Here is a 101,984-nt window from a genome sequence, read left to right as displayed (position 1 = left end):
GGACGGTCAGTTCGGTGACCTGTTCGGCCAGGGCGACGGCGGCGCGTTCCTGGGGGGTGAAGCATTGCGACTCCCACCAAGCGGCCAGGACGGCGAGGCGGTCAGTGCTCTCGCCCTTGGCGAGGGCGTCGCGGGTGTGCATGCGCAGGCAGAAGGCGCAGCCGTTGAGCTGCGAAACACGGATTTTCACCAGCTCGGCCAGCAGCGGGTCGAGCCCCGCCTCCTGCACGGCGGTGTCGGCCTGCGCGCCGAGCGCCCCCAGGTTCTTGTAGGTGGCAGGGTGCTGCTTGCCGAGATTCACGCTGGTCATGGTCTTCCTTTACGAAGGCGGTGTGCGTTCGAGCGGTAGCTGGCCTGGCCGTCACCTCGGGGCGAGGGTCCGGGTGCCGCTGGAGTGCGTCACGTAGTCCTATGCCCGGAAGGCGTGCCTTGACAGCGAAGGGGTGGGGAGACACGATGAAAACTATGGAAACTAAATCAGTTTCTCTAGTTTCCGAGGGTGGCGGGCAGCGTGCTGACCTGATCGTGGAGGCGGCCGGCCGTCTGTTCTTCGCGCCGGGTCTCGCACGGGTGAGCATGGACGATCTCGCTCGTGAGCTCGGGATGAGCAAGAAGACGATCTACCGCCATTTCCCGGACAAGCGCAGCCTGCTGTCCGCGGTGCTGGATCGGCAGTTCGCGGCGGTGGAGCGCACGCTGCTGGCGGCGGCCGAGGACACGGAAGGACAGCCGTTCGGTGTGCGGGTACAGCGGTTCCTGATCGCGGCAGGCAGTGAACTCGGCAGGATCGGCGCGGCTCAGCTCGCGGCGGGCCGGGGCGACGCGATGCTGCGCCAGCACGTGGAGCAGCGTGTGGACGCGGTGGTCTACCGGCGGCTCGACGAGCTGTTCCGGGACGGGCACCGGCGGGGACTGCTGCCGGCGCCGCCTGAGCTGCTGAGTGAGATCACGCGCGGTGCGTTGGAGCGGCTGCTCAACTCGCGGTTGCCGCGCGAACTCGACTGGACAGCGGCCGATCTGCTGCGGGCGACCGTCGACACCGTGCTCTACGGGGCGATCCGCTCAGCACATTCCGGCATCGACGATGAGCAACGCCGGGTGGTCATTCCGACGGCCCGCGATGATGAGCGGGAGGTGGACCTGTGACAGGGGCAACCGGCAGGGTGGCATTGGTGACAGGGGCCAGCAGCGGAATCGGTGCGGCCACCGCGCGCCTTCTGGCAGCGCGAGGGATGCGCGTGGTGGTCAACTATCTGCGCAGCAGCAAGGCGGCCGAGGAGGTCGTGGCCGGCATCGAGGCCGCAGGCGGCCAGGCCATGGCCGTGCAGGCCGACGTGCGCGAGGCAGCGGCGATCGAGAGCATGGTCGAGCAGGTCCGGGCGGCATGGGGCGGCATCGACGTGCTCGTGCACAACGCGCTCATCCCGTATGCGGTCAAGTCGTTCCAGGACATGACGTGGGAAGAGCTGGGCGGAAAGATCGACGCCGAGATGCATGCGGCGTTCGCGGTCACCAAGGCCGTCCTGCCCGCCATGAGCGAACAGGGCTGGGGACGCATCATCTACATCAGCACCGGACTCAGCCGCCGTCCCCGGGCGGGCATGATCGCACTGGGCGCAGCCAAGGCCGCCCTGGAGCAGTTCGCCCGCTACCTCGCCCAGGAACTGGGCCCGCAGGGCATCACGGTCAACATCGTCGTAGCCGGCCCGGTGGAGGACACCCGCATGGGGTCCGCACTCGACGAGGAGATCAAGAAGCGGCAGGTGGCCCTCACCCCTGTGGGCCGCCTGGCACGCCCGGCCGACGTCGCCCAAGCGGTCGCCTTCTACACCAGCGAGGACAACGCCTTCATGACCGGCACCACGGCCGCGGTCAACGGCGGCATGTCCATGGATTGACCCCCTGTCCCCCGCACACGAGGCCATACCGTCCCGGTCCGGCCGACGGCCGGATCTCATCCGACACACCGTCACCTCAGCACCATGGGCCGCAGTTCCCGCGGCGCGTGCGGACGCATGGCGGTGACACGATCAAGGAAAAACGTTCATGCACACGATCGATCTTGCCTATGTCGGGCGCGGACTGCACGAGGAACTGGTCGCCTACATCGCCGACCAGGAGGGCTACTACGCCGACGAGGGCGTCCACGTCGCGCTGCGCGACGGCTGCGCCTGGGACGGGGAGCGGCTACGCCACTGCGCCACCATCGGGCTCGGCCGGGCACTGCTGACCCGGCTGACCCATGGCACCCCCTGGGTCGCACTCCAAGTCAACACCGTGCGCCCGCTGTTCTGGTTCCTCGCCCGCCCCGGCCTGACCTCCCTGGCCGACCTGGCCGGCAAACGGCTGGCGGTGCACGCCCCCCACACTGCACCGGGGTGCTTCGCCCGGATCGTGCTGCGCCAGGCCGGCCTCGACCCGGACCGCGACGTCCACACCGTCGTCCGCTCGCCCGGCGACTACGGCCTGGACCTGCGCGGGCTGCACGACGGCAGCATTGACGCCGCCTACGTCGGCAGCACCATGGCACCGGAGGCGGTGGCCGCCGAGCACGGCTGGCAGGTGCTGGCCTGGGTCGGCGACTATTTCCGGATCCCCACCGTAGGTGTGGCCGTCGACCCCACCCACATCCACCCGGACGACCCCGCGGTCCAGGCCGTCGTACGAGCCCACCGGCGCGCCCTGCAGGTGGTCCACAAGGAACCTGACACCACGGTGCGGCACATGCAGACATTCCTCGGCCGGCACACCGCAGACGAAGCCCGAGCCCACTACGAGACGTTCATCGCACCGTATTTCACCACCGACGGCCAAGCCGACCTCACCGTCGGCGCCACCGCGATCACCGCGGTCGCCGCCGAACTCGGCGTCCCCGCCACCGTCACCGCAGCCGACTTCTACCGCACCGCAACCACCACAGCCCAGGAGCCCGGCGACGCCGGCGTCACCGTTATCTAGGCAATCAGAGCCTCATGACGCGTATATGGGGCGTGAATCATCGAAAGAAGGAGCATGCCATGAAGTTCGCAGTCATCGGCGGAACCGGGCTGATCGGGTCACGGGTCGTGGAGAACCTGAACGCGGCCGGGCACCAAGCCGTACCGCACTCCCTGTCCACAGGCGTGGACATCATTACTGGCCAGGGGCTGGGCGCGGCCGTGGCGGGCGCCGATGTCGTCATCAACCTGACGAACTCCCCGACCTTCGACGACGCCTCGCTCGCCTTCTTCCAGACCTCGATGGACAACCTTCTTGCCGCGAGCGAGAAGGCCAGGGTCGGGCACTTCGTCATCCTCTCGATCGTCGGCGCGGACCAAGTGCCCGAGCTGGACTACTACCGGGCGAAGGTGCTCCAGGAAGACATCCTCAAGGCCGGGCCGATCCCATATTCCATCGTCCGCGCCACGCAGTTCATGGAGTTCATGGACGCGACCCTGGATATGACCACCGAGGGCGACACCGTCCGCCTGCCACGCACGCCGATCCAGCCGATCGCCGCCGCGGATGTCGCCCGCAGTGTCGCCGAAGTCGCCGCAGGCAGCCCGCTGAACGGCGTCGTCAACATCGCAGGCCCCGACGTCTACCCCCTCGACGAACTCGGCCGGCTCACCCTGACCACCAAGGGCGACGGGCGTTCCGTCGTCACCGATGACACCGCCGGCCTGTTCGCCGCCGCCCACGGCGACGTCCTCACCGCTCGAAAGGATGCCCGCATTGGCTCCACGCACTACACCGACTGGCTCTCCTGAAGAGGCGGGGCGGGAGGACCTCGACCGCCTGTTGTACGACGCTCTACAGGAGGCGATGAAGGCGTCATCCGCGGTCGCCGGGATCATCTACCGCGTGAGCGAGGACGGCGACTACCTGGATGCCGCGCTGGTCTGCGGCTCCCCACCGGAAACGTTCCTCATGCCGGACCGTCTGGAGATGAGCCGCGGGTATGCCTCCAGCACGGCCTTGCGCTCGCTGCACGTTGCGCTGATCAACGAGCCGGTCGTGGTCCCTCCGGCCGGCTCGGTGATCGGCACCACCCGTATCCTGCCCAAGCCTTATTCGGTCGCCTCTGCGCCGCTGACCCACGCCCGCGACTGGTACGGCGCGCTGACCGTGGTGAGGATCCCGGCGCGTGTCGGACCCGTCGAGCAGGAGCAGTGCGCTCGGATGAGGGAGATCGGCGATCGACTCAGCGCCGATCTGGCGCGGCTGGCGGAAAAGGGCATTGCGGTGCGCTCGGGCAGGCGGGTGCCGGTGTTCCCGGTTCTCGGACCGCCGCAGCCGGGCAGCGGCTGGGGCCTGGGCGGCGTGATCGGGTCCGACCGCGTCAGCATGTTGTGGCACATTCACAAGCTCTACCCCCGCCTGCTGCGCGCCTTGAGCAGCGCGGAGGTGGCGTCCGTGGCCCGGCTGCGGATCATGGACCCGCTGGGGGCCGGCGCCGTGGCCCTTCTGGCGGTGGGCGACGGTCGGCTGTGGGTGGTCGGCCACAACGGCCTGCAGCCCGGCGCGGCCGGACGCCTTCACGGCGCATCCGCCGAGGGCGGCACGCCGGTCGCCGACGCCCTCACCACCGGTCCGGCGTTCCTCACCCGGAGCCAGCTGCACGGGCGCTGGAGGCCGCCGACACCCTTGGACGCCATGCCGGCCTGGGCCATCCTGCCGCTACGCGCCGGCGGCCGTCCCGTCGGCGTCCTCCTGCTCGGCTTCGCCGCCGAGGGTGTCGAACCGGAAACGTTCGAGCCGGAGCCGGAGGAGCAGGCACTGCTGACGATGGCGGGCGACATCCTTGGCTCAGCCCTGGAACGCGTCGGGCTGTCGGAGGCGGAGCACCGTCTGGCGCAGGGCCTGCAGCGGCGGATGCTGCCGCTCCTGCCGGACGTGCCGGACCTGGCCACCACCGCCCGATACTCCCCCGCTCAGGACGGTGCCGGCACAGGCGGCGACTGGTACGACGTGATCCCGCTGCCGGACGGCCGGGTGGCACTGGTGGTCGGGGACGTGGAGGGCCACGCCTGGGAGGCGGCCGGCGTCATGGGCCAGCTACGCAGCGCGGTGCACGCCTACGTGACCGAGGGGCACCATCCCGCTGCAGTCCTCGATCGGGCGGGCGCAAATCTGGCCGCGCAGACCTCTCTGCTGGCCACGTGCTGCGTGATCAGGCTCGATACTGCCGATGGCAGCGCGGAGGTCGCGCTGGCCGGCCACCCGGCCCCGCTGGTCCGCTGGCCGGACGGGAGGGTGGAGGCGCTGCAGGCCGACTCAGGTGTGCCCCTGGGCGCCGGCGGGATCTCCTGTGAGCCCTACCGCGTATCCGACCTCCTCCTCGAACCCGGGTGCATCCTGATGTGCCGCACCAACGGGGTCTGCCCTCCCGGCATTCCGGATGCAGACGCCCACGCCCGCCAGCTGCTCACCGACTGCGCCGCCGCGAGCGACTGCGGTTGCGACCTGGAGGGGCTGGCGGACCGCATCCTCGACCGGGTGCCCAGCCCGCCGGTCCGCCGCGACGACGCGGTGCTGCTACTGGCCGAGTTCGAGGGGTTCCGGGGCGATCCGCAGCGCGGGGTACGGCAGATGGGGATAGAACGGCATGACCTGCACGGGCCAGAGACTGCACGGAGATTCATCCGGCAGGCCCTGGAACAGTGGGACATGCACGATGTGGCGGAGGATGTCGAGCTGCTGGGGACGGAGATCGTCACCAACGCGCTGATCCACGCGGACACCACCGTGACCTTGCGGCTGCGGCGCTACCCGGACCGGATCCGCGTCGAGGTGCGCGACGCGGACGCCACGCCGCCCATACCGTGCGGGATCCTGGGCGAGGAGGACACTCCCAACGACGGCGAGCACGGGCGTGGGCTGATCATCGTCGACGCCCTCGCATCCTCGTGGGGCAGCTCGCCCAGCGGCCGAGGGAAAATCACCTGGGCGGACATACCCCTCCCTTCGCCCGCCGCCGGCCCGGTGCGCCGGACCGAGTTGGACTCGCTGCTGGAGCGCGCCGTGCGCGACACAGGCGTGCATGCGGGAGCAGTCTTCCTGCCGGCCTCCGACGGGCAGGCGCTGTTGCTGGAGGCGACCGTAGGACTGCCGGCGGAGTATCTCGCGCCCTGGTTCGGGGTGGCGCTGTCGAGTCCCGTTCCGGTGGCCGAGGCGGTGCGCGAGCAGCGGGCGGTCTGGCTCGGCGACTCCCAGGAGTTCGCGCGTCGCTACCCGCGCACGGCCATCGCCCTGCCTTATCCCCATGCGGTGGCCGCGGCGCCGATCCTGACCGGCACGACGGTCTGGGGTGCCCTGCTGCTGTTCTGGCCCGGCTCCGACACCGCCGGGTCCGCCAGTCCGAGCCCGGAGCGGGTCGGAGCCGCCTGTCGGCGCCTGGGGCGATTCTTGCGCGACGCCGCCGACGCCGGCCACGCCGTCGGTCCCGGACCGCTCCCACGCACTCTGCCGCAGCCGCCCGCCAGGAGGCGGGAGCCGGCCGAGGCGTTGGCCGCGGCGGACTTCGCCGAACGGCTGCCAGAGGGCAGCTGCTCCCTCGACTTGGAGGGCAGGTTCACCTACGTCAGCGCCACCGCCGCCGCCCTGCTCGGCATCAGCGTCCCCGATCTGATCGGCACGCGGCCCTGGCAGTCCTTGCCCTGGTCCACCGATGTGGCCTTCGAGGACCGCTTCCGCGCCGCAGTGGTCAGTCGGCAGCCCGGCTACTTCGGCGCCATGCTCCCGCCGGACCGGTGGCTCGCGTTCGAGCTCTACCCCGACGGATCCGGGGTGAGCATCCGCATCTCGCCGACCGGTCCGGGCGGAGCCTCGCCGGCAGCGCCCGCCAGGACGGAGACGTTCCAGCGCGAGCCGATCCCCCTGGGCGAGGTCTACCAGGTGCTGTACCTCTCTGCCGCCCTCTCTGAAGCCGTGGGCGTAGGCGACGTGGTCGATCTGGTCACCGAAGAGATGCTGTCGGCCTTCGGGGCCCGGACCGTGGCCCTGCTCGCCGCCGAGGGCGGCAGAATGCGTGTCATCGGCCGTCGCGGATACAGCCCTTGGCTCCTGGAGCAATTCGACGGAGCGCCGTTGACCTGCTCGGCGCCCGCCGTCCGGGTCCTCGCAACCGGCGTGCCGAGCTTCTTCGCCACCTTCGAGGAGCTGTCCCGGGCCTACCCGCCCGCCCCCCACCAGGACGGTCTGCACGCCTGGGCCTTTCTGCCGCTGATCGCCTCCGGACGCCCGGTGGGCTCGTGCGTGTTCGCCTTCGACCGTCCCCACCCCTTCTCCGACAATGAGCGGGTCGTCTTCACCGCGCTCGCGGGACTGATCGCGCAGGCGCTGGAACGGGCCCACCTGTACGACACCAGCAAGGAGCTCGCGCAGTCCCTGCAGGCGGCTCTGCTCCCCGACTCGCTGCCCGACCTCCCCGGACTGGATGTGGCCGCCCGTTATCTGCCCAGCGTCCGCGGCATGGACATCGGCGGCGACTTCTACGACCTGGTCCGGGTGGACGACACCACCGCGGTCGCAGTCATCGGCGACGTCCAGGGCCACAACGTCAACGCCGCCGCGCTCATGGCCCGGGTCCGCCCCGCCATCCGCTCCCAGGCCATCACAGGGGCCACGCCGGCGCTCGCCCTCGCGCACGCCAACCGCCAGCTGGTCGAGATGGACCCGGGTCGCTTCGCCAGCTGCCTGTACGCCCATCTCGACCTCGCACGCCGCCGGGCCGTCCTGGCCACTGCCGGGCACCCCCCACCGGTTCTGCGCCACCCGGACGGGCACACCGAATTGCTTCCCCTGCCGCCCGGGCTGCTGCTCGGCATCGACCCCGACGCGGACTATCCCTCCACCGAGATCCCGCTGACGCCCGGCACCGTCCTCGCTCTGTACACCGACGGACTCGTCGAGACTCCGGGGGTCGACATGGACGACGCCATGGCCGGGCTCGCCGCGCAGCTCAGCCAGGCCTCGCCCCAGCCCATGGACAGGCTCGCCACAACCCTGATCGACCACGCACGGAGAACCGCCCCCCGCACGGACGACATCGCCTTGCTGCTCATCAGGCTCGCTACTGCCGCGTAGACACTCGCGGGTCCGGCGGCTGACGGGTCACCGTGCGTGCGCGCCTGGCCCGTGTGCCCGTCACGTGCCCGAAGGAGCGGGCAGCCACGGGGAAATCGCACGGCTGGTGAGGGGCCGTCACTGGGACGCGGTGATCGATACCTGCGGGCTCCACCCGCGTACGGTCGGCGCATCCGCGCGGATGCTCACCGGGCACGCCGATACCTAGCGGGTCGCCCGGGGCGGACGCGTGCTCGCGCCCGGGGATCCGAACCGGCTCATGCAACTGATCGATGCCCGTGACATCGCCTCCTTCGGGCTCGACGGGCTGGAAACGCGCACCCACCGGCCGCGCCGCACGCCCGCAAGGTAGGCGTGGGTTGCCGCAGCGTCTGCTGCTGCCCGCAGCTGTTCGTTGACCCGGCGGCGTCCAGTGACCGGCGCATAGTGATCACCGATGACTTCGGGCAGCGCGTGCAGATGAGTGCCGACCAGTTCGCCTCGCTGGTGGAGGAGGCCAAGGCGGGGCGGCTGGACCAGCTCGCTGCCGTGTGAGCCCGGCAGGCGGTGGCTGTCATGCGCGGCACGGGCGCGTCACGTCGGGGCGTCGATGGCGGCGGCCGGAATCCGGCGTGAGGGGAGCCCGCCTTCAGGGTCTCGTGGCCCCTGCCCCGCCGCCGGGGGTGGGGAGGTGGGGTGGGATGATGGCCGGCGTTATGGCGGTACCCGTGCGCGCTGGCGCGGATCTGAGGCTGCTGAGAGTTGCGGTGTTCTCGGCAGTCTGCGTGACGCTGTCCGCGATCGGGCACGTGATGGCCTCCGGGGCCGGAATACCGCTGTGGACCTTGGCGGCGGGCTGGGCCGGGGTGCTGTGCGCGGTCGCGCCGCTGGCCGGGCGCGAGCGGTCGCTGCCCGGCATCGCGGCCACCTTGCTCGCGGGTGAGCTCGGACTGCACTTGCTGTTCTGCCTCGGACAGAGCCGCTCGATGATGACCGCCTCGGCCAAGGGCTCCAGCTCAGTCGTGGCGCTTGCTGAGCGGCTGTTGTGCAACGGGCAATTGGCGCATCTGACCCCGCAGCGCGCGGCGCAGATCGTGCGGCAGTCGGGCATCGGTCCGGCGAAAGCCGTGACCGACATGCCGGGCATGGCTGGGATGTCGAACATGCCCGGGATGGCGGATCACGGCGCGCACGCGATGGGCGCGATGTCGCTGAGTTCGATGTTCACGCCGTCCATGGTCGGCGCGCATGCGACGGCCGCCCTGATCGTGGGCTGGATGCTGCGTCGCGGCGAGGCCGCTGTGTGGAGGCTCGTCCGCCTGTATGCGGCGATCACGCAACACCTTGCTGTCCTGATGCCGTTGAGGGGCTTGCTCGCGGCCGTGCGGGTGCTGGCGCTGGTGGCCGGCCTGCTGAGGCAGCGCTTGTCCGTGACGCGCCTGCGGCGAACGACCTCCCGGGTCGGGGTGCTTCGGCCCGTCGTACTGCAGCACTGCGTCATCCGGCGGGGTCCGCCCGCCGTGGCTCTGGCGGCCTGAGACTTCCTGCGCGCTGATCACGGCGGGGACGGGTTCGGGGCTGCCGTCGTGCCATTCGGCGAGATCGTCACCCACCGGTGATGTCGCCGCGACACCCCCGTCACGCTGCAGTTGAACCTGCAGCGATCCACGCTGCGAGTCGATGATCCTCACACGCGTGCGGCCGATCGGCCTGCCCTGCAGGCCATGCGGTCTGGTCTGTGTGCGCTGACGGTGATCGCGCATCAGCGGATTATTGCGCGGTTCGTTGCGGGTGCCTGGTCTCGCCTTCCAGTCCTGCATGCAGCCGCCACGTTCCCCATCGGGGCGAGGGCTGTGTGCCGTACCCACCTTGCAGGAGAGTTCCCTGATGCGTACCCTCGCGTCGTCCGCGCACCGCCGTCTTGCGATGGCCGCGACCTTTGCCGCGGCGGCCACCGTTGCCCTGTCCGCGTGCGGCGGCTCTTCCACGCGCCGCGCATCCTGCAGAAGCAGGCGGCCGGGGCGGCGACGCCCCGTTGGCAGATGAACGGGTTCAACCGCACCCCCGGTGCCACCGCCCGCCCGATGACGGTCCGCAACCTGATGGGCGAGATCGACGGCACAAACAACCCCAAACCGACTGATAAGGACTTCAACGCCAAGATCTTCGTGCCCGACAAGAACGGGCCGCAGGCATGGATGAACGGCGGCTCCTACGCCGTCGTACGCCGCATCCGCATGCTGCTCGACCCCTGGGACGATCTGACCACCACCGAGCAGGAGCAGGTCATCGGGCGGCGCAAGTCCAACGGCTCCCCGCTGTCGGCCCCGGCCTCGACGGGCACCGAGACCACGCCGGTGGATTTGGAGAAGTTCACCCCGGACGGGTCGCTGGCCATCCCGGCGGACGCCCACATCCGGGTCGCCGCCGCGCAGTCCAACGCGGGGGCCACGATCCTGCGGCGCACGTTCTCCTACCACGATGGTTACCTGCCGGACGGCAGCCCTGATGCGGGGCTGCTGTTCGTCTGCTGGCGGGCGGACCCGACCACCGGCTTCATCCAGATCCAGCTCAAGCTCGACGGCAGCGACCACCTCACGAGGTTCATCCGCCACGAGTCCAGCGCGATCTTCGCCGTGCCCGGCGGGGCCCAGCCCGGCGAGTACGTCGGCCAACGCCTGTTGGAGGCGTGAGGCGATGACCGCGTTCAATGCAACGCTGAGCTGGTTGGCGGCTCCGGGGATGGCACCTACGTCCGGCATGGGGTCGATGCCGTGCATGCCGTCGATGCCGATGCTGGGCTGCCCACAGGCGCCGGGCTCCGGCTCGATGCACACGCACGGGTCCACCATGGGCGGGCCGATGTGGATGCCCATGGACCCGCCGACTCTTGACCGGCTGCTGGCCTGGCATCCCCAGCCGATCCCGATCGAGCCTTTCGCCTGCCTGCTGGCCCTGGTGATCTACGCCCTGGCGGTGGGGCGGTTGCGACGCCGCGGCGACACCTGGCCGCTGCACCGCACGCTCGGCTGGACGCTCGGGGTGCTCAGCATCGCCGCGGTCACCTGCACCGGGGTGGGCGGGTACGGGATGGAGCTGTTCAGCGTCCACATGGTCCAGCACATGGTGCTGTCCATGCTCTCCCCGACCTGCTGCTGCTCGGCGCACCGGTCACTCTGGCGCTGCGGGCCCTGCCTGCGGCACCTCGTGGCCGTACCGGGCCGCGGGAGGTGCTGATCCGGCTGCTGCACAGCCGCCTGGCCCGGATCGTCTCCTCGCCGCTGTTCACGCTGCCGTTGTTCATCGCCAGCCTCTACGGCCTGTACTTCACCCCGCTGTTCGACTTCACGATGGGCAGCTGGCTCGGACACGAGTGGATGCTGGCGCACTTCCTCGCCACCGGGCTGCTGTTCTTCTGGCCGATCATGGGCATCGACCCGGCGCCGCGCCGCCCCTCCCATGTGATGCGGATGCTGGAGCTGTTCATCGGCATGCCCTTCCACGCCTTCTTCGGCATCGCCGTGATGATGTCCAGCAGCCTCATCGTGGGCTTCTTCGCCCACCCCCCGGCCGCCTGGCACCTCAGCCCGCTCGCCGACCAGAACACCGGCGGCGGCATCGCCTGGGCCTTCAGCGAGGTCCCCACCATCCTCGTACTGCTGGCCCTGCTGGCCCTGCTGGCCTCCTGGGCCGCCTCAGAGCGCCGCGCGGCGGCCCGTGCCGACCGGCAGGCCGACCGCGACCACGATGCCCAACTCGCCGCGTACAACGCGTACCTGACCCGCCTCGCCGCGCGAGACCAGCGCGGCTGAACCCTGGCGGAAGCCTCTCGACCGCGAACCCGCCCCACGTTCCCGCCAAATCCCTTGATTTCTCTGACCGTTCAGAAGCCGCACCTCCGTTCGGTGGTGTCGGCCACCCCATCCCCCGGGAAGGAATGACCCCATGAGCGACGACACCGCAGTCGGCAGGATGCGTTGGACCAGTCGTCCAACAGCAGCGACAGCGGAGTGGCAGATGCGCGATGCCCGTCGGTGGCTGCAGCTCGCCCTGGCAGCCGTCTGGCTGCTGGACGGAGTCCTGCAGTTCCAGCCCCGGTTTCGGTGAGATCGGGAGGGGTGGATCGGTGCGCGTCGGGCTGCACACGGTGGTCACGGGTCGGGGCGGTTTCGCTGGCCGGACGGGTTGTGTTGCGTGATGCCGGTGGGTGTGTGGTCGGTCCTGTTCGTGGTGGGGGTGGCGGTCAGCCTGGCCGCGAGCTGGTTGCTGGTGGCGCGGCTGGAGCGGTTGGGTGAGCGTTTCGGGTTGTCGGAGGCGCTGCTGGGGGTGGTGGCGGCGCTGGCCGCGGACGCCCCCGAGATCACTTCCGCGGTCACAGCGTTGATCCATGGGCAGTCCAGCGTCGGGGCGGGGGTGGTGATCGGCTCGAACGTGTTCAACCTGGCCGCGCTGCTGGGGGTGGCGGCGTTGGTGGCCGGGCGGATCGCGCTGCACCGCAGGGTGGTCCTGCTCGGCGGTGCGGTCGGGATGTGGGTTGCCGCCGGGTGCCTGGCGACCGTATTGGGTTGGCTGTCGCCCTTGTTTGGGCTGCTGCTGGTGATGGCGGTGCTGGTCCCGTATCTGGTGGTGCTGGGGTTGCGGCGCGCGCAGCTGGAGCGCGCGTGGTTGCCGCAGGGGTGGCGGCGGTGGCTGGCCGAGGCGATCCATGAGGAGGAGCTGGAGCTGTCCGAGGCGATCCGCCCACACCCAGGTACCTGGCGCGACGGGCTGGTCGCGGTATCGGCGCTGGTGTGTGTGGTCGGGGCGAGCAGCATGGTGGAGCGCGCCGCCAGCGCCGTCGGCGGGCACTTCGCGGTGGCGGACATGGTGACCGGGGGGCTGGTGCTGGCGGTGGTGACGAGTCTGCCGAATGCGGTGGCTGCGGTGTATCTGGCGGCGCGTGGCCGGGGTGCTGCGGTGTTGAGCACGGCGCTGAACAGCAACGCGCTCAACGTCGCCGCCGGGCTGCTGCTGCCCGGAGCGGTGCTAGGGCTAGGTCCCCGCTCGGGGCAGGCCACGCTGGTGGCCGCCTGGTATGCCGGGCTCACCCTGGCCTGCTTGGTCCTGGCCTACCGTGACCACGGCGTATACCGGGCCTCCGGCCTGGTGGTGATCGCGGGATATCTGGCCTTTGTCGCCGCGCTGCTGGTCAGTATGGCCAACGGGTCGGTTTCCGTGGTCACCGCGGTGGTGCCGGCCGGGATCATCGCCGCCGGGTGTGCGGTGCTGCTGGCCCGCCCTCCCGTGCACCCGGTACGGCCGAAGGATCTCCGGCAGACCACACCGCCGCACGTGGGCGGGGAGCGGGCCAGACAGGGGCTGCTGACGGGCTGGAGCGCCACGCGACTGTGGCTGCTCAGCTTCTCGCTGTGCTTCGCGGTCGCAATCTGCGACGCCGCCACCGGACGGCACCTGATCTTGATCGGCGTGCTGATCGTCGGGCCGTGTTGCGCGTTGTTGACCGGCCGCTGGCGGCGGACAGCTGCGACAGGGGTATGCGCTCTGGTCCTGGGTGTTGTGCTGGGGATGCCGGATGGCGTCTTCGCAACGACGCTGCAGTACAACCTGCTTGCGATGATCGCTGCGACCACCGCGACAGCCTCGCTCGGCGCGGCCGTCCTGCAGCGCCGCCAGGTGTTGTGATAGCCGCCCTGCGCGATGTCGAGACGTCAGGGCCCTGCATGGGACGTGGTGTCGCGGTCTACGGCGCAGGCGGCGAGGTCGGCTAGGGCGACGGCGACCTGGCGGGCCGCCACCGACGGGGCGATGGGCGCGGTGGGGGTGAGGATGAACCGGCCGTAGAGCCGACCGCCGTAGTAGGCAGGGACGGTCAGTGGTTCGATCGGAAGGCCGTGTTCGGCGACGTCCCAGCGTGCACCTCCCCACAGCACGTTCCCGTCCTCATCCAGCCGCGGACCGCGCAGCGCCGCCGTTGTGCCGCCGGGGGTGAAGGTGCAGCCGGGGATCCCCAACAGGGACGACAACTGGATCTTGACCTGGCCGACGACCGTCTGCGCATCACCGCCCGCCGCTACGAGCCGGGCGGTGGATTGCACGGCTGCCAGTAGTGCTTCGTCGGTGGCAGCGGCGCGGCTGCGGCGGCGGGCAAGTGCCGCCAGCTCGGTGACAGCCGCTCCGACCAGAACGAGGAGCACGGTGGTCTCGATATCCGGGGTGCGGGTGATGGTGAAGCGCTCGTAGGGGCGGGTCAGGAAGAAGTCGAACCAGGCGGCGGCCGAGACGGCAGCCAGCAGTCCAGCCGTCCGTCTGCCGCTTGCGGCTACCGCGACTACGACCGCCACCAGCACCAGTGCCGCATCCGAGTTGAGGAAATGCGTCCGGAACGGCACGAGCACGGCGCAGGCGACCAACGGCGCGATCAGCCCGGCCAGCGCAAGGAGCCGGCCGCGGTGCAGCTTCAGGAAGGTCATCATGTCTCCGCACTACCAGGTCGGGCACGGCGCCGTCCACACCACAACCGGTAGAGAACGGGTGCGGGGCGGACGGCAGGCTGGACCTAGGCTCGTTCGTGCCATAGCTTGACGACAGCCCCGCCCATCGCCACCAGGGCAGGAACGAAGAACGAGCCGGTGTGCACGATCGCTCCTGCGACGCCCACCACGAGCACGACAACCGCGGCGACCGCACATCCTCGGGCAACTGGAAGCCCGCACGGCTGGGAAGACTGCTGGTGGATGCATGCTCTGGGCTCATCGTCCACTCCTGATAGCCGACTTCGACCACGACGGATCTCGCGCCGATCAGACTTCCCGGCCACCTGACGTCCGAGCGCAGGCCGACCAGGCAAGACCGCCAAGAGATCTGACCGTGCTGCCAGGCTCTCCGATCGCCCCAGTTCAATGGCCTGGTGCTACCCGTGCCGGGAATGGGCGCAGCGCATGCGGTTTGTCATATACTGACGAAACATGAAATACATGATTTTCTAATCATCCTGCGCCGAGTCGAGGGTACGTCCTGGTGGCGTCCGGCGAGGGCAGGACCGCCCGATGACGGAATCGGATGACCGGCACGGCCGCTCGTCATCCAACGGTTGGGGCGGGGCGTGGGAGGCCGCGCGGACGGTTGCCAGCCACGGCAAGACCAAGAAGGTCTGGGTCAAGCCCCACACGGTCTGCACCAGGAAATAGCCGCCATGGGACCCCGGGCGCCAGGCCGTTGAACCGCCCGGCGCCCGTGACTGGCCGTCGCTGCTTACGTACTACGTACGTCGCGTCGGGCCGTGCTGACCGGTCACCACAGCAGTAACTATGGGCCCGCCACCGGTGGCAGGGGGGCGGTGACGGCCACGGGTGCCACGAGCCCATAGCGGCTGAGGAATACGCGATTCCCGATTATCGCGATCGCCCGTTTTGGCTCCCTTGTGGAGCGTCGACGGGGGCCGGGCTGCAAATTGCTAGGGCCGATGCCATAGCTGGGCGCTTGGCTGGAGGTCCCCGGGGCTACGACGCCTGGCTTGGGTCAGTGATTGGCGGGGGCAGCTTGTTTGGCCAGTTGGTCCGTGACGCGTTGCAGATCATCCAGGAACAGCTGGGCGAGTTCGCCGCTGAATCCGTGGCGAACCACGACGCGCAGGACTGCCAGGTCCTCGCGGTTCTTGGGAAGGGTGTATGCGGGAACCTGCCAGCCCCGCTCTCGCAGAGTGCGGGAGACGTCAAACACGGTGAAGTTGTCGGTGTCCGGCGCCAGGCAGAAGGCGATGACTGGTAGTTGGGATCCGTCGCTGAGTAGCCGGAAGGGCCCGATGGTGGCGATCTCGGCCGCCAGTGCTTGTGCGATGGCGCGGCAGCGTCCTTGGGCTCGGCGGAGTCCGGCGCGGCCGTAGCGCAGGAAACTGTAGTACTGAGCCGCCACCTGGGATGCCGGGCGAGAGAAGCTCAACCCGAGGGTCGGCATATGGCCGCCGAGGTAGTTGACCTGGAAGATCAGATCCTCGGGTACGGTCTCGGTGTCGCGCCAGATCGCCCAGCCGATGCTGGGATAGACCAGGCCGTACTTGTGGCCGGATGCGTTGATGGACACAACGCGGTCCAACCGGAAGTCCCAGGCGAGGTCCGGGTCCAGGAAGGGGGCGACCATGGCCCCCGAGGCGCCGTCCACATGGACGGGAATGTCCATGCCGGTACGCCCCTCCAGGGCGTCCAGCGCGGCGCAGATCCGGTCCACCGGTTCGTAGGAGCCGTCGAGGGTGGAACCGAGGACGGAGACGACACCGATGGTGTTCTGGTCGCAGTATCGGGCCAGACGTTCCTGGGTCAGGTGATACTGGCCAGTCTCCAGCGGTACGAGCCGCGGCTCTACGTCGAAGTACCGGGCGAACTTCTTCCAGCACACCTGGACGTTGGCGCCCATCACGAGATTCGGTCGGCCGCATGCCGATCCTGATGCCCGACGACGTTGTTGCCAGCGGCGTTTGAGCACCAGTCCGGCGAGCATCGCCGCCTCACTGGAGCCGGTGGTGGAGCAGCCGACGCAGGTATCCGGCGTTGGGGCATGCCACAATCGCGCCAGCATGCGCACGCACCGCTCCTCCATCGCGGCGGTTTGCGGGTACTCCTCCCTGTCCACGGCGTTCTTCGCCAGCGACTCGTTCATCAGTGCTCGGGCCTGTGGCTCCATCCAACTTGTGGCGAAGGTAGCCAGGTTGAGCCGTGCGTTGCCGTCCAGCATCAGTTCGTCGTGAATCAGCCGGTAGGCAGCCTCCGGTTCCATCTCCTCCTCAGGCAGCTCTGTGCGGGCGGGACGCAATACGTCGCGTCCCGGTGTGAATTGCGTGGCGGACAGGTGATCATCACAGGTGCACCTCGGGGGACAGGCGGCATGCTGCAATGCCACAGCGGGCTCCTTCCAGGACGTCGGAGGACCTCCCTCCGCAGTCCAGACAGGGACGCTACGCCGTTGATCACAGTGTTTCTTGCCAGTTCTGTCCAGCTTTGCTAGTGAATTGCCGAGATGAGAGTGCGACTTTCCACGGCATGCGATAATCTGTACGAATATCGTAAGTGTTTGCTGATTCCGATCACCCGCCCGCATGCCGGGCGGATCACGAGGGCCGGCCCTCGGCCAGGGGGTGGCCTGCTTGGTCGAGTGGTGCGGTGATCAAGGTGCTGACGGTCCACAGGTCGCGGGCCCGTTCGAGGTCAGCGCAGGTGATGCGGTGGGTGCTTCAGGGTCCGTTTGGGGATGAGCGGCCGACCGTCCGCCAGTTCCTCGCGACGTCGTTGACGAATCCGAGCCGCTGGCTGCCGTCGATGCAGGTATGGCACGTGGCGCGGGAGTCGGTCTCGTCGCCATTGGGGCGGAGGAGGGAGGCCGCCGCCATGGCCCGGGTGGCGAGTAGTCGTCGACCGTCGGTTGTCGGGCGTGGTGGCGAACCCGGCGATGCCGCGGCCGGCGTCGGCCGACGCGAGCTAGTCCCGCGTGAGGTCGCGTGCGAGCGGGTGTGCGGCCCACGGCGCCCAGCCGCGGGTACTCTGGCTGGCGCAGCGGCCGTTGGTTGCTGGAGCTCTCGGTGGTAGGGATCACACAGTGTCACAAGGAGTCGATTCCCTTCTCTGAACGTCCAGGAGGTCTGCGTATGGCCGTGGGCTTTGGTGTTCGGCTTCTGCCGCGACTGTGTGCGGCGCTGTTGTGCCTTACGGTTGCGTGGATCCATGTTCAAGACCAGGGCGGCTTCCCCGGTAACAGGACACCGCGTTACGTAGGTGTTGGCTACTACCTGCTGGAGGCCGCCGGCCTCCTCGGCGCTGTGTTGCTGATTGCAGCCAGGCCGGGACGGGTCCTAAGTGAGGGTTGGCTGCTCGCCGCGGGCGTGGGGATCTGCCCCCTTGTCGGGTATCTGCTCTCCCGTGGTCCTGGCCTGCCGGACTACAGCGAAGACCGGGGAAACTGGCTGGAGCCACTCGGTCTGGCCAGCCTCGCCGTGGAAGGGGCACTGGTGATTCTGGCCTTGACAGTGGTGGTGAAGAGCAGCCGCTCACTGCTGCGCTTTCACCGCGGTTAGATCCATCGTGAGCCGATGATCGATCCTCGTCGTGATGCACTTTTCCCGGCCGGTGGGGACCGTACCGCATGCTCCTTCAGGTAGTGGGGATCCGGCGCCGTGCCCGTGCCCCTCCGGCGAGCCGCCCATCATCCGCAGCCCGTAGTACTTCCGGTAGATGCTCAGGATCGGGACGATCAGCAGGGCAGACGAACGAGGTGTCGTGGCCACCAACGGGGCGATCAGCGGCCCCCACGGCTTGGCGGCGAGGGGGTGCCTGCTGAAGACGAAGGCGCGCCAGAAGGAGTCAGGGATCCAGGCGGCGACTGCCCCGGCGCTCAGCAGCCTGCCGGCTCCGGTCAGCGGTAGTTGCCGGTGTGGCCGACGCTGTAGCGGCCGGGCTGGGGGAAGTAGGTCAGGCCGTGCGGGTTGGCGCCGACGCGGATGCGGGCGAGCAGATGGCCGTCTTTGGTGGAGAAGACGTAGACCTGGTCGGTGTTGCGCCCGGAGAGCCACAGCTGGCTGCCGTCGGCGCTGACGCTGCCCATGTCGGGGGATCCGCCGCCGGGAATGGTCCAGGTGCTGGTGACCTTGCGGGTGGCTGGATCGACAACGCTCACCGATCCGTCGTTGCGGTTGGAGACATACAGCCGTCTGCCGTCTCGGCTCGGGTAGATGCCATGCGTGCCGGCGCCGGTGGCGATGAAGCCTTCGGCCTTCATCGTCGCTCCGTCGACGACGACCAGCCCGCCCCTGGCGAACGACGCCGCATAGAAGGTGCGTCCGTCCGGTCCGAGCCGGATGTCCTGGGGTACGACGTGCCGGCCGAGGCGGACGTCGTCGAGGAGCCGCAGCGTCTTGGTGTCGTATTTGAGCAACTGGCCGGAGAACTCGCAGGTGGTGAGGAAGTAGGTGCCGTCCGCGGAGAAGTCCGCGTGGTTGAGGCCCCGGCAGGGAACCGCGACGGTGCGCCGCAGCTTCATGGTGTGGGGATCCAAGACCTCGATGCGGTTGCGGCGCTCGGCGAAGGCCAGGGCGCTGCTGCCGTCGGGCGTGAAGTACAGGTTGTAGGGCGCGCTGACCGGAACGGGTTTGCCGGGTTTGGCGGTGTGGGGGTTGATGGGGACGAGTTGGTTGCTGCCGCTGGCGTCGACCCACAGCGTCTTCAGATCCCAGGAGGGGGTGACGTGTTGCGGCAGGGCGCCGACCGTGAAGTGGCCGACGATCTTGAAGGTCTTCGGGTCGATGACGGTGACCGTGTCGCGGTCGGGATTGGCCGAGGGGCGTCCTCCGCCCATGCCGGGCTCGCCGCTGTTGGGGACGTACACCAGTTGGGGGTCGCCTGCCACCGCTGGGCTGAACATTCCAGCTCCGGCGTACTTGTAGATGCCAGCGACGCCTGCGGCCTGTGCTTTCCGACGGGCGGGCCGATGGCCGGTCACGGCCTGGAGCCACCCGGGGGCGACGATGCTGCGCAGGTCGGCCAGCGGAGGCGGAAGGTGCGGATCACGCCGCGGTCCGTTCCAGCGGCCAGTCGGTGCTGTCGCACCCGAGGGCGTGTGGCTGGAATTCGCGCCGATGCCTGCCGCCAGGGACCCCGCCGCGGCCGTCAGGCCGCAGGCCATAACGGCCCGGAAACCTTGCCGACGCACCGGAGCCTCCCGTTGGGAAACAGGGGGGTTTTCCCCCACAAACGTAAGCAAACGTATGGTTGGCCGCTACCCGACCAGGGGGCGTACGTATCGGAGTGGCCAAGGGTGTCCAGGTGTACCGACGTTCGAATGCAGCCTGTTTTGCCGTGTGCTAATTTTGCTTATGGCAATAGTAAGGGCCGATGGTCGCATTCGCCTGCTTCGTCGGGCGTGTGTCGTTGCCAGGGGAGGGGGACGCATGCTGGTCGAGACGGGTGTGGACCTTGTCGAGTTCATCTGTCCGAAGTGCGGCCATCGGTGCGAGCGGCAGTACGGGGTACGGCACTGTGAGACCCCGAGCGGAGAGGTGCGGGAGTACTTCCAGATCGGGGGCGTGTGGGTACTTCCGCCCTATACCGATACGGGAGCTCCGCGATGCGTGCGGTGCGGACGGCGCGTCGTCGGCAGGCTGAACGGGCGGCGCTGACGGTCCGGTCTGCTGCCTCTTCGGTCACGTGCGTGACGGGCGGTGACCTGCCGGGGGACCTGACCGGTTCCGGCGTGGCGGCTGCGGGTCGGTATGCGAAGGGAGACTGGGGTGCTGCGCAAGGTGAAAGACGTTCCATCGCCGACCGGCCTGCGCCGCCTGCTGGTGCGCGCCCCCATCCGCCTGTACCACTGGCATCTGGGATGGCTGTTCGGACAGCGGTTCGTGCTCCTCACCCACACCGGGCGCCTGACTGGTCAACAGCGTCAGGTCCTGCTGGAAGTCGCCGGACGCGACTGCGAAACCGACGCCTATCTGGTGGCCTCCGGGTTCGGTGTCAACGCTCAGTGGTATCGCAACGTGCGCCAGGACCCCGCCGTCACCATCCGAGTGGGCCGGCGGCGAGCGGCGGCAGTAGCAGCCTTGCTCACGCCCGAAGAGTGCGGCAGCGCAATGGCCGAGTACGCCACGCGCCATCCACGGGCCGCAGCACAGTTGATGCGGGTGTGCGGACTGCAGGTGGACGGCAGCCGCGCGGACTTCTGCCAGGCGGGACGTGATCACATCCGCTTCGTCCGGCTCACCCCGGTCGGCGCGGGGCATTCTGGGCGGCCGTCGGGCGAAGCAGGTATGCGTGGGAGCCGGTGAATGTGATGAGACGGGTCGAAGGGCCGACTGCCGCGTAACCCTGGGACGCTGGTCTTGAGCTTCACGGCTTTGGCGATCTTCCGGTTCCGGACGTTCATTCGCCGGTGCGAACACTGAAGCGCTGAGTATCGAAACTCCGCGCCGGTGACGAGTGTTGGGGTCGCGGGTGGGTGTCGAGCCAGTGGTGGGCGGCGAGCTTGACCCGGTCCTCGACGAGGAACCAGATGACGGCGTAGGCCCAGACGATGCCGGCCAGGCCCCAGCCGAGCGGGGTCATCAGCGCGCCGTAGACGGCGATGAGGGTGGCGATGAGCTGGGTGCCCACCACCGCGCCGAGCAGGACGGGGGCGGGGGCCGGGCGGGACCAGAAGGGTCCGCGGGTGCGGGTGACGAAGATGGTGAGGTGTCCGGAGACGGACAGCTTGAGGTAGATCAGGGTGCGGATGAGATCCCGGCTCAGGCCGAAGACCTGGTCGGCGAGGGCGAAGAGGAGGAAGGTCTCGGCGACGCCCATCAGCCCCAGTGCGGTGGCCACGGTCAGCACGGTGCGCATGTCCCAGGCGGCGGGCCGGGGCGAGCCGCGGACGTGGTCGTAGGCGATGGACAGGATCGCTCCATCGTTGAGGAGCGCCAGGAAGACGATCATGATGGGGGTGACGGGGAAGAAGTTGACCGCGACGATCGCCAGAGTGATCAGCAGCAGGACCCGGATGGTCTCGGCGATGCGGTAGGTGGCGTAACTGGTCATCCGGGCGAAGATCTCGCGCGCTTGCCGGATGGCGTCGACGATGACCGACAGACCAGGGGCGAGCAGGACGACGTCGGCGGCGGACCGGGCGGCATCGGTGGCGCCGGCGACCGCGATGCCGGCGTCGGCCTGCTTCAGCGCCGGCGCGTCGTTGACGCCGTCGCCGGTCATGCCCACGATGTGGCCGCCGGCCTGCAGCAGCTTGACGATGCGGTATTTGTGCTCCGGGAAGACCTGGGCGAAACCGTCGGCGGCCTCCACCCGTTCGGCCAGTTCCGCGTCGTCGTGCAGTGGTGTGTCCGACGGGGCAGTGTCGAGGACGGTTGCGTCGAGGATCTGTTCGCCCAGGCCGATCCGGTGGGCGATCTCCCGGCCGATAGCGATCTGGTCGCCGGTGACCATCTTCACGTCCACGCCGAGGTCGCGGGCGGCGGTGACGGTGGCGGCCGAGTCCTGCCGTGGTGGATCGGCCAGCGGCAGCACGCCGAGCAGCCGCCACGCGTGTGATGCGTCGGTGCGGGCGACCCCGAGGGAGCGGTAGCCGCGGGAGGCGAACTGCGCGACTGCTACGTCTACGTCCTCCGCGGCGGGATCGGCGGCGCACAGGGCCGCGATGACCTGGGGAGCTCCTTTGCTGACCTGATACGTGCTGCCGTCTGCGTCGTCGGCCACGGTGGCCTGGGTGCGTTTGGAGACGGGGTCGAACGGCACGAAGTCCGTGGCCACCTGACGGGGCAGGCTGGCGGCGCGGGCGAGTACGGCGAGGTCGATGGGGTCCTGGTCCTCGGCGCGGGAGGCGAGGGCGGCGGCCGTCAGCAGCTCGTCGGCGGTCACGCCTGGTGCGGTCCAGGGGGTGGCGACCGCCAGGCGGTTCTGGGTGAGGGTTCCGGTCTTGTCCGAGCACAGTACGTCGATGCCGCCCAATTCCTCCACCGCCGGCAGGTGGGAGACCACCGCCTGGCGGCGGGCGAGGTGGCGGGCGCCGACCGCCATGGTCACCGACAGCACCGCAGGCAGCGCTACCGGCACCGAGGCGATCGTGACCACCAGCGCGAACTCCAGGACGGCCAGCACCGGGTTCCCGCGTGCCACGGAGACCACCACGGTGAGCGTCACCAGTCCCAGTGCCAGGACGATGAGGTAGTGGCCGATGCGCAGCACCGCGCGCTGGAAGTGGCTGACCGTCCCGGCGGTCTCCACCAGGGCGGTGGTGCGGCCGAAGTAGCTGGCCGCACCGGTTGCGTACACCAGCGCGTCGGCCTCACCGCGCACCACCACGGCCCCGGAGTACAGCACATCCCCGGCCCCTCGGGTGACCGGTAGCGACTCGCCGGTCAGCGCCGACTGGTCCACTTGCAGCGACACCTCGTCCAGCAGCCGGGCATCGGCCGGGGCGACGTCTCCGAGCCGGATGCGGATCACATCGCCCGGGACCAGCTCCGGCACCGCAACCGTCGTCCACCCCCCGTCCCGCAGGACCCGGGCCGTGGTCGCCAGCCGCTGCTTCAGCGCGGCGATGGCGTTGGCCGCCTGGTGTTCCTCGGCGAAGGCGACCACCCCGTTCATCGCCAGCAGCACCCCGATGATCACAGCGTCGGCCCAGTGCCGCACCGCCAGGGAGAGCATGAGCGCGGCCTCGATCATCCACGGGATCGGCGCCCAGAAGTAGCCGAGGAAGACCAGCAGGGCGTTGCGGTGTTCCTCGGCGATCTCGTTCGGCCCGTAACGCTCCAGACGCACACGCGCCCGATCGCCGGACAGGCCGCCGCGGGAGGCGTCCAGCTCGCTCAGCGCCTCGGGCATCGGCATCCGCGCAAGGTCCGCCGTCGGCATGGCACCGACTTCCCTTCCGCCTCGGCTCATGGGATCGGCCTGTCCTCGGCCCGGCCGGTGGGCGGGCGGTCCCCGAAGACCACCGCGAGCAGTTCGTGCACCCCGTCCTCCAAGGCGCCCTGGCGGACCGCGTCAACCACGCAGCCCCGAACATGCGCTTCGAAAACCGCGCGCCGAGCCCTGACGATCGCGCCCTCGACCGCGGCCAGCTGCTGCAGGACGTCCACGCAGTACCGGTCGCTCTCCAGCATCCGCACGACCGCGTCCAAGTGGCCGCGCGCAGTGCGCAACCGCCGCAGCGCGGCTCGACGCCCCTCCCGGCCGACAGCGCTGTAGGCCAGGGCCGGCCGTCCCAGGAGCTCGCGGGGGGCGCTGCTCATCCCATCACCCGCCATCACGCCACCTCTAACCGCCGAAGGTCCGCTGCGGGCTGGCAGACGGCAGCCCGCAAGGGGCTCGTGAACCAGCAAACCCCCACCCCACCGGGGAGGGGGAGGGCCGACCCGCCCTGGGGGAGGGCCAGAGGACCCGGACCGGGACCGGAGCGTGAGCGCCTCCTCATGCGACTGACACTTCTCGGTGAACGTGCACGTCAGATGGATTCGAGTGGACAAAGCCGTCCCCCGCAAGGTTCGCGCTCGCGTGCAGCGTGTCTTCGGCCGGATGCATCGCCACAAGAACGTCAGTGACTTCCGACAGCGCGGCGATGGCTTCCCGCGCACCCTCGAGGTCGTCGCTCGCCTGCACAACCTTGTCCTCGCCGCATAACCAGACGGTCCAACAGTCCGGTTCGGGCCGCCTGATCACGGCTTTGGGCAGACGCTTTCAGGACGTCGAGACGATGCCGGTGCGATCACCGTGTGACGGTGAAGACATGGACGATGGCACGTCCGCCACTGGGTTGTGGATGCCGGCGGCGGTGACGGCAGTCAGGTGACCGCCGGATTTCAGCGTGTCCAGAACGCCGAGGGTGTCCATCGTCTTGAGCTGCTCGTCTCGAATGCCGTGCAGCAGGACGTGGGTCCCGCGTCGGGCGAGCGAGGTGATGGTGGTCCTCAGGGCGAGCATGCCGGTGGCGTCGGCAGCGGTGACCCTCGACATGGACACAACGATCAACGGGGCCCGGGATTGCTGGACTGGGCGCAAAAGTCGGTCGACGGTGGCGAACAGCAGCGGCCCGTCGATGTCGTACGCACAGACCTGGTCGTCCGGCCGGGCTTGCCATGGGGCTCGGCTGACCGGCAGTGACTCCAGCAGCACGGGTTCGGCGCTGCGTGAGGAGGAGGATTGGGTGCGGGCCGAGCGCACAAGTGTGTGCAGGGCGATCCCCGTGGCCACGGCGATTCCAGAGGCGATGGCGGTGAGAAGGTTGAAGACGAGCGGAGTCGCCGCGGTGACTCCTACCACGGCGGCCTGGCCGCGGTCGGCCTGCGCGAGAGCACGTACGGCGCGAAAGTCGATCAACCGGACCACGGTGGCGATCATCACCCCGGTCAGCGCGGCGCGCGGGATGTCGGCGGTGAGCGGGCCCGCCGCGTAAGCGAGGATCGCGAGTACCGCGCAGTTCACCAAGGATGCCAGGCGCGAGGTAGCCCCGACGCGGGCGTTGACGGCGGTGCGCATCACGGCACCGGTGGCCGGCAACCCCCCGAAGAGCGACACGGTCAGATTGGCCACGCCCTGTCCGAACAACTCTCGGTCACTATCGGGGTGTTCGTCCGCGCCGATTACTTCTGCGGCGGAGAGTGCCATGAGTGACTCGAAGGCCACCAGCACGGCCAGCAGGACCGCCGAGGGCAACAGATCCGGTAGCGAAGAGAGCCTCAGGAAGTGCGGGGAGAAGACGGGCGGACCGGCAGCGACGTGCCCGATGCGCTGCAAGGGGAGGTGTGCCGTTTGAGCCAACGCCGTCGTAGCGACCACGGCAAGGACAGTGAACGGTCCAGGCAGTCGCAACTGGCTCTCGATCAGTCGCACGAGCAGTGCGCCACCTGCGACGGCGACCGTGAGCCAATGCGGATGCGCGACGAAGTGCACGATCGCCTTGACCGCCGTGACGATGGCGAGATCAGCATGCCTGGCGGTCTGGCCCAATGCCATGGGGAGCTGACGCAGGACGATCACGATGGCACAGCCCACCGTGAACCCTTCGACGACCGACACCGGCACGTAGCGCATGAAGCGGCTCACGCCGCTGAGGGCCAGAACGATGAGCAGCACACCGGCCATCAGTCCGACACTGAAGGCCGCTGGCGGGCCATCAGCGCGGACGACGGGCGCCAGGACCACCAACAGGATCCCGGTCGGTCCGGTGACCTGCAGATTCGATCCCCCGAGCACGGCCGCGACGGCTCCAGCCACCACGGCACTGACGATTCCCGCAGAGGCCCCCAGCCCGGAAGCAACACCGAGGCCCAGGGCTGCGGGAAGCGTCGCGATCGCCACGACAACGCCGGCCATGACGTCCTTGCGCGGAGAGCAGCCCATCGACGCGAGGTCGTGCCACGTAGGCCGGACCGCCACCAGCCGCCGGACAACTCGCCACGCAGGGCAGGGGTTTCCATGGCCGGAGCGACTCATTGATGGCCGTCCCTTCCGAACTCCGGGCGCGGGGAAAGGAAGCGCGCGGATACACCGCGAGCGCTGCACAGCTACGGCTCAGTCAGATGACCGGAAAAAATCAGCGTCCGAGACGATCCGTCGCAGATATGAACACCGCAAAGCCCTCCCCAGCCGCTCCAGGATGCGGCACCGCGCCGCTCCAGAAGGAGCCGAGTACGCGGAATCCAAACTCCCGCAGACGAAAGGATGATTCGACCACAGGAGTCCTTTGAAAGCCATGGGCGCTGCGCGCCAAAATTTACGATGGCACACCACATATGCCCATCGCAACCAGCCCGTTGTATTCCGATTATCGGCCCTCAGCGGTGTCCCTTACGCGGGACGGGCACGCGGACTGCAGCGTGGGATCAGGCCGGTTCGGACCAGCGAACGCGGGGCTCGGGCTTCTCCCTGTCGGCTGTCGGCTGTCGGCTGTCGGCTGACGGCGCGGGTTGCCGATGTTCACGAATACCCGGACGCGACCTCCATGCTGGACCCGCGGCGTACGCATGCGTCAGCGACGACTGGCCCGCCCCGTGATCCCTTCTCGGCATCCGTGTAGCCGATGACCCGGTCCCGCAACAGGGCTCGTCGTTCCCTCCATCACCGTGCTGCGGAGGTGGTTGGCCGTAGCGGAAGAAGCTGTTCGCGAGATGGCCCGTGAAGTCGATCAACGGCTCTTGCCGTTGATGTGTCGGACTCTCGTCCTCGCGTCAAGCACATATCGATTGTCTGCGATCCTGCGCGGTGTAGAGCCTCCGAGGTGTACCGACGCTTGCAGCGCACGGTGGCGGCCTGTTGCGTTCAGCTCGGGAAGAGGTGTGCGGCGGTGACGCGCCCGGATCGCAGAGTGCGGATCCGTCGGCCGTCGCAGGATGGGCACTTGGCCTGTGTCAGCGGAGAGGGGACGCGTCGCCCGTCGGTGAAGTACTGGGCGCACAGGTGTCCGGACAGGTTCGTGGCGTGCCGGATTTCGTACTCCTGCTCCCATCCGAACCCGCACCGCAGGCATACGAAGGAATACGCCTCATGCACACTCTGAGCCGTCACGGTCATCACCCCGGCACACCTGAACTCGGGCCTCGCCTGTGGAGCCCTCCTAATCTCATCCTACGATTGCACCGTGCAAAAGTGAAGACCTCGGCACGCCGATCTGCCGGGCCTGCAGGTGCGGGTGGGGGAACACCGGCGATGATCCCAAATGTCCTGCGGGTTCCATGCGTCAGTGGAATGTGCGGCGGGTGCGTTCGCGGAGCCATGGAACCTTGGCGAGTGCGGCTGCAGTGGTGATCACGATGGCCAGGCCGATGAGCATGCCATACAGCGGCGGTCCTGGCCGGGCTATGCCGGAGGTGATCATCAAGGCGGTTGCGGCGGCCGGCGGGTGGTCGGCATTGAGGGCGACGAGGGCGAGCAGTGTCAGGCCGACGGCCAGAGCTTGGGCGCCGATCTGCGGCAGGCTGTCGGCGCCCTGCTGAGCGATGGAGGGGCGGCTCCACAGACCGAAGGCGGCTAGGCAGGCCAGTCCGCAGACGGTTGCCGCCAGGTGGCCCAGTGCGGCGCAGCGTACCTGGGCGGCTTCGGTGTCCGGGTGCGCCAGCAAGAGATACCCGGTGGGGCCGACCGTGGTGGTCAGCAGGATCAGACCGATGATGTGGCCGATCATGCCGGCGGCGGCGAGCAGCCCGGCGGAGAGAATCAGTAGCCGTCCACCGACCAACAGGCGTGTACTGAGAGCCTGCGGGCCGGCGGGATGCCCGGAGGCGGCAGATCGACGCAGGGCGCGGCCGATTTCACCCGGTCCCGGCGTCCGGCACGGCGGGTTGCTCTGCCTGCGGTGGACAGCGCTCATGGTGACGGTTCAGGTCGGCCGCGCATCCGGCGGTGTGACCGACGGTCCCTCGAATCAACGTTTTGCCTTGTGCCATGTTTGCCTATGGCAATAATAGTCGCCAGGCGGACGTCGGTGCGATTGCGTCGGGCCTCAGCAGCGTCGGCATCGGGGTGTCCAGTATCGGACCCTCCCGTGGCCGGTCTGGTGCGCGTCGCGCGCTATGTCGTCCGGGTCCGGTTCGAGACGCGCTGGCGCTGCGATGTCTGCGCAGAAGGGGGTGGTGGTTGTGTCCGCTGTGTCTACCGACGTCGAGTTGTCAGGGCTGCGTCGTGTGCTGATGCGGGCTCCGGTCCGCCTGTATCGCTGGCACCTGGGCCGGCTGCTCGGTGAGCGGTTCCTGCTGCTCACCCATATCAGTCGTCTGAACGGTCAACGGCGGCATGCCCTCCTCGAAGTCGCCGCACACGACCCGCGGTCGGACACCTACACGGTGGCCTGCGGGCGAGGGACCTCGACGCCGTGGTACCTCGACGTCCAGCAGGACCCAGCCGTCACCATCCGAGTCGGTGGCCGCCGCGCCGCAGCCGTCGCCCAGCCGCTCACCCCCGAGCAGTCCGGCCGCGCCATGCGCGCGTATGCCCGCAGCCACCCGCAGGCCGCCCTGCAGATGTTGCGCGCCAGCGGCAGGCGCACGGATGCGGGCCACGCAGATTGTTACCAGGCCGGACGCGACCACATCCCTTTCGTGCAGATCACGCCTCTCCTGCCGCGACGTTGGTGACCTACGTCACTCGCCCGTCGGCGAGCCGACCGATCCACGCGTGGAGCCGCCGTGCGACGCAGCGCGAGGGCCGTGCGCTTGTACGAGAAGTACGGCCGCCTTCAGTGGTCGGAAACGCGGGCTTGAAGATGGACCAGCCCGGCCACGCCGAATTGCAGGATGAGCGGCAGTGTGTGGTCGGCCGTGATGCCCCGGACCTGGTGGAACAGGATGCGCGGCCCCGGACCGCCAAAGGTGGTGGTGCTTGCGGGCTGCAGCAGGATCCCGGAGGTGGTCATGGAGCCGTTGACCGCGCTGCCGCCCTGGAGAGTGGCCCTGGCTCCGCCAGGAGCGGCGACCATGTCCAGGTGTTCGGGGACGCCGCCGCCGTTGCGGATGGTCATGGTCACCTCGCCGGTCCCGGTGGCGTCCAGGTGCGCGACCGCGTCGGTGATGTGCAGGTCGATTCCGGGCGCGGTCGCGTCGATGCGTCCCGGTGTGGTGGGGGCGCTCGTGGAGCCGCCGGTGGACGTGGTCGGTGCTGTCGGTTCGCTCGAGTTGCCGGAGCAGGCAGCCGCGAGTACGGCGAGGGTTGCCGAGACGGCGGCGGTGCGGAGGGTTCGGGCGGGGATGCCGTGGCACATCATCTTTGCATTATGCGAATATGCATCGGCGGCCTTGCATCCACCCCCTGCCATGCGGCCACATCCGGGACGGCGAAAGCCGGGCGGCGATCACCAGCCGACGTCGAGGGAGGGTTTGACGTGCGCTGGTGGCTCCCCGCCGGCTTGGGTGAATGCGTTGAGCGCTTCGATCAGGCCAGCGCGCTGGTCGGACGGCATGGCGGCGACGATGCGGGCGATCTCGTCCCGGCGGTGTTCGGTGGCCTGGTGGACGACGCGTCGTCCGGCATCGGTGAGGTCGATCAGGATCTCTCGCCGGTTGGCCGGGTTGGCCGTGCGGGCCAGCATTCCGGCGCCGACGAGCCGGTCGACCATGCGCATGGCGGTCGACGGGATGACGTCGAGGTGCTCGCCGAGCCGGGAGATGTTCATCGCGCCGCGGCTGTCGAGGACGACGAGCATGCGGAATTGCGGCAGTGTCAGTGCCTCTTCGACCGACGCGAGAGAGCGCGCGGAGACCGCCACGAGCAGGCGGGATGCGGTCAGGACGGCGGTGACCACCTCGTCCGCACCGGCGGGGCTGGAGCGGGCTTCATCGGGGGTTGAGGGGGTCGTGAGGGGTGGGCGCTTCGGCATGAGCACCTTTCTACCTCCTGTCCACAGCCTCGCCGCAGGCCGCGAGCCGCAGCGTCTCACATGGTGAGCGTCCCTTGCATAGGACAATAGTAGGTCTTGCATACTGCAAAATATGATGAGCCGACCAGGATCGACCACCAAACCCACCACTGCTTCCATACCCGGCACCGCGCCCGCCGTGCGGCGTGGCCTGCCCGCCGCCCTGGCCACGCTGCGGGAGGCGAAGAGCGGCCTGCTGGCAATGGCCCTGCTCGTCGGGGCCGTCGCGGGCGTCGGGGCGATCGTCTTCCGTTGGCTGATCAAGACCTTCACCTCCCTGCTGTCCGGTCACGCTGACTACTCAGCGGTGAGCGGGCATCCGGCCAATGGGCACGTGCCCTGGCTGGGCCCCTGGTTCGTGCTGGCGGCGCCCGTGCTGGCGGGGCTGGCGTACGGGCCGCTGGTGCAGCGTTTCGCCCGCGAGGCGCGCGGCCACGGGGTGCCCGAAGTGATGTACGCGGTCGCCCGGCGCGGCGGACGGATCGCCCCGCAGGTCGCGATCGTCAAGTCGCTCGCCTCCGCACTGTGCATCGGCGGCGGCGGATCGGTCGGTCGCGAGGGGCCGATCGTGCAGATCGGCTCCGCCTTCGGCTCCACGCTCGGCCGCGTGGTCAAGGTGGCCGAGGACCGGATGCGAGTGCTCGTCGCCTGCGGCGCCGCCGGCGGCATCGCGGCCACCTTCAACGCCCCACTGGCCGGGGTGTTCTTCGCGATGGAGCTGATCCTGCGCGACTTCACCGCAGAATCCTTCGGCATGGTCGTCCTCGCCTCGGTCACCGCGTCCGTGATCGGCCGGGCCGCCTTCGGCAACACCCCCTTCCTCCACCTGCCGCCCTTCACGGTCCACAACCTCGCCGACTACCTGCTCTTCGCTCTCCTCGGCGTGATCGCAGGTGCCGTCGGTGTCGCCTTCACCCGCATCCTGTACTGGATCGAGGACGCCTGCGACTTCGCCTGGCGCTGGCCGGAATGGGCCCGCCCCGCCGTCGGCGGACTGCTGCTCGGCGGGTTGCTCTTGGTGCTGCCGCAGATGTACGGCGTCGGCTACCCCGTGCTGGAGAACGCCGTCGCCGGCAAGTACGTGATCGGCTTCCTGATCGTCCTGCTCGTCGGCAAGATCGTCGCCACCAGCCTGACCATCGGCATCGGCGGCTCCGGCGGCGTCTTCGCACCCTCGCTCTTCATGGGCGCCATGCTCGGCTCCGCCTTCGGCGCCACCGCCCACGACCTTGCGCCCGGCATTACGGGGCAGCCCGGGGCATACGCCCTGATCGGCATGGGCGCCGTCTTCGCCGGAGCCGCCCGCGCCCCGATCACCGCCGTGATCATCATGTTCGAGCTCACCGGCGAATACTCGATCATCCTGCCGCTGATGACCGCCATCGTCCTCGCCACCGGCATCAGCCGCACCCTGTCCCGCGACACCATCTACACCCTCAAGCTGCGCCGCCGCGGCATCGACATCGACCACACCCCCGCCACCGCACCGCTCGCCGGCATCACGGTGGGCGCGGTGATGGAACCGGTCCCGGCAACGCTGCCCGAGACCCACTCGTCAACGCGGCCGACGCCCTGGCCCGTTCACCCCACGGCGTGCTGCCCGTCCTCGCTACCGACGGCACCTACCTGGGCACGGCCACCGCACGCACCACCGCCGAAACCCTCGCCGACGGCGCTCACGACACCACCACCGTGGCCACCATCACCCACCTGCCCAAGCCCGTCACCACCGGCACGGGCGTCTCCGAAGCGCTCGACGCCCTCGTCTGCGCCGACGGCGCGGGGCTGCCCGTCCTCGACGAGGCCCGCACCCGCCTCCTCGGCTGGATCACCCACCAGTCCGTTCTCACAGCCCTCCACAACGGCGCGAAGCACACTCCGCGGAAGCAGACAATGCCGAAGCGGACAGCACAGTCGATGCCCTCCTGATGAGGCAGACGGCCGCGGTCACGGCCGTACGGCGCCGACCGCGGGCGACGTATCGCCTCGCGTAGTACGGTGCCTTCGACCCGCATGATCCCAATGTCGTCGCGAGGCATGTGATGAACAGTCACACCACCTGGGCCAGTCGGCTGCCGACGCACTGGACGCCGCGCCTGTCGGTGACCCGGCAGCGCGGCGGCCGGCCGCAGGCGTGGTGGGGCGGTCTGGGCCTGGTCGTGGTGACGGTCGGCGCGGCGATGGCGGTATTCGGCATCTTCCCGGTGGACATCCACGGGCCGCTGCACTACATGGGAGTCATGGACCCGTTGTGCGGCGCGACACGCTCGGTCGTGTCGACGTTCCGTGGGCAGTGGGCCACCGCATGGCGCTACAACCCCCTGGGCTTGCCGGTGGCCGCGCTGGCCGTAGCGGGCGTGCTGCGCTACCTGTACGGTGCCGTGACCGGCGACTGGCTCGTGGTGCAGCTGCGCCCCGGACGACTGGGATGGATCGTACTGCTGGCCGGGCTCGTCGCGCTCCAGATCCGCCAGCAGGGGCGAGCAGATCTGCTGATGTCCTCCGGGCTGCGCTGATCGCCCGGCGGGATCAACCGCCGGACGGCCTACGTGCGTTCAGCCAGCTGTAGGCGGCGAGCTTGACCCGATCCGCAACGAGCAACCAGATCAGGCATAACCCCAGACGGCCGCGGCCCAGGTCCGGCCGAGCGGCGTCATGAGCGCGCCGTAGACGGCGATGCAGGTGGCGACGAGCTGGGCGCCGACTACGGCACCGAGCAGGACACGAGCAGGGACCGGGCGAGTGGTCGACGTCGCTAGTTTCATTACGGACCACAGCGGAATGGTCGTGAGATGCGGCTGAGGCGTGAGGGGCCGTAAGGCCCATCGGGGGCAGATGCATGGGTCGTTCGACCCGAGCAGTTCGACGTCCTTGGCCGCTTCCGACCGTGGCAACAGCAGGAGCAGCCCGAGGAATCCGAAGACCAGGTAGACCACGCGCAATGCCATGGAGCCCGAGCGTGTCATGAGGACTTGGAGCTGCAAGGCGCCAGATCAGGGCCATGAGCGTGACTTTTGGCACCGCACATGGGCGAAGTGCAGTCGCCTTGATTTCCCGGTCTTCATGGGGCGGACCCGGTGTCACCCGTATGTGTCATCCCTTTTCTGATGCACCGTCGGCGATGACGTTTTTCTGTGAGCCTGGCGCTTGTGGGTGCTCATGATGACGCTGGCGGGCAATGTGGTGGCACGGGTGATGCTGCCGGAAGTCGGCCGCTGTCCTTGAGGTTTGAGATCTGCGTGGTCGAGGCTCAGAAGGACAGGGCGGAAGCGGAGGCTTTGGCCCGGCAGCAGGCCGCTGCGATCCCTGATGTGCTTCTCTGGGTCGCAGAGCATTCGGGGCGGGCAGCTGCGCCAGAGGCGCGTGCGGGGGATGAGGCTAGCTCGGCATCCCGAGAAGCCGACTGCCAAGCGCCGTGTTCGCACCGACCGGATGGTGGATCCGTGTGATCAGGGATTATCACAGAGTGTGGCCCCGGTGCAAGCCCCAGTTACCCCTATGACTCGAACCTGCGGCGGCCGCAGAAGGCAGGAATGCCCCCTGATCTGCTCTCCCACCTGCGGTAATGCGTTTCGGCGCGCATTGATCTTCAAAGCGGACTCTGCAGCTCATCGCACTCATCGGTAGGGGCGCCGGTAGTTCAGACGGCCGCTCTGACCTGTGGAAACACGGTCAGTAATCGTTGTGCCCCCGGCAGGAGCCAGAAAACATGGCTGGTCGTGCACGCGGCGTTGACCTGCGGATTCGTGCGCGGGTGGGCGTGGCGGGACGGACGCGGCTGGTACCGCTTCAGCCAAACGGGTAATGCGTGGTGCGGCGCGCGGGCTCGAATCCCCGGCGGGGAACCCAGAACATGGGAATCCGCAAAACCGCATTGTCAGCGGGGGCGCGGGCTGGTCATTCGGGCGGGTGTCCGATTGAGGCGGTAGCGGGTTGGCGCCAGCACACGTTTGGTCGCGATCCGTAGACGGTTCTGCAGATCCGCGCGGCTTCACTATTGGGAGCCCAGTGGCCGAGGTCGATGCCGAGCGTGCACATGCCGTGGCGTGGGGCGTGCATCCCCGCGGGGCGGAGCTCGGGTCGTGCTGCGGGATGCGACGTTCCCATCAGAACGGGCACACTGCAGCGTTCATCGAAGCTCAGCGGCGTCTCGTCCAGTACGGCGGTCGGACTGCCACCGCGACCTTCACGCTGACACGCATTCACGATCGTGACGGGCAGACCGATCCCGGTCATGACGTTGGCATCGGACACGGAAGCGATCGTAGTGCGCATGCACTTCTGCAGGGTCCGCAAGGACAACACCGCTGACATGCCGACGGGCGGGCTGATCGCCGTGCCGTCGGAACCGGCGGCACTCGTTCGGTCACTGCACACATTGATGTACGCAACTCCAGGATGCCATTCCGATCGCAAGAGGAAACACAAGGATGCCGTTCAATCGCGACTTCATCAGCCGTTCGTGGAAGGCCGACCATATCTATGAAGTCAGCCGGGAGAAGGTCCGAGAATACGCTGTGGCTATCGACGAGATGCATCCCGCCTATATCGATGAGAAGGCCGCTGCAGCACTCGGGCACCCGGCCCCATACGCACCGTCGACCTTCGCCACCACACTGTGCCGTCGAACGCGCCCGTGCCGCTGTCCTGAAGTTGACCGTGCCCCCTGGCCCTTTCCGCTACGTTGAAGGGAGAGTCGACGGTGCGGGCTGGAGGCCGACGGGGGTGCCATGACGCAGACGGTCGGGACCGGTGTCCGGGGTGCGGGCAGCGGTGCGGGGGCTGGGCCGGGGCGAGTCGGGCGGGCGAGTGCGGGACGTGTGGAGGGCGGGCTCGTCGTGGTGCCCGCGGGCGGTGCGCTCGCCGCGTGCGCTTATCTGGCCGCCGTCGAGTTCCGCGCCAGTACGCCGGTGCAGGGAGCGCTCGCCGCGGGTGCGGTGGCGGTGTGGACGGTGGTGCTCGCGTGGGCGGTGCGGCGGATGCTGGTCCCGGTCGCCCTGGCCGTGGGGACGGAGGGCCTCGAACTGCGCCACGGGGTGCGGCGCTTACGCCTGCCGTGGGACGCAGTGGAGGCACTGTGCCTGCTGCCGGTGCCGCGCGCCGTGCCCAGTAGGTCCGCACCGCGCCGGCCGAGCCTGCTGCTGGTGCGGACGTACGCCGGCTGCCCGGACAGGATACGGAGCCGCGGCGGCCTGCGCTGGTCGGCGCAGTGGCGGGGCGTCATGTTCGATCTGCGCCCGCTGGACCTCACCGCCGAACGCCTCGACGAGCTCATGGTGCGTCACACGCATGGGCGTTGGTGCCGTGCGGCGCGCCTGCCCGCCGAAGGCACGGGCAGCGTGACCGTGATCGGCGAACTGCAGTCCTGGCCGGCGCTCGCGCTGTTCAAGCTCAGGCCGGTGCTCGCGGTCGCCGGTGCCGTGATCGTCTCCGGGTGCTCCGGCGGCTACGACCGCGGCGTCGCGACCACGCTCGGTACGGCTGCCGCCGGAATCGTCGTCGGCGTGACCGGCGGGTCATGGTTGAGTAAGCGCCTCGCCCATCCCTGCGCGCTCTCCGTCGACGCGCGGGGTCTGCGTCTGACCGTCGGCGGAGCCGAACGCGTCCTGTCGCGCACCGAGGTGGCCGCGGTCGAGGTCGGGCGCAACCCCTTCGTGCCCGTCCCGGAGCAGAAGCGGGCCACGGCGGTCCTCGCGCGCCTCGCGCCCGGCGCAGGCCGGCCCGCCCCGCTGCCGTACCGTCGCTTCCCGTACCAGGAGGCGCAACGGACCATCGAGGTCGTGCCGCTGCACACGCCGCACCGCGAGTACCGGCACGGCCTGTTCGCCTACGCGGAGCAAGTTGCGGACGCGCTGGGCAGGTTCGAGCACGAGCGACCGGCCCCGGCGCGGGACGGGAGCGTGGCGGCGGAGGCCGTGACACTGCGGGTGTCCCAGGCCCCCGGGTCGGTCCACCGCACCGTCGCGTCGGCGCTGCGGGCCGCACCGGGCGGTCGGCCGGTCCGGGTGCTGATCGAACCTGGCCGCTACGCGGAGGCGCTCACCCTCTCCGGCACGGTCGAGCTGTGCGCGGCGCAGGGGCCGGACACGGCCGTTATCGAGACGACGGAGCAGGTGACCCTCGAGTGCACCGGACAGGTCACCCTCGACGCCCTGCGCATCGTCAACCACGGCTCGGCTGCCGTGAGCGCCACCGGCAGCCTTGAGTTGCGCGGCTGCACCCTCGATGCGCTGGGCGAGTTCGCGGTGCGGGCGCTGCGCGGCGCCGAGGTGAGCATGAGCCAGTGCGAGGTCCGCGCGGGCCGCGTCGAACTGACCGGCGCTCGCGGGACGTTGGAGCGCAGCCGTTTCCGGGACGCCAAGGAGGATGCGGTCCTCCTCAAGGAGCGCGCCCACGCCGGCATCACGGAGTGCACGGTGATTGAGAGCCGTGGCCACGGCATCCGTGTGCTCGCCTCGACCGCGCGGATCGAGGGATGCGAACTGCGCCGGACCGGTCGGGCGTCGCTCGCCATCGGCGACCACTCCGAGGCCGATGTGCTGCGCTGCACCGTCGTCGAGAGCCACACCACCGGGGTTTCCTACTACGACCAGGCGCGCGGCACCGTACAGGACACCACCGTCACCGGTGCGAGGGACGGTGCGTACATCGCCCGGGGCGCCGATCCGGTGGTCCGCGACTGCCGGTTCGAGGGCTGCCGGGCCACCGGGGTCAGCATCGAGGGGCAGGGGCTGGGACGACTGGAGGACTGCCATGTGGAAGAGGCCGGGGAGACCGGCGTCAGCCTTGCCGACGGTGCGGGCCCCACGCTGCACGGCTGCCGGGTCGTGGGCGGCCGCAACGGAGTCATGGTGCACAAGTCCCGTGGCACCTTCACCGATCTGGAGGTCCGTGGCCAGTCCGCCAACGCTGTCCTGGTCCGCGAGGAGTCGTCGGTACAGCTGCGCGGCGCGCGCCTGGGGCAGTGTGACAGCGGGCTGGTGGCGCGCGGCAGTGGAGTGACCATCCAGCTCGCCGACGTCACGGTCACGGACGTGGCCAACTCGGGGGTGGCGCTGGAGAACACGGCGCGGGTGACAGCGGAGCGCATCACCGTTGAGCGGGCCAGGCTCTTCGGCTTCAACTGCCGTGACGATAGCCATCTGACGGTCCGTGAGTGCGTGGTGACCGAGGCGGGCGAGGCCGGTATGCTCACCGTCAAGGGCGCCGTCGTGGAGGCCGACCTGCTGACCGTCTCCGACTCCCGGGGGTCCGGCGTCGTCGGCCGGGACACCAGCCGCCTGACCGTCTCGCGCGCGCGGCTGCGCGGCGGCGAGAACGATGGCATACGCCTCGACCCGTCGGTGGTCGGCCGCTTCGAGGACTGCGAGGTGACCGCCTACCAGGGCGAGGCGGTCGCCGGGAACGACCGGGTGGTGATGACGGACGTCCGCACCGGCGCGACGGCCGAGGACGCGCGCGAGCCCGAGGCGGGGCCGCTCGCGGAACTACACGGCATGATCGGCCTGGAGTCCGCCAAGCGGCAGGTCGCCGTCCAGGTCGACCTGCTCAGGCTGGCCCGGTGGCGTGCGGAGGTCGATCTCCCGGCACCGCCGACCGCCCGGCATCTCGTCTTCTCCGGGCCGCCGGGGACCGGCAAGACGACCGTCGCCCGGCTCTACGGGCAGATTCTCGCCGCGCTCGGAGCGTTGAAGAACGGTCATGTCGTCGAGGTCGCCCGTGGTGACCTGGTCGGCGAGTACCTCGGGCACACCGCCCAGAAGACCCAGAAGGTCTTCGCCCGGGCCCGCGGCGGCGTGCTGTTCATCGACGAGGCGTACAGCCTCGCGCGGCGGTTCGGAGTCGGCTCGGACTTCGGGCAGGAGGCCATCGACGTACTGACCAAGCTGATGGAGGACCATCGCGAGGACGTCGTCGTGATCGCGGCGGGCTACACCGAGGAGATGCGCACCTTCCTTGAGTCCAACCCGGGCCTGCGCTCCCGCTTCTCACGCACCCTGGAGTTCCGCGCGTACGACGCGGCCGAACTGACCGAGATCGTCCGGCTCCAGGCAGGCAGACACGCCTACCGTCTCGCCCCGGAGGTCGTACCGCTGCTCACCGAGCGCTTCGGGAAGCGGCAGCGCAGGGGTGACGCCGCCAACGCGCGGGACGCCCGCAATCTGCTGGAGGCCATGGTGGAACGCCAGGCGGCCCGCCTCGCCGGAGGCAGCGCACCGACCCGGGACGATCTCGTCCTGCTGATCGCCGACGACCTTCCCGGAGCGGATGCCTGATGACGGCCGAGGACGCCGAGAAGCCCGAAGGTCCAGGAAATGCGCAGGATGTCGCGACACCGGCCGAGCGCGCCATCCTGGAGCAGGTAGGGCGGGTGGACGCAAACCCCGGCGTCCTCGGATGGTTCCTCGGCCCGGAGGCGGCCGCGGCCGCCGACGAGGTGCGCGCCGGCGTCATGCTGCCCGACGGGCGCGCACGGGCACCCGCGGTCTACGCGCTCGCGTACCACCACTGGTGCCGTTATCTCGCCGCAGACGCCAACGACCCGGCGGCGCTCGGCGATGCGCTGCTGTGCTTCAGCGGCATCCACGAGAACGCTCCCGAGGAGGTGCCGCCCGCCCTGCGGCCCGTCCTCGCCACGCTCTACGACGAGCCCGACGGCGCCGGCACCGATCCCGGCCATGCCTACGAGGCAGCCGTCGGGCTGATGACGCTCTACCAGGCGCGCCGCCACACCCCGATCCTCGTCGCCGCCGAGCGGCTGCTGCGCCATGCGGTCGCCGGCTTCCCAGTGGCCAGCACCGACCAGGGCACCTGCCTGTCCAACCTGGGGCTCGTCCGGCTCTATGCCTTCCAGGAGGGGGCAGGGTACAAAGCGCTCGCCGAGGCCGTCGAGCACAGCCGTGCGGCCGTGGCCGCTGCGCCCGGCCCACAGGCCGAACAGTCCCGCAGACGCGGCAACTTGGGCTTGGTCCTCCGGCACTGGGCAGAGGCGACCTCGGACACTGCTGCGACGAGGGAGAGTCTGTCGGAGCTACGGCTTGCGATGCGGCTGAGCACCCCGGAGGACCCCCACCACACCGTGTTCCTCGGCACGTTGGGCTCGGCCCTCTCCCACGCCGCCGCCCGACTCGATGACGCGGACCTGCTGCCCGAGGCCGTCGACCTGCTGCGCCAGTCCGTCGCGGCCTCGGACCCCGCCGGGCCGCCGCACGCATCCCACCTCGCCGACCTGGGCACCGCCCTGGTCATGCTCGCCCTCGCGGACAACCGGCCCGAGCTGTACGGCGAGGGCGTCGAGACCTGCCGCCGGGCCGCCGACGCGGCGCCCAACCCGGTCGAGCGCGCCATGTACCTCACCAATCTCGGCCTGGTTCTGAGGAGCCACTGGACGCGCAGCGGTGACCCCGGCGCCCTGGACGACGCGGAGGAGGCCGTACGCGCCGCCGTCGCCGCGCTCCCACCCGGCCACCCGACGCTCACGAAGGCCGTCTTCGTCCTGTCCGGTGTGCTGCGCGCGCGCCATGTGGCGAGCGGCCGCCTCGCCGACATGGCGGAGGCCGTTGCCCTCGCCCGGCAGGCGCTGGACGCCACACCGGCGCGGGACCTCAGCCAGCGGGCCGCCCGCGGCACCGAACTCGCCGATCTGCAGCGGCTGTACGCCCTGGCGGCGGGCACCCCCGGCGCGCTCGATGAACCATTGGCCCTGTTGCGCGGCCTCGAACAGGAGCTTGCGGAGCCTTCCGCCGAGCGGGCCCGCGTCCTGTTCGCGCTCGCGCGCTGTCTGGAGCACGCCGGGCGGGGCGGTGACGCCAGCGCTGTCGCGGGAGACGGCTTCGCAGCGGATGACGGTGCCGGGCCGGGCGGCGGTGCGCATGGGGAAGCGGACGAGGCGATCGACCGGTTCCGGGAATGTCTTGCGCTGCCGCTCCCGCAGGGCGGATTCGAAGCCGAGGTGCGCTTCGCCTTCGGGACGGCACTCACCCGCCGCGCCCGTTCCGGCGACCAGGCCGCGTGGCGGCAGGCGACGGACCAGATGCGCCAGGGTCTCGCGCTGCTCGACGCCGACGACTCGCGGCGTTCCGAGTATCTCTCCGATTTCGCCGCCATCTGCTCGCGGCGCGCCACGACCACCGGTGACATCGCCCTGCACGAGGAGGCCGTGCGCCTGTGCAGGGAGGCAGCGGCGTGCGTGCCGGCCGGCAGTCCGTCGGAGGGTGCCGTGCGCCGGTCGAACCTCGGCGCCACTCTGGCGACCGTCGCCCGCCGCACCGGCGACGCCGGCCTGCTGGCCGAGGCGGTGCAGGCACACCGCGACGCCGTCACCATGACTCCGGCCGAGGACCACTACCGCGTGCACCGCCTGGGCAACCTCGGCGACGCCCTGCAGAACCTCGCCGAGATCCTTTCCGACCCCAGCCTGCTCGAAGAGGCCATCACGGCGCTGCGCGAGGCGGTGTCGGCGTCCGCCGCGAACACCCCCGGCCGGGCCGACTGCCTCACCCGCCTCGGCCACGCGCTGCGCTCGCTGAGCCGCTTCACCGGCGATCCGGCGCCGCTGGAGGAGGCCGTCCGAGTCCACCGCAAGGCGGTCGCCGCGTTCCCCGCGGCACCGCCGCCCAGGGCGCTCGTCGGACTCGCCAACAGCCTCTCGGACCGCTACCAGCACACCCGCGAGGCCCGCCTGCGGGACGAGGCTGTGGAACTGCTCCATGCTGCCCGCGCGGCCGTCCCGGACGGCTCAGACGACAAAAGCGCCGTCCTCACCAGCCTCGGTCACCTCGAGTGGGGCCGCGCCCGCGACTCAGGGCTCGACACCCTCATGGACGAAGCCCTCGCCACCCTCCGCGACGCCGCTGCCGCCGTGGCCTCGGAGCACGTGGGTCACGGCATGGCGCTCACCAACCTGGCCATGGCGCTCATGGAGCGCTCGCAGCTCAGCGGCGACCGCACCTGGCAGGCCGAGGCCGTGGCCGTGCTGCGCCGCGCCCTGGCCGAGACCCCGCGGACCTCCTTCGAACGGGCAACGCGCTTGAGCAACCTCGCCGCGGCACTGCGCGGTTGGTACGCCATCAGCGAAGACCCGGCAGCCGCCGACGAGGCGGCCGCACTGCTGCGCGAGGCTTCCTCGATACAGGGCGGCGAGCACATCGGCCCCGAGCTGGCTGAACTCAACCTCGGCGTCCTGCTGTACAGCCGCGCGGTGACGGACCAGGACCCACAGGGCGCGGCGGAGGCCCGGCGTGTCCTGGAGGAGGCGCTGGCCACGCTCGGCGACGGGCACCCCCGACGCGCCTTCGGCCTGTCCAACCTCGCCATCGCCTGCCTGGGCTGCGTACAGCTCGCCGACGACAAGACCGGACCGGCCGCCCGCGAGGCATTGCACCGGGCGGTCACGGCCGCTAGGGAAGCCCTCACCCGCATGCCCGAGGACTCCCCGGACCAGCCCAGCACGCTGTGGATCCTCGCCGAGGCACAGGTACGGCGGGCGGAGCTCGGCGAGCCGGTCGACCTGGCGGAGACGGCTCGCCTCGCCCGGCGGGCGGCGCAGAGCCCGGTCACCCCGGTGATGACCCGTCTGCTTGCCGCCCGAGCCTGGGGCGAGGCCGCGGCGAAAGCCGGCCGGAACGCCGACGCCCTCGAGGGATACGCCTACGCGGTCGGTCTGCTGCCCCGCACAGCCCCGCGAGGTCTCGGCCGCGCAGACCAGGAGGAGCGGCTGCAGGCAAGCTCCGGCCTGGCGAGCGACGCCGCCGCGATGGCGCTGCGCGCCGGTGACCCCGGCCGTGCGCTCGCCCTCCTCGAAGAGGGCCGGGGCGTCCTGCTCGCCCAGGGCCTCGACAACCATGGCGAGGTGTCCCGGCTGCGGGACCTCGCCCCCGCCCTGGCCGGCGAATTCGAGCGGATCCGTGACCAGTTGAGCGTGGCGCCGCAGCCTGCTGCGGCGCTGGTGACGGACCCGGGCAGCCCCGGCCCGCTCGCCGGTGCGCCCGGTCTCGCCACCGAGGTGCGGCACGCGCTCGCCCGGCGCTGGGACCAGCTCATCGAGGAGATCCGTGCCCTGCCCGGCCTCAGCGACTTCCTACGCCCACCGGACCTGCCGGAGCTGCTCACCGCCGCAGCCGAGGGACCGGTCGTCGTGGTCAATGTCAGCACCTACCGCTCCGACGCCCTCGTCGTGACCGCCGACGCCGGTATCGAGGTGGTCCCGCTGCCCGGCCTTTCCCCCACCGCCGTCCTCTCGCGGGTGGCTGTCTTCCTCGAGTGCGTCGACCGGGCATACGGCTCGGAGGGAGTGCAACACGCCGTCGCCGCGATGGGCGTGCTGACCCAGACGCTGCGGTGGCTGTGGGACACCGTCACCGCTCCTGTGCTCGACCGGCTGGGCCTGCGCGGTGTCCCGATTGATGACGAGCCGTGGACCAGGCTGTGGTGGTGCCCGACCGGCTGGCTGTCGTTCCTGCCGCTGCACGCGGCAGGACGTGGTGCGCCGGACTCCGGGAGGTGGGTCGTCGACCGCGCGGTCTCCTCGTACACCCCGACGCTGCGCGCGCTGGTACGAGCCCGCCGACAGCTGGACCGGGTCTCGCAAGCACCGCCCGGTCCGGCGCCGCTGGTGGTCGCGCTCAACGAAGTCCCGGGCGCAGAGCCGCTGCCGGGCTCCGAGCACGAGGCGGCCGTCCTCGCAGAGCTCTTCCCCGGCGCGCGCCTGCTGACGGGCGCCGACGCCACGGTGGCGGCGGTGCGCAGGGCGCTGCCCGCGCACTCCTGGGTCCACTTCAGCTGTCACGGCGTCAGCGACATGCTGAACCCGTCGGCGAGCGGGCTCCTTCTGTACGACGGTCGGCTCACCGCCCTCGACATCGCCGTCGAGCGTCCGGCCCGACCGCAGCTCGCCGTGCTGTCCGCGTGCTCCACATCCCAGGGCGGCCTCGCCCTTCCCGACGAGGCAGTGCAGCTTGCTTCATCCTTCCAACTCGCCGGATATCCGCACGTCATCGGTACGTTGTGGACCGTACCCGACGAGCTGGCGACGGCCCTGGCCGAAGAGTTCTACGCTGTGCTCGCCGAGGACCTTTCCCGGGGCCGCCCGATCGACCCGGCCACGGCCCTGCACCACCCGGTCAGAGCCCTGCGAGACCGCTACGCCAAGGCGCCGCACCTGTGGGCGGCGCACATCCACACCGGTCCGTGACGAATCCGCTCTCAGGATGCCTGCGGCCCGTCCCCGCCGGAGGCACCCGAAGCGTTCGCCGACGTACCCGACGGTCCCTGCGGCACCTCGTCAGGCTCGTCCCGCTCATCGGTCGGCCGGTAGGTGCGCCGTTGCGAGAACCGCTCGACGAGCGCCTCCAAGTCCTCATCTGACATGTCTTCATGACGCCCAGCCATCAGTAACTCCCTCCCCTGTCCTGGCCTCCGCCGTCGCTGGCGGCAGCAGCACTTCCAGCACCTCTATGTCCGCAGCCCGCACGTACACCCCTGCGGTGCCGGGCACCCGCCCGACGAAGCTGCCGTCGGGCGCCATCCGGTACTGTGCCTGCAAATAGAGATCACCCGGCTGCGGGTACGCCGACACGGCCGAGCGCGAGCCGAGCCAACCACCCACCCACAAACCGCTCTTGAGCCGCATCCGCACGAAACAGGACCCGCGCTCGTGGAACAGCGCGTCCCAAGCGGTCGGCGTCGGCTCGTACCGCGCCCGTGCGCGCCGACCCAACCACCAGGCCTCTGCCCAAGCCACCGCGGACGGCACGACGACCACCAGGAGCAGCCCGGCGAACCCCGCCTGCCGTGGATGCCTCAGCACTCCTGCGACCGGCCCGTCCCCGCTGCCGGCCACCAGCTGCACCAGCCACGGTCCGGCAGCCACGGCGTACACCGCATCAAGCAACGCACCCGCGGCGATAGCTCGCACAAGCCGGTTCTGCGGTTCCTGCTCGGCGGCGAGCACACCACTCAACCGCTCCCGCACGGCCTGGTAGAAGACCCCGGGAAGCACGAGGACCAACAGAATCGTCACCTGCTGAACCGTCCCCGGCACCATCCGGCTCCCCGCCCTCCCACACGCTCCGCCCTAGCATGCCCCATCCACCCCAACTCCGTCCTTCCAAACGGACGCTCGCGGAGAACGGCCTGACCACGGTCGGCACCGCCGCCCTGACCCCGTCAAGATCGCCCATGCCTTGCCAGTTCTGAACCGCCCGCTGAATAGAGTTGGGTGCAGATCCTCTGAGGGTGCCTGTCCGTCCTGGCTGACCTGCGCTTTCACGCTTTGGCCTACGCGACGGCCGCTTCGCGCAGTCGGCATCCGCGCTGGTCAGCGAAGCCCGAGGCCGCAGCTCGACTAATCCAGCGCGAAAGGCCACGACGCGGGTCCTCCCCGATCGCGCAACAATGACAAACTCACTGGTCACGGGACTCTGATCAACCCTCAGAGGATCTGCACCCAACCCGGTTCGGCCCCGGCATCGACCGTGGCGTATGTCCGCGGCCAACGCTCGCGGTTGGCCTTGTCCGCTGTGCTCGCCGACGCCATTGTCGCAGCGGTGACGATGGCTCTCGGCCTGGGCTTGGGCGTAGCCTTGCGGGCATGATCGAGGCATGGACCGACCACCCGCTGGGGGCGCTCCGCGCGGCCTGCCACGCCGGGGACGGACCGCGTCTGCTTGCCCGTCTACGCGTGCATGAGCGCGGTGGCGTGCTGGAGTAGTCACCGTGGCGGTGTCTCGGGCCCGGGGCGCGAGAGATGACGGCCGTGGGCGGGTGCGCTCCTCGTGCGGAGCTGGTCGGGCGATGTGGTTCTCTCCGAACAGCTCGAGGCCGTGGCCGACGGGGGCGAGTCCGTGCTGCGGCCGCTGCTGGTGGACCTGGAGGAGCTGTCCGGTTTGCTGGAAGGCAATCCGGCCTGGGGCGGTGGCCGCATATTGGTGACGACTGGCGAGTGCTGGCCCGTTGCCGTCGGCGCCGATGCCTCGTGGACCGGGGCGAGCCGGAGGATGGGGATGTCGAGCGGTGGCTGGACGTCCCGTGCGCGGGATCGCGTGATGCCTACCGCGACATGGAGGACTTCATCACGTCGGTCGACGAGCCGGATCTCGCCCGGTTCCTGAGAATCGCGATCCAGGATCCGGGGGCGTTTCGCCGCTTCAAGAACACGCTGGTCGCCTCACCAGCCCAGCTGCAGCAGTACTGGTTGTTCTCGGCGGAACGGCAGTACGGGCGGGCCAGGGCCTGGCTTGCCGACGACGGCTACCACCCCGCACCACTGGCGGCTAGTGACCCGCGTGCCCTCATTGTTCAGGTCCTCGGCCAGCACGTAGTAGTAGGGCTTCCAGTAGTTCGAGGTCGCCTCGATGACCACCAGGGTGACGTTCGCGGCCAGTAGGTGTTCGCGCAGGGCAAGGACCGCGTTCGTCGTTGATCCCCACGTGGTGGTCTCGTTCGTGAACGAGCCCCGGCGTTTCGTGCTCGGTGTGCGGACGCACGCTTTGGCGTCCTTCTTGCTGATGTCCAGTCCCGCGCAGCGTTCGTGTAGTACGTCCATGCCCTGGTCCCTCCCTCAACGGCCGAGCAGTACGCCGTTCCGGGAGGGCCAGGGTGAATCAGGATTCTGACGCACGTGCTCATAGCAACACTCCACGGTTCCCGTGGACGGCCCTCGGCACCATGCTGACCTGCGAGCTCGCTGGCATCACAGAGACCTCGGTTTCGGCCGGAACGAACTCCTCCAGCGTTCCGGACCGGTATCAGCCCACGTCAGGGCGGACAGAAGCACCCCCGGCGCGCGCCACGGGATTTACCACGCCCCCGGCGCGCACCGAAGGTGCGCCGCGTTGCTGACCTGCGGATTCGTGCCTGGTTGAGCGTGGAGGGCCGGACGCGGCTGGTGCCGCTTCCGCCGAGTGGGTGACTCGTGGCGTGGTGCGGTAGGAGCATTCACGGCGGACCCATGACGGACACTCCGCGCCCGACCGGGCCTATGGCTTCAGGGCGAGGGTGAGGAGATCGCCGAGGATGTCCACTCCGTGCTCGGTCAGTACGGATTCCGGGTGGAACTGGGTGGAGGAGAACCGGCGGCCGTGCAAGGCGTGCACCTCGCACGTGGCCGGGTCGCGGACCACGATCACGTCGTCGGGGAGGCGGTCGGTCTGCGACAGGGCGACGAAGGTGTTGTAGAACCCGACCCGCGTCCGCACCCCGAGGAAGGGGATGTCCAGCTGGAGGCCTTGGTTGGGGGCGGCCTTGCGCACGATCGGCAGCCCCAGCACGTCGCAGAGGATCTGGTGCCCGAGGCAGACCGCCAGGAAGGGACGGTTCTCGTCCAGCAGCCTGCGGACGGTGCTGCGAAGCACGTGCATCTTCGGATGCTTGCTCTGACGTGGATCTCCGGGCCCCGGGCCGACGATGACGACGTCGAAGCCCGCGGTCTCGAAGGGCTCGTCATACCGTCGGACGACGACATCGGTTCCCAGCGCGGCGAGCTGGTGGCCCAGCATGGCGGTGAAGGTGTCCGCGCTGTCGAGGACCAGTGCGGAGCGTCCGGCCAGTTCGGGACGGGTGTAGACGCGCGGTCCGGGGGGTTGGAGCCAGAAGCGGGAGAGGGCCTGGTTCCGGCGTTCGAGCAGCTTGCGGACGTCCGGATGACCGGCCAGTGGCGGCGACGGCGCTTCAGGCCGCCTCGGCTCCACCGCAGGTGATGCGACGTCATTAGTCAGGGCGCCTACGACGGCGGCCGCCTTCGCCCGCGTTTCCGCCACCTCCGAGGCGGGGTTCGAGTGACGGACCAGCGTTGCTCCGACGCCCACCCGCAGGGCGCCGGCGCCGTCGAGTTCCGCGGTACGGATCAAGACGGTGGAGTCGAGCGTGGGCAGGCCCTCGCCGTCCTGGCCGATGAGGGCGAGCACGCCGCTGTAGTAGCCCCGGCCGTTCGGTTCGTACCGTTTGATCACTCGGCAGGCGTTCTCCAGTGGGCTGCCGGTCACGGTGGGGACGAACATGGTCTCGCGCAGGATTTCCCGGACATCGCGCCGACTGCGGCCGGTCAGCGTGTATTCGGTGTGCGTGAGGCGCGACATCTCCTTCAGCCCGGGACCGATGACCTGCACGCCCGGTTCGCAGAACCGGGACATCATCTTCAGTTCCTCGTCAACGACCATGTAGAGCTCGTCGATCTCCTTTCGGTCTGTGAGGAATTCCAGGACCGTGGGTAGGGTGACGCCGCTGGGGGAGTGGCGAAGGGTGCCGCTGATCGGGTTCATCAGCACGTTTCCGGCGTCGAGCGTCACATGCCCTTCCGGTGAGGCGCCGACCAGGATGCGGGAACCGGTGAAGATGAGAAAGGTCCAGTAGGCGTCGGTCTCGGTGGCCAGTAACCGGCGGAATACCGTGAGCGCAGCGTCGATCGGTCGTCCCGCTACGGTACCCGCGAAGGAGCGGCGGATCACGAAATTCGCCCCCTCGCCGTTTCCGATCTCCTCCGAGACGATCTGCTGCACGGTGGCGGCGTATTCTGCGTCCTCGGTGTCGAAGCCGGCGTCGGCAGCGAGCCGGACGGGCCGGTCGGGGAGAGCCCGAAACACCGTGTCGACCGGTACGGCGCTCTGGGCCTGAATACTCAGGGCGGTAAGCGGTGTGCCGTCGTCGTGGCAGTCGAAGCCGCGCTCGGTGATCTGGCGGTATGGCACCAGCACCAGCAGGTCGTGCTTCGGCCGCCCGCGGCACTCCTTGGTGTCGCGCAACGGAAGTTCGCTCAGACTGCCGACAGTCGCCGTCTCACCGACGAGAATCTCCACCTCGGCGCCTGGTGTGGACGTTCCGCGGTGGAGCAGCGCGAACGGAGGCGGTTCGGGCCGTCGGAGAATCCAGGAGAGAATATCGGGCCGGGCGGTGCCCTCACGGCGCAGGTCGTCGTTGCACACTGGTTCACCCGTCGTTGTCGTTTCTTTCTGCGTCGGTCCGCTTCGGTGGAACCCCTGCGGATCCACGTATCCGTTTCGGTGATCTGGATCGATGGATGCGAATACCGCTCCTTCGCGGTTCCCGAGACTTTCAAGAGGCCTGAAGGTCGGCAACTACTCGTATGGGTTGGAGCGCGCGGGTGCGGTTGCGTGTCAAGCACTCCTGCCCACTCACATGAGTAGTTGGGCGCGTTCGGCCGCATGCCTAGAGTTGCCGACTGACACGAGACCGGCGGATCTCGACGGACTCCGTACGAGGCGTCAGGACGAGGAAGGATGGCATGGACGGCGGAAGGCTAGGAATGACCTGGTCAGGTCCCATGGATCCGCAATTCTCGCTCTCCTTGGAGGAAATGCGCTCGTGGCTCTGTCTTTCCGCGGCTCAGCAGCCCTCCTGGGGGGATGAGTGGTTGGTCGGGGAGGTCAGGAAGGACCTGGCGCGCCTGCCGGGGCTGGTCACCGGAGCCGAGATCGACGTCCTGCGCTCGCTGCTCGCCGAAGCGGCCGCGGGCCGGATGCGGGTGATACAGGCGGGTGACTGCGCCGAAGACCCCGCAGAATGCGCCCCGGAACACGTCACGCGCAAGCTCGGGCTGCTGCAGGCCATCGCGGGCGTCATGCGAATGGGATCGGGACTGCCGGTCGTGCGCGCAGGCCGCATCGCCGGCCAGTTCGCCAAGCCGCGTTCCGCCTCCAGCGAGTGGGTAGGTGGAGTTGAACTTCCGGTCTACCGAGGTCACTTGGTGAACGGGCCGGATGCCACCGTGCAGTCCCGGTGCCCCGATCCGCTGCGGCTGACCCTGTGCTACGAAGCCGCCGCCCGTGCGATGGCATTCCTGCGTAGCGCCGAGGACCGCGTCTGGACAAGCCACGAAGCCCTCCTCCTCGACTACGAGCTTCCTTTGCTCCGGCGTGACGTCGACGGACGGCTGCTACTGGCCTCGACGCACTGGCCTTGGATCGGCGACCGCACCCGCCAACTGGATGGTGCTCACGTACGGCTGTTGTCTGTTGTGGCCAACCCGGTTGCCTGCAAGGTCGGGCCGGGAATGGACGAAGACGAACTGCTGGGCCTGTGCGAGCGTCTCGACCCCTGCCGGGAGCCGGGAAGACTCACCCTCATCGTCCGCATGGGTACCACCAGGGTGGCCGAGCGGCTGCCACGACTCGCCTCCCGGGTGCGGGACGAGGGCCATCCGGTCATCTGGCTCTGCGATCCCCTGCACGCCAACACGGTCCAGGCCCCGGACGGTCGCAAGACGCGCATGCTGGAGGCGGTGATCCGTGAGGTGTGCGCCTTCCAGGAGGCCCTCGGCGAGGCGCAGGCCGTCCCGGGCGGACTGCACTTGGAGGCCACCGCGGATCCGGTGACCGAGTGCGTCTCCGCGGAATGTCCCATCGACCGGGTGGGCGAACGCTACACGACGCTGTGCGATCCGCGGCTCAATCCCCAACAGGCGTTGGCCACAGCCGCTGCCTGGACCAGCTGACGAAGCGAAGAGGCGACGAAGCGTGGATGACGGAAGGCACGGTCTTCCCATGGCTGCCGTAGCGCAACAGGAAGCCGGTGAGCGACTGCGCGGGATCGTGGCGACGGTCCTCGAGATGGACGCGGACGACATAAGCCTGAGTGCGTCCTTTTACGAAGAGCTCTCGGTCAGCTCCCTGGAGAAGGTCGAGATATCCGTTCGGCTGGAGCGTGAGTTCGCCGTCTCGCTGGCGCCGGAGGAGATGACGGGCGTACGCAGCATCGCGGACGCGCTCGATCTCCTGCGGCGCAAGGGCGTGGTGGTCTGATGGCCGAGCATGTGCCGCGACGGTTCGGGGCGGTTCCCGTGGTCACCGGCCTCGGTGCGGTGTCCGCGGCCGGCCTGGGGCGGGGCGCGCTGTGGGCGGCGGTCCGCGACGGCAAGCCTGCGAGCGGGCGCGTCACCCGCTTCGACGCCTCGGGATATCCCACCGATGAGGTTGGGGAGGTGCCGCCGGCTGCGCTCGTGGCGCTCGACGGCCTTGTGGCGGCGCATGAATCCCTCGCGGCGCGGTTCCTGGCCGCCGCCGCCGTGGAGGCGCTGCGCGACGCCGGCCCGCCGGCGCCTGGCTCCCGCGTCGGCCTGTTCGTCGGAACGGTCATGGGTACACGGCCCGTACTGGACCGCGGGATTCGGGGCGGCGGCCCGCTCTCCTTCGCTGCCGGTGGCGCATGGGCACAGCCGGAGCGTCTGCTGGATCTGATGCCCGGCGTGGTGGGAGTGAACGGGCCGAGTGTCGTGCTGGCGTCCGGGTGCTCGGTGGGTGGCGACGCCATCGTCCGCGGGGCCGCCGCGATCGCCTGCGGCGAGGTCGATCTGGCCATCTGCGGCGGTGCGGAGGAGCTGTCCGAGGAAGTCTTCGCCATGTTCACGGGCATGCGGGCGCTCGCGCGGGGGGCGGTGCGGCCGTTCGACGCCGACCGCGACGGCACCCGCCTCGCCGAAGGCGCTGGTGTCGTGGTCCTGGAAAGCGCCCGGCACTGCGCCGAGCGAGGCGGAGTGCCGCATGCGCTGCTCCTCGCCGGGGCGTGTGCCGCCGACGCCTATCACCTGACCCGCCCGCGGCCCTCCGGGGACGCGGTCATTGACGTCCTGCGCCGGTCGCTGCGGGATGCCGGGCGCCGTCCGGAGGAGGTCGACTGGGTTTGCGCACACGGGACCGGCACTCCGGCGAGCGACGGGATCGAGGCCCGGGCGATCGCCACCGGGCTGCGGGGCGCCGGCCGGCGCCCGCCGTCCGTGTCCTCGCTCAAGGGGGTCCTCGGCCATGCGTTGGGTGCGGCCGCGGCCCTGGAGGCGGTGGTGGCCGTGCAGGCGCTGTGTGTCGGACGGATGCCGGGGAACGGTGGGCTGCGGCGGCCCGACCCCGCCTGCTCGGGGATCGACCTGGTGCCTCCCGAGGGGCGTGCCGGGCGGGTGGCCCTGGTCACGAGCCTGGCCTTCGGCATGGGCGGCGGGGTCTGCGCGCTGCTGCTGTCGCGTGCGGGAGGTGGTCATGAACGGTGAGTCGGTCGGCGTAGCGGGGGTGGGTGTGCGGCTGCCCTGCGCCGCAGACGCCGGACAGCTCGCGGCCCGTCTCGCCCTGCGGCGCGAGGTACGTCTTGTTCACCGGCGGTTCGCCCTTCCTGGTGCGCGGACGGCCGTCGCCGACGGACAGGTCGGGCTCTGTTCGGCTCCGGCGGCGCCCGGTCGCGGCCGGACCGCGGGCGCTGCCGCACCGGGTGGAGGCGGTGAGGTGACGCATGCGCTGGCCGCGGCCCGAGCGGCGCTGGAGGCGGCTGGCCGCGGTGGCGGCGCGGTGGCCGGACGGACAGCGACCGTCTGGGCGACGTCCACGGCAGGTCTGGAGGAGTACGCAGCGCTGTGCTCGGAGCTGGCGTCGGCGGGCGCTGGGCCAGTCTCGCCGTTGCGCGCGGCCCGCTCGGCGTTCACCGGATGTGCGACGGCGCTGTCGGTGGCGCTCTCGTTGGAGGGTCCCTACCTCAATCTCGCCGGAGACCGGGACGCGGGGGCGCACGCACTGTTCGAGGCCGCACGGTTGCTGGTGAGAGGAGAGGCTGCTCGAGCTGTGGTGGGTGCGTCCGCGGGTGTTTCCGGATGGCGCCTTGCGGCGGATCGCGCGGCGGCAGGGCACTCCGAGGGCGCGGTCTGTCTCGTCCTCGGCGGGGCTGACACGGTGGGGAACGAAGTGGCCCGGATACGGCCCCTGATTCGCTCCGCCGACGTCGCGTCAGGCAGTGATGCTGCGCTGGAGTCCTTTCTGCGCAGTTGTCTGGCGGCCATGGAACGGCCGCCGGAGATGGTCGCGTTGTCCACGGGAGCCGGGGGCGGCGCCGTGGCGGCTGTCGTCAGCCGCGTGTGCGGCGTCCCGTGCCACCGGATCGAGGAGGTCGCTGGTGATCTCGGTGCTGCGGGCGGGGCCGCGGCGCTCGCCGCGTGCGCTGCAGCGTCTGCCGAACCGGGGCTTCCGGTGCGCTCGCTGGTCCTGGCGGTCGGCGCCGGTGGCGCGGCCGGCATCGAAGTGATATCCGCGAAACGAGGTCGGTTATGAACCTGTTGGAACGCCTGGTGGGAGTCCACCTGGACCGCGGCGGCGGTGACCGGGTGAGTTACCTCGATCCGGACCTGGGTGAGGTGACGTACGCCCGGCTGCATACGGCGGCCCGGGGGTACGCCGGTGCGCTGCGTGCAGCTCGGCTCGTGCCGGGCACGCGCGGCTTGGTGATCGCAGACGACTCGGTGGCGACCGTTGTTGCGGTGCTCGGCATGTGGTGGCACGGATGCGTGCCGGTTCCGGTCAGCCCCGCGCTCTCCGACGAGGAGATCCGATTCCTCGCTGAGGACTGCGGGGCCGGTGTGGTCCACGTTGACGCCATGTCGCCCGCCAGGCAGGCCTCCCTGGAGGCCCTGTTCGACTCGCTGCCACGCACCAGCGGTGGCGAGGTCCGGGAGTCGGTCAGGACCGGACGCGAGGGACCGGCGCATCGCCCGGAGCAGGCGGCCGCGCCTGCGGTGTGGCCCGACGCCGACCCGGTCCTGGTCCAGTACACCTCTGGCAGCACCGGCCATCCCAAGGGCGTGCTGCACTCGGCCGCCGGGATCGACGGGGTACTCGGCGGATTCGGCAGTGTGTTGGCGCTGCGTACGGACGATGTCGTGCTGTCCACCGCGAAGTTGTCCTTCGGTTTCGGCTTCGGCAACTCGGTGCTGTTCCCCCTGGCTGCGGGGGCCCGCGTGACACTGCTGCGCGGGCCGGTGGACGCTCAGATCGCCGCCGCCGCCTTGCGGCGCTACCACCCGACCGTGCTGTTCTCGGTACCACGCATGTACGCGGCGCTGCTGGCCATGGCCGACAGTGGCACCATCTCCGGGATCGGCTCCCTCCGGCTGGCGGTGACGGCTGGCGAACACTGCCCGGCACACCTCGCCGAACGCGTTCCGGCGGTGCTCGGGGCGCCGCTGGTGAACGGTCTGGGTGCGACGGAGCTGCTGCACATCTGCGTCGCCACCAGTGCGGCCCGGCCCCTGCCGGGTTCGACCGGCCAGCCGGTGCGCGGAGTGACCGTGACCGTTCGCGACGAGGACGGAGATCCGGTCCCCGACGGCATCGAGGGCCGGTTGCACATTGCGGGCCCCTCGGTCGCCCTCGGCTATCTCAACCGCCCGGATGCGACCGCCCGGACTTTCGCCCACCGCGGCGCGTTCACCGGTGACATCGTGCGACGGACCGAGGATGGCGACATACGCTACGTCTGCCGTGCCGACGACCTGCTGAACCTCGGCGGCTACAAGGTCGCGCCCAGCGAGATCGAAAACGTGATCCGAACCGCTCCCGGGGTCGCGGAGTGCACCGTCGTCGGCGCCACCGACGCGGACGGGCTGCAGCAGGCGGTGGCCTATGCCGTCCCGGTGCCGGGAACTCCACGCGACAAGCTACGACGGGCTGTCCTGGTGGCTGTCCGCACCCAGCTGCCGCCGTTCAAACGGCCGGCGCGGGTGGAGGTGCTGGACGCTCTGCCCACCACGTCCACGGGCAAGCTGGCCCGGTTCCAGCTGCGTGACCGAGAGGCGGCGGCGCGACGATGAGCTGGGACATCACGGGAATCGGAGCGGTGTCGGCGCTCGGATCCAACCCCTACGAGATCTTCGACGGCCTGTGCGCGGGGTGCAGCGGGCTGGGTCCGCTGCGCGCCTTCGATGCCGCGAAGTACCGGGCCCGCTGTGCCTATGAGATCGACGACCGCGCCGGGCCGGAACCCGACGAGCCCTTCCGCGCGTCACGCTGGCTGCGCGCCGCCGTCGGCCAGGCCCTGGCGGACGCCGGACTCGAGGGAATCGGGTCCCGCCCCGTGCTCGTCGGCACGACTTTGCGCGAGCAGCGCTCGGCCGAGCTGTGGTGGCGTCAGGGCACCGAGTTCTCCTCCTGCGATCTGCACTTCGGTCCCACGTTGCGGAACGAGTTTGGCACGCCGTACAGCTACACGTTCGCCAACGCCTGTGCCGCCGCACTGTACGCGCTCGGCATGGCCACCGACATGATCGAGCTGGGCCAGGCCGACACGGTCGTGGTGGCCGGCACGGATTCCATCACCGAGAGCGCCTTCGGCTCCCTGGACCGGGTGCAGAACCGCACGCCCGAGGCCCTGCGGCCGTTCGACAGGGAACGCAGCGGAATGCTGATGGGGGAGGGCGCGGTGGCTGCCGTGGTGCAGCGCTCGGGCACGGCGACGGCCGGCCGGGTGCACGCCGTGGTCCGCGGCGTGAGCATGAGTTGCGACGCCCACCATCCGACCGCACCGGACCCCGAGGGCATCGTCTGGGCGGTACAGGACGCTTATCGGCGGGCGGGTGTGACGGCCCGCGACATCGACCTGGTGATGCTGCACGGGAGCGGTACCCAGCTGAACGACGAGGTCGAGGCGGCGGCGATGTGCCAGGTGCTCGGTGATGCCGTCGAGGGGCCGCTGCTCACCGCCATCAAGTCGATGACCGGCCACACGCTGGGCGGTTCCGGTCTGCTCAGCCTGGTCATGGCCGCCCTGTCGCTGCAGAAGGGGGTGGTTGCTCCGGTCCTGGGGCTGAACGACCCAATCGAACAGGCTCGTTCACTGCGGCTGGTACGCGGGATGGCGGCCACGGCCGATCTCGCCGTCGCGCAAGTGAACGCGTTCGGTTTCGGCGGGATCAACGCGGTGGCGGTCCTGGAGAAGGGGGCATGATGAGGCCGGAACTGAAGGACGCGGTGGTGACCGGGTGCGGCATCGCCGTCTCGGGCGTCGCCGGGCCTGGGGACCTGCTGGCGGCGGGCCGGGCAGCGTCCGCAGCGGGCTTCGACCCGGAGACCGGGCTGCGCGGTCGCGACCTGCGCCACAGGGACCGGGCCTCGCGCTTCGCGCTGCGGGCCGCCGAACCGGCGCTGAACGAGGCGGGCCTGTCCGACGGCGAGCGGTACACCGGCCCGGAGCACGCCACCGCCGTCGTTGTCAGTTGCAATCTGGGAAACCTCGACAGCGTGTGCCAGTTCGCGGACACCATCGCTGAACACACCGTCACCGGGCTGAGCCCGCTCGGACTTCCTCAGACGTCCACCAACGAGATCGCCGGCTGGCTGGCCATCCGCTACCGGATGCGCGGCCCCAACGTGACGCTGTGCAACGGCGCGACGAGCGGTCTTGACGCGCTGCACTGGGCGGCCAACCTGATCGCCGCCCGGCGTGCCGAGGTGGTGCTCGTCGTCGGCGTGGAACCGGACACCGAGCCGGTCGCGCGGCTGCTCGACGACGGGACCGGGAGGCCGCGGCTGGACGGGGCCGCCGCGCTGGTCGTGGAGGCCGTGGGCCACGCGACGCGCCGCGGCGTGCCCGCCCTAGCCCAACTGCGCGGATACGCACGATCGCCGCGCTCCGACGAGGCGTTGGCCCGCGTCCGGGCGACCGCCCCCGGGCCGATCAGCCTCCTGCTGGCCCGAGATGGTGGCCCTCTTCCCGGTGACGGGCGTGTCCTCGATCTCACCGCTCGGCTCGGCCACTGTTCGGGAGCGCTGGGCGTGCTGCAAGGCGCAGCCGGGGTCAGCCACCTGCGCGAGGACAGCGTTGGGGCCGTCCTCGCCGTGGCCGGCGGTGAGCCCCGTGACGACGCGGCAGCGGCGTTGCTGCTCACCGCCGCGGCAGGCGTCTCATGAGCCGGCGGGTTCTCATCACGGGTTTGGGGGCCGTCTCCCCTCTGGGGTCCGGCGTCGCGCGGTTCTGGCAGGGCCTGCTGGTCGGCGGGGCGCGTCCTGTGCCGTTGCCGGATCCGCGGGCGCATATGCGGTCGCCTCTGATGTACCTGGTACCGGGGGATGCCGTCCCGGTGGCCCCCGCTCACCACGGTCATGTGCCGCTCGGCCCCGGCCCGCGGATGGCGGTCGCTGCGGCCCGTGAGGCGGTCGCCGATGCGGCGCTCGGCCCGCAGTTCTGTTCCGCCATGCCGGTGGTCATGGGCGTGGAGATGGGGAACGCGGCTATGCACGAGGCACGACGCGCGGCCGGCACGCCCGCGGATCCCGACGGCCCGTGGAATCCGCTGACCGTCACGGCTTCGGCCGCCGCTACCGCGGTCAGGGCACGGGGCAGCAACGTCAGCGTCGGCAACGCGTGTGCCGCGAGCGGTTACGCCGTGTCCGTCGCTGCGGACATGATCCGCGAAGGCGAGGCCGAGATCGTCCTCGCCGGCGGCGCCGAGGGGCCCACGCGCGTCGGCCTCGGCGTCTTCAACCGGCTGGGCGCGGCCGATCCGGAGGCCTGCCGTCCGTTCGACCGCCACCGCAAGGGCACGGTCTTCGGTGACGGCTCGGCGATGCTGGTTTTGGAGTCGGCCGAACATGCCGACCGGCGCGGTGCGGTGCCGTACGCCGAACTGGCCGGCTTCGCCTGGAGCTGCGATGCCCACCATCTGACCGCGCCGGAGCCATCCGCCGTACAGGCCGTCCGCGCGATACGGGACGCGCTCACCGACGCCGGCACGGATGCCGACCGGATCGGGGGCGTCATCCCGCACGGCACCGGCACCCCGCTCAACGACGCGGTGGAGAGCTATGCGCTGCGCGAGGTGTTCGGCGAACGGTGCGATCGGCTGCCGCTGCTGAACCTCAAGGCGATGATCGGGCACACCGCCGGTGCCGCCGGCGCGTTCGGCTGCCTCGCCGCCGCGCTGCTCATCCGGCACCGCTCGATGCCGGCGAGCCCGGCTCTGCAGGATCCCGATCCCGAGTGCCCGGTCTGGATCCCGCAGGACCACCCGGTGCCGCTCGCCCCGGCGTCGGTCCTGGTCAACGCTTATGCCTTCGGAGGCACCAACGTCTCGCTCGTCGTCACCGAAGCGCAGGAGGCGGCATGAGCGAGCTCGTGGTGACCGGTCTGGGGATCACCTGCCCCGGGGTGGCCAAGCCTTCGGATGCCGCCGCGCCCCGTCAGGAACCGTCGCCCGGATGGTTCGACGTCTCCTGTGCCCTGCCCGGACGGGGATACAAACGGCTGCCGGCCGCCTGCCAGTACCTGCTCGCCGCGGCCCGGAACGCACTGGCCGACGCGGACGCCCCGTTCGACGGCGTGCCCGATGAACGACGCGGGCTGGTCGTCGCCACCAACAACGCCGCCATGGAGCTGACCGAACATCAGGATGGCGTGATCCTCGCCTCCAGCGCCGACGAGATCGGCCCGCTCACCGCGCCGTTCTTCGTGCTGAGCCTGTTCGCCTCGCGCCTCGCCACGGAACACGGCGTGCGTGGGTTTTGCCTCACCGCCAACTCGCCGCGGACCGCGGGCCTTCAGGCGCTGCGGCTCGCGGGGCGGGCACTGGCATGCGGGCGGGCGGACCTGCTGCTCGTCGGCGTCACGGAGGAACGCCTCCCCGAGAGCGAACCGGGCAGCTCGCACAGTGACTGCGGAGCCGCCGTACTGGTCTGCGGCCCTGCCGCGTCCACAGCAGCGGAAACCGCCTACGGAGACTGCCGGATCGGCGATGTCTTCCTGGAGCCGGGAGGCGAGCCCGACCCGGCGCTGACGCGGGCCTGGAACGTGGTATGCGCTGGGGCGCCGGGCCCGGTGCTCGTCGACGCCGTGCTCGACGACTCCGCCATTGGCGGCGCGGTGGCGTCATGGCTGGCCCGGCGGCCCGTCGAGACGCGTATGGTCCGCGCCGGAGCCGGGTGCCTCACCCCCATGCGCCATGTCGTCGGCGCGCTCGCCGGAGGCGGCCCGGAGCGCGTCGTGATCACTGCGGCAGCCGAGGGGGCGGTCACGATGGCCCGGGTGAGGCCCGCCCGGCATGCCGGGGAGCAGACGATCAGTCACCGGACCATGAGCGCGAGGAGTTGACCATGAGAACGTCCCTGCAAGGATCCTGGTCCCTGGTGTTGGGCGTCTCCAGCGGTTTCGGCCGTGCCACCGCACGAGCCGTGGCCGCCGAGGGAGGCAACATCGTGGGCGTCCACTTCGACACGGCCGAGGGCCAGGAGAGCGCCACCAAACTGGCGGACGACCTGCACGCCACAGGGGTCCGCGCCCACTTCTTCAATCTCAACGCGGCCAGCCCGGCGACCCGCTCCGAGGTCGTGTCCCAGATCGCGGAACTTACCGACGGCAACGGGCTGCGCGTGCTGCTGCACTCGCTTGCATTCGGCTCGCTGATGCCGTTCGTGCCCCCGACGGATGCCTCCGCCGGGACGGAGACCGTCTCACCGCGTCAGATGGCCATGACCGTGGACGTCATGGCGCACAGCCTGGTCTATTGGGTGCAGGACCTACTCGCCGCCGGCCAGCTGCCGTCTGGTGCAAAGATCTTCGCGATGACCAGCGCCGGGAGCACCCGCGTCCTTGGCGACTACGGGCCCGTCTCGGCTGCCAAGGCCGCTCTGGAATCGCACGTGCGCCAATTGGCCGTGGAACTCGCCCCACGGGGCATCGCGGTGAACGCCCTGCGTGCAGGCACCACCCTCACTCCGGCCCTGCGCAAGATCCCCGGTGCGGACAGGTACGCCGAGGCGTCCCTCGGCCGCAACCCGCACGGCCGGCTGACCGAACCGGAGGACGTCGCCGAGATCGTCACCCTGCTCGCGACGCCCGACTCCTCCTGGCTCACCGGGAACGTGATCGGCGTCGACGGCGGCGAAAGCCTCACCGCCTGACCACCGCACCAGTACACAAACTCAGCGAAAGGAAGCCCCATGTCCGACAGCAGCCAGGTCACCGTCGACAAGGAGGAGCTGCGCTCCCTCATCGCCGACGCCCTCGAACTGCCCGTGAAGGAGATCGACGACCACACCCATCTCGTCGAGGACCTCGAGGTCGACTCCCTGATGGCGCTGGAGATCGTGGTCAACCTCGAGAAGCGGTACGGGGTCAAGATGGAGGAGTCGGACTTCAAGCAGGTCACCTCGCTCGCCCAGGTCGTCGATCTGGTCTCGGCCAAGTTGGCGGCCAGCTCGTGACAACACGTCAGGAGAAAGGCGGGGAGGTGTCCGGGCGCAGGGTGGCCCTGGTCTCCGGCGGTTCCCGGGGCATCGGCCGCGCCGTCGTGGAACGCCTGACGGGCGACGGGTTCGATGTGGCGTTCTGCTACCGGTCGGACGCCGCGGCGGCCGAGGAAGTGGTGACGTCGGCTTCCGCCGCCGGGGCCCGGGTCATCGCCCGCCAGGCCGACGTGGCGGACCCTGCGCAAGCCCGCGCCTTCGTGACCGAGGCCGAGGACGAGCTCGGTCCGCTGGACGTCCTCGTGACCTCGGCCGGGGTGATCAGGGACAACCCGCTGCTGCGGATGACCCAGGAGGACTGGGACGAGGTCCTGACGACGAATCTGGACGGCACCTACAACATCTGCCGAGCCTGCGTTTTCTCATTCATGAAGCGACGCTCCGGCTGCGTGGTGACAATGTCGTCGGTCGCCGGCGTCCACGGCAGCGCCACTCAGAGCAATTACGCGGCTTCCAAGGCGGGAATCATCGGCTTCACCAAGTCCCTGGCCAGGGAGTGCGGGAAGTACGGTATCCGCGCCAACACAGTGGCCCCCGGACTCATCGACACCGACATGACCGAGCCCCTGGCCGCCAGGGTAAGAGACGGCATCCTGGAACGCGTCCCGCTCGGGCGATCCGGCGCCCCGGAGGAGGTCGCGGCCGTGGTGTCCTTCCTTGTCTCCCCGCAGGCCGGGTACGTCACCGGCCAGGTGCTGGGAGTGGACGGAGGCCTGGTTGTCTGACGAGACGATCCGGCCATTCCTCAGGCCCAGGCCCAGGGCCACTGCCTCGCTGCTCGCGGGAGTGCTCGGCCTGCCGGTCGCGCCCCTGGCCGCTTGGCAGTTGGTGCATGCGCTGTTCCACCCTCCCCTGCCGGAGCGGCGGCACACCGCGGCCCGCTTCGGCTTGTACCCCGAGGACCTGCGCATTCCGCTCCCCGGTGCGGGCGAGCTGAGCGCATGGCTGTGCCGGGGCGACCCGCGCCGCGTCGTAGTGCTCGGCCACGGGCTGGGACGGGACAAGACCAGCGTGCTCCCCCACGCCAGGTTCCTGCACCGGGCCGGGTTCACGGTGCTGTTGTTCGACTTCCGCAACCACGGCGACAGCTTCCGTGACCGGGGGCTCACTGGCTACTACCTCCGCTTCGTCGACGACGTGGTCCAGGTGATCCGTCACGTCCGCCGCCTGCCGGAGTACGCCGGATGCCAGCTGGTGCTGTACGGCTTCTCGCTGGCCACCTTCGCCATGCTGCGGGCGATGTTCCTTCCCGAACTCGCCGTTGACGCCGCCGTCTTCGACGGTGGCCCGAGCCCGGACCCGTCGCTGATCCCCGGGCGGCTGCTGCGCGCCGGTGTGCTGTCCTTGCCGCGGGGCGTGCGGCGGCCGCCGGCCCGCGACGCCGTCGAGGCCGCGCTCGCCTTCTTCACTCGCATGACGCTGGGCGGGCACCGGCCCTGGCCGCCGCCTCCGGAACGCGGCGGGGCCGGCGGCACACCCATGCTCTTCGTGACGGGCGCCGAGGACCGCATCATCCATCCCGAGGAGACCCGGCGTGTGGCGGCCCACTACCCCACGGCCCGCACGCTCACCGTCCCGAGGGCAGACCACCTGCAGACCCTGGCGCTTGACCGGGAGACCTATACCCGCACCGTCCTGGACTTCCTGCACCACTCACTCCACACACTGGAAGGAGCCCCGCGCTGATGCGACTGGGCCTGAACCTCCGCTATCTCGGCAGGCTCGCCGCAGCGCCGCCGCCCGAGGAGTCGCTGGCGTACGTCCAGGAAGCAGAGCGGCTCGGCTACTGCGTGGTGTGGAGCGCGGAGGTATTCAGCTCCGACGCCGTCTCGGTGCTCGCCTGGCTGGCCGCTCGAACCGAGCGCATCGAGCTGGGCACCGCGGCGATGCAGATCCCGGCGCGCACACCGGCGATGACGGCGATGACGGCGGCGAGTCTCGACCTGCTGTCCGGGGGACGGTTCCGGCTCGGCCTGGGCGTCTCCGGACCGCAGGTCTCCGAGGGGTGGCACGGGGTACGGTTCGAGCGGCCGCTGGTGCGGACCCGCGAGTACATCGCGATCGTCCGTCAGGTGCTGGCCGAGCAGAAGGTGGTGCACGACGGGACGTACTATCCGCTGCCCCTTCCCGGCGGCGAAGGGAAGCCGCTCCGGCTCGGGATGCATCCCCGGCGCAAGGACCTCCCGGTCTACCTGGCGGCGGTCGGCCCCGCCAACACCCGGCTCGCCGGGGAGATCGCGGACGGATGGCTGTCGGTCTTCTTCCAACCGGAGGCGAGCTCGGACCAGTTGACGCAGGCGCAGGCGGGCCGGAAGGCACAAGGGCTCACCCTCGAAGGGTTCGACGTGGTCGCCGCCGTACCAGTGGTGATCGGTGACGACACCGGCGCTTGTGCCGACCGAGTGCGGCTGTTCACCGCCCACTATCTCGGCGGGATGGGATCGAAGCTGCACAACTTCTACACCCGCCAGGCAGCCCGCACCGGTCATGCCGACGCCGCCCAGGAGGTGCAGCGACTCTACCTGGACGGCCGGATCCGAGCGGCCGCGGCGGCGGTCCCCCGGCGGTTCCTCGAACAGACCTGTCTGCTCGGCCCGGTCAGCCAGGTCGCCGACCGGCTGCGCGCCTACCAGGAGGCAGGCGTCACGACGTTGTCCGCCATGGTCTTCCCACGGGACACCGAAGACGGCATCCGCACCTTGCGGCTGCTTGCGGACGCGCTCGCCAAGTCCGGCGCAGGCGACTGAACGCCGCCATACCGCCACCGTACCGAGGAAGGGACTCGCTGAGGTGTACGACGTCATCGTCGTCGGAGCGCGATGCGCCGGCGCCCCGACCGCCATGCTGTTCGCCAGACGGGGCTACCGGGTGCTGATGGTGGATCGGGCGAGGTTCCCCCGGGACACCCTGTCGACCCTCTACATCCACCAGCCGGGCGTCGCGCTGTTGCATCGATGGGGTCTGCTCGACGCGGTCGCGGCCACCGGCTGTCCTCCCATCGAGCACGCGGTGCATCAGGTAGGGGACGTGCGGCTGGAGGGCTGCAGCTGGCCGGTGGACGGGGTGCGGGCGGCCTACGCGCCGCGCCGCCACCTGCTGGACGGGATCCTCGTGCGGGCGGCGGTCGCGGCCGGGGTGGAGTTCCGCGAGGGGCACACGTTGGAGGACCTGGTCCTCGACGGCGACCGGGTGGTCGGAGTGCGTTGCCGCACCGGCGCAACATGGCGCACGTTTCAGGAACACGCGCGCCTGGTGGTCGGGGCCGACGGCATGCGTTCCCGAGTCGCCGCCTGCGCGGGCGCTCCGGTCATCACCGGGCATCCGTTGATGACGTGCGTCTACTACTCGTTCTGGGAGGACGTTCCGGCCGGTTTCGAGGCGTACGGTGCGCCCGGCCGCTGGACGGGCTGCGTCCCCACGAACGACGGTCTGACCCTCGTAGCGGCCTACTTCCCGCAGTCGGAGTTCGACACGGTGCGTGCCGACGCGCAGTCGGCTCATCTGGAGGCGGTGCGGACAGTCGCTCCGGACCTTTACGCCCGCGTGGCCGCAGGCACCCGAGCGGACCGGCTCTACGGCAGCGGCGAACAGCGCAACTACCTTCGACAGGCTGTCGGGCCCGGTTGGGCGCTGGTGGGGGACGCGGGCCACCACAAGGATTCCATCACGGCGCGCGGGATCACCGATGCCTTCCAGCAGGCCGCCGTCCTGGTGGAGGTCGTGGGAGACAGCCTGCTGGACGAGCCTCGGCTGCGCAGGGCACTGCGGGAGTACGCCCGCCGGCGCGACGCGCTGGTGATGGACGGCTACCAGGACACACTGTCCGTGGCCAAGCTGCGTCCCGAGCGCAGGCTGGACGTGCTACGCGTGCTGTCCGCCGACCCCGTGCTCACCGAGCGCTTCTTCGCCACCGCGGCCGGTGCCAGCCGCAGCTCCGAGCTGATGACCCCCGACGTGCTGGCACGCCTGCGTTCCGCCGGGCATCCGCAGCAGCAGTGCATGGAGCAAAGGAGCAGCAGCATATGACGCCATCGAGCAGCCCCTTCGACTTCGAAGCCATCTACCGGGGACGGTCCCCACTGGGCCGACGTGCCCCCTGGGACATCGGGGAACCGCAGCCCGCGCTCGGCTCCCTCGCCGCCTCGGGCCGCTTGCGCGGTGAGGTGCTCGACGTCGGGTGCGGCACCGGAGAGCATGCCCTTCTGATCGCCTCGCACGGGTTTCGGACCACCGGTGTGGACATCTCGCCCGCGGCGATCGAGCAGGCGCGGCGCAAGGCCGAGGAGCGCGGCCTGTCCGCCGAATTCGCCGTGGCGGACGCCACCGAACTGAACAGCTGGCAGGACCGCTTCGACACCGTCCTGGACTGCGGGCTCTTCGACTCCTGCACCGAACCGATGCGTGACCGGTACGTGCACGCACTTCACCGTGCCTGCCGTCCGGGAGCGCAGGTCTTTCTCCTGGAACTCAGCGAGAACGCCGCGGCACAGGTTCAGCGGCGCTTCGTCGAACTGGGAGTACCCGAGGCGGTGATGACGCTGCTGCCCCGCCTCACGGAGAAGGACCTGCGTAAAGCGTTCGCCAGAGACTGGGTTGTGGAGTCGCTCGAGGAGTCGTCGATGCTCACCCGGCTGCCGGGCAGCGGCACGGAGCTCGTGCCGCTGCCCGCGTGGTTCGCGTCCGTACGACGGGTCTGAGGCGTCCGGTTCCGGCCGTCCGCTACGACGCCTGAGCCCCGAGAAGTTGCGGGTGCAAGGCCAGAGCACGGAAGTATTCGGCCGGGTTGCGCACCAGCCGTCGTTCCTTCAGGTCGAGCAAGCCGCCGACGTTGAACACCTCGGCCACGAGATCGCCGTCGACGGTACGGAAGGTCTGCTCGACCCGGAACGACTTGCCCTCGCCCCACACGAAGGTGCAGGTGACATCCACGTCGTCCCCGGCGACCAGCTCCCGGTGGTAGCGGATGGTGGTCTCGAGGTTGACCGGTCCGACGCCCTTGGCCAGCAGATCGTTCTGCTTCAGCCCCGCCGCCTGGAGCAGCGACCAGCGGGCGTGTTCCGCGTACTGCAGATAGACGTTCCCGTTGAGGTGTCCCTGTGCGTCGGTCTCGTACCCGCGGACGGTGATCCTTACGGTGAACGGCTCGGCCATTGTGGTCCTTTCGGAGAATGAACAGGAAAAGTGCTACCTGTCAGGCGCCGTCCGTCAGGTAGCGGGCCAGCTCCACGCGTGAGGCGATACCGAGTTTCCGGAACACTCCGCGCAGATGGTAGTTGACGGTGTGCGGCGAAATACTCACTCTGCGTGCGATCTGTCGGTTGGTCAGCCCCTCGCCGGCCAGGCGGGCCACCCTTCGTTCGGCGTCGGACAGGCTCTGCCACCCATCGATTGCCACGCGATCCCGTCTCAGGCCGGGAGCACCGACGTCGTCCCGCTCGAGTTCACGGCGCACCCGCGACGCGTCCGCCGTCGCCCCGATCTCCTCGAACCGCTGCAGCGCGGCACGCAGGCCCCGTGCCGCCGTCTCGCTCCGGTCGGAGCTGTGTGCGCCGAGCACGCGGGCGAGGTCCTCCTTCGCCAGGGCCGCGGCCCACGGATCGCGGTGCTCCTCGGCCACACGCCGCAGGGCGTCGGCGTCCTGGGTGAGAAGTCCTCGTGCGTGAGCCGCGGAGACGGCCAGGGTCGGGAAGGCGGGGTTGGCCTCGGCGAGCTCGTCCGCGACCGCGGTCACGGTCGTGGCCAGCGAGACGTCGGCGGCTGCCAGGGCCGTACGCACCAACTCGGCCGCGGCCCCCGCCTCCTCGATGAACAGGGACCGCTGCGACAGCAGGTCGGCGTGCTCCGTGGCGAGCAGCTTCGCGGCCCGCTGGTATCCCAGTTGCGCCGCGGACACCTGGAACTCCGCCCAGGCGAACCGCGCGGAGCGGAACACCGTCTCGTGCGCCGTCGCCTCCGCCCGGCAACGCCAGACCTGATCGGCCGCTGCGCGCACATCCCCCATGCGCAGCGCGACCATCCCATACACCACGCGGCCGAACGGCATGACCCAGCGGCTGTGCTGCTGGGACGCGAGGTCCACTCCCGCGGCGGCCTCTTCCCGAGCCTCGGCGAGTCTGCCGGCCTGCAGCAGGATCCTGGCCCGTACCACGGCGGGCGCGGCGGCGTGCTGGGTCAGACCGAGCCGCGCGATGTCCTCGCGTGCCAGGGCGAGCTGGTGCTCCGCCTCGTCGAACTCGGCCGCGTCGGCCAGCTTCGCCGCAAGGGCGAGCCTTGGATAGGGCCGCCACTCGACGGGGACCGCGCCACTGATGCCGTGGACGGCCTCCCAGCCCCAGCGCAGCCCCTCCGCGAGGTTGCCCGCGGCCCACTCCAGATTGGACAGCACGGCGAGAGCGGCGAAGGAATCGGCATCGCTCGACCGCTCCGCCTCGGCCAGTATCACCCGCGCCCGGCTTCGTGCCCGGTGCTCGTCGTCGGCGAACAGGTCGAGGATGCGCCGCGCCACCTCCGGGATCCTGGCCTGCGGCAGCTTCGTCCTCTCCAGCGAGCGGACGGCCACCCCGAATAGCTCGTCGGCGAGTTCGGGCGCGAGCGGCCGGGGAAGGCTGCTGCGCGCCAGGAAGACAGCCGGGATCAGGCGCGAGACCGGGGCCGGGAAGGGGGCGGGGTCCTGCGGACCACCTCCGGCGGCGACGGCGGATCCGGGGTCGGGCACGGCAGCAAGGCCCCGGACCGAGGCCGCCTCGCGCTGGAGGGTCTCCCGTACCGACACGGGGATCGACTGGGCTACGGCCCGCCGGATGAGCTCGTGCTGGAAGACGGTGCGCGTACCGGCACAGACCAGCACCCCGGAGTCCAGGGCCTCGTTCAGCGCGGGCAGCAGCTGCGCCGTCGTCCCGCGCTGCATCCGTGCGATGTCGCCGACGCTGAACGAACTGCCTAGGGCGGCGGCCACCTGGACGAGGTGCCGGGCTTCCCCGGACAGCTCGGCGAGCCAGCGTTTCGCGACGTCGTGAATGCGCCGGGGGATACGCTCGCTGGAAAGCCGCGCCAGACGCTGGCTGATTGCCAGGGCGGACTCCTCGCGCAACCCCGAAAGAAGCTCGCTCACCAGCAGCGGGTTCCCACCCGCCTGACCGCACAGCGCGAGGAGTCCGGAATCAAGATCCGCATCCAGAAGCGCAGCCGCCATCGCGGTCACGGCACTGGAGGCGAGCGGATTCAAGGGTATCCTCACCACTTCGTCGTTCAATGCGAGCGACTGGTCCAATTCGACATTGACGACGCCGGAGCGCAGCGAGCCCACGCATACGCCTCCGCTGAACTGCAAGATCTCCTGGAGGAAATCCATACCGGATCCTGATGTGACGGCGTGCATGTCGTCGACCGTGATGAGGCCTGCTTCCCGCCACTGCCGTGTCGCGGCCGGGAACGAGACGGCTGCCCCTTCGGCCATCCGCAGGTCGCCGCTCGCCGCGCCCCTCATCGCGATGGTGGGGATTCCGCTCTTCTCGGCCTCCGCTGCGACATGCCGCAGCAGCCGGCTCTTCCCGGACCCGTGCATTCCCTCGACAAGGAGAGTTCCACTGCTTCGCGTTATCTCATCGGCTATCATTCCCCCCAATAACACAGCGATACGACTGAGTTCGCGGCTTCGCCCCACAAGCTCTGCCGACATAAAACCCCCCGTGCTCGGTCTTGGGTATGCAGTCGTGGCAGGATCACGGACCCCAGATGGTGAGGTCGGCGTTGCTACTGGTGCGTCGCCGTCAAGCTACCAGCCGGCCACACGGCCTCGGCGAAACCCGGACACCCACCTCGGCGTAGGCTCCGTGACGTTCCGTTTCTTACCGACCCGGGACGTACTCCATCGGACCGGCAAGATCCGGCAGTTCTCCGCACCCCGTGACCTCCCCGGGAATCCCGCGCGAGCCCAGCCGCTCCCGCCCACCGCGCCCAAGCTTGACCGGATCCGGTCTTCCTTCGGTGCCGACTTCTGCGTTGCGCTGGACGAACTCGACTTCATGGCCGCCGAGCAACCCCTGCTGGAGGTACGCGGCGCCCGAGCGATGTCATCCCGCCCGCCCGCTCCACGTGCTGCTGCTGAGAGATCTTCGGTGCCGACTGACGGCCGCTGGATCCCCTTGGCTACTGACGGGAGACCAGCCATGTTCTGTGTGCCCCACGTAGGACTCGAACCGGTGGCTTCCGGTCCACATGCCGTTCCAAGGATCAGTGGCCGTGACCTGCGGATTCTCCTCGGCATCAGCATGATTTGCACGGTTTGCCCTTTTGGCGGTCCCCAGGGGCACATAAGACGGGAGAGGAGCCGACTGGCAAAACATGCGGCTGACCTGCGGCGATCCCCGGGCGAGGCTGACCACAGGTTGGTGCCCCCGGCGGGACTACATGCAGAAGGATGCAGGCCTGACCTGCGATTTCCTCCTGGACGGCTCGTGGTGGAGGGGTCTTTCCGGCCCACGACGCGGGACGGGGTCCTGTGATGGCGCCTTCCGGGACGGACGCGGACACTGTCCGTGACGCCGGTGCGGTGTTCGAGCAGGCGATTACTCTGCGTGCGGTTACGGTGATCATGGCTGTGGTGGTCGGGCTCACGTTCCTGTTCGGGTTCGGGAACGTTTGGATTCTGGCGCTGCGGCTCGGGGTGCCCACCTGGGTGGCGCCTTTGGTGGCCCCGGCCGTGGACCTGTCGGTGTTGGGACTGCTGCTGGGCACGCGGTACCTGGCGCTTCATGGAGCGAGTCGCGAGCAACTGCGCCCCGCGCGTCAGCTTCTGGTCTTCTCCAGCGTGATGACGTTGGCGTTGAACGTGGCGGACCCGCTGATCACCGACCAGGTGGGCAAGGCCGCGTTCGACGCGGTCGGGCCGCTGCTGCTGATCGGATGGGCAGAGGTCGGCCCTGGTTTGCTTCAAGCCATCAGCGGCGTCCGGACCGTGGCGGCACCTTCCGTTGAGCAGGCGGCGGCTGAGACGGCATCCCCCTGGGTTGGCGCAAGCGATCCGGAGGTCGTGGAAGCGGGCTTGCTCGTTCAGGAACACGCGGAGCGGCCCGGCCCGGAATCGGTGCCACAAGACGATCTGCTGGAAAGCGCCCGTCGAGAAGACGCGTGGCACTGGAGGACGTATCAACGGCCTATCTCGGCCGAGACGCTACGCAAACGACTCCGTATCGGGGCTGCGCGGTCTCGGATGCTGGTGGCCGTGGTGCGGGCGGACAACGGTGATCGGCTTACTGATCGAGATGGAGAAGTCGCCGCTCAGAGAGCAGTCACCCCGGACTCTTCGGGCTGCCATGAATGACTCGCCGACGACCCGACAGTGGTAGGGGACAGGACAGGGAACGTCAGGCCGTCGCGTTGGCGAGGACTCCGGGAAGTGGGATCGCGGCGCCGGAGGATTGCGGGCCGCGGCAGGTGCTGCGATGGGACCGGGCCATGTGGTCCGCGTGGAAGGCGCCGTGGAAGGCCGAGTGGGCATGGAGACGGCGTACGTAGGCCCACAGGCGGTCGTACTCGGCGATGGTGTGCACGGCGTCGGCGTCCAGGTGGAGGCGGTGGACGGCGTCCAGGTGGACGAGGGTCACCCACAGGTCGACGTCCGCGGCCGTCAACTCGCCGCCCAGCGCATACGGTTGCGATGCCAGTCGGCGCTCGATCAGGGCCAGCGCCGTGAGCAGCGTCTCCAACGCTTCTCCTTGCCGGTGGGGGGCCGGGGCCGCTCCGGCTCGCTGCGCGGCCTCGGTGACCCGCTCGTCGAGGAGTTCGCCGAGGTCGTCGATCTGCGCGGCGAGGGCCGGGGGACGCAGGCGGTGTCGGACGTCCGTGTCGTGGCCGCTGAGATGGTCGGCGAGGTCGCGGAGGATGTCGGGTGTGTGGTTGCTGACGATGCGTCCGCTCCAGCGGTCGCACAGCGCGGGCATCGTGAGCGGGCCGGTGTAGTGGTGCCGGGTTGCTTCGTAGGCGCTGCGTAGCGGGGCGAGGGCGCCAGGCGTGGCGGCTGGGGGCGTGATCACTGTGGTGGTGACCGAGTCCTCGAGGCCGAGCAGGTCGAGGGTGATCGACACGCGCAGCGAGAGCGGACACCCTCTGGAGACATGGATGTGGTAGCGATGGGGTGCCGGGTAGAAGCCGCCGGCGAGGTCGGCGCCGATGCGCCCGCGGAAGCGGTGAGACGGGGCGGCAGCTTGGGTTACCTGATGGTGAGTCAGGACTGGCTGGGTGCCGGGAAGCGTTGTCGAACAGCTCGGGATGGTCCGGGACATGGCTCTCCAAGACGGCGACGGAGCCCGGCGGCCTGTGCGGGGCGCCGTGGCAGAACGGAGGAGATGGAAAGGCCGGGCGTGTGGCGGCACACCCGGCCCTGGATCGATGACGGCGATGCGCGGGGGCTGCGCGGGGACCGGGTTCAGTGGGCCGGACCGTAGGCGCTGCACACGCGCAGCAGATCGATGTGCAATCTTCTCGTCAGGGTCCTGGACATCTCCACCGGTCCCATCCTCGGGGCTCGCGAGATGCGAGACCGCGCTTGCCCCGCCGCACCGGCGGGACCCGGTCGTCACCCGGGGCACCCCGTCGCGGCGGAAGGGTTGCCTGTCAGCAGGCCGGGGCCGGTGACCCACCAATGCGGTGTCCCGTGAGGTGGGCGCTGACGATCGTGACCGTGTACATCAGTGTGGTTGCGGCCTGCGGGGGCGTCAAGGAGCCTTCCACAGGCCGAGATGGAACCTGGAGGGCCAGGTCATAACGTGCCTCTATGTCTTTCGTCAAGCGAGGCGAGGGGTTCTGGCTTCATAGAAGGTGCCGTCGCGGAGCATCGCGAACAGCACGCTGATGTGGTGGCGGGCCAGGCGGAGAAGAGCCTGCGTATGTGTCTTCCCGCGGGCTCTCTGGCGGTCGTAGTAGGTGCGGGAGGCGGGATCGTGCAGGGCGGCGAACGCGGAGAGGAACATCGCCCGTTTGAGTTGCCGGTTGCCGCCTCTGGGCGCGTGCTCTCCGTGGATCGAGGTCCCCGACGACTTCGTCGTCGGGGCGAGGCCGGCGTAGGAGGCCAGGTGGGCGGCGGTGGGGAAGCTGGTGCCGTCGCCGACGGTGACCAGCAAGGTGGCGGCGGTCCTGACCGCGACCCCCGGCATCGAGGTCAGGACCTTCGAAAGAGGGTGTGTCTCCAGCAGGGCCTCGATCTGGGCCTCCAAGGCCCGGCGCTGTTTGTGAACGGCGGCGAGCGAGCGGGCCAGGGACGGGATCACGATGTCGAGGGTGCCGGTGCCCGGGACCACGACGGTCTGTTCGTCGAGCGCGTCGAAGACGTCGTTGATCAGCCGTTGTGCCATGCGCGGGGCTTTGGGCCGTATCAGTTCAACGAGCCTGTGACGACCGGCCTTTCGCAGCGCGGCCGGGGAACTGTAACGTTCCAGCAGCCAGGTGATGGCCTGGTGGTCCAGACGCGGCCCGAGGACGCGCTCAAGGCTGGGGTGGAACTGGGTGAGCAGGCCGCGTATCCGGTTGGAGGTGCGGGTGGCTTCGGCCGCGAGGTCTTGGTCGAAGCCCACCAGAACGGTCAGCTCGGCGGTGATCTCGTCGGTGAGCTCCAGCGAGCGCAGGGTGTGCGGCATGGTGCGGGCTGCGTCCGCGATCACCGCGGCGTCCTTCGCGTCGGTCTTGGCCTCGTCCGGATACAGGTCGGCGATCCGCCGCATGGCCAGACCCGGCAGGTAGGCGACCTTGCAGCCCGCGTGTCGGGCGACCGTGAGCGGGAGGGCGCCGATGGAGGCAGGCTGGTCCACGATCACCAGGACAGTTCCGAACTTCGCCGCGAGCTTGTCGAAGACGGCCCGCAACTTCGGCTCACTGTTGGGCAGCTGCTTGTCGAAGACCTTCTTGCCGGCCGGGGTGAGCCCGTGCCCGTGATGGGCGCTCTTGCCGACGTCCAGGCCGAGGAAGACGCCCACGTCGTCGATGTCGTACAACCCGTCCTCCCGAACAGGGCTCGTGCGGTGCTGGCCAGGGCGATGGCGCCGTACACGCGCATCCACGTTATGCAGACCTGCCGCCCGCGAGATGCCGGGCATTGCGCTCGGCGGGGCGGTAGTCAGACCTCTCATCAGCGTCTCCAACGGCGCCCCTCGGGCCCGGTGACACCACCCCCCAGGTCATGCGTTCGACAGGGGGGAACAGTCATGCCGGGCCCGGAGGCCAGCGGCCCTCTTGCAGGACCGCGAAGAACATAACGGGGGTAGCTGCAGGCGGGTGTCGCTCCGGAGCGGTCTCGCCGGCCGGACGTGGATTGATGCGATGAGGGGCGGGTCCTCCGCCCCCGTCGGTACCTGGGGTAGGTCCCAGGTGCTGGCAATCGTCACGGGCGTCCGCGACGCTTCGGCACGCAGGTCGCGGCGTGTCGCTGCACGAGCAGATCGCGGTGCCAGCGCACGCCCGTTTCCGGGGCGGACCAGCAGCAGGAGGTTGCGCAGCTTCTCTCTCGGGAGATGGTGGAGCAGGCCGGCGAGGATGAGGCGGTCGGTACCAGTGAACGCGGGCTTGCCGACCTGGCGTTGCAAGACCATCAGCTGGTGCCGCAGCGCAATGATCTCGAGGTCCTTGTCTCGGTCACTCATCGGCAACAGGCGCAGGAGCGAGACGGTGGTTGTCGCGGCGAGGTAGGCGAAGCGCATCAGCACAACCGGTCATCATGCCGTCCTCACGGTGCGCAGGTGAAGATAGCAGGGCGGGCGGCGAATACCACCCAAGATCGACGATCAAGACTCTCACCTGGCCGGATGATTTATCGGCACCCGCACTGTCGAAGGTCGTCGCCCTGGAATGCGGGCCGCACGGGGTGACCTCCAACTGCGTCAACCCCGGCTACGTGCGCACCCCGCTCGTCGGGGGCCAGATCGCCGACCAGGCCCGCGCCCACGGCATCAGCGAGGATCAAGTCCTGGCCACCGTGATGCTGGAGGGCACGGCAGTCAAGCGACTGGTCGAGCCGGAAGAGGTCGCCGAGACCGTCGCCTTTCTATGCTCGCCCCACGCCGCCGCCATCACCGGAACCGACATCGTCATCGAGGGCGGCCACACCGCCCGCTGAGCCTCTGGTGACCCAGAGCCGTTGCACTGCACGAGGCCGCATGCGAACGATCAATTCCGGTTGCATGTCGTGCCATGGACCCGCAAGATTGGAAACTGTCTGTAACCGGTCCTGACTGCTCGGATTGGTACGCAGAAGATCACAGCGACGACGACCCGGTGCGCGGCGACACGCTCATACACAACTCAGACTCGATCGCCGTGTTACTGCCGCCCATCGCTAATTGGGGGGCGAGGCGGAGGGCGGGGCGAGGACATGAGGGCGGATGGGTAAGGGCGCCGTGAGCTGCCGGCTCACCGCGGCGTGACGAAGACGTCGATCTCGATCAGCTCGTCCTCGCTGAGCGGCAGACCACCGATGGCCGCGACGTTCGCCTCCAGCTGGGCGACGCTGGAGGCGCCGATCAGCGCGGCGGTCATCCGCGGATCGCGCAGCACCCAGACGAGTGCCAACTGGGCGAGCGTCTGGCCTCGGCGACGCGCTATCGCATCCAGGCCGCGCAGCCGGGTCAGCATCTCGTCGGTGAGCTGCTTGGGGTCGAGTGAGGTACCCCGTGCTGCCCGGGAGCCGCCCGGGATACCGCCCAGGTAGCGGTCGGTGAGTAGCCCCTGCGCGAGTGGGGAGAACGCGATGCACCCCATGCCCTCGGCCTCGAGGACGTCGAGCAGGCCGTCGTCCTCGATCCACCGGTTCAACATCGAGTACGACGGCTGGTGAATCAGCGCTGGCACTCCCATTTGGCGTAGCAACTTGGCCGCCTGCCGTGTCTGCTCGGCGGTGTAGGAGGAGAGGCCCACATATAGCGCCTTGCCCTGCTGGACGATGGTGGCGAGTGCCCCCATCGTCTCCTCCAGGGGGGTGTGGGGGTCGAAGCGGTGTGAGTAGAAGATGTCCACGTACTCCAGGCCCATCCGGCGCAGCGACTGATCCAGGCTGGCCAGCAGGTATTTGCGTGATCCCCACTCGCCGTACGGGCCGGGCCACATGTCGTAGCCGGCCTTGGTGGAGATCACCAGCTCGTCCCGGTAAGGGCGGAAATCCTGGTCCAGCAGGACCCCGAAGTTGGCCTCCGCGGCCCCGTAGGGCGGGCCGTAATTGTTGGCGAGGTCGAAGTGGGTGATGCCCAGGTCGAAGGCGCGGCGCAGGATGGCGCGCTGCGTCTCCAACGGTCGGTCGTCGCCGAAGTTGTGCCACAATCCCAGCGAAAGGGCCGGGAGCTTCAGGCCGCTGCGTCCCGCCCGGCGGTATTCCATCGACTCATAGCGGTCGTCACCGGGCTGGTAGGGGGTGCGGAGTTTCATCAGGGTTGTCTGCCTTCCGTGCCGGTTTTGGTTTCTGTCCGCGGCGGGAGAGCCGGAGGGTGGTGTACTCAATCGGGCACGACTTCAGCCCAACTCCTTCTGGGGATGCCCGGTTGCTCAGGGTGAACCACGCCCTGCTCTTGGCGAGTTGGCGCTCTCCTCTAACGACACGGTGCGCTGCGATAGAAGGAGAGTTCTCGAGTTCCGTTGGGTGCATCCCACCCCTGGGCGAAGAGCCATGTTCCGCGGTGTTGGAGTAGACCGCCCCAAGACAGAGTCCCGCCTTTGTTCAGGGCGATTTGCGTGTACGGGCTGTCTTGGTGGTAGAGGGCCTGGGCTGCGGCTCTTTTTTCCGCGCTTGCGTTGTAGAAGAGGTCGAGGACGATGTGCTCTTGGTCGTCGAAGGCCGCCGCAGCGCATGCCACCTCGTACAGGGTTCCCTCGAGCTGGCTGAGGTCCAGGTAGGAGTGTTCTTCGAATCTCCAGTGGATCAGGTCGTCTGATCGGCCGACGTGTTGGATTCCGTTGCATCCCTCGGACACATACATGAGGAATTCGCCACCGATGCGGACAGCGTTGCCGTTCGGGTCGCGAGGGATGACCGCACCCTTGCACCACAACCTGGACACGTCGTGCGGGACGATCGGCCCGAGTTTTGTCCAGCTGACCAAGTCATCGGAAATCGCCACGTTGATATCGCACCCGACGTCCTCGATCTGATAGTTGGGGGAGGGGAAGCGGCTGGCGTCGTCGGGATCTATAGGAAAGACAGCGTTGTAGAAGAGGAAATACCGTCCGTCCGCACGATAGATCTTCGGGTCTTCACAGCCGTACAGTTCGTTGTTCTGGGTGGGGTAGATGAGGGGGTTGTCCGGGCTGTCGGTCCAGCCTGTGACTGGATCGTGCACAGCCATCCCGATCCGGCTCGCGGTGGATTCCATGCTCGGCGTCGCCCGGTAGAACACCACGAGCCGGCCGTTGTGTTCGATCAACGATGGGTTGAAGATTGCCGAAGCCGTCCACCCGATGTTGGTCGGATCGGGCCATGGCCTGCCGGGAGTGAACGTCAGCGAGGCGTCTCGTCGGAACGGTCCGATGCTCCAGTCGGGGGTCTGTTCGTAGGTGGCCGAGAAGTAGTCCTGGGGGTGGTGACGTTTGTTGAGGGTGACTGCTTTGTGATAGTCGGCGGCGAGCTCACCGCGGGTAAGGGGTATCACGATCTTCTCGATCCTGTGAGACGCCGGGTGTCGGTCGGCGAAGGTTGCGCCGTGCGGTCCGTGGCGCGGCGGGGCTGTGGACCGCACGGTCGTATAGACCTGGCTGGTGTCTTCGCTGTCAGCGCGTGACGAGAGTGAAGCCGCCAGGAAGGATCGTGGCGTTTGCCCGGCCGAAGGAGGTCACGCTCCTCTCGCGGGCGATGCCGTACTGGTCATAGCTGACAGCGACGGCTTGACCTGTTCCCGGAACGGCGATGTCGCACGTGCGGCGCGTGGTAGCCACGCTGCTCAGCAGGGCGACGGTGTGGCCGTCCCCGGTGGTTATCAGTTGCGAGACCAGCGGCGTCAGAAGCAGTGAGTCGAGCAGCCCCGTTCCGCCCGCTGTCATGCCGGTGATGGACCTGGCACTGGCGGGCAACGGTGCCGGCAAGGTGACGGGCAGGAGCGCACCGGGCGCGGCCGAGGCACCTTGGGCGCCACCCGACCCGTAGTGGAGGGTGCCGAGGCGGGTGTTGCTGGAGGTGAATACCGTCTGTGCCGCGCCGCCGTCGACCAGATACGCGACGGGCTGCACCATCCTGGGTTGGTCAGAGGCGGGGACCTGCCAGGTGAGCCGGCTTCCGGCCGGAGAGCTCACGTACGTGGTGCTGCTCCACTGGGCCTCGCCCGTCCAGGGCGAGGGGGGTTCGACCGCCCGTGCTCCACCTGAGAGTGTCGCCTGGTTCGCCTCGATGGTCTGCTGCCCTTCTCGCCGTGCGATGTGCGCGGCGGAGCGGGCTGTGTTGGCTACGTCGGGTGCTGCGTCCAGGGCCTCCATGGTGAGCAGGCCGTGGATGGTGGATTCGGCTCCCGAGTTCTGATTCACCGTGGCGTTGGATGCCACGCCGTCGAAGGTCACGCCGGTGGCCGGGTCGTACATCGGGACTCCGGCCGGGTTCTGTCCGAAGAACCAGCCGGCCGCAACCCCCGCGAGTTGGCGCAGCCCCGAGCTGTGGGTGGCGTTGGCTACAGCGAGCAGCGAGCGCACGACCGAGTCTGCACCGTAGGCGATTTGGGAGCCGTCGACCGGGGTGGGGCTCCAGCCGTTGTCGGGTCCGGTTGCGGTGAGGAGGTGGGGGGCGAACACCGCCGCATCGGCCACCGCGGGCCGCAACAATGCCGGATCGCGCAGGACACCGGAGGCCTGCGCGAGCGCGGTAGCCATCTCATCGCCCCAGGCATGCCATTGCGAGGGTGACAGACTCCAGGGCAGCAGTGCGCCGTAGGGCCAGGTCCGGGCGTTGCCGGCGCCCATTGCCGCGATGCCGTCGGCCAATTGCACAAGTGCCGTACGGGCTGGTGAGCTACCGCCTGCGGCCACGTAAGCCGTCAGCCCGAGTACGGCTTCTGAGGAGGCATCGGCACCGTCGGAGATCAGCCACGCGGGCAGCCGGACGCCGTTGACGGTCTGGTACTTGCCGTAGTGGGTGAGGTCCTGTCGGTTGAGTGCGTCGACGGCCAGGTTCAGTCGCCCAGCTAGGAAGTTCGCGAAGCCGGGATCGCTCTTCCGGAAGTCGCTATATCCCTCGCCTAGCGCCCATATGGTGCGAGCCAGCCAGTAGGACGGTCCTGTGTCGGAGGGGTTGGGGCTGTCCGGGGGCGTGGGGGTGGGGTTGAGGCGACCGTCGGGCTGCATCCACAACACGATGTTGCCCGCGTTGGGGCCAGTGGATGTCTGCAGGTAGGTCAGTCCGCGCAGGAGCGCCTCGGCCTCGTCACGGCTGTGCGTGTCCTGCCACTGTTGCCAGTGGCGTAGGTAGACGACCGCCGCTCTGGCGATGTCGTCGGCGTCGTAGGCTCCTTGGCCGTAGGTGTCGGTGGAGGCATCGTAGGTGCCACCGCCGGTGCGCTGGTAGCCGCCGTTCGATTGGTGGTTGGCGTAGACCCACAGCACGCCGATGTCGGGGTGGCCGGCGAGTTGGTAGGTGGTGTGGCCCGGTTGGGACGGTGGCGCCACCTGTGTGGTCAGGAAGTCAAGGTGGTCGAGGTTGGTCAGCGGGGCCTGGCGCGATGCGCTTGCAGCAGGCGACGGAGTCGCCGCAGTGGCGACGCTCAGCGGGGCCAGAAGACCGGCCACGGCGACGCCTGCGGCCAGCGCGAGATTGGGGCGTTTCAAGGCAACCTCCTGGTGGAGTGGATTGCGATGTGAACGGTCGTGGCCAGGCGGTGACCGCGCGGTCCACGCCCGGTTGGTGCCTTGCTGTACGTGTGCTCACTGGAGCTGCAGACAGGGATCGGTGCGTCGTACGTATCGCGCCGCAGTGCCTGGTGGCCGGGCGGTACCGGGACCGCCCGGCCATGGGGCGAGGAGGAACCGACTGCAGGTGAGTGGGTGGGCCTATGCGGACGGCACGACCACGGGCAACGCGGCCCCTCTTTCCACCGCCTCGGTTGCGGCCTCTGCGACGGCCACAGCAGTCAGCCCGGCGTAGGCGTCGGCCACCGGCGTGTTGCCGTCGCGGGCGCAGAGCAACAGGTCCGTGAAGGCGGCGCGTACGCTGCCTGCGTAGACGTGCTGCTTGCTCGCTTCCCCGCCGAGGTCAAGGACGGCCTCCACCAGGTGCGGGGCGATGCGCTCCACACCGCGCCCGCGACACGGCTGCGGTGTGCCGGCGTCCCGGTGGACCGTGACGCAGATGCGTTCTTCGCCGTGGGGGTTGAGTCCTGGTACGTGCAGCAGTTCGGCGGCGCGGGAGGGCAGCTGCTGCCAGCGGTCGGCTCCCGCGTCATCGGTCCATGCGGTCACGGTCGCGTAGGTCGGGATCCAGCCGGTCACCCGGGCCTCTGCGAATCCGTAGTCGATGCGCATCAACTGCCGTTCGCAGCGGTGCGCGTGGGCGAAGGAGTGGGTGTGGGTGGCGACCGTCCCGCCGGGGTGCACCGCAGTGGCGACAACGATGTCCACCGGCCCGTCAGGAGTCCGGCGCACGGCTGTGGCCTGGACCGATTGCGGCTCGCTGCCCATCAGCGCCCGCGCGGCGTCGAAGAAGTGGACTCCGTGCTCAAGGAAGATGCCGCCGCTGTGGGCAGGGTCCCAAAACCAGTGGTCTGGGCCGAGATCCTCGTCCGATGCGTCGTTTTCGAACGCGAAGCGGCGCGGGGCATCGAGCAGACCTTCGTCGCGCAGTCTTTCCAGCATGCGCAGGATGGGGTTGTAGCGCAGTACATGGTCGACGACGAGGACCCCCGGTGAACCGTCGGCCACCGCTCGTACCTCGGCTGCCTGGGCTGCCGTGACAGCGAGGGGCTTCTCGCAGAAGACGTGCTTACCCGCGCGTAGCGCTGAGATGGCCATCGCCGCGTGGGTTGCGGGCGGGGTGGTGATGGCCACCGCGTCGACATCGTTCCTCGCCAACAGCGCCTCGATTCCGTCGCACGCGGCGGCGCCGTGTGCGAGGGCGAGCCTGTCTCGGCGTGTCGCGTCGGGATCGGCGACGGCGGCGATCCGTATGCCGGGTAGGTCGGCGACGGCGTCAAGTACGTACGCGCCGAACGCGCCGCAGCCGACCAGCCCCAGGCCGATTGGCGTCGGCTCAAATCCATCCGTCATACCTGCTGCCCTCGTACCTCGTTGTGGTCGAGTCGGGCGACGCCGATGTGGGCGTCGGCCATGCCGTAGAAGACGTAGCGCACGCCGTCGATCTCCTCGATCGCGGTGGGGAAGACGACGTTCGGCACCGTGCCCGAGCGCTCCTCCTCGGTCTCCGGGGCCATCAGCGACTCGGCTGACCGGGCGATCACGCGGGACGGGTCCGCCGCATCGAGGATCATCGCTCCCACGCGGTACCTGACGCGCTGGTTTTGCTGGAACGGATCCTCGATGGAGCCGGAAACCCCGTGGTGGATGAGCAGCCACCCTTCATCAACGCGGATCGGTGCCGGGCCGGCGCCGATCTTCAGCGCCTCCCACTCGTAGGCGCTGAGCGCCACCAGCTTGTGGTCACGCGGCCGCGTCAGCGCGGTGATGTCCCGCTCGGCCTCCGCGACCGGAACGTAGGAGATCCAGATGCCGGGCCGCTCGTCGTCCACACCAGCCGGCAGGTGGACGCCCTCGCCCGGGCGCAACCAGTCCAGGTCCCACATCGGACGGTGCAGCATGGCATAGCACGGCGTCCCGTCAGGGCCGGGAACCGGCTCGGGGAAGTGCACCACGTCCTTGTTGGGGAAGAGGTTCAAATCCGTGTCGAGGTCGTGCCGGTAGGTGAACTGGATGGGGCCCAGGCGATGCCAGTCGGTGAGGTTCTTCGACACTGCGAGGGCAGGCTTGGGGCCCAGCGGGCCGTGGGCCACGTACGACATCACGTACTGGCCCAGGCTCGCGATCCACGTGACGCGCGGGTCCTCAACCCCAGCGCCGTTCTTGCCGCGCTCCCAGCCCGCATCGGGTTCCAGGACGACTCCCCGGCGCTCGACGCCCCGGGGCACGCCGTCCTCGAAGACGACTTCGGCGAGGCCGACACGGGAGACATTGCCCTTGGCCACCAGACGTGGCAGCAGGTGCAGCCGCCCATCCGGTGTACGGCCGCTGGCCGGGTTGAGGACACCCTCGGCCTCGAACGGCTCGCCGGCCAGGGGTGCCATCACCACGCCGAGCCGGGTGAGGCGGTAAGGGACGATGGAGGAAACGATGGTGGTCAAGATCTAACCCCTCACGCCGGAGCCGAGGTTGGTGAAGGCGAATCGCTGGAACAGCGGGAACAGGACGACGGCCGGCGCGGCGGGCACGCAGGCACCGGCCAGGATCACACCGGGCACTGCCGGATCCGAGGAAATCCGCGTCATGCCGACTGCCCCTGGACAACGCCGCGACCAGTCTCTCCATCCCGGTCGAGGCGGGCGACGCCGATGTGGGCGTCGGCCATGCCATAGAAGACGTACCGCACGCCGTCGATCTCCTCGATCGCGGTGGGGAAAACGACGTTCGGCACCGTGCCGGAACGCTCCTCCTCGGTCTCCGGGGCCATCAGCGGCTTGGCCGTGCGAGCCAGGACGCGGGACGGGTCGGCCGCATCCAGGATCATCGCACCAGCGGCGTAGCTGACGCGCTGATTCTGCTGGAACGGGTCCTCGATGGAGCCGGAAACGCCGTGGTGGATGAGGAGCCAGCCTTCCTCGACGCGGATCGGTGCCGGGCCGGCTCCGATCTTCAACGCCTCCCACTCGTAGGCGCTGAGTGCCACCAGCTTGTGGTCACGCGGCCGCGTCAGGGCCGTGATGTCCCGCTCGGCCTCGGCGACGGGAACGTAGGAGATCCAGATGCCGGGGCGCTCGTCCTCCAGCCCTGCCGGCAAGTGGATGCCTTCGCCGGGCCGGAACCAACCCAGGTCCCACATCGGGCGGTGCAGCATGGCATAGCACGGCGTCCCGTCAGGGCCGGGCACCGGTTCGGGAAAGTGCACCACGTCCTTGTTGGGAAAGAGATTCAGATCCGTGTCGAGGTCGTGCTGATAGGTGAACTGGATGGGGCCCAGGCGATGCCAGTCGGTGAGGTTCTTCGACACGGCGAGGGCAGGCTTGGGGCCCAGCGGCCCGTAGGCGACATACGACATCACGTACTGCCCCAGGGCCGGGATCCACGTGGTGCGCGGGTCCTCGACTCCGGCGTTGTTCTTGCCGCGCTCCCAGCCTGCATCGGGGGCGAGCACGACGCCACGGCGCTCAACGCCCGTGGGAACGCCGTTCTCGATGGTCACTTCGGCGAGGCCGACACGGGAGACATTGCCCTCGGCCACCAGGCGCGGCAGCAGGTGCAGCCGTCCATCCGGGGTGCGGCCGCTGGCCGGGTTGAGGACGCCCTCGGCCTCGTTCGGCTCACCGGTGAGTGGTGACATCACCACGCCGAGCCTGGTCAGCGTAAACGGGATGGCGGACGAAACGGAGGAAGAAACGGTGGTCAAGATCTAGCCCTTCACGCCGGAGCCGAGGTTGGTGGAGACGAAGTGACGCTGGAACAGCAGGAACAATCCGACGGCCGGAGCGGCGAGCACACAGGCGCCGGCCAGGATCGCGCCGGATGGGTTCGCGGCCTGCGCGGAGACCGTGGTGATGTAGTTGGACAGGGAAACCGCGAGCGGTTCCATACTCTGCTGCTTGGTGACCAGGAACGGCCAGAGGAATTCGTTCCAGGGACCGATGAAGGTCAGCAGACCTGCGGTGAGCAGAGCGGGCCGGATCAGCGGCAGCGCCACACGAACGACAATCTGCAATTCGTTGGCGCCGTCGATCCTGGCGGCTTCGAACAGCTCCCGAGGGATTTGCAGAAAGTACTGCCGGAACACGAACACCGCGGTCGAGTTGATCGCGAACGGCAGGATCATCCCGAGGTAGGAGTCGGCAAGCCCGTAGTCGCGCACGATCAGTACGTACAACGGGATCGTCAGCAACTGGAACGGCACGATCTGCACCAGCAGCATCGTGTTGAACAGCAGACCCTTGCCCCGGAAGTGCAGCTGGGCCAGAGCGTAACCGGCCAGCGAGCCGAACACGATGGTGCCGAAGATGACGCCGCCGGTAAAGATGCCGGAGTTCACCAGGGAGCGGCCCAGGTCGATGGCCTGGTCGATGTGCTGGTAGTTCGCCAGCGTCAGGTTGCCCGGGTTGGGCAGCACGCCGGACAGGCCGGTGTTATCGCGGGTCTGCAGCGAGCCGACGACCATGTAGTAGAAGGGGAAGAGGAACACCAGCGCGCCCGCGAGCAGGACAAGCAGTCGCCAGCTCGGCCTGCGACGAGGCAGGCGCAGTACGGATCGTTGCGTCTGGGATTGCGGCTGCCGGGCCGCTGCGCGGGTCTCGACGTGCGCCATCAGTCACGCTCCAGGAAACGGCGGTTGATCAGAGCGATGATGAGCACCCCGATGATCAGCAGGACGCCGAGTGCCGAGGCGATGTCCGGATGGTTCTGCTCAATGCCCTGCTGGTACATCAGCAGCACCGGGGAGGTGGAGGCTCCCGCCGGCCCGCCACCGCCGGTGAGCAGGTACGGCTCAGTGAACAGGTTCGCCCCGGTGACCAGCGAGAGCAGCACGACAAGTGTCGTCGCGGGCCGCACCCCCGGTACGGTGACCGACCAGAACGAACGCCACCGCGAGGCGCCGTCGACAGCGGCCGACTCGTACAACTCCTTGGGGACGTTCTGCAGCGCCGCCAGGTAGAGCAGGATGTAGAAGCCGAGCTGTTTCCAGGTCACGAACACAGCGATGGACGGCATTGCCAGGTGAGAGTTGACCAGCCAGGACGGCTTCGGTGCCAGGGGGCCGAGCACATGGTCGACCAGTCCGGTGGAGTTGAACAGGAACAGCCACACCCCGACCACGGCGACGCTCGCCGTGACGTAGGGCACGTAGTAGCTGATGCGGAAGAACCTGCGGAACGGGATCGCCGCGTTGAGCGCAGTGGCGAGAACCAAAGACAGCAGCACCGTCAGCGGCACATTGACGAGAAGAAAGACGACGATGTTGCCGAAGGCCTGTCGCACGGCTGGGTCGCTGAGGACCTCGGTGTAGTTCGACAGACCGACGAAGGGCCGGTTGACGGTCGCGCCGGGGGCCGCGAAGAAGTACCGGTGGAAGGAGATCCACACCGCCAGCCCGAGAGGATAGGCGAACACGACCGCAAGGAAGACAGCGTACGGCGCGGAGAACACCATGCCGACCGGTTGGCGGCCCACCAGGGCCGCCAACCGGCGTGCGCGTCCAGGCGGCTTGGGGACAGTGACCTGATTCACGATGCTTTCCTCAGATCACTGCGGCTGGGCTGCGAGCTTGTCGGCCTGTGCCGCTGTCTGGGAGAGGAACTGCTGGGTGCTGTTCTGGCCGCTGATCACCGACTTCTCCCAGCCGTTGCGGAAGTCCTGCCAGATCGAGATCGACTCGCTCAGCTGCGGGACCCCGATGGTGCGGGAGGCGGCGGAGGCGAAGTCGTTGTAGGCCGGGTTCTTCGCGAAGTAGTTTGCGTAGGTCTGCTGCAGATTCGTTCGCATGGGCATCTGCCCGGTCATGTTGAGCAGCTGCCCGTCCTGCTCCTGGCTGGTGGCGAACTTCAGCACGTCCCAGGCGGTGCCCTGGTTTTTGCACGAGGAGTACATCGCCACGTTCTTGGCGTCGCTGTAGGTGTGAGTCTGGGCGGCCGGTATGCCCTGCGAGGTGGGGACCGGTACCTCGCCCCAGTCGACCTTGTTGTCGTAGGTCGAAATCGCCCAGGGGCCGACGATGGCCATCGCAGCGGTGCCGTCGGCGAAGGAGTCGCCGTTGTAGGCGTCCTTACCGGCCAGGTTGTTCGCGTACAGCGTGCGCCAGAAGTCGGTAGCCTGCTGACCTGCGGGCGAGTTGAACTGGGACTTGCCGTTTTCCATGAGTTCCTTGCCGCCGCTCTCCGCCGCGAACAACGGGTAGAAGTCGAACCACGGCTGGTAGAACTCGCTGGTGGGTGCAGGGTAGATGGCGTACTTGGCAGCGCCGGAGGCCACGACCTTCTTCGCCGTCGCGAGGAACTGCGCGTAGGTGTTCAGCGGCGGGTTGTCCGGGTTGATGCCGGCCTTCTGGAAGATCTTCTTGTTGTAGAAGATCATCACCGGATTCGACTTCCACGGCAGCTGGTAGTAGTTGCCGTCGGACGACTTGTATTGCTCTGCCGTGGCGCCGGAGCGCGACTGGATGTAGCTGACGGCACCGGGGAACTTGTTCAGCGGCACCAGTCCGCCTTGCTGCTGGAACTGCGGAACGGACGCAGGAGAGGTGTTGAAGATCAGACATGGCTCGGTGCCCGCCGTGATCGCTGCACCGATGACCTCCTCCGACGACTTGCCAGTGGGGACCTGTTCGGCACTGACCTTCTCCGTGGGATGCGCCTTGTTCCACGCAGCGACCATCTGCTCGCCCCAGGCGATCTCCTGCGGGTTGTTCGAGTACCAGATCTTGATGGGCCCATGGGCGTTCGTCGCACTGCTCGTCGATCCGGAGGAGCCACATCCGGCGAGGGCCGTAAGACTCAGGCCGACGGCAATGGCAGACGAGTAGACACGTTTCATTGCGGCTCCTACTTCGATGGATCTGTTGTGACTGGTTGTTGAATGCGTCGAGGCGTGACCGGCTCGACGCCGGCGGTCATGTCAGGGGCGGCTCGAGGGGACGCGCCGTCGATGTGCGGATAACCAACTCGGGGGAGTCCAGCTCGACATCGGGAGCCGATCCTGCGTCGATGAACTGGAGCAAGGTCTGCGCGGCGTGTTGCCCCCAGGCAAACGGGCTGGTGCGCACGGTGGTCAGGGCGGGAGACACGTAAGCGGCGAGCTCGGTGTCGTCGAATCCGGTCACGGAGAGCCGCTGGGGCACCGGGAAGCCGAGGTCCTGGGCGACGACCATGCCGGCCATGGCCATCAGGTCGTTGGCGTAGACGATGGCGGTCGGCGGCTCCTCGAGACTGAGCAGCTCCCTGGTCGCAGCGGCCCCGCCTGAGGCCGTGAAGTCGGAGACCACTACCGGCCCCTCCGGCACCCCCGCGTCTGCCAGCGCGGCGCCCCAGGCGTCGCGGCGACGCACCGCGTGCATGAACTCCACAGGCCCGGTGACGTGCGCGATGCGTCTATGACCCAGCTCAATCAGGTGTCTCGTCGCCACGGTGATGCCGGGCGCGTTGTCGTCCAGGCACACGGCGGGAAACGGCGAGGAGATGTTCGACCGGTTCAAAGTGACGGCCGGCAGGCCGAGCTCCGTCAGCATCGCGATACGCGGGTCGCCGTGTCGCATGTCGGAGAGGAAGACGCCGTCCACGCGACCCTCGGTGGCAAGCCGGTGGTAGGCATCAGCCTCCCGTGCGGGATCGTCGAGAACCTGCAGGAGCAACGAATACCCTGACTTCGAAAGCACCGCCTCAGCACCAGCAATGAATGACGGATAAAACGGATCAGAACCGATCAACTCAGGCGCCCGAGCGAGGATCAAGCCAACGGCGAAGGCTCGCGACACCGCCAGGGAACGCCCTCGCTGGCTGGGCGACCACCCCATCTCGCGAGCGACATCAAGGATCCGCTGCCGCGTCTCCTCCGCGAGACCGGGGCGCCCGTTGAGTGCAAAGGAGACGGCACTCTTGGACACCCCGGCACGGGAGGCGACATCCACGATGGTGACACGACCCTGGGCCACGACTCCCGCCTCCTCAACCGGTTTAATAAAGCGGTTCAGGCATTACACCCGCGTTAACGCAAGGGGTCAAGACCTGACGCAGGTAACAGGTTGGTGACAACAGCGGTGCGGCATGTCATCCCGTCGCGCGTCAACACCAGCTCCGCGAAACCCGGGGCTTGACACACAGCCACGGCACGATGCGTAGTGCCACGAATCTCAGTTCCTCAATGGCCCGCCGCAGTTCCCGTACCGCTTCCATGGGGCGGTTCAGGTCGGCGCCCGTGACGCCGCGCAGCCGGCCGCGGGACTGGGCGGCGAAGCCGGCCCGGGGCATCACGCTCCGGCCGCCCACGGCCTTTCCCGCGGGCGCGGCGTTCCTCGACATGGCGCGGGCCTTCACACAGGAGCCGCTCAGTGCTGTCCCAGTGGGCACCGGCGACGACGAGGTGATCGGGATCGTCTCGGAGACCGAGCTGCTGGCCAGGGCGGCCGGTGCGCGGAACCGTCATCGTGCGGTCCACCGGCTCGGCTCCCTGCGGGCGCACGGTAAGTGGAGCACAGGGGGGACGGCACGGGAGTTGATGAGCTCTCCGGCCATCCGCGTGCATTCCCGCCACCCTCGTCTCCGACGCGGCGGTCAAGGCCGCGCGTGCATGCCTGAAGCGGATGCCGGTGATCGACCGCCACGGTCGGTTGGTGGGGATCGTGCGCCGGACCGACCTGCTGCGCGCCCTGGTACGCGACGACGCCGCGATCCGTCGCGAGATCGAGACTCGGGTTCTGAAGGAGGACTTCGGGTTCGGCCGGGAGCAGGTCAGGGCTGAGGTGGTGAACGGTCGGGGAGACCCTCACCGGCTGGCTGAGTCCCGACCGAAGTCCTGGGCTCATGGCCAGGGTTCGGGCGATGGACGACGTGGTCGACATCACCGATCACCTCACGCCCGGGCCCGGGCGGTGAGCGGGGGCTTGGGGCTCGGGCCCACCACAGCCAGGCGGGCTGGTTAGGGGACGAGTGAGGTGACGGTGCCGCCTTCGACCTTCAGGGCTGCACCGGTGGTGGCGGAGGCCAGGTCGGAGCTGGTGTAGAGAATGAGGTTGGCGACCTCTTCCGGCTCGATCATTCGCCGGAGCAGCGAGGTGGGGCGGAAGCGGGCGATGAACTCGCGCTGCGCGGCGTCGAAGGACTCCGCCTCGGGAATCAGGGCGGCGATGTACTTCTCGCTCCCCTCGGTGTGGGTGGGGCCGGGCAGGACGGAGTTGACTGTCACGCCGGTGCCGGCCGCGGCCTTGGCCAGGCCGAGTGCTACGGAGAGCTGGGCGGTCTTGGTGGTGCCGTAGTGGACCATGTCCAGTGGGGTGTCGATGGCGGTCTCGCTGCTGACGAAGACCACGCGGCCGTGACGGCGGGCCATCATGCCGGGCATGTAGAGGCGGGCCAGCCGCACCCCGCTGAGGACATTGACCTCGAAGAACCGCCGCCATTCGGCGTCCTCGATCTCCAGGACCGGGGCAGAGGCGAAGATGCCGGCGTTGTTGACGAGGACGTCAACCTCCGGCACCGCCTCGAACACGACGTCGGCGCCCTCGGCGGTGGCCACGTCGGCGGCTACGGCGAGCACCTCGGCATCGGGTGCGGCGGCGCGGACACTGTCGGCGGCGGCCTTCAGGCGCTCTTCGTCGCGGCCGTTGAGAACCGTGCGGGCGCCGGTGCGGGCGAACGCCGTCGCGGTGGCCAGGCCAATGCCCATCGTGGAGCCGGTGACCAGGACAGTACGGCCGGTGAAGTCGATGTGCACAGGGATCTCCTTGGTTGGACCTTGATCAGCGTGTTGCCGCACTGCGCTGCAAGAAGTCGCGAAGGACGTCGATGATGAAGGCGTGGTCCTCCGCGTCGGGCAGGCCGGACACCGTCACCGTGCCGACCAGGCCGACTCTGCGAACGCGGACAGGGAATGATCCTCCGGCGGCGGCGTACCGGGCGGGGTCGGCGCCGAATTTCGATGAGAACGCGTAGCCACCAGCTTCCGCCTCCACGGCGAGGCGGTACGACGAGCAGTCAAATCGCGCGGCTGCAAGGGACTTGCGCTCGACCCAGAGGTCGTTGTCGGTTGATGTCCCGGGAAGCGCGGCGTGGAAGAGCTGCTGCGAACCGCGCCGGACATCGATGGTGAGGGCGTGGTTGCGTTGACGGGCGGCTTCGACGAGCCTGACGCCGAGCTCCCAGGCCGTCTCGTTGTCGAAGGCGTCGAACCACAGCTGATCTTCCTGGGCCTTGAGCTCGGCGAGGAGCTGTTCACGTGGGTCTGCAGGCATGCGGTCTCCTCCTGTGCCGACGGGGCGTGTTCAGCGGGCGTCCTCGAGGATCAGGTCCGCGGCCTTCTCTGCGATCATCACGGTCGGCGCCTGGGTGTTGGAGCTGACGATGCGCGGCATGATCGAGGCGTCCACCACCCGCAGGCCGCGCAGTCCGTGCACCTGCAGGCGCGGGGAGACCACCGCCTGGTCCGAGGTCCCCATGGCACAGGTGCCCACTGGGTGGTAAGCGGTCCGCCCATGCCGGCGCACGAAGGCGATGTAGTCGTCCTTGGTCTCCACTGCCTGGCCACCAGCAAGATGCTCGGCCTTGATGTGGGGTGCCATCGACGGCTGCTCCATGATCTGGCGGCTCTGCCGTACGCCCTCGATTGCCATCTCCAGGTCGTAGTCGTCGGCGAGGTAGTTGGGGTCGATGAGCGGCGCCTGAAGCGGGTCAGCGCTGGCCACCCGTACCGTGCCGCGGCTGCGCGGCCGCAGGAAGTAGGAGTTGAGGGTGCACCCGTAGCCGGGGCGCACGGCTGCGATGCCCGCCTCCACGCCGGCGGCCGGGAGGAAATGGAACTGCAGGTCCGGGCTGGAGTCCTCTGCGTTGCCGCAGCCGAAGCCGCCGGCCTCCACGACGGTCGACGCCAGCGGTCCGCGGCGGAAGGCGGCGTACTGCAGGGCGGCGGCCGCGGTGGCGGGCAGCGGCCGCTGGTAGCGGTCCATGCTCTGGTACGAGGTCAGCTCGTAGACGATGTCCAGGTCGCAGTGGTCCTGCAGGTTCTTGCCCACGCCGGGCAGCGCGTGCACGGTCGCGATCCCCGCCTGCTTGAGGTCGGCGGGATCGCCGATGCCGGACAGCTGCAGGATCTTCGGCGAGCCGAAAGCGCCCGATGCCACGATCACCTCCCGCTGGGCGGTGTACTGGCGCACCGTGCCTGCCTCGATGACTTCCACCCCGACGGCGCGGTCCTTGTCCAGGATCACTCGCCTGACCAGCGGCCCCGTCTTGATCGTGAGGTTCTTCCGGTGGCGAGCGGGGCGGAGGTAGCCGACCGCGGCGCTGCAGCGGCGCGAGTTCCTGGTGGTGGTCTGGTAGAACCCGATGCCGTGCTGCCGCTCGCCGTTGAAGTCGCTGTTGTAGGGCAGCCCGAACTCCTGGCCGGCGCGGACGAAGGCCTTGGACAGCGGGTGCGGGTTGACCAGGTCGGAGACCGCGAGGGGGCCAGTGGAGCCGTGCAGCGGTCCGGACAGCCGCTCGTTGCCTTCGGACCGCACGAAGTACTTCTGTATCTCCTTGGCGGTCCACCCTTCGCAGTCGTATGCACCGGCCCACTCGTCGTAGTCCTGGGCGACGCCCCGGGTGAAGACCTGCGCGTTGATCGAACCACCACCGCCGAGGACCTTGCCCTGCGCCAGAGGGATCTCCCGCCCTCCGCAGTGCTCTTGAGGCAGACTGACGAACCCCCACTGATAGGGCCCGGCCGTGAGCTTGGCGAATCCGGCTGGCACGTGAATGAAGGGATGCCAGTCGGAGCGCCCCGCTTCAAGGAGCAGAACCCGCACGGAGGGATCCGCGCTGAGGCGGCTGGCCAGGACACATCCCGCCGTCCCCCCGCCTGCGATGACATAATCGAACGTGTCACCCTGCTGTGCCATGGAACACTTCCTCGATTGTTCGACGTATTCACTCGTTCGGCATACGGGTGCCGAACCGGTGTGACTCGAATTCGGTAGTTGGGGCTTGGCTGTCCGGCGGGCGGCGCGGCACGGAGGCGGGCGCGGCCATCGCCTTCGGGGCTTCTTCCAGCCGCGGTCACGACCACGTGCGACCGACACGGGGCGACCTGAGCGGGTTCGTGCCCAGTAGATCCAGAAAGCGTTTTCACGACCGTAGCAGCGCCTCAACCCGCAGGCAAGGGTGGCTTCCGACTCAGGAAGCACTTGCTCACGCGCCGTCGTGCTGCGCGACGCCCGGCGACGCTGCGGTCATGCCCCGAAGAACGGAGTTCGCCTGCCGGTCCGGATCTGCACTGTCTTGACCTCGGTGAATTCGTCGAAGCCGACCTGTCCCATCTCGCGGCCGTAGCCGCTCATCTTCACCCCTCCGCCCGGCAGCTGCGGGGCGCCGTCGATGGTGGTGTTCACCCAGACCGTGCCGCTGCGCAGAGCCCGCGAGGCGGTGAGCGCCTTGTCGATGTCCTTCGTCCACACCGAGTTGGCGAGCCCGTAGTCGACGGAGTTTGCGAGCGCGATCGCCTCGTCCAGGTCGCGGAACCGCGTCACGGAGAGGACCGGTCCGAAGATCTCCTCTCGGAACACGCGTGCCGTAGGTGCCACCTGGTCCAGGACCGTCGGCGCCAGAAACGTTCCGGCGGCGAACGGCTCGCTGGTCAGCCGTGACCCACCCGTGCGGACGGCCGCGCCGTCCGCGTCCGCCGACTCGATGTACTCCAGGACTGTGGCGAGGTGGTCCTCGTGGATCAGCGCTCCGATGTCGGTGTTCTCCTCGAGGGGCTGGCCGACGCGGAGCCGGGCTGTCCTGGCGATCAGCTCGTCGAGGAACTCGTCGGCCACCTGCTCCGCGATCAGCAGTCGGGCCCCCGATACGCAGCATTCGCCGTTGTTGAAGTACACGCCGAACATCACGCCGTCCAGGGCGTCCTCAAGGTCGGCGTCCGGGAGCACGATGTTCGCCGCCTTGCCGCCCAGCTCAAGCGAGAGCCGCTTGAGGTTGGACTGCGAGGCCGTGACGATGCGCCGGCCCACCTCGGTGCTGCCGGTGAAGGACACCACGTCGACCTGTACGGATTCGGCGATGTGCTGCCCGACCACGCTGCCTCTGCCGGTGACGACGTTGATCACGCCGTCCGGGACGCCCGCCTCCTGGGCCAGCCGGGCGATCTCGAGGGTGCTGCTGGCGGTGAGCTCGGAGGGCTTCACGACCGCGGTGCAGCCCGCTCCGAGCGCGAATGGAAGCTTCTGCGCCAGCAGCAGCAGCGGAAAGTTCCACGGGGTGATCATGCCGATCACCCCGGCCGGCTCGCGCGCGACGAAGGCGGTGAAGTCGCTGCCGAGGTTGGTGTGGACATCGCCATGCATCGACATGGCCAGCGACGCGGCGTATTCGATCAGCCCCACGCTTCCGTCGACGTCGCCTACGGCCAGGCGCAGCGGCTTGCCGACCTCCTCCGCCTCCAGCCTGGCCAGCCGTTCCTTGTTCTGCCGAACGAGGTCGGCGAGAGCGAGCAACACTCGGGCGCGCTCGATGCCGGACCACTGTGGCCACGGTCCGTGGTCGAACGCGCGCCTCGCGCAGGTGATGGCGCGCTCGGTGTCCTGGGCGGTGCCCCGGGAGTATTCCGCGACGACGAGGCCCGTGCCTGGCGCGCGGCGCTGAACACGATCAAGGGAAGGGTCGGTGAAGGCACCGTCGATGTAGTGCCCGTACACGCGCGGACCACCGGGGCCGGAGGTAGTGGGATGGAGAGACGATGCGGTAACCCTCATCAAAGACTCCTGCCTGTCATGCCTGTCAGTGCGATTCAGTTCGGTGCTCCTGCCTCAGCGCGCCGCGAGGCAAGGCTCCGGCGTGTGACTCAGTGCGTCGCGAGATTTGGCTCCGGCGTGCGGCGGCCTGGCCAGCCAACCATCCGGTTCAGGTAAAGGCTTACTCTTGACGTTGATCTGGCGTGCGTGCCAACCTAAGCGTGGTTGGCCCGGTTCGGCAAGAGGTTGGCGACTTCGTCCGGCAGATCAAGAAATCGCTTACAGATCTCAGGAGTGGCTCGGGTGTGGAAGGGAGTCGGTGGTGCGTCCACTCGTCGTGGCGGTCAATGGGGTGACGGGACGCATGGGCCGCACCCGGCATCTTCACGGCGCGCTGCTGCCGCTTCAGCGTAGCGGGATCCGCTCAGCTGGGCGGCGCCGCGAGCTGGACCTCGTTCTCGTGGGCAGACGTGCCGCGGCCGTCTCGCAGCTCGCGCGCGAGCACGGCGTCCGGCGTTGGTCCACCGACCTCGACGCCGTCCTGGGCGATCCGGAGGTCGACGTCTATTTCGACGCTCAGCGCAGCGGGCTGCGCAGCGGCGCGGTGACGGCCGCGATCAAGGCTCGCAAACACCTCTACTGCGAGAAGCCGCTGGCCCTTGACGGAGCCGCGGCCCTGGAGCTGGCCCGTGACGCGGAGCAGGCGCAGATCCGCACAGGGATGGTTCAGGACAAGCTCTTCACGCCGGGCTTCCGGGCGCTGCGCTCCGTATTGGCAGCCGGTGCGCTCGGGAGGATCCTGGATGTCCGCGGCGATTTCGGTTACTGGGTGTCCGCCGACGCCGCGGGACGTCCGCAGCGTCCGTCGTGGAACTACCGGCGCGCGGATGGCGGCGACTTCATCGCCGATCTGTTCAGCCACTGGTACTACTTGCTGGCGATGGTGGGGACACCGCTCGCCGTCAGCGCGCTCCTGGCCACGCATGTGCCCCGCCGCCACGACGAGAGCGGCCGGCCCTACGACGTCGACGTCGAGGACCTCGGCCACGTGCTGGTGCGGTTGCACGGCGGAGTCACCGGCGTGATCTCGACCTCCTGGATACAGCGTCCGCCTACCCCCTTCACGCTGACGCTGCACGGCACCCGGGCCACCGCCATGGCGACGCCGGACGCCTGCACGCTGTCCACCGCCACGCTGCCGGCGCCCGGTGCGACTCCGGTGCCTCGGCAGCAGCCGGTTCCCATGCCCCCGCAGGAAGACGAGTTCCTCAGTCAGTGGCGTCAGTTCCTCGAGCATGTCGCCGGCGATACGCCGTTCCCCTGGACCTTCTGCTACGCGGCCCGGGCCGCTCTCTTCTGCGACGCGATCCGGAACAGCGGGCGCCGTGGCACCTGGTGCGACGTGCCTGAGGACACAGGAGATGTCCGATGAGACCCGGGATCACCCGGCCGCAGGTGGCGGTGCGCCGTACGCCGCGGGCGGGCGGGTGTCGGCGAGCTGATCCGCGCCGGCCGTTCCGTGCTCGCCGCGGTGCGGCCCGGGCCGTGCGTATCCGTTGCTCGCGGCGCCGGACGTGTGGGTACGGTGTCGACAGCGATCGATCTAGCTGCTAAGGGGTGCCAGCAGGATGGCTAAGAACGGTGGACCGATCCGGGGCGCAGACGCGCACCAGGGCAGGCCGGTCACCATCCAGGCAGTTGCGAAGGCGGCAGGCGTCTCCACCGCGACGGTCTCGCGTGTCATGACCGGGAACTCAAGCGTCCGAGCCGATCTGGCAGCGCGCGTACGCCAAGTCGCTGACGAACTCGGATACCGCCCGAACCCCGCAGCTCAGCGACTTGCCTCGGGGGTGAGCGAGACCATCGGGGTCGTCGTTCCGAACCTCGCCAACCCGTACTTCTACGACGTGATCAAGGCGATGAACACGGCGGCCGCCGCTCAGGGCTACCAGATGCTCATCGCCGACTCCAACGAAGATCCTGACCAGGAACTGCCGTTGTCACGGAGCCTGTTGCGGCAAGCAGACGGACTGGTGCTGCTGTCTCCCAGGATGCCGGTCGCCTCGCTGCGCGTGCTCGCGCAGGATGCGGCCCCTGTCCTGATGGTCAACCGCGTAGTGGTGGGAGTCGGGCTGCCGACGGTGGCCGTCGACAACCACTCCGCGATGTTGGAGATCTGCGGCCACCTTGCGATGCTCGGCCATCGACGGGTGGTCTATCTGGCCGGTCCCGAGCACTCCTGGCAGAACACCGAACGGCAGCGAGCGGCCGATCAGTCACCGGCGTTCGGTCTGCAGCTGACGTCGGTGACCGCCGGGTCGACGATAGGCGCGGGGCATGCCGCCGTCGACCGTGCCCTGGAGCTGAAGCCCACGGCACTGGTCTGCTTCAACGATCTCGTGGCCTTCGGGGCCTTGGCGCGGCTGCAGGAGCTCGGGCTGCGCGTACCGGACGACGTGTCGCTGACCGGATTTGACGACATCCCGTTCTCTGGCTACGCCTCACCACCGCTGACGACGGCGGTTAGCCCCCAACTCGCACTGGGACAGCGGGCGTGGCAGGTCATCCACCAGATGATCGATGGCAAGGAGCCCGATGACACGCCGCTGCTCAAGGCTGAGGTCGTGATACGCCACTCCACGGCGGCGCCCTCCGTCTGCGGTCACGTGGCCTCCCCGCAACCCGACCTCACCGGTCAGACTGGCGTGGCAGCCGGTTAGCCGCAGCCGGCTGACGTCACCTGACGCCGCGGCATGCAGCAAGAACCGCGCCGGACCATCGGTAGCTCGTCCGGCGCAGGTCAGGGCACCACAGCCGACGCCCAAAAGCGCCCGCGCGCCGCCTCATCGCAGCGCACCACCTGAGACGTAGCCCTCTCCGAGGCGGGAGGACCGCCCTGCTTCCCAGCGGGCAATGGCGCACAGTGCCGCTGCCCGCCCACGCGACTGGCGGACACCTCGGGGCTCGTTGTCCTGCGCGGACCTGCCATCCCCAGCCTTCGTGGCATCGCGCCGCAGCCCACCGCCCTCAAACGCGCGGCAGCTTCGTCGGCACGCGTATCCGAGCACTCGTGGACCCGCTCGTTGGTAGCGGCTGTACCGCCCCTCTCCTGTGAGTAAACGATTTCCAATCTCCCCAATGCCTCGTGGCGCTGCGTCGCTGCTCAGGGCCATTGCATGGCCTCTGTGCTGGCATTCAGTGGAATTGGAGCTTGCGCGGGGGTTGACCGGGCAACTCCAGCGGCCTTAGAAAGCCTTTACAGATAACGCCGCAGCGAGGAGTGGATCACATGAGGCGTCTTCCTCCCACCGTCATAGCAAGATCACGCCGCAGGGCGGCCGTGCTGTCCGCGGCCGTGGTGCTGACGTTGACCGTCGCGGGTTGCGCGGGCAACGGCTCCGGATTCACTGACGCCGCCTCGGGCAAGGGGGGCACGTGTGATCCCAAGCAGGTTCACCTGGTGCAGTCCGGACGAGGTTTCGAGAATCCCTACTACGTGGCCGTCGACGCCGGGGCGAGAGCCTTCGCGAAGTCGGTCGGTCTGCAGAACAACTACACGTGGATCGCGAGCGAAGGCGACTCCTCAAAGCAGCTCACGCAGATCCAGTCGCTCCTGGCCAAGTACGGTCGCTGCACCGTGCTCAACGTCGACCCCAACGACAACTCCATTCTTCCGGCCATCGTGACCGCGGTGCAGCGGCAAAATGCCTGGCTCGTCACGCAGTGGAACAAGCCGGATGGGATGACGCCAGCGACCTCGTCGGCGCACTGGGTGGCCCACATGTCGGTCGACGGCGTCCCGCAGGGATACAACACCGCGAAGGCGTTGTTCCAGGCCATGGGCGGCAAGGGCAACATCGTTGCGTTGGAGGGCATCCTCGACAACGTGCCCGCCCAGCAACGGTTCGCCGGTCTGCAGAAGGCGCTGAAGGAGTTCCCGCAGGTGCACCTCCTCGAGGCGCAGACGGCCAACTGGGACCAGACGCAGGCGCAAAACGTGACTCAGACCTTCCTTACGAAGTACGGCGACAAGATCAACGGCGTGTGGTCCGCCAATGACGCGATGGGGCTGGGCGCCATCGAGGCCCTGAAGGCCGCTGGAAAGGTCGGTGTGGTCAAGGTGAGCAGCGTCGATGGGCTGCAGCAGACAATCGACGATGTCAAGGCGAACAACGTCGGCTACGTGGCAACGACGCGCTCGACCGGCTCGGTCCAGGGAGGCTTCGGACTGGCCATCGGGTACGCGGCGGCGATCGGCAAGATTGATCCTGCCAAGGAGCCAGCTGAGCACCGGGCTTTCTACCTCACCTATCAGGGGATCGTGACCTCCCAGAACGCCGGTAGCCTGCCGTCCCCCACCGACGCCTCCGGCCTGAACTTCAACAACATCTGGTCAGTAGTCGCCTCCCCCATCGGGAACTGACATGGCACCGGATCTCCTCTCCCAGGAGCATGAGGTCGGCAACGCCGCAGGGGCCAGTGAGGATCGGTCACGCGGAGGTCTGTGGGCACGCGTGTCACGGATCGAACGCGTCCCCATCCCAGCACTCGCGGCGCTGGCTCTCATCGTCATCGTGTTCGGTCTCGCCAACAGCACCTTCCTGACGCTGGCGAATATGCAGGCCCTGGCCGATCAGTCGGCGATCCCCGTCGTCCTCGCGGTCGGCATGACATTCGTCATCCTCATGGGCAGCATCGACCTGTCGGTCGAAGGGGTCGTGGCTGCGACGTCGATGGTCTCCGCGCTGCTCGTAATCAACGACCGGACGCATCACCACCTCGGCCTGTGGGCGGTTCTCATCAGCGTCGCCGTCGGCGCCGGAATCGGCGCGGTCGCGGGACTCAGCGTCACTCGTTTGCGGATCCCGTCCTTCCTCGTCACGATCGGCACCTGGCAGATCGGTATCGGAATCGCCCAAGTGCTCTTCGGCGGTCAGCCTCCCGTCGTGCGTGACCGAGAGCTTCTCTCCTGGGCGCTGAAGACCTGGCTCGGCATGCCGCGCCTGGCCTTCGTGGCCCTGGCCGTGGTGCTGCTCGGCCTGTGGGTGCAGCACATGACCAGGTTCGGCCGCTACGCGTATGTGATCGGTGGCGGCGAGGACATCGCCCGCTTGTCCGGGATCAAGGTCGCGCGGTTCCGCACACTGGCCTTCATCGTGGCGGGGGCGTGCAGCGGCCTGGCAGGCGTGATGGCCACCAGCAGGTCAGGCCAGGGCGCGGTGGCAAACGGCAACGGCTATCTGTTCCTCACCATCGCGGGGGTCGTCATCGGCGGCACCTTGCTCACCGGCGGCCGCGGCGGCGTGCTGCACTCCGTCGTCGGCGTACTGATCATGGTCTCCATCACCAACGGCATGATCCTCGTCGGGATCAGCCCCTACGTACAACAGTCCGTGCAGGGCGCGATCGTCGTGCTGGCCGTAACGGCGACCCTGTGGCGCCTTCGAGAGCGACTTCGGGTGGTCAAATGAACGACATCGCGTTCTCCGTTCGTGGCGCGTCGAAGACCTTCGGCGGCGTGCAGGCGCTCGAGGACGTCAGCATTGACGTGCGACGTCGCGAGGTTATCGGCCTCATCGGCGAAAACGGAGCCGGCAAGTCCACCCTGCTCAAAATCCTCAGCGGGATCCACCAACCTGACTTCGGCACGGTGCTGCTCCATGGCGAGCCGGTGAAGTTCCGCAGCGTCGCCCACGCCATGAGAATGGGCGTGGCGATGGTGTTCCAGGAGCAGTCGCTGCTGCCGAACATCAGCGTCGCCGAGAACATATACCTCGGGAACGAGGGCACAGCTGTCAAGCACGGCTTCTACCGCTGGCCGCTACTGCGCCGACGCGCCGCCGAGAAGCTCGACGCCATCGGAAGCCAGGTCTCCCCGCGCACCCGCACTGAACAGCTGTCATTCGCCAAGAGGCAGATGGTCGAGGTGGCGAAGGCCCTCGCCACCGGCGAGTCCAGCCACCACGAACCGGTGATCTTGCTCGATGAGCCAACGTCCGTGCTCGAAGCCGCCGAGATCAAACGCCTGTTCGACGTCATCCGCGAGCTGAAAAAACGCGCTTCCGTCGTCTTCGTGTCCCACAGGATGGAAGAAGTACTCACGATCTGCGACCGGGCATACGTCATGCGCGACGGCCGCTGCGTGGCGGAGTGCGACCCTGCGTCCGTGGACGTCAACGAGCTGTACCGGCTGATGGTCGGCCGGGACCTGACCGACGGGTACTTCGCCGAAGACCAGCAGATTCCGCACACAGGAGAGGTCCGCCTGCAGGTCTCGCAGCTCACAGGGCCGGGCTTCGCCGACATCTCCTTCGACCTGCACGCCGGCGAGGTGCTGGCCGTAGTCGGGGTCCAGGACAGCGGACGGGAGACCCTGGCACGCGCGCTAGTGGGAGCCGCGTCGGTCACCTCCGGGTCGGTCACCCTCGACGGGCGCGTCGTGCGGTTCCGCAGCCCGGCCGACGCCGTGCGAGCCGGCTTCGGATACATCCCGGGAGAACGCAAGACCGACGGAGCCCTGATGGGCCTGACCGTCGAGGAGAACCTCACCTTGGCCCATCCGGAGCAGGTAATGCGAGGCCCAGTCCTCAGCCGCTCGCTGGAACAGCAGAAGGTCGCCGACTGGGTAGACAAGCTAAAGATCAAAACGCCTTCCGGCAGCACACCGCTGGGCAGCCTCTCCGGCGGGAACCAGCAGAAGGTCGTCCTCGCCAAGTGGCTCGTGGACCCCGGCCTGAAGGTCCTGATCCTCGACACGCCCACGCGCGGACTGGACGTCGGCGCAAAGGCAGACGTCTACGCGCTGGTCCGCCAGCTCGCCCGAGCGGGAATCGCCGTGCTGCTGCTTGCCGACAGCCTCGAGGAAGGGATCGCAATGAGCCATCGGATCGTGACGATGCGCGATGGTCGCATCTCCGCGGAATTCGAGTGCGCTCCGGGGGCACGGCCAGAACGCACCGCAGTGCTCGAGAGGATGGTGTGAGGTGACCACTGCCAATACGCCCACCGCGGAAAATGCCGGGAAAGCAGCACATGCTCACCACAAAGCGGGCGAGGGCCGCGTCAATGCTGTGAAGGCCCTTGCGAGTCGTCTGCATCAGCACGGGGTGGCGCCGGCACTGGTGCTCGGCGTGATCGTGGGGATTCTCGCGCTGTACGACAACAGCTTTCTTGCGAGCGACAGCATCCAGTCGCTTCTCGAACAATCGGCGATTCTGGGGCTGCTGGCGCTCGGTCAGGGCTTTGTCGTCATGACCGGCCGCATCGACCTGTCTAACGCCGTGCTGGCCAGCTTCACCGCCGTGCTCGTGGCCAAGCTGCTGCCGTCCCAGGGACCGTTGGCGATCGGCCTGGTACTCGGCCTGAGCCTGGCCATCGGACTCCTGCAGGGGCTCGTTCACGTGTTTGCGCAGGTGCCGTCCTTCATCGTGACCCTCGGGACGTTGGGCGTGTGGACAGGGCTGTCGCTCACGACCTCGAAGGCCTCCACGATCCTGGTCATGCAGCACTACGGCGCCGTCTCGTGGATATACGCGCGTCCCTACGGGATACCGCTGTCCTTCGTCCTGGTGCTCGTCCTGACCCTGCTGCTGATGTCCGGCATGCGCTGGCTGCGATGGGGACGCCGGATGCGCGCCGTGGGCCTCAACGAACGAGCGGCGGCCTTCAGCGGCATACGCACCAGCCGCGTCGTGCTCAGCGCGTTCGCGCTCAGCGCGCTCCTCAGCGGTATAGCCGGCGTCTTCCAGATTGCCGAACTGCAGTCCGCATCCGCGGACAGCTCCGACGCGCTCCTGCTTCCGGCCATCGCGTCGGTGGTGGTCGGCGGTACCGCGATTGCCGGCGGCGTGGGCGGGGTGGGGCGGACCCTCCTGGGCGCGATCATCATCACGGTGGCGAGCGTCGGGTTCGACATCGTGGGCATCCCCTCCTCCTACCAGCCCATCTTCTACGGCCTGTTCGTCATCGTCGTGATCACGGTGACGGTCGACCGGACACGCGTCACCTCGGTGGCGTGACACGGTGCCAAGACAGACCCTGCCGGGGTAAGGCCGTTCGTCGGCCGCAGTACACGAGATTTCTGAACGAATACGCAGCTAGTGGAGGGCAGATGGCCAACGTGGCAGACCCGCGCCGCTTCGGACGAGCGGGCTTCGAGGTGACGGCGATCGGTTACGGTGCCGCACCGATCGGCAACATCTTCCGCCCGATCGAGGAAGCGCAGGCGCAGAACCTGATCGCCCATGCATGGGACGCCGGGGTCCGGTACTTCGACACCGCGCCGATGTACGGTCACGGGCTGAGCGAACATCGGCTGGGACACGGCCTGCTGCACCGGCCGCGCGAGGAGTACGTCCTGGCGACGAAGGTCGGCAGGCGCCTGGTGCCGCGCCCACGCGGCACGTTCGACACCGGAGTGTGGGTCGATACCGCCCCCTTCGAAGCGGTCTTCGACTACAGCTACGACGGCGTGATGCGGCAGGTCGAGGACAGCCTGCAGCGGATGTGCACCGATCGGATCGATGTCGTGCACATCCACGACATCGACGTCTACACCCACGGCCAGACGGAGCAACCCTTGCGCTTCGCCGAAGCCATGAAGGGGGCGTACCCGGCGCTGCGAAGGCTCCGGGATGAGGGTGTCGTGCGCGCCATCGGCGTCGGAGTGAACGAGGCGGAGGTGCTGGAGGCCGCGGCCCAGGAGGGCGACTTCGACTGCTTCCTGTTGGCCGGGCGCTACACGCTGCTCGAGCAGGAACCCCTTGACCGTCTCCTGCCGTTGTGCCAGGAGCGTGACATCGCTGTGGTGCTGGGCGGCGTCTTCAACAGCGGAATCCTGGCGACTGGACCGGCACCGAACGCCAAGTTCAACTACGGGCCTGCGCCCGCATCCATCGTGGAACGTGCGGCCCGGCTGCAGCGGGTCTCCGACCGGTACGACGTACCGCTCGGAGCGATCGCGGTGCAGTTCGCGGCCGCGCATCCCGCGGTCGCGAACGTGTGCCTCGGGTCGCGCACGGTCGAACAGCAGCAACGTGGCTACGCCTGGTCCACGGCACCGATTCCGGCCGAGCTGTGGGCGGATCTGCGGCGCGAGGGGCTCCTGCGGGATGATGCCCCCACTCCGTGACACTCCACCCCCACGAGACTCCGAGCTCATGCGCTGTCACCCCTGATCTGCCGGGCCGTGCGAAGCAGCAGGAATCGGACCCCGGCCCGACGCATGAACGCCGCCCGCGGCCGCACACCGCCCGCAGGCCATACGAGCGGCCCCGGGCGGTCCGCCTGCGGGCGTGTGTAAGCGATTACAGCAAGCTGGATACCTATTGACCTCACAGTTTTTCTCGTGTTAGAAATCGTTTACCGAAAGGAGTGTGGTGATGCCCGTCGGACGACTGCGTGACAAGGTCTGTGTGATCACCGGGGGCACCTCGGGGATCGGTCAGGCGATCACCAGGGTGTTCGCAGCCGAGGGCGCCGCGATCGCGGTGCTCTCGCTCGACGAAGATGAAGTGGCCACCGCCCGGGCAGAGTTGGAGCGTGCTGGCGCGCCGCATATCGCCGTGGCCGGGGACGTCGCCGACGCCGCCGCGTGGAGCGCCCTGGCCGACCGCGTCGTCGACCGGTTCGGCCGGATCGATGTGCTCGTCAACAACGCGGGCTACGGGCTGGCCGGCACCGTGCTCGACACGGACCCGCAGGCGTGGGAAGCCCTGTTCGGAACGAACGTGACAGGTGTCTACCTCGGATGCCGGGCCGTGCTCCCGGTGATGATCAAGGCGGGGCGGGGTTCGATCGTGAACATCGCCTCGGTCGCCGGTGAGATCGGTATGGCCGAGCGAGCCGCCTACTGCGCGACCAAAGCCGCGGTCGTGGGGCTGACCCGGGCAATGGCGGTTGATCACGCCGTGCAGGGGATCCGAGTCAACGCGGTCTCCCCGGGAACCACGGACTCGCCGTACTTCTCCAAGATCGCGCCAGGTGACGCGGCATCGGAGGAGTTCCGTCGATCGCTGGCTGACCGCCAGCTGCTCGGGCGGCTCGGCCGGCCGGAGGAGATCGCGGCGGCCGCACTCTTCCTGGCCAGCGATGAGTCTTCCTTCGCGACCGGTTCAGTGGTCACCGTCGACGGCGGCATGAGTGTCCGGTGAGGAGCGGCGGCATGGGTAACTCGGCAGTGCTCGATGCGGACGCGGCGGCCGCCCGGATTCCTGACGGTGCCGTGGTCGCTGTCACCGGCTCAGGTGGTGGAATCCTCGAGTCGGATGCGGTGTTCCAGGCTGTCGAGCGGCGGTTCCTGCGCTCCGGACATCCCCGCGGCATCACCCTCGTGCACGCCCTCGGACTGGGGGACAACGCGGAACGCGGCATCAATCGGTTCGCGCACGAGGGCCTGGTGCGCCGCGTGATCGGGGGGCACTGGACGTGGTCGCGGCCGATGCAGGAGCTGGCACGGGAGAATCGGATGGAGGCCTATTCGCTGCCTGCCGGTGTGATCAGCGCGTTGCTGCGCGAGAGCGGAGCACGTCGTCCAGGCCTGCTGACCAGGGTCGGCATCGGTACCTTCGTCGATCCGCGAAACTCTGGCGGCAAGCTCAACGACGCCGCGACGGAGGAGATCGTCGAACTGGTCGAGTTCGACGGCATGGAGTATCTGCGCTACCGCCCGCTGCGGGTGGATGTGGGCATCGTACGCGGCACCATCGCCGATGAGCGCGGCAACGTGAGTCTGGAGGACGAAGCGTCGCTTCTGGACGTCCAGGCGGTGGCGATAGCCGCCCGGGGCAATGGTGGCCGGGTGATCGTTCAGGTGAAGCGGCTGGGGGCCCAGGGGTCACTCGACCCGCGCCTCGTCCACCTCCCTTCTCCCATGGTCGACGTCGTCGTGCCTCACCCCGGGCAATGGCAGACCTACGCGGCCGAGTACGACCCGGCGCTGAGCGGACGCTTCCGGCCGGCACCTGCCCGTTCCGACGGCGCGCTGCTGGCCCCCCCGGACGGGGGCGGCACGGTGCTCGACGCGCGGGCGATGGTCGCTCGTCGAGCGGCCCTGGAGGTGGTGCCCGGATCGGTGGTCAACGTCGGGTTCGGGATGAGTGCAGGCGTGGTCGACGTCCTGGCCCAGCATGATCGACTGGACGACGTCGATCTATGCATCGAACAGGGCGCTACCGGGGGAACTCCGGAAAGCGGACCACTGTTCGGCCTGAGCCGCGCACCGTTCGCCGTCGTTCCCTCCACGACTCAATTCGACTTCTTCGCCGCCGGGATACTCGATCTCACCGCGCTGGGTATGGCCGAGGTCGACCAGTTCGGAAACGTCAACGTCAGCCGAGTCGGTGGTGTAGTGGTTGGTCCCGGCGGCTTCATCAACATCGTCAGCGGCGCGCGCAAGGTTGTGTTCTGCGGCACGTTCACCGCCCGCGGATTGCAAGCCAAAGCAGCCGGCGGAAGGCTGCTCGTCAAGCAGGAAGGCAGCCTGCGCAAGTTCG

82 protein-coding genes, 4 pseudogenes and 1 riboswitch (1 of these 87 cut by a window edge) are annotated in these 101,984 nt (G+C 69.1%); of the genes and pseudogenes, 50 read left to right on the top strand and 36 right to left on the bottom strand.

Annotated elements, in window-relative coordinates; genetic code table 11:
* A partial coding sequence (locus NGB36_RS10280) for a carboxymuconolactone decarboxylase family protein (protein WP_255919861.1) occupies window positions 1-310 on the bottom strand: 310 nt, incomplete at its 3' end.
* 155 nt (window positions 311-465) lie between these two features.
* Here NGB36_RS10280 and NGB36_RS10275 point away from each other — a divergent pair.
* From NGB36_RS10275 to NGB36_RS10220, 11 genes and pseudogenes are all read left to right on the top strand, one after another.
* On the top strand, window positions 466-1,146 hold the full coding sequence (locus NGB36_RS10275) for a TetR/AcrR family transcriptional regulator (protein WP_255919860.1): 681 nt from the start codon (window positions 466-468) through the stop codon (window positions 1,144-1,146).
* Window positions 1,147-1,172: 26 nt separating this feature from the next.
* Window positions 1,173-1,898, top strand: coding sequence for an SDR family NAD(P)-dependent oxidoreductase (locus NGB36_RS10270; RefSeq protein WP_255919859.1), 726 nt, complete (start codon window positions 1,173-1,175; stop codon window positions 1,896-1,898).
* Window positions 1,899-2,046: 148 nt separating this feature from the next.
* Complete coding sequence (locus NGB36_RS10265) at window positions 2,047-2,958, top strand: ABC transporter substrate-binding protein (RefSeq protein WP_255919858.1); 912 nt, start codon at window positions 2,047-2,049, stop codon at window positions 2,956-2,958.
* 59 nt (window positions 2,959-3,017) lie between these two features.
* Complete coding sequence (locus NGB36_RS10260) at window positions 3,018-3,749, top strand: SDR family oxidoreductase (RefSeq protein ID WP_255919857.1); 732 nt, start codon at window positions 3,018-3,020, stop codon at window positions 3,747-3,749.
* A 55-nt stretch (window positions 3,750-3,804) separates the two neighbouring features.
* On the top strand, window positions 3,805-8,067 hold the full coding sequence (locus NGB36_RS33400) for a SpoIIE family protein phosphatase (RefSeq protein ID WP_308288826.1): 4,263 nt from the start codon (window positions 3,805-3,807) through the stop codon (window positions 8,065-8,067).
* A 354-nt stretch (window positions 8,068-8,421) separates the two neighbouring features.
* Window positions 8,422-8,601, top strand: coding sequence for a hypothetical protein (locus NGB36_RS10245; RefSeq protein WP_255919856.1), 180 nt, complete (start codon window positions 8,422-8,424; stop codon window positions 8,599-8,601).
* A gap of 173 nt (window positions 8,602-8,774) precedes the next feature.
* Window positions 8,775-9,584 (top strand): hypothetical protein, encoded by an 810-nt coding sequence (locus NGB36_RS10240; RefSeq protein WP_255919855.1) that lies wholly within the window; start codon window positions 8,775-8,777, stop codon window positions 9,582-9,584.
* Between the two features lie 432 nt (window positions 9,585-10,016).
* Window positions 10,017-10,739: a Dyp-type peroxidase gene (locus NGB36_RS10235; RefSeq protein WP_372509407.1), complete on the top strand. Its 723-nt coding sequence runs from the start codon at window positions 10,017-10,019 to the stop codon at window positions 10,737-10,739.
* Between the two features lie 136 nt (window positions 10,740-10,875).
* Window positions 10,876-11,858 (top strand): annotated as a pseudogene (locus NGB36_RS10230) (cytochrome c oxidase assembly protein).
* A 133-nt stretch (window positions 11,859-11,991) separates the two neighbouring features.
* A complete protein-coding gene (locus tag NGB36_RS10225; RefSeq protein ID WP_255919853.1) occupies window positions 11,992-12,153 on the top strand; it encodes a hypothetical protein in 162 nt (53 codons plus the stop codon).
* A gap of 102 nt (window positions 12,154-12,255) precedes the next feature.
* Window positions 12,256-13,728 carry a sodium:calcium antiporter gene (locus tag NGB36_RS10220; protein WP_255919852.1) on the top strand — a complete coding sequence of 491 codons (1,473 nt, stop codon included), beginning with the start codon at window positions 12,256-12,258 and terminating at the stop codon, window positions 13,726-13,728.
* A 26-nt stretch (window positions 13,729-13,754) separates the two neighbouring features.
* Here the strand turns inward: NGB36_RS10220 and NGB36_RS10215 are convergent, their stop codons facing one another.
* Entirely contained in the window at window positions 13,755-14,519 is a 765-nt protein-coding gene (locus NGB36_RS10215) for a DUF4118 domain-containing protein (RefSeq protein ID WP_255919851.1), read from the bottom strand.
* Between the two features lie 573 nt (window positions 14,520-15,092).
* On the opposite strand from NGB36_RS10215, the gene NGB36_RS10210 reads away from it, so the two are divergent.
* Entirely contained in the window at window positions 15,093-15,233 is a 141-nt protein-coding gene (locus tag NGB36_RS10210) for a hypothetical protein (RefSeq protein ID WP_255919850.1), read from the top strand.
* Window positions 15,234-15,564: 331 nt separating this feature from the next.
* On the opposite strand, the gene gad is transcribed toward NGB36_RS10210, so the two are convergent.
* A complete protein-coding gene (gene gad, locus NGB36_RS10205; protein ID WP_255919878.1) occupies window positions 15,565-16,887 on the bottom strand; it encodes a glutamate decarboxylase in 1,323 nt (440 codons plus the stop codon).
* Between the two features lie 793 nt (window positions 16,888-17,680).
* Here gad and NGB36_RS10200 point away from each other — a divergent pair.
* Window positions 17,681-18,106: a hypothetical protein gene (locus tag NGB36_RS10200; protein WP_255919849.1), complete on the top strand. Its 426-nt coding sequence runs from the start codon at window positions 17,681-17,683 to the stop codon at window positions 18,104-18,106.
* A 338-nt stretch (window positions 18,107-18,444) separates the two neighbouring features.
* Here NGB36_RS10200 and NGB36_RS10190 read toward each other — a convergent pair whose 3' ends face one another.
* Window positions 18,445-19,449 carry a YVTN family beta-propeller repeat protein gene (locus tag NGB36_RS10190; protein WP_255919848.1) on the bottom strand — a complete coding sequence of 335 codons (1,005 nt, stop codon included), beginning with the start codon at window positions 19,447-19,449 and terminating at the stop codon, window positions 18,445-18,447.
* 865 nt (window positions 19,450-20,314) lie between these two features.
* Between NGB36_RS10190 and NGB36_RS10185 the strand changes: the two genes are divergently transcribed.
* Entirely contained in the window at window positions 20,315-20,851 is a 537-nt protein-coding gene (locus NGB36_RS10185) for a nitroreductase family deazaflavin-dependent oxidoreductase (protein ID WP_255919847.1), read from the top strand.
* A 94-nt stretch (window positions 20,852-20,945) separates the two neighbouring features.
* On the opposite strand, the gene NGB36_RS10180 is transcribed toward NGB36_RS10185, so the two are convergent.
* The 5 genes from NGB36_RS10180 to NGB36_RS10155 form a co-directional block, all read right to left on the bottom strand.
* On the bottom strand, window positions 20,946-23,432 hold the full coding sequence (locus NGB36_RS10180; RefSeq protein ID WP_255919846.1) for a plasma-membrane proton-efflux P-type ATPase: 2,487 nt from the start codon (window positions 23,430-23,432) through the stop codon (window positions 20,946-20,948).
* Window positions 23,433-23,458: 26 nt separating this feature from the next.
* Entirely contained in the window at window positions 23,459-23,812 is a 354-nt protein-coding gene (locus NGB36_RS10175) for a metal-sensitive transcriptional regulator (protein WP_255919845.1), read from the bottom strand.
* Between the two features lie 178 nt (window positions 23,813-23,990).
* Window positions 23,991-24,179, bottom strand: a complete 189-nt coding sequence (locus NGB36_RS10170; RefSeq protein WP_255919844.1) for a hypothetical protein — start codon at window positions 24,177-24,179, stop codon at window positions 23,991-23,993.
* A 78-nt stretch (window positions 24,180-24,257) separates the two neighbouring features.
* Window positions 24,258-25,892: a SulP family inorganic anion transporter gene (locus NGB36_RS10165; protein WP_255919843.1), complete on the bottom strand. Its 1,635-nt coding sequence runs from the start codon at window positions 25,890-25,892 to the stop codon at window positions 24,258-24,260.
* Between the two features lie 1,363 nt (window positions 25,893-27,255).
* Window positions 27,256-27,885 (bottom strand): HPP family protein, encoded by a 630-nt coding sequence (locus NGB36_RS10155; protein WP_255919841.1) that lies wholly within the window; start codon window positions 27,883-27,885, stop codon window positions 27,256-27,258.
* A gap of 268 nt (window positions 27,886-28,153) precedes the next feature.
* On the opposite strand from NGB36_RS10155, the gene NGB36_RS10150 reads away from it, so the two are divergent.
* Complete coding sequence (locus NGB36_RS10150) at window positions 28,154-28,648, top strand: nitroreductase family deazaflavin-dependent oxidoreductase (protein ID WP_255919840.1); 495 nt, start codon at window positions 28,154-28,156, stop codon at window positions 28,646-28,648.
* Between the two features lie 101 nt (window positions 28,649-28,749).
* On the opposite strand, the gene NGB36_RS10145 is transcribed toward NGB36_RS10150, so the two are convergent.
* On the bottom strand, window positions 28,750-29,274 hold the full coding sequence (locus NGB36_RS10145) for a hypothetical protein (protein WP_255919839.1): 525 nt from the start codon (window positions 29,272-29,274) through the stop codon (window positions 28,750-28,752).
* Window positions 29,275-29,361: 87 nt separating this feature from the next.
* On the bottom strand, window positions 29,362-29,886 hold the full coding sequence (locus NGB36_RS10140) for a MarR family winged helix-turn-helix transcriptional regulator (protein ID WP_255919838.1): 525 nt from the start codon (window positions 29,884-29,886) through the stop codon (window positions 29,362-29,364).
* 235 nt (window positions 29,887-30,121) lie between these two features.
* Between NGB36_RS10140 and NGB36_RS10135 the strand changes: the two are divergent.
* Together NGB36_RS10135 and NGB36_RS10130 are read left to right on the top strand one after the other, a co-directional pair.
* A pseudogene (locus NGB36_RS10135) lies at window positions 30,122-31,854 on the top strand (chloride channel protein).
* 113 nt (window positions 31,855-31,967) lie between these two features.
* Window positions 31,968-32,441, top strand: a complete 474-nt coding sequence (locus NGB36_RS10130) for a DUF2752 domain-containing protein (RefSeq protein WP_255919837.1) — start codon at window positions 31,968-31,970, stop codon at window positions 32,439-32,441.
* A 90-nt stretch (window positions 32,442-32,531) separates the two neighbouring features.
* Here NGB36_RS10130 and NGB36_RS10125 read toward each other — a convergent pair whose 3' ends face one another.
* Together NGB36_RS10125 and NGB36_RS10120 are read right to left on the bottom strand one after the other, a co-directional pair.
* The gene (locus NGB36_RS10125; RefSeq protein ID WP_255919836.1) at window positions 32,532-32,873 is read right to left on the bottom strand and encodes a hypothetical protein; all 342 of its coding nucleotides are present in this window, start codon (window positions 32,871-32,873) and stop codon (window positions 32,532-32,534) included.
* A 949-nt stretch (window positions 32,874-33,822) separates the two neighbouring features.
* On the bottom strand, window positions 33,823-34,179 hold the full coding sequence (locus tag NGB36_RS10120) for a hypothetical protein (protein ID WP_255919835.1): 357 nt from the start codon (window positions 34,177-34,179) through the stop codon (window positions 33,823-33,825).
* A gap of 176 nt (window positions 34,180-34,355) precedes the next feature.
* On the opposite strand from NGB36_RS10120, the gene NGB36_RS33760 reads away from it, so the two are divergent.
* From NGB36_RS33760 to NGB36_RS10110, 3 genes are read left to right on the top strand one after another with little or no spacing between them, the layout of a single operon-like run.
* A complete protein-coding gene (locus NGB36_RS33760) occupies window positions 34,356-34,613 on the top strand; it encodes an FAS1-like dehydratase domain-containing protein (RefSeq protein ID WP_372509406.1) in 258 nt (85 codons plus the stop codon).
* A 42-nt stretch (window positions 34,614-34,655) separates the two neighbouring features.
* Window positions 34,656-38,201, top strand: coding sequence for a right-handed parallel beta-helix repeat-containing protein (locus NGB36_RS10115; RefSeq protein WP_255919834.1), 3,546 nt, complete (start codon window positions 34,656-34,658; stop codon window positions 38,199-38,201).
* A complete protein-coding gene (locus NGB36_RS10110) occupies window positions 38,201-43,117 on the top strand; it encodes a CHAT domain-containing protein (protein ID WP_255919833.1) in 4,917 nt (1,638 codons plus the stop codon). Before NGB36_RS10115 ends, NGB36_RS10110 begins: the two co-directional genes overlap by 1 nt.
* An 11-nt stretch (window positions 43,118-43,128) precedes the next feature.
* Here the strand turns inward: NGB36_RS10110 and NGB36_RS10105 are convergent, their stop codons facing one another.
* Together NGB36_RS10105 and NGB36_RS10100 are read right to left on the bottom strand one after the other, a co-directional pair.
* A complete protein-coding gene (locus tag NGB36_RS10105) occupies window positions 43,129-43,293 on the bottom strand; it encodes a hypothetical protein (RefSeq protein WP_255919832.1) in 165 nt (54 codons plus the stop codon).
* Between the two features lie 4 nt (window positions 43,294-43,297).
* Window positions 43,298-43,945 (bottom strand): DUF6338 family protein, encoded by a 648-nt coding sequence (locus NGB36_RS10100; protein WP_372509405.1) that lies wholly within the window; start codon window positions 43,943-43,945, stop codon window positions 43,298-43,300.
* Between the two features lie 754 nt (window positions 43,946-44,699).
* Between NGB36_RS10100 and NGB36_RS10095 the strand changes: the two genes are divergently transcribed.
* On the top strand, window positions 44,700-45,035 hold the full coding sequence (locus NGB36_RS10095) for a hypothetical protein (RefSeq protein WP_255919830.1): 336 nt from the start codon (window positions 44,700-44,702) through the stop codon (window positions 45,033-45,035).
* The gene (locus tag NGB36_RS33755; RefSeq protein WP_372509404.1) at window positions 44,984-45,310 is read left to right on the top strand and encodes a UPF0158 family protein; all 327 of its coding nucleotides are present in this window, start codon (window positions 44,984-44,986) and stop codon (window positions 45,308-45,310) included. Before NGB36_RS10095 ends, NGB36_RS33755 begins: the two co-directional genes overlap by 52 nt.
* Before the next feature lie 592 nt (window positions 45,311-45,902).
* On the opposite strand, the gene NGB36_RS10085 is transcribed toward NGB36_RS33755, so the two are convergent.
* A complete protein-coding gene (locus tag NGB36_RS10085; RefSeq protein WP_255919828.1) occupies window positions 45,903-47,843 on the bottom strand; it encodes an anthranilate synthase family protein in 1,941 nt (646 codons plus the stop codon).
* A 359-nt stretch (window positions 47,844-48,202) separates the two neighbouring features.
* Between NGB36_RS10085 and NGB36_RS10080 the strand changes: the two genes are divergently transcribed.
* From NGB36_RS10080 to NGB36_RS10005, 16 genes are read left to right on the top strand one after another with little or no spacing between them, the layout of a single operon-like run.
* Window positions 48,203-49,372, top strand: a complete 1,170-nt coding sequence (locus NGB36_RS10080; RefSeq protein WP_372509403.1) for a 3-deoxy-7-phosphoheptulonate synthase — start codon at window positions 48,203-48,205, stop codon at window positions 49,370-49,372.
* A gap of 49 nt (window positions 49,373-49,421) precedes the next feature.
* Window positions 49,422-49,679 carry an acyl carrier protein gene (locus NGB36_RS10075; protein WP_255919827.1) on the top strand — a complete coding sequence of 86 codons (258 nt, stop codon included), beginning with the start codon at window positions 49,422-49,424 and terminating at the stop codon, window positions 49,677-49,679.
* The gene (locus tag NGB36_RS10070; RefSeq protein WP_255919826.1) at window positions 49,679-50,917 is read left to right on the top strand and encodes a beta-ketoacyl-[acyl-carrier-protein] synthase family protein; all 1,239 of its coding nucleotides are present in this window, start codon (window positions 49,679-49,681) and stop codon (window positions 50,915-50,917) included. Before NGB36_RS10075 ends, NGB36_RS10070 begins: the two co-directional genes overlap by 1 nt.
* Window positions 50,907-51,962, top strand: coding sequence for a hypothetical protein (locus NGB36_RS10065; protein WP_255919825.1), 1,056 nt, complete (start codon window positions 50,907-50,909; stop codon window positions 51,960-51,962). Before NGB36_RS10070 ends, NGB36_RS10065 begins: the two co-directional genes overlap by 11 nt.
* The gene (locus NGB36_RS10060; RefSeq protein WP_255919824.1) at window positions 51,959-53,497 is read left to right on the top strand and encodes an AMP-binding protein; all 1,539 of its coding nucleotides are present in this window, start codon (window positions 51,959-51,961) and stop codon (window positions 53,495-53,497) included. Before NGB36_RS10065 ends, NGB36_RS10060 begins: the two co-directional genes overlap by 4 nt.
* A complete protein-coding gene (locus tag NGB36_RS10055) occupies window positions 53,494-54,630 on the top strand; it encodes a beta-ketoacyl-[acyl-carrier-protein] synthase family protein (protein ID WP_255919823.1) in 1,137 nt (378 codons plus the stop codon). The genes NGB36_RS10060 and NGB36_RS10055 overlap by 4 nt, the downstream gene beginning before the upstream one ends.
* Window positions 54,627-55,592 carry a beta-ketoacyl synthase N-terminal-like domain-containing protein gene (locus NGB36_RS10050; RefSeq protein ID WP_255919822.1) on the top strand — a complete coding sequence of 322 codons (966 nt, stop codon included), beginning with the start codon at window positions 54,627-54,629 and terminating at the stop codon, window positions 55,590-55,592. Before NGB36_RS10055 ends, NGB36_RS10050 begins: the two co-directional genes overlap by 4 nt.
* Entirely contained in the window at window positions 55,589-56,788 is a 1,200-nt protein-coding gene (locus NGB36_RS10045) for a beta-ketoacyl-[acyl-carrier-protein] synthase family protein (protein ID WP_255919821.1), read from the top strand. Before NGB36_RS10050 ends, NGB36_RS10045 begins: the two co-directional genes overlap by 4 nt.
* Entirely contained in the window at window positions 56,785-57,768 is a 984-nt protein-coding gene (locus tag NGB36_RS10040; RefSeq protein ID WP_255919820.1) for a beta-ketoacyl synthase N-terminal-like domain-containing protein, read from the top strand. The genes NGB36_RS10045 and NGB36_RS10040 overlap by 4 nt, the downstream gene beginning before the upstream one ends.
* Before the next feature lie 2 nt (window positions 57,769-57,770).
* Window positions 57,771-58,577: an enoyl-ACP reductase FabI gene (locus NGB36_RS10035; protein WP_255919819.1), complete on the top strand. Its 807-nt coding sequence runs from the start codon at window positions 57,771-57,773 to the stop codon at window positions 58,575-58,577.
* Window positions 58,578-58,616: 39 nt separating this feature from the next.
* A complete protein-coding gene (locus tag NGB36_RS10030) occupies window positions 58,617-58,880 on the top strand; it encodes an acyl carrier protein (RefSeq protein ID WP_255919818.1) in 264 nt (87 codons plus the stop codon).
* A 26-nt stretch (window positions 58,881-58,906) separates the two neighbouring features.
* Entirely contained in the window at window positions 58,907-59,647 is a 741-nt protein-coding gene (fabG, locus tag NGB36_RS10025; protein ID WP_255919817.1) for a 3-oxoacyl-ACP reductase FabG, read from the top strand.
* Window positions 59,640-60,608: an alpha/beta hydrolase gene (locus tag NGB36_RS10020; protein WP_255919816.1), complete on the top strand. Its 969-nt coding sequence runs from the start codon at window positions 59,640-59,642 to the stop codon at window positions 60,606-60,608. The genes fabG and NGB36_RS10020 overlap by 8 nt, the downstream gene beginning before the upstream one ends.
* Window positions 60,608-61,669: an LLM class F420-dependent oxidoreductase gene (locus NGB36_RS10015; RefSeq protein WP_255919815.1), complete on the top strand. Its 1,062-nt coding sequence runs from the start codon at window positions 60,608-60,610 to the stop codon at window positions 61,667-61,669. The genes NGB36_RS10020 and NGB36_RS10015 overlap by 1 nt, the downstream gene beginning before the upstream one ends.
* Before the next feature lie 43 nt (window positions 61,670-61,712).
* On the top strand, window positions 61,713-62,948 hold the full coding sequence (locus NGB36_RS10010) for an NAD(P)/FAD-dependent oxidoreductase (RefSeq protein WP_255919814.1): 1,236 nt from the start codon (window positions 61,713-61,715) through the stop codon (window positions 62,946-62,948).
* The gene (locus NGB36_RS10005) at window positions 62,945-63,619 is read left to right on the top strand and encodes a class I SAM-dependent methyltransferase (protein ID WP_255919813.1); all 675 of its coding nucleotides are present in this window, start codon (window positions 62,945-62,947) and stop codon (window positions 63,617-63,619) included. Before NGB36_RS10010 ends, NGB36_RS10005 begins: the two co-directional genes overlap by 4 nt.
* Window positions 63,620-63,641: 22 nt before the next feature.
* Here NGB36_RS10005 and NGB36_RS10000 read toward each other — a convergent pair whose 3' ends face one another.
* The gene (locus NGB36_RS10000) at window positions 63,642-64,073 is read right to left on the bottom strand and encodes an acyl-CoA thioesterase (protein ID WP_255919812.1); all 432 of its coding nucleotides are present in this window, start codon (window positions 64,071-64,073) and stop codon (window positions 63,642-63,644) included.
* 40 nt (window positions 64,074-64,113) lie between these two features.
* Window positions 64,114-66,486, bottom strand: a complete 2,373-nt coding sequence (locus NGB36_RS09995) for a helix-turn-helix transcriptional regulator (protein WP_255919811.1) — start codon at window positions 66,484-66,486, stop codon at window positions 64,114-64,116.
* A gap of 987 nt (window positions 66,487-67,473) precedes the next feature.
* Here NGB36_RS09995 and NGB36_RS09990 point away from each other — a divergent pair.
* Window positions 67,474-68,244 (top strand): SpdA protein, encoded by a 771-nt coding sequence (locus NGB36_RS09990; protein ID WP_255919810.1) that lies wholly within the window; start codon window positions 67,474-67,476, stop codon window positions 68,242-68,244.
* 43 nt (window positions 68,245-68,287) lie between these two features.
* Here the strand turns inward: NGB36_RS09990 and NGB36_RS09985 are convergent, their stop codons facing one another.
* From NGB36_RS09985 to NGB36_RS34040, 3 genes and pseudogenes are all read right to left on the bottom strand, one after another.
* Window positions 68,288-69,205, bottom strand: a complete 918-nt coding sequence (locus NGB36_RS09985) for a glutathione S-transferase C-terminal domain-containing protein (RefSeq protein WP_255919809.1) — start codon at window positions 69,203-69,205, stop codon at window positions 68,288-68,290.
* A 254-nt stretch (window positions 69,206-69,459) separates the two neighbouring features.
* A riboswitch (SAM riboswitch) is annotated at window positions 69,460-69,603 on the bottom strand.
* A gap of 103 nt (window positions 69,604-69,706) precedes the next feature.
* A complete protein-coding gene (locus NGB36_RS09980; protein ID WP_255919808.1) occupies window positions 69,707-70,909 on the bottom strand; it encodes an IS110 family RNA-guided transposase in 1,203 nt (400 codons plus the stop codon).
* Window positions 70,910-71,298: 389 nt separating this feature from the next.
* Window positions 71,299-71,617 (bottom strand): annotated as a pseudogene (locus NGB36_RS34040) (integrase); the annotation flags it as partial.
* A gap of 119 nt (window positions 71,618-71,736) precedes the next feature.
* On the opposite strand from NGB36_RS34040, the pseudogene NGB36_RS09970 reads away from it, so the two are divergent.
* Window positions 71,737-72,027: pseudogene (locus NGB36_RS09970) on the top strand (SDR family oxidoreductase); the annotation flags it as partial.
* 293 nt (window positions 72,028-72,320) lie between these two features.
* On the opposite strand, the gene mgrA reads toward NGB36_RS09970, so the two are convergent.
* From mgrA to NGB36_RS09915, 11 genes are all read right to left on the bottom strand, one after another.
* Window positions 72,321-73,328, bottom strand: coding sequence for an L-glyceraldehyde 3-phosphate reductase (gene mgrA, locus NGB36_RS09965; protein WP_255919807.1), 1,008 nt, complete (start codon window positions 73,326-73,328; stop codon window positions 72,321-72,323).
* A gap of 161 nt (window positions 73,329-73,489) precedes the next feature.
* Window positions 73,490-74,545, bottom strand: coding sequence for a glycoside hydrolase family 130 protein (locus NGB36_RS09960; RefSeq protein ID WP_255919806.1), 1,056 nt, complete (start codon window positions 74,543-74,545; stop codon window positions 73,490-73,492).
* A 118-nt stretch (window positions 74,546-74,663) separates the two neighbouring features.
* Window positions 74,664-76,700, bottom strand: coding sequence for a hypothetical protein (locus NGB36_RS09955; RefSeq protein WP_255919805.1), 2,037 nt, complete (start codon window positions 76,698-76,700; stop codon window positions 74,664-74,666).
* Between the two features lie 222 nt (window positions 76,701-76,922).
* Entirely contained in the window at window positions 76,923-78,134 is a 1,212-nt protein-coding gene (locus tag NGB36_RS09950; protein WP_255919804.1) for a Gfo/Idh/MocA family protein, read from the bottom strand.
* On the bottom strand, window positions 78,131-79,165 hold the full coding sequence (locus tag NGB36_RS09945) for a glycoside hydrolase family 130 protein (protein WP_255919876.1): 1,035 nt from the start codon (window positions 79,163-79,165) through the stop codon (window positions 78,131-78,133). Before NGB36_RS09945 ends, NGB36_RS09950 begins: the two co-directional genes overlap by 4 nt.
* Before the next feature lie 60 nt (window positions 79,166-79,225).
* Entirely contained in the window at window positions 79,226-79,366 is a 141-nt protein-coding gene (locus NGB36_RS09940; RefSeq protein WP_255919803.1) for a hypothetical protein, read from the bottom strand.
* Window positions 79,363-80,415, bottom strand: coding sequence for a glycoside hydrolase family 130 protein (locus NGB36_RS09935; RefSeq protein ID WP_255919875.1), 1,053 nt, complete (start codon window positions 80,413-80,415; stop codon window positions 79,363-79,365). Before NGB36_RS09935 ends, NGB36_RS09940 begins: the two co-directional genes overlap by 4 nt.
* A gap of 69 nt (window positions 80,416-80,484) precedes the next feature.
* Window positions 80,485-81,387 carry a carbohydrate ABC transporter permease gene (locus NGB36_RS09930; protein WP_255919802.1) on the bottom strand — a complete coding sequence of 301 codons (903 nt, stop codon included), beginning with the start codon at window positions 81,385-81,387 and terminating at the stop codon, window positions 80,485-80,487.
* The gene (locus NGB36_RS09925) at window positions 81,387-82,307 is read right to left on the bottom strand and encodes a carbohydrate ABC transporter permease (RefSeq protein WP_372509401.1); all 921 of its coding nucleotides are present in this window, start codon (window positions 82,305-82,307) and stop codon (window positions 81,387-81,389) included. The genes NGB36_RS09930 and NGB36_RS09925 overlap by 1 nt, the downstream gene beginning before the upstream one ends.
* A gap of 15 nt (window positions 82,308-82,322) precedes the next feature.
* The gene (locus NGB36_RS09920; RefSeq protein ID WP_255919801.1) at window positions 82,323-83,609 is read right to left on the bottom strand and encodes an ABC transporter substrate-binding protein; all 1,287 of its coding nucleotides are present in this window, start codon (window positions 83,607-83,609) and stop codon (window positions 82,323-82,325) included.
* Between the two features lie 76 nt (window positions 83,610-83,685).
* On the bottom strand, window positions 83,686-84,723 hold the full coding sequence (locus NGB36_RS09915) for a LacI family DNA-binding transcriptional regulator (protein ID WP_255919800.1): 1,038 nt from the start codon (window positions 84,721-84,723) through the stop codon (window positions 83,686-83,688).
* A gap of 588 nt (window positions 84,724-85,311) precedes the next feature.
* On the opposite strand from NGB36_RS09915, the gene NGB36_RS33745 reads away from it, so the two are divergent.
* A complete protein-coding gene (locus NGB36_RS33745; protein ID WP_372509409.1) occupies window positions 85,312-85,710 on the top strand; it encodes a CBS domain-containing protein in 399 nt (132 codons plus the stop codon).
* On the opposite strand, the gene NGB36_RS09910 is transcribed toward NGB36_RS33745, so the two are convergent.
* The 4 genes from NGB36_RS09910 to NGB36_RS09895 form a co-directional block, all read right to left on the bottom strand.
* Complete coding sequence (locus NGB36_RS09910) at window positions 85,707-86,501, bottom strand: SDR family NAD(P)-dependent oxidoreductase (RefSeq protein ID WP_255919799.1); 795 nt, start codon at window positions 86,499-86,501, stop codon at window positions 85,707-85,709. The genes NGB36_RS33745 and NGB36_RS09910 overlap by 4 nt on opposite strands.
* Window positions 86,502-86,526: 25 nt before the next feature.
* Window positions 86,527-87,018 (bottom strand): heme-degrading domain-containing protein, encoded by a 492-nt coding sequence (locus NGB36_RS09905; RefSeq protein ID WP_255919798.1) that lies wholly within the window; start codon window positions 87,016-87,018, stop codon window positions 86,527-86,529.
* Window positions 87,019-87,048: 30 nt separating this feature from the next.
* Window positions 87,049-88,662, bottom strand: coding sequence for a GMC family oxidoreductase (locus NGB36_RS09900; RefSeq protein WP_255919797.1), 1,614 nt, complete (start codon window positions 88,660-88,662; stop codon window positions 87,049-87,051).
* Between the two features lie 330 nt (window positions 88,663-88,992).
* Complete coding sequence (locus tag NGB36_RS09895) at window positions 88,993-90,513, bottom strand: aldehyde dehydrogenase family protein (RefSeq protein WP_255919796.1); 1,521 nt, start codon at window positions 90,511-90,513, stop codon at window positions 88,993-88,995.
* Between the two features lie 301 nt (window positions 90,514-90,814).
* Between NGB36_RS09895 and NGB36_RS09890 the strand changes: the two genes are divergently transcribed.
* The 9 genes from NGB36_RS09890 to NGB36_RS09850 form a co-directional block, all read left to right on the top strand.
* Window positions 90,815-91,924 carry a Gfo/Idh/MocA family protein gene (locus tag NGB36_RS09890; RefSeq protein ID WP_255919795.1) on the top strand — a complete coding sequence of 370 codons (1,110 nt, stop codon included), beginning with the start codon at window positions 90,815-90,817 and terminating at the stop codon, window positions 91,922-91,924.
* A 196-nt stretch (window positions 91,925-92,120) separates the two neighbouring features.
* Window positions 92,121-93,212 (top strand): LacI family DNA-binding transcriptional regulator, encoded by a 1,092-nt coding sequence (locus tag NGB36_RS09885; RefSeq protein ID WP_255919794.1) that lies wholly within the window; start codon window positions 92,121-92,123, stop codon window positions 93,210-93,212.
* Window positions 93,213-93,832: 620 nt separating this feature from the next.
* Window positions 93,833-94,915 carry a sugar ABC transporter substrate-binding protein gene (locus NGB36_RS09880; protein ID WP_255919793.1) on the top strand — a complete coding sequence of 361 codons (1,083 nt, stop codon included), beginning with the start codon at window positions 93,833-93,835 and terminating at the stop codon, window positions 94,913-94,915.
* A gap of 1 nt (window position 94,916) precedes the next feature.
* Window positions 94,917-95,963, top strand: coding sequence for an ABC transporter permease (locus tag NGB36_RS09875; protein ID WP_255919792.1), 1,047 nt, complete (start codon window positions 94,917-94,919; stop codon window positions 95,961-95,963).
* A complete protein-coding gene (locus NGB36_RS09870; protein ID WP_255919791.1) occupies window positions 95,960-97,474 on the top strand; it encodes a sugar ABC transporter ATP-binding protein in 1,515 nt (504 codons plus the stop codon). The genes NGB36_RS09875 and NGB36_RS09870 overlap by 4 nt, the downstream gene beginning before the upstream one ends.
* 124 nt (window positions 97,475-97,598) lie before the next feature.
* On the top strand, window positions 97,599-98,510 hold the full coding sequence (locus NGB36_RS09865; protein ID WP_255919790.1) for an ABC transporter permease: 912 nt from the start codon (window positions 97,599-97,601) through the stop codon (window positions 98,508-98,510).
* Window positions 98,511-98,602: 92 nt separating this feature from the next.
* Window positions 98,603-99,622, top strand: coding sequence for an aldo/keto reductase (locus NGB36_RS09860; RefSeq protein WP_255919789.1), 1,020 nt, complete (start codon window positions 98,603-98,605; stop codon window positions 99,620-99,622).
* Window positions 99,623-99,872: 250 nt separating this feature from the next.
* Window positions 99,873-100,643, top strand: a complete 771-nt coding sequence (locus NGB36_RS09855) for an SDR family NAD(P)-dependent oxidoreductase (RefSeq protein ID WP_255919788.1) — start codon at window positions 99,873-99,875, stop codon at window positions 100,641-100,643.
* Between the two features lie 11 nt (window positions 100,644-100,654).
* Window positions 100,655-101,984 carry the 5' portion of a CoA-transferase gene (locus NGB36_RS09850; protein ID WP_255919787.1) on the top strand. 302 nt of this gene lie beyond the right edge of the window, so 1,330 of the gene's 1,632 nt are visible here — the first part of the coding sequence; it begins with the start codon at window positions 100,655-100,657; its stop codon lies off the right edge, out of view.

Source organism: Streptomyces humicola (assembly GCF_024436035.1).
Lineage (GTDB): Bacteria > Actinomycetota > Actinomycetes > Streptomycetales > Streptomycetaceae > Streptantibioticus_B > Streptantibioticus_B humicola.
The sequence above is the reverse complement of the archived record's forward strand: the minus strand, read 5'-3'. Positions and strand labels throughout refer to the sequence as shown.

What these genes read in the sequence shown, in the direction of transcription:
- NGB36_RS10275 (WP_255919860.1), top strand. Translation starts at nt 466, where the DNA reads ATGGAAACTAAATCAGTTTCTCTAGTTTCCGAGGGTGGCGGGCAGCGT.
- NGB36_RS10265 (WP_255919858.1), top strand. Translation starts at nt 2,047, where the DNA reads ATGCACACGATCGATCTTGCCTATGTCGGGCGCGGACTGCACGAGGAA.
- NGB36_RS10260 (WP_255919857.1), top strand. Translation starts at nt 3,018, where the DNA reads ATGAAGTTCGCAGTCATCGGCGGAACCGGGCTGATCGGGTCACGGGTC.
- NGB36_RS33400 (WP_308288826.1), top strand. Translation starts at nt 3,805, where the DNA reads ATGAAGGCGTCATCCGCGGTCGCCGGGATCATCTACCGCGTGAGCGAG.
- NGB36_RS10225 (WP_255919853.1), top strand. Translation starts at nt 11,992, where the DNA reads ATGAGCGACGACACCGCAGTCGGCAGGATGCGTTGGACCAGTCGTCCA.
- NGB36_RS10215 (WP_255919851.1), bottom strand. Translation starts at nt 14,519, where the DNA reads ATGATGACCTTCCTGAAGCTGCACCGCGGCCGGCTCCTTGCGCTGGCC.
- NGB36_RS10210 (WP_255919850.1), top strand. Translation starts at nt 15,093, where the DNA reads ATGACGGAATCGGATGACCGGCACGGCCGCTCGTCATCCAACGGTTGG.
- NGB36_RS10200 (WP_255919849.1), top strand. Translation starts at nt 17,681, where the DNA reads ATGGCCGTGGGCTTTGGTGTTCGGCTTCTGCCGCGACTGTGTGCGGCG.
- NGB36_RS10190 (WP_255919848.1), bottom strand. Translation starts at nt 19,449, where the DNA reads ATGTTCAGCCCAGCGGTGGCAGGCGACCCCCAACTGGTGTACGTCCCC.
- NGB36_RS10180 (WP_255919846.1), bottom strand. Translation starts at nt 23,432, where the DNA reads ATGCCGACGGCGGACCTTGCGCGGATGCCGATGCCCGAGGCGCTGAGC.
- NGB36_RS10175 (WP_255919845.1), bottom strand. Translation starts at nt 23,812, where the DNA reads ATGAGCAGCGCCCCCCGCGAGCTCCTGGGACGGCCGGCCCTGGCCTAC.
- NGB36_RS10165 (WP_255919843.1), bottom strand. Translation starts at nt 25,892, where the DNA reads ATGGCCGGCGTTGTCGTGGCGATCGCGACGCTTCCCGCAGCCCTGGGC.
- NGB36_RS10155 (WP_255919841.1), bottom strand. Translation starts at nt 27,885, where the DNA reads ATGAGCGCTGTCCACCGCAGGCAGAGCAACCCGCCGTGCCGGACGCCG.
- NGB36_RS10145 (WP_255919839.1), bottom strand. Translation starts at nt 29,274, where the DNA reads ATGATGTGCCACGGCATCCCCGCCCGAACCCTCCGCACCGCCGCCGTC.
- NGB36_RS10140 (WP_255919838.1), bottom strand. Translation starts at nt 29,886, where the DNA reads ATGCCGAAGCGCCCACCCCTCACGACCCCCTCAACCCCCGATGAAGCC.
- NGB36_RS10130 (WP_255919837.1), top strand. Translation starts at nt 31,968, where the DNA reads ATGAACAGTCACACCACCTGGGCCAGTCGGCTGCCGACGCACTGGACG.
- NGB36_RS10125 (WP_255919836.1), bottom strand. Translation starts at nt 32,873, where the DNA reads ATGGCATTGCGCGTGGTCTACCTGGTCTTCGGATTCCTCGGGCTGCTC.
- NGB36_RS33760 (WP_372509406.1), top strand. Translation starts at nt 34,356, where the DNA reads ATGCCGTTCAATCGCGACTTCATCAGCCGTTCGTGGAAGGCCGACCAT.
- NGB36_RS10115 (WP_255919834.1), top strand. Translation starts at nt 34,656, where the DNA reads ATGACGCAGACGGTCGGGACCGGTGTCCGGGGTGCGGGCAGCGGTGCG.
- NGB36_RS10110 (WP_255919833.1), top strand. Translation starts at nt 38,201, where the DNA reads ATGACGGCCGAGGACGCCGAGAAGCCCGAAGGTCCAGGAAATGCGCAG.
- NGB36_RS10105 (WP_255919832.1), bottom strand. Translation starts at nt 43,293, where the DNA reads ATGTCAGATGAGGACTTGGAGGCGCTCGTCGAGCGGTTCTCGCAACGG.
- NGB36_RS33755 (WP_372509404.1), top strand. Translation starts at nt 44,984, where the DNA reads ATGGAGGACTTCATCACGTCGGTCGACGAGCCGGATCTCGCCCGGTTC.
- NGB36_RS10080 (WP_372509403.1), top strand. Translation starts at nt 48,203, where the DNA reads ATGGATCCGCAATTCTCGCTCTCCTTGGAGGAAATGCGCTCGTGGCTC.
- NGB36_RS10075 (WP_255919827.1), top strand. Translation starts at nt 49,422, where the DNA reads ATGGCTGCCGTAGCGCAACAGGAAGCCGGTGAGCGACTGCGCGGGATC.
- NGB36_RS10070 (WP_255919826.1), top strand. Translation starts at nt 49,679, where the DNA reads ATGGCCGAGCATGTGCCGCGACGGTTCGGGGCGGTTCCCGTGGTCACC.
- NGB36_RS10065 (WP_255919825.1), top strand. Translation starts at nt 50,907, where the DNA reads ATGAACGGTGAGTCGGTCGGCGTAGCGGGGGTGGGTGTGCGGCTGCCC.
- NGB36_RS10060 (WP_255919824.1), top strand. Translation starts at nt 51,959, where the DNA reads ATGAACCTGTTGGAACGCCTGGTGGGAGTCCACCTGGACCGCGGCGGC.
- NGB36_RS10055 (WP_255919823.1), top strand. Translation starts at nt 53,494, where the DNA reads ATGAGCTGGGACATCACGGGAATCGGAGCGGTGTCGGCGCTCGGATCC.
- NGB36_RS10050 (WP_255919822.1), top strand. Translation starts at nt 54,627, where the DNA reads ATGATGAGGCCGGAACTGAAGGACGCGGTGGTGACCGGGTGCGGCATC.
- NGB36_RS10045 (WP_255919821.1), top strand. Translation starts at nt 55,589, where the DNA reads ATGAGCCGGCGGGTTCTCATCACGGGTTTGGGGGCCGTCTCCCCTCTG.
- NGB36_RS10040 (WP_255919820.1), top strand. Translation starts at nt 56,785, where the DNA reads ATGAGCGAGCTCGTGGTGACCGGTCTGGGGATCACCTGCCCCGGGGTG.
- NGB36_RS10035 (WP_255919819.1), top strand. Translation starts at nt 57,771, where the DNA reads ATGAGAACGTCCCTGCAAGGATCCTGGTCCCTGGTGTTGGGCGTCTCC.
- NGB36_RS10030 (WP_255919818.1), top strand. Translation starts at nt 58,617, where the DNA reads ATGTCCGACAGCAGCCAGGTCACCGTCGACAAGGAGGAGCTGCGCTCC.
- NGB36_RS10015 (WP_255919815.1), top strand. Translation starts at nt 60,608, where the DNA reads ATGCGACTGGGCCTGAACCTCCGCTATCTCGGCAGGCTCGCCGCAGCG.
- NGB36_RS10005 (WP_255919813.1), top strand. Translation starts at nt 62,945, where the DNA reads ATGACGCCATCGAGCAGCCCCTTCGACTTCGAAGCCATCTACCGGGGA.
- NGB36_RS10000 (WP_255919812.1), bottom strand. Translation starts at nt 64,073, where the DNA reads ATGGCCGAGCCGTTCACCGTAAGGATCACCGTCCGCGGGTACGAGACC.
- NGB36_RS09995 (WP_255919811.1), bottom strand. Translation starts at nt 66,486, where the DNA reads ATGCACGGGTCCGGGAAGAGCCGGCTGCTGCGGCATGTCGCAGCGGAG.
- NGB36_RS09985 (WP_255919809.1), bottom strand. Translation starts at nt 69,205, where the DNA reads ATGTCCCGGACCATCCCGAGCTGTTCGACAACGCTTCCCGGCACCCAG.
- mgrA (WP_255919807.1), bottom strand. Translation starts at nt 73,328, where the DNA reads ATGAAACTCCGCACCCCCTACCAGCCCGGTGACGACCGCTATGAGTCG.
- NGB36_RS09950 (WP_255919804.1), bottom strand. Translation starts at nt 78,134, where the DNA reads ATGACGGATGGATTTGAGCCGACGCCAATCGGCCTGGGGCTGGTCGGC.
- NGB36_RS09945 (WP_255919876.1), bottom strand. Translation starts at nt 79,165, where the DNA reads ATGGCACCCCTGGCCGGCGAGCCGTTCGAGGCCGAGGGTGTCCTCAAC.
- NGB36_RS09940 (WP_255919803.1), bottom strand. Translation starts at nt 79,366, where the DNA reads ATGACGCGGATTTCCTCGGATCCGGCAGTGCCCGGTGTGATCCTGGCC.
- NGB36_RS09935 (WP_255919875.1), bottom strand. Translation starts at nt 80,415, where the DNA reads ATGTCACCACTCACCGGTGAGCCGAACGAGGCCGAGGGCGTCCTCAAC.
- NGB36_RS09930 (WP_255919802.1), bottom strand. Translation starts at nt 81,387, where the DNA reads ATGGCGCACGTCGAGACCCGCGCAGCGGCCCGGCAGCCGCAATCCCAG.
- NGB36_RS09920 (WP_255919801.1), bottom strand. Translation starts at nt 83,609, where the DNA reads ATGAAACGTGTCTACTCGTCTGCCATTGCCGTCGGCCTGAGTCTTACG.
- NGB36_RS09905 (WP_255919798.1), bottom strand. Translation starts at nt 87,018, where the DNA reads ATGCCTGCAGACCCACGTGAACAGCTCCTCGCCGAGCTCAAGGCCCAG.
- NGB36_RS09900 (WP_255919797.1), bottom strand. Translation starts at nt 88,662, where the DNA reads ATGGCACAGCAGGGTGACACGTTCGATTATGTCATCGCAGGCGGGGGG.
- NGB36_RS09895 (WP_255919796.1), bottom strand. Translation starts at nt 90,513, where the DNA reads ATGAGGGTTACCGCATCGTCTCTCCATCCCACTACCTCCGGCCCCGGT.
- NGB36_RS09885 (WP_255919794.1), top strand. Translation starts at nt 92,121, where the DNA reads ATGGCTAAGAACGGTGGACCGATCCGGGGCGCAGACGCGCACCAGGGC.
- NGB36_RS09875 (WP_255919792.1), top strand. Translation starts at nt 94,917, where the DNA reads ATGGCACCGGATCTCCTCTCCCAGGAGCATGAGGTCGGCAACGCCGCA.
- NGB36_RS09870 (WP_255919791.1), top strand. Translation starts at nt 95,960, where the DNA reads ATGAACGACATCGCGTTCTCCGTTCGTGGCGCGTCGAAGACCTTCGGC.
- NGB36_RS09860 (WP_255919789.1), top strand. Translation starts at nt 98,603, where the DNA reads ATGGCCAACGTGGCAGACCCGCGCCGCTTCGGACGAGCGGGCTTCGAG.
- NGB36_RS09855 (WP_255919788.1), top strand. Translation starts at nt 99,873, where the DNA reads ATGCCCGTCGGACGACTGCGTGACAAGGTCTGTGTGATCACCGGGGGC.